Origin of the sequence: Nitratireductor rhodophyticola, from assembly GCF_019891355.1 — a bacterium.
GTDB lineage: Bacteria > Pseudomonadota > Alphaproteobacteria > Rhizobiales > Rhizobiaceae > Nitratireductor > Nitratireductor rhodophyticola.
Window position 1 is genome coordinate 56341 of the sequence record NZ_JAHSSF010000006.1, and the last position, 112405, is coordinate 168745.

The window sequence follows — 112405 nt, forward strand, 5'->3', positions numbered from 1 at the left end:
GGCCGATCAGATGGACACCTTGACGACGGCTTTCGAAAACACCTTCGTCGCGTCGGTCTGGCAGAGCGCGCTGACGAAGGAGAAGGGCCTGGGCGCCGCCGACTTCGACGCCTGGCAGCAGAACGCTGACATCCTGGCGGAATACGGCGTGATCGACAAGGCGCCGAAGGCTGTCGACTTCGTCGTCGATCCGTCCTCGATCAAGTAGGTAGCCGTGCTCAAGCGCAGCCTGATTGGCCTGATCGGAATCGTCGCGCTCTGGAGCGCGGCGGTCCACATCTTCGAGGTACCCGACTTCCTGCTTCCGGGACCGTGGGCAGTCGCCCAACGCATCGTGTTTCTATTCCAACATGCTAATCTCCTCTGGCACATCTATGTGACCCTTTCGGAGATCCTCGGGGGCTTCCTGCTGGGAGCGGTCGTCGGGGTGGCTTCCGCGATCGCATTCTCCCGTTCCCCGCTCCTGCTGCGCCTGACGACACCGCTCATCCTGCTGCTGCAGACCACTCCGAAAATCGCAATTGCACCGCTGTTGCTGCTCTGGCTTGGACTTGGCGCCGCACCGAAGATCGTGCTGGTCGCAATTGTCACGTTCTTTCCGGTGATGACTGCCATGCTGTCCGGCATCACCTACATGAACAAATCCTATTCCGACCTGGCCGGCGTGCTGCGCCTGTCCCAGTGGCAGAGATTTCGACACATTGAATTGCCTGCGGCGATACCGACCCTGTTCGCGGGCGCGACCGTCGCGACGACGCTGGCCATGACCGCCGCCGTAATCGGAGAGTTGATGGGCGCCAACAAGGGCGTCGGCTTCCTGCTGGCAAATGGCCAGGAGAATGCCGACACTGCAACCGTCATAGGCATGGTCATCCTGCTGTCGTTTCTCGGCTGGGCGTTCTTCGCGGTCCTGGACTTCGGACGCCGCCGCGTGGAAGACCGCTATTCGTGAGCGATCCTGCACGAATTTGTTCGCGCCATGCGCCGCGTGTTCGCCGAGCAACTTGTCAGCTTCGGCGATAACGGCGCGCTACCTGTTCCCCAACGCCGATTAGGCGAGATCAGTTGTCAAGCCTGGAAGATGAGGATGGCGCGTGTGTCTTTGCCCGTGGAAACGGTGCGGATCTCCGCCCTTCCCTGACCAGCCAATTCGCAAGCCGGGGCGCGGCAGGGTGACCGCCCCGGGACGGTCGGAGGAACGTAAACCGGGTGGGAAGCGGGCAGAACCCCCAAGGCGCGATCAGCCGTCCCGCAACAATGTCGGCTTCCGCGAAAGCCCAGGCTGTCACGGCGACGCCAAGGCCACCGGCAACGGCCTCGAGGAGATACGTATTGTGCTCGAATCTCCGCGCGGCGGAAGCCTTCGGCAAGTCGACTCCGTACGCCTCGGCCCACTGGCTCCATCCATGTGAAAATGTGTCGCTCGTGAGCCTCGGCCGGCTGAGAATTCTTGCCGGATCTCCCCCGTCCGCCTCGAAGAGCGCGGGGGCCACAACGGGGCCGTAGGCATGCTCCAGAAAAGCCGTAGCGGCGAGGCCAGGCGGTGGAGCGTCTTCCAGCAGGCGGATCGCCGCCCGCGCTCCATCGTCACCATCGAACAGGGTCCGGGCCGAAGCCTCGATAATGCGGACGTTCACGCCAGGAAAACTCTCATGGAACGTCGACAGGCGGGGGATCAGCCACTTCATGGCAAACGTCGTGGGCACTGAGACGACGAGATCGTCAGCCTCTCCTGAAGCCGGCAAACCCTCCGCTATCCGATCCAGCCCCTCCCGCAGGGCGTTCGCGAGTTCGAGCCCCGCCCTTGTGAGGCGCAGAGAATGTCGCGGTCCCGAGACAAGTACCACGCCCAGCTCCTTTTCAAGGGATCTGATCTGACGACTTACCGCTCCGTGCGTGACGCAAAGCTCCTCCGCGGCCATCACCATCGATCCGAAGCGCGCATAGGCTTCGAAGGATCGCAGTGCGTTCAAGGATGGCAGCCGGCGTCTTCTCATGTGATCTCAGCTCACAAATCGGATCAACTTAATCGTTTGCACGTCACGCGACAACGCTGCCAATTCGCAGGGCCTCGGAACTCGCCGGCGACCAACCGCCTCCGGTGCTCAAATAGCGCGTGTCGGGCCGCTGGTCCTCGAGCGCGGCGAGGCTCATGGCGTCGATCGCCGCCTCGGCGACACAAAGCCGCGGCCCATCGACGGGGCCGAGCCGGAAAAGCACTTTCGCGCCGCCGGTCGCGAAACCACGCCAGTCCGGCCCGCGCTCTTCCCAGCCGGTCACGGCGCCCGCGCGATCGCGGTGCGCCGCCCACATGCTCCCCCGGGGGCCTTCGCGCAGGATATCCTGGGTGATGGCCGATCTCAGAATCGCTTCTGGAATGTCACGCTCGTCGCGCAGATAGCGCCATGTGGCTGATCCGCGCCAAGGCTTGCGCCGCGCGTTCCAGCGTTCGGGAATGGAGAGATCAGGCGCGTGCACGCGTGACGGTCGCTTCCATTCATGCTCCTTGGGGACGAAACCGATGAGATCGGCAACGACGTAGAGCGCGGCCGCGAACGGGAGGCCGTCAAGATGTTCGACCAGACGGAAGACGTCCCCCTTGGCCTCCGACAGTGGATCGAACCAGCCTTTGCCCTCGTGAATGACGATGATGATGTCGTCGCCACGGCGGTATTTGACCGCCTTGCGGGTGCTTTCCTTCAGATCGACGGCGAAGCCGGCGGTTTCGAGAACCGCCCCGCAATTCACCTTGTCTCTCAGCTCTTCGAGCTCGGCTTTTTCCATTCTCTTTCCGCGTCTTGCGCGGTCCTCTATCCGGTTTCCGCTCCCTGTTCTTTAGGGGCCGATCCCGGAGGCCGCGAAGAGCAAGGCAGGACAAGGGCGCGTCTGGCAAGCCGGCATTTGTGCCGGGTCGCAGTTTTCTCGGCCAGAAGCGGTGAAGCCTCCCTTGCCGGCCGCCGCGCGCGAGCGGCACCAAGGTGCTCTCGCAGCTCTCCAATCCTTCCGGCCGCCCCCGGCGTCAGGGATGGCAGCCCGGATGGGGGAAGACCGCTTACGGGCTTCAGCCTTGCCAACAGCCCGGCCCGCAGGGCGACGCCCAAACGTAAATCCAATGCCAGCGTACCAGTAAGTGAAGACTATCCATGCCCCAAGAACGCGCATGTGAAGATCGCAGATCATAAACGGAGAAAAGGGAGTGACGACTGTCCCGCGCTACTCCGAGGAGGATGTGCCGGATTGTCCGGTGCGAGAGGCATCGGAACCGTGAGCTGCGTTCCGTTCCTCACTTCGTATGGTCGGGCGGATAAGCAGTTCGAGGGTGCTCGGGATCATGCGCCAGACCACACCGTCTCCCCGAAGCGCGTGATAAGCGGCTGCGGCGATGTGGAGCCCCACCAGGATCAACGTGACATTCCAGAAGAGTACATGAAAGCGCGCGGCAGGCGCCCAGAGATAGGAGGTTACAAACCCGGCAGCAACCTGTCCGAGAAGAGAGAAATACAGCGCCCAATGGACTGCATGCGAGGTGCGGTCCCGCCAGTTCGTCAGTCGCGGCAGCAGCGATTGTGGCAGGAACATTCGAAGCCCGATCCTCAACAGCACCAACGCACCGATCAGCAGCCCGGCATAATTGTGGACAGCATGCTGGAACAGGTCGGATTCGGACGGAGGCAGCAGCGGATTATGCGTTCGGGGTATGGCGTCGGAGGTATACCATTGCCCGATCAGCAACAGAACCACAGACCAGTGAACGGCGATCTGCAACCGTGTATATTTGGCTCCTCGCCAATGGCCTCCGATGATCGACCACACGGGCGTTTCTAACTGTGCGGCTCAGACTTCGAGGTGGAAAGTCGCTGCGCCGCACATCTCGGTTCGCCAAGGCGACTGGCGATGTCCCGATAGGCTTCCATCAGGGGCCGCTCCGTCAGCGGGAAACGTTCCCGTTCTCGATCGAGCTTTTCCAGCGCGGCCAACATGAATTCGGCAATATCCGGACGCTCTTGCCCGCGGGCACAACGATAGACGCGAAGAATGTCCCGTTCCATCTGCTCTGTCTCTGATCTCATGCGCATCGCCTCCTTGCCATATCAAAGCCTACGCCTTCCAGCGCAGGAAAGGTCAAGCGGCAAGCGCCAACAAACGCGCGGGACACCGACCAGGCCGGTTCACGAGATGGGTCCTGCGACACGGACCTGATGCTGACCGAGGTTTAATCCCATTCCCGCTTGCCGAAGACGCGTGCCATCAAGTCGCCAAATGATGAGGGCGCCGGATTGGATAGATCCGAACAGAGTTTTGCATCACGCGTCGGCCTAGTAAGATCAGGATTCCGGACTGGCATGGAACAAACTCAAGCGAGCCGGTCGGCAAGGCTTGTTCAAAGCGGCAGAGATCTAGGACAACAGGAGTGTGCGCTTTTGGGGCCGACAGAAAAAACAATTAAGAGGCTGTTCGCCCTATCGGGCAATCTTTGTGCGTTTCCAGGTTTTTCCCTTCCCATCGTGGAAAGCGCCGGCACGATCACCGGCGAGATCTGTCACATTCATGCGCAGAAAGCAGGCGGACCTCGATTTGACAGCAGCCAAACCGAGGAAGATCGCCACGGATTCGACAACCTTATCCTGCTGTGCCGACGTCACCACCGAATTGTCGACTCGCAACCAGAGGCATTTTCGGCAGAGGCGTTGGAAGAACTCAAGAAAATTCGGGAAAAGGAAATGGGTAGGCCCGAACAGGCGACAGACGCCTTCTTTGCAAAGATCCTGCTCGGCGACCTAAGGCGCGTCATCGTTAACAATGACAGCGGCAATGTCATTGTCGACAGTCCTGGAGCGATTCAGGCCCACACCGTCAATGTGAGAACGACACGCAAAGCGCTACATATCCAACCGGCAGCTGGAACGATCGGTGCCGATCAGGAGGCCAGTCGGTATGTTCAGTACCTGATCAGCAGGTATAACCAGTTCGCCAGCGCCGACAGGTCGCGTGCAACAACATTCAGCTATGGCGCCATCTCGAAAAATGTTGAGAAATCTTTCGGAGCGCCTTGGAGGATGCTGGCGATAGAGGACTTTGAGCCCGTTTGTGCATATCTCCAGCAACGTATCGGCAAGACGCGCATCGCAAAATCGAATCTTTCCAAAGGGGCAAGGTCGTTCACGATCTTCGCCGATTTTGGCAAAAAGTCAGGCGACAAAGGGTGAATGACGTCAACGAACTCGGCCCGGGCGTTTCTCCTGGTCGCCGGATGCAATGCAGGCGTGGGACCGCGGGAAGCGAACAGACAACCCTGCACACAATCATGGAGGTTGGCGAAGTTGGTGAACGAATAGGGCCGATCGCGCCGCAGTTCAGCGCGATTTGACCTTCCACCCACCGGAGCGTTTAGGCTTTTCCGCAAAACCAAAGCCAGGGTCTTTCCATGCGCGCAATAACGTACCAGCCCGAATTCAACATCGTCGTATTCTCCTTTCTCCTCCATTTCGTATGGGAGTTTGTCCAGGCACCTACCTATGCCGGGATGATCGAGATGAACCATTGGGACGGCATCAAGCTTTGCATGTCGGCGACATTCGGTGATGTCGGCTTTGCCCTTGTTGCTTTCGGTCTCACAAGCCTGGCAGCGCGGACGCGTCAGTGGTTTCTCCGTCCTGCCGCTTGGCAGTATCTGATGTATCTCGGCATCGGGATCGGCCTGACAGTCGGTTTCGAGTATTACTACACGCAGGTCTCGCTGCGCTGGACCTATTCGGAATTGATGCCTCTGGTGCCACCGTTTGGAACAGGTCTGAGCCCTCTGTTGCAGTGGCTGGTCGTTCCAACAGTTGTCTTGTGGATCACGCGAAGACAGATCGTCGGAATCAAGGTCAAGGAAACCGAGCAATGATGGACAACAGTCTGGGAAGCGGCATGATGGGATTTGGTGGCATCGGGATGCTGCTGATCGGCATCCTCGTTTTGTTGGCGATTGCGGCCCTGGTCAAATATCTGATGAAGTGATCGCATTCACGTCGCCATCGACCGATCAACGAGCGTATCGATTGCGCGCGCTCGTTCCTCGTCATGACATCGGGTCTCCACCTGGATTGTGGTAAAGAAAAATCCGAACTCATCCACGAGCTTTCCTTGTGCAATCGTCAAGACCTCGTCCGAATCAATTTCGGCGCGTTTATCCACCATGACATGTGCCGAGAACACATATTTGCCGCTTGTAAGTGCCCAGGCGTGGACGTGATGAACATTCTTCACACCCGGAATTACCGCGAGAGCGGCCTTGGCTTCGGCAAGCGAAATCTCATCAGGCGTTCCCTCCATGAGAAGATGAATGGCGTCGCGCAGTATCCCCCAGCTGGCCCACAGAAGCACAAACCCGAAGATAATCCCCAACAAGGGATCAATTGCGAGGAAGCCGGTAAATCGGATCACCAGTGCAGCGACAATGATTATTAGACTGCCGACGAATGTCTGTATGATGTGCCAATAGGCACCCCGTACATTCAAATCACTGCCCTGTTGCCGGTACAAAAGATACAGCGAAATGAACTCCGTAACGAGGCCTCCCGCCGCTGCAATCAGCATCGGACCGGTGGGGAGATCGATCGGGTTTCCGAGCCGCATCAGTCCCATGACAATCACAACCAAGGCCATGATCAGAAGAAATGCGCCATTCACGAGCGCGCCGATGATCTCGGCGCGCAACCAGCCGAAGGACTTTTGTTCGTCCGCCGGCCTTTTCGCGATGCGGGCGGCGATGATTGCAACCAGAACGCCTCCGACCGCGGAGAATGTATGAAAGGCGTCGGAGATGACTGCGACCGAGCCGGTCCACAATCCAATGCCGAGCTCCACGATAAAATAGACGCCCGTCAGCCACGCGGAAATCGAGAGCGCCCGGCCGCTTGATGGCATATGACCGGCATGGTTTTCTGACATCGGTTTTGCCTCCTCTCAGGTCAGTTCAGAGCTAGGCCACAGTAAACTGCCCCATCATGCCACCATCCTCATGCTCGAGAATGTGGCAGTGATACATGAAGGGCGTTCGATCGCCTGCGGGCTGCGTGAAGCGCATCAGCAATTCGGTTTCGCCATCAATGACGACAGTATCCTTCCATCCACTGCTTTCGGGCAGCGGATCACGGCCGTTTTCGCGGACGACCTGAAACGACACGCCATGGACGTGGAAAGGATGGGCCAGCATGGTTGCGCTGACGACCCATTTTTCTGTGTCGCCAAGACGCACGCGTTGGTTGACGACGGCCATCTCGAACGGATCTCCGTTGATGGCAAACCCGCCCATCATGCCTCCTCCCATCATGTCTCCTCCCATGCCCATGTCGAGTGAGAAGCGCCTGGTTTTGGCAATTTCAAAATCTGCAAGTGAGGGCGCCTTGCCTCCTATCGTATCGGGGATTTTGTCAACCGCGACCGGGAGGCGTTCATCGACAAGGATTGGCAGGACCTCGAAACGCCGCGCGCCCGTCAAACCATCGAGCATTCCCCGGGCGCGGCCTATCATGCCGCCCATTCCCTGATTGGGATCACCGTCACTCACGAGAGAAACGTCATGCCCGCTCGTGAAATCGACCAGGATCTCAGCACGCTCACCGGGACCCATTCGCAGCGTTTCGAGTGCGATCGGCCGGGCAAGATACCCGCCATCGGTCGCGATGAGATGCATCGGGCGGGAGTCGCTCAGGCGCAACGAATAAATGCGGGCATTGGAAGCGTTAACAATCCGCAGCCTGACAATTCCCGTCGGTACATGCGCCGCCGTTCCAATCTGGCCGTTGACCAGGATCGTGTCTCCGGTCATGCCATGCATGATGTCCATCATCGAATTCGCATAGGCCAGCCGCCCGTCACCGGCAAATCTGCGATCCTGAATGACCAGTGTGAGATCGTCCGTGCCATAGGTTTCTGGCAATCCACGCTCCGCATCGTGGCCATCGACGATGTGGATCACTCCGGCCAACCCGGCATAGACATCCTGTGCAGTTCGCCCGTGTATGTGTGTGTGAAAGAAGGCCGTGCAAGGCGGCTGGTCGATCTGCATATCAGGCGTCCAGTCGGAACCTGGGCCGATCGGCAAATGCGGACCGCCATCGTGTTCGCCAGGTACGAGCAGTCCATGCCAGTGGGAACTGACAGGCCATGACAGAGCGTTGGCGACTTTCGGCTGCAACGGCCCCTTTTGAACGCGAACAACCGGCCCGAGATAAGGCTGGTTGAATCCGATTGTCGGTGTCGCCCTGCCGCCGATGAAACTGGTCGTGCCGAACTGTGCGGTCACGTCGAAACGCCCCGATTCGGAGGTATCGAGCAATGGCGGCATTTGAAGCCGAGGGAAGCCGGTTGCCCTGGCAAGGTTCACGGACGGCCGTGCGCCCAAAACGCCGTAGGCGGCGGCGCCAGCGGCCAAAGCCACACCTCCTGCAAGCAGTCCGCGCCGTGTTGTCATTGGCGTCTCCCTTCAACATTTTCTGCCCAACCTGCGTTCATCTCGTGTCCCGCGGTTCCAATGCGTAGCGCTTGTTCATCTCGTCATGGCCGGCGCGGATTTCATCGGGCCAGGTGCTCTTGATGTAAGACAAGACGGCGACGATCTCCTCATCCGACAGAATGGCCTCGTAAGCGGGCATCGCGGATGTGTAATCCTTCAGATTGGCCGCTTCGGCGACCCCAAGTTTGGTGATCTTGAAGAGCAACTCGTCGGGATGATGCCAGGTGTGTCCTGTTTCATCGTGCGGCGGAGCCGGCATCAAGCCGTCGGGTCCCGGGGAACGCCAATCCTCTGCCTGGCCCTGCAATTCCGCTCCGTGACAGGACGCACAGTTGGCAGTGTAGACCTGTTGGCCGAGCGCCACTTTTTCCTGGTCATCCGGCCTAAGGAGAGCCGCGCTTTCCCCATTACCTGGGCCGACCCCAATCATGGCGACGACGCCGATCGCAAGTAATGCCAGACCGGCAAGGGAAATTATCTTCAATCGTCTCATCGACATGGCTTCACCTAAACGACCACCAGGGAAGACCCGCTGGGGACACGGCTGTAGAGATCGATAATGTCCTGGTTCATCAATCGAACACATCCGCTGGAGACAGCCCTGCCGATGGTCCAGTATTCCGGCGAACCGTGAATCCGGTACAGCGTGTCCTCTCCGTCCTGAAAAATGTAGAGGGCTCTCGCTCCCAGCGGATTATCGAGCCCCGGTGGCATGCCGCCATTGCGTGCGCTCCATTTTTCGAGGTCCGGCTCCCGCGCGATCATTTCCTCGGGCGGAGTCCATTTCGGCCAAGCCTGCTTCCACTGGATGACCCCGCGGCCCGACCACGAAAATCCCGCTCTGCCGAGTCCGACGCCATACCGCATCGCCTTGCCGCCCTCCTGGATCAAATGAAGGTAAAACGTCTGCGTATCGACAATCAGGGTGCCAACCGCATAAGGCCCCGAATAGTCGACCTGACGACGCCAGAACCTCTCCGGGACCTTGTTCAGATCGACGGCCGGTATCGGAAAACGCTCTCCGGGCATCGGCCCATACATGGTTGCATACGTGCCTGGGATTCTCGGTGCCGGTTGCGGCTCGAGCGCCTGTTCGGGTGTGGTGGTTGTACAGCCGGAAAGGGCAAGCAACGACAGGCTGCCTGCCCCACCCAGGAGTTGCCTGCGATTCATTGCTTGCCGGCCTGGTAATACAGGGTCGGCGTCTCTCCGGTTTTGCCGGTGAAGGCGAGGACGTCGTATTTCGCCTTCGGATCTTCTCCCATGCCCAAAGAGCCCATCGGCATACCCGGGGTGGAAATGCCGCGAATATCCGGTTGTTCAGTCATGAGCTTGCTGATCGCTGCAAGCGGGACGTGTCCCTCGAGAACGTATTTGCGATCGCCTCCGATGGCGGCCGTATGACATGCTTCAAGTTTTGCCGGCACGCCCGCCTGCGTCTTGATCGAGGAGAGGTCTTCCATGTCCTTTGTTTCGACGGTGTAGCCGGCTTTTTCGACTGCATCGACCCAGACCTGACAGCACCCGCACCAGGGTGTCTTGAAGACGGTGATATGCTTGTCATCGGTTTCGCCTGCATGTGCATGCAGCGTCAGCAGGTTGCCGGCCAACCATGATGCGGCCGCGATTTTGATCAGTGTTTTCATTTCTGGTCTTGTCCTTTGTGTGTTTGATGGCCGTGACAGGTCCGGCCCATGATCTTGTGCATGACGAGGTGTGCCCCAAGACAAAAGCCGATTGGCGCCAATGCGCCGAGGCGTTCAGCCAAACCTGCGCCAGCGCCCATGCCCCAAAGCAGCAATCCGGCGCCGCCGACCATTGGAATGCAGCATGCGATCATGATCCAGGTGCCGAATTTCCGCGGTTCGGGAACGCCCGTGACGTCATGTGCTCGAATTCTCGGCACCCCGGAGGAAAGTGCATAGGGCGATAGTTTTTGCGGGTCCTGAGCCATCACAGCACGACCACCTTTGCGCCCACCGGAACCCTTTCATACAGGTCCTCGACATGCGCATTGATCATCCGGATGCAGCCGTTCGAAACGGAGCGCCCGATTGAAGATGGCTGGGTGGTGCCGTGAATCCGATACATCGTGTCACGGCCACTGCGGTACAAATACAGCGCGCGTGAACCAAGCGGATTTCCGGGTCCGCCGGGAACGCCTTTTGCATATCTGGCGTATTTGCCCGGCTCACGCCTGATCATGTTCTTGGTCGGGGTCCAACTTGGCCACTTTGCCTTCCGACCGATGGTGGCCGAGCCCCGAAAGGCAAGACCAGCTCGGCCGACGCCGACCCCATATCGCCTTGCTGTTGTCCGGCTTGTTTGCAGGTAGAGAAAGTGGTTGCCTGGATCGACCACCAGCGTGCCGGGACTGTATCCGGAGAATCGAACAGTCTGCGGTTCGAACCGCGGATCAAGTTTGAAGACGCGTTTGTGTGCCTGTGCCAACGAGGCAGGCAGGAATGCCGACGACAAAGCGCCAAGCATTAAGCTACGTTTGGAAAGCATGGTTTCCCTCTCAAATCCAATTACTCGACGAACGCCATTGATGGCTGGCGAAGTAAGATCAGATCGAGATGGGGGGCCTCATCTGGAAATATATCACTTCCAGAAGCGTCTCGGACTGTGCCGGGATTTCAACCGACGCCAAGACAGGCGAATTTTGCAGCGGTGTGAATTCGGGAAGATAATGGCAATCGGCCGCACAATTGCCTTGGCGGTTATCCATGCCGCTTTTCGACTTCTGACAGCACTTCATCGCGGCCGTCTTGTCAGCGGCCAGAACCTCATGAACCTGATCGGTTACTTTCGTTGATGTCATGTCGGCATGCGATTGGATCACAGCCGGCATCATGGCCCCGAGGACCAGAACCAGTATCATCAACGATGGCAAAAGTCTGCGCATTTCAGTAACGTAACGCCGGTTCCGTAAATTTTCTACACTCGTCTCAGCTGACTTCGAACCATGTGGTCATGCCTGCCGCCGCGTGTTCCAGCATGTGGCAATGATACAGCCACTTGCCGGGATTGCCAGCGACGAAGGCAACCTCCGTCGTCTGCTCAGGTCCAATCAGGAATGTGTCGCGCCAGGGCTTGCCGTCATCGACGTCGGCTCCGGATCGGCTGAGAACACGGAAGTGATGACCATGGACATGCATGGCGTGTACCCAGCCTGTCTGATTTATCGTTTCCAGCAGAACCGTTTCGCCGCGCCGAACCGTGAAAAGCGGAGCCTCCGCCAGGTTTGCTATGCCGTTGAATGCCCAGGACTGGCCCGTTTTACGGAAATCTTCGCCTTCAAGGCGCTTGCCCTTGTAGGTGATGTCCACAAAGCCGCCCATGGCGCCACCTTCCATAACGACCTTCACTTTCCGGGCGCCCGTCACATCGGGCTCCGGTATCAGGTTTACCGGAATTGAAGGCGTCGACTGCGCTGTACGCGATATCCCGTCGACGATCCCGTCGACCAGGGGGAATGGCTGATCGCCCGAAATCTCTTCGATCGCAAAATCAGCGTCCGGAACAACCATAAGGTCGATCCGTTGCGCTGGTCCGAGAAGATGCGGGGAATAAGGCAGAACGACGGATTCCGGCAGCGCCTGTCCGTCATAGGCAATTACCTTTCCGCCGAACCGATTGGGATCGAGTTCCAGAACACGTGCGTTCGAGGCGTTGATCAGTCTAACGCGATAGGCTTCGCCACTGCGCAGCTTCAAGACCGGACGTGACTTGCCATTCACAAGGAGCCAGTTACCGAGACGCCCTCCGTGGCTCCAATCCATCAAGGAACCAAAGCTGTCCGTGTCCAGAACGCCAGGCTGGCGCAAGCGCCAGTCATCAATGATGAGGGTGATGTCATGGTCGCGATCAAAGGTGGAGGTTCGCTCCTCCACGATCAACGGGCCATACAAGCCACGCCCGACCTCATTCCAACTCTTGTTGTGCGCGTGATACCAATATGTACCGGAATCCGGCAGCTCGAATTCATAGATGAAACTGTCTCCGGGCTGCACGGGTTCCTGGGTCAAGCCGGACACCCCGTCCATCGCATTTTCGATGCGGATCCCGTGCCAGTGGATGGATGTGGGCTCCTCAAGATTGTTGCGAAAGTTGACGCGTATCCGCTCGCCCTTTCGGGCCCGGATTTCAGGACCGGGTACAATGTCGTTATAGGCCCAGAGATCTGAGAGCTGCTGCTCGTAAAGTGCTCGCTGGACCGATCCGGCGATCAGATCAAACTCCTGCGCACCCGCCTTTGCCACAGCAAGACCGGGCAGGACGCCTGCTGACACGAGCACCCCGGTTCCCGCCAGGAAATTGCGTCTGTCAATCATTCTCCCGCTCCAGCAGAAAGGTCGCGATTGCCGTCAGATCGTCCTGACTGAGAAAGGAAGTTCCGTCACGCACCACTTCCCCCATCGAACCACCAAAAGCGTCGCCGTCCGGTTGGATGCCTGTTTTCAGCGCATAAGCCAGATTGGACACAGTCCAGCCCTTTTCCTTCAGCACATCCGCCCTGATCGAAGGGGATTTACCGCCATCGGGCAGACTGTCCGATCCATGCAGGCGCAATTCAGGCGGAAGACCGAAGTTTGGGGCGAGAACGAAAACCGCGAACCCACCCGCCCCCCAACGCGCGCCATGCCGGAGCGACACCGGTTGGTCTAATATCAGAGTGATAGCCGTTAGAATCAGTGCGAATGCAACACCGGTCACGAGATTCGAGAGCAACGTAAAAAACGTCCGCTGCAAGCCTTCTTCGGGCGCCCAGACTTCGTCCTCGGTCTCAGCGTGTGACACCCCCTCTTCATAAGCTTCGGCTTGGAGGATCAACGGGATAACCCGCACTGATTGCGCCGCGGTCGCGAACACACCAGCGAGCAATCCCGCTACAAGCGCGGCCAGAATTACCCGGGTCAACATCTACGTCGTGGCGCCTTAGTGGCAGGGCGCGACGATTGCGTGGCGCGTGTCGTGGGCGCCGTTGTGCAGTGCGTCGGAATGAGCAAACGCAGCGAAATAAAGCAACGCTATGCCAAATATTGCAGCGAACAGCGTAGTCGTCAGACGTGCTGATGCCGAAACCCGCAGCGAAACAGATTGTGTTGCGAGCATGACAACCTCCGTGTTGCTCATTCAGTCACTTGAACATCTCTCCGTCCGTTCACATGGCAGGTCTCCTGGCTCATGGCGGTTTTCCAGCGCTATCGCCTTCCCGGATGTTTCCAGTGGCGCTCCCGTTTTCGGGAGTTATGGCGCCGCGCCATTCTACAGTCGCGGGGTCGGCTGTGGTTTGGATGCCCGGTCTGGGTCCACCCGTCACATTCCCTTTTCATCCCGCTTCGCGCTCGGCATCGCGGGAACCGTGTGAACAATTACCCTGACGTCACGCCGAAACCGAGTCAATAACGACAAGCTTGGCCGCGACCGTTCTCCGACAAGACCAGGACAACGGCTCCATCAGGATTTCAGATCCAATTGCCGCAGTCTGAGCGAATTGACGACAACTGAGATCGAAGAAGCGCTCATCGCAAAGGCGGCGAACATCGGACTAATCAGGATGCCGAAGAACGGGAAGAGTACGCCTGCAGCTACCGGAACGCCCAACGTATTGTAGATCAGGGCGAAAAACAGGTTCTGCCGTATGTTGCGCATCGTTCCGTGGGCCAGACGGCGAGCCCTGACGATGCCGTCAAGATTTCCTTTGACCAGGGTAAACCCAGCGCTTTCGATCGCGACATCCGCCCCGGTTCCCATCGCGATTCCAACGTCGGCCTGAGCCAGAGCCGGAGCGTCGTTCACGCCGTCGCCGGCCATCGCGACCTTGCGACCCTGCTGCTGCAATTCCTGGATGATGCGCGCCTTGTCTTCGGGAAGCACGTCGGCGCGGATCTCGTCGATGCCCAGGCGCGCAGCAACGGCTTTCGCCGTTCGTTCGTTATCTCCGGTCGCCATGATAATGCGGAATCCAAGTTCATGCAGAGCCTTCAGCGCGTCGGGGGTTGTTTCTTTCACCGGATCGGCGACGCATACGAGTCCGGCGACGCCATTGTCGACGACAACGAACATGACCGTCTCGCCCTCGTCACGGCGGCCATTGGCTTTTTCGGTCAAGCCCCCCGCCTCCAGGCCAAGTTCGCGGATCATCGCGAGATTGCCGAGCGCCACGGCTCTGCCATCCACTGTACCCTTGACGCCTTTGCCGGTAACGGCCTCGAAGTCGCCGGCCGCGGCCAACTCCACGCCTCGCTCTTCGGCTCCTCTTACGATGGCTTCGGCGAGCGGGTGTTCCGAACCCCGTTCAAGGGAAGCCGCCAGACGCAGCACTTCGGTCTCGTCATGGCCATTCTCCGCCACGACTGCCACCAATCGCGGCTTGCCTTCGGTCAACGTGCCTGTCTTGTCGACGATTAGCGTATCAACTTTCTCGAACCTCTCGAGCGCCTCCGCATTCTTTATGAGCACGCCTGCTTGAGCTCCGCGTCCCGTTGCCGTCATGATCGACATTGGGGTGGCGAGACCGAGGGCGCAGGGACAGGCTATGATCAGTACCGCGACCGCGGCGATGAGCGCATATGAAAGGGCGGGTTCCGGGCCCCAAAACGCCCAGCCCAGGAAAGCAAGTACAGCGATAGCGATCACCGCCGGCACGAAATAGCCGGATACTTTGTCGGCATATTTCTGGATTGGCGCCCGGGACCGTTGTGCGTTGGCGACCATTTCGACGATCTGGCTCAGCATTGTGTCGGCGCCGACGCGTGTAGCTTCCATGATAAGGCTGCCAGTGCCGTTGATGGTTGCGCCCGTCACTGGATCGCCTGAAACTTTCTCGACTGGGACGGGTTCGCCGGTGATCATGCTTTCGTCGATCGATGAACGACCATCGACCACCACGCCATCCACGGGAACCTTGTCGCCGGGGCGCACACGAATGCGGTCGCCAACCCCAACATGTTCGAGCGGAATTTCCTCTTCCGTGCCGTCGTCGCGTATCACGCGGGCCGTTTTTGCCGCCATATCGAGGAGTGCCCGGATTGCCTTGCCAGTACCCTCACGAGCACGCAGTTCCATCACCTGCCCGAGGAGCACCAAGGTAACGATGACGGCTGCTGCTTCGAAATAGACACCCACATGACCTTCTGGATCCCGGAAGCCATCGGGGAAGATACCTGGAAACAGCACGGCGACGACACTGAATGTCCATGCCGCCATGACGCCCATCGCGATCAGGCTGAACATGTTCAGATTCATCGTACGGAAGGAATTCCAGCCGCGGACAAGGAATGGCCAACCCGACCAGAGAACGACTGGCGTGCCGAGCACAAGTTCGATCCACAGCGTTGCTCGTTCTCCGAAGATCTCGCGAACGCCGGAAAGACCCACAAAGGGACCCATGGTCAGGATCAGGAGTGGAATACTCAGGGCCGCGCCAATCCATAAGCGCCGAGTGAAATCGACAAGTTCGGGATTCGGCCCCTCTTCAACCATCGTTGCCGATTCCAGTTCCAGTCCCATGCCGCATATCGGGCATGATCCGGAATGTGTACGGCGCACTTGAGGGTGCATTGGGCAGGTATAGACGGGTCCGCTATTTCCGGCCGGAACTTCGTCATATTGGCCTTGGCCGGCAGAAGAGGTGCCTTCGGCGTCCGCCGTGTGATGATGGTGCTCGTGCTGGGAGGTCATCGCAATCGCTCCTTGTCGTGTCACATGTTGTGCGGTTTGAACGTTATGCCGTTGGCGACCTGCAACTCGCGAACATATTGGACAATCTTCGCCACCTCGTCCCGCGTGACCTGCTCCTGCTTCGGCATGTTGCCGTATGGCCAGTGGTGCTGGACCACACCGTTCATGGCTGCCAGATAGAACGCATCATCCGAGTGATGTCCCGGATTGTAAATGTCGTGGATCAGCGGAGGCCCTTTGTCCGTTCCGGATGCACGATCGCCATGGCAACTGGCACAGTTGTTATTGAAGAGTATCTGACCGACGCTTGCTTCACCCGACAGTTCCGGCATTGACACCGCCACGACCATCGCTTCCGGTTCTGGCTGGAACGCTTTTGAAAGCAGGACCGCAGCTCCTAGCGCAAAAAATCCCAGCACAAAAACCTTTGGAAGACTTCCTCGAATATTCACCATCTTCTCCATCTATCTTTCTGGAAAACCTAACAACATCGGCGCCACCCCTACGTCTCAGATCAGCCGATTATTACCTTTTCGCCGTCCATAAGCTCGTAGGGCGGAACGACGAGGTTCTTGGGTGCAGGGCCCCGCCTTACACGCCCGGACGTGTCGTATTGCGAACCGTGGCACGGGCAGTACCAGCCACCCCAATTGCCCCTTGGATCGGAATCCTTCTGCCCGAGTGGGATGCAGCCGAGATGCGTGCACACCCCGACCACGATCAGCCACTCGGGATTCTGCACACGATCTGCATCGCTTTGAGGATCGATAAGATCAGCATCGTCGTCAGCGACTGCCGCATCGATTTGAGCTTCCGTCCGTCTGTCGACAAACACAGGACGGCCACGCCACATGACCGTCACTCGCTGGCCGACCTCAATGCCGCCCAACGGGATTTCGACCGTTGCGAGGCTTCGTATACTTGCCGAAGGATTCATGCTGTCGATAAACGGCCAGGCGAACGCCCCTACTCCCACGACCACCATCGCCCCTGTTGCAACGTAAATGAAATCGCGTTTGGTGACCGAGTTGTCGGCATCTGAGACTATTGCGGACATATTATTGCTCCTTGCGCTTTGGACGGAGTTCACGCCGGATTGTCCGGCGTTCCCTCTCGCTCCTGTTTCAAGGTCTGCTTGGCGGACTACGCACCGCCACCGCCGCGATGGCGTCTACTCTTCATCGGATTCGTGCATCAGTTCCTCGATACGCTCGGGAATGTCCTCTTCGGAGAATTCGGCCTGAACGTCGGCATCGTGGACAAACGCAATGATGTCGGCCAGTTCGCTACCATCGAGCTCGATCGGCGCACCGAGTTCATCACGCTGCATTGCGACCATCGCCTCTGCACCCCGCCACATGCGCGCAGCAAATTCGAACGGATTCATCGGTAGGGGCATCGTCGACGCATCAAGGGCCGGAGCGTCCTCGCCGCCGACACCGTTTATCGAATGGCACACAACGCATCCCTTGCTCGCGAACAGCTGCTTGCCTCGTATCGGATTCATTTGAGGAATCATCAAACCCGGGCTCATCATGCCGTCGTCCATCATGCCGCTTTCCTGGCCCAACGAAGCGGTCACCAGGCCGAACATGATCGCTCCACCGAGAAGGGCTGAAGTCATGGCGTTTGAAGTTGCATATCTGTACATGACAGTCTCCTTTCGTCTTTTTCCGGCTGCTCTTAGGGGAGCACCACCATTTCGTGACCTTCACCTGAAACAGCGATCTCGCCCGTTACTGCGAGGTTTTCCTGGTCGACGATCCAGACCTTGGGCTCTTCGCGACTTGAGACGAAGAGGCTGTTCGTCCCGGCTATTGTCGTCAGGTGATAGGGGGCGGGAGCTAAGGCTGCGAATTTTGCTTTGCCGCTGCTCAGGTCAATAGCGGCAATCTTGTCATCGCCCTTGCCGCTAACGAATAGCGTCCCATCATCGTCCGACAGATCCAGCCCATGGATTTCGCCACCGACATCCAGAGACCGGGAAATGTTCCCGTCCGCGATGATGACCTCGTGGACCTTGCCGGCATAGGCATCGGCGACATAGAGCCGCTTGCCATCGTGCGAAATGACAACATGCTCCGGCGCCTCGCCGGAAAGGATATTGCGCTTGACGAACGTCTTGTCGACGTCAACCTCACTAATGGTTCCGCTGTCGGCGTTCGTAACGAATACCGATCTACCATCGCGCGCAAACACGGCATAGTTTGGGCTCGTTCCAGTCGGCACGAACGCTTTGAATGCCAAGGTGTCGAGATCGATGATACTGATCCCGTCTGTGGTCGGATGTGTAACTGCGGCGTAGCGGCCGTCCGGAGACATAGCCACGTGATGGACGGCGCCGGGAACCTCAATCCGGCGCACTACCGCGCCGGTCTCCGCTTCGACTATCGTTAGAATGCTTACTCCGGCATCTTTGGGCATGACACTCGCCGCCCTAGAGGCGTGATGCGCTTCGTGTTCGTCTTGCGATACGCCATCCGGTTTCGCCGGCGCCTCTGCTTCTTCTTTCGCCACCTCGGAATAACTGCCCGCAACGATGTAACGTGCGCCTGGTACTCCGGCCAGACCGTGGACAGCCTCAAAACCTGGCCAGCGCGCCTCGACCGAACCGGTGTCGGCATCCACAACAAGGATTTCTCCAGCGCTCCCCTCTGGAATGTAGACGGTGGTCGCGAATGTCGGCACGGTTCCGAGCAAAGTCAGAGTTGCTGTCGCTAACGCGAATTTCATTTCTGTTTTCATTTTGGTCTCCATTAATATGGCCGTGTTCAACAGAACCTGCGTGCCGCGAAGTAGTTGAAGAGAGGGCCGAAAATCAGCGCGACATACCAGCCGTAGGCAAATGCCTCGACCAGACCGAGCAGGAAGCTCGGGATACTCAACCAGGTGAATCCGGGAAGAAGTTTCAGCCATGTCTGGTACATCGCCATTCCCGGAAAGATGAGATCAAAGCCGACGCACAGGACGAACGTGATCGCCAGAAACAAGCCAAGGCTCATGCCGAATGCGATGACCGGAATACGCGGTGTGTTCGACACCTGCGGAGCGACCCTGATCGCGTAGCCCGGACTGGAGTTGCGTGAGTCAGCCATGAACAGCCTCCCCTGTCTCCAAGGTCGCAGTTTCCTGATTTAGATATGTATCAGGTGCCGCCTCAAAGCGTTCGCGGCATTCTCGCGAGCAGAAGTAGAACACGTGCCCGTCATGCACTGCGGACTTCGCCGCATTCGTATGGACTGTGATCCCGCACACGGGATCAATGGCACTTTCAGGCGCGATCCAGCGCAGATCAGTATTACTACCTCCCTCCGACTGCTTTGTTCGAGAGTTGTGGCCATGTCCCATTACATGGGCGCCACAGCCAAACCGCATCATGAGCAGGATCAGTCCGGCCCAGACGAGAAAATAAACTATTGCTTCCATTATCCGCTCCTTATGCATCGCCCGCACGGGCTGTTGCATTTTCGGCTTTGTCCGAACCGACAGGGGCGACGAATGCGAATTGCGTCCCGCATTTCAGCGGGCGCTATCGCAGATCCGACGAGGCAAGTCAGACTCTTGAGCTATTGCGGAAAGAGCCGCAGTGGCGCTCAGTATTCGCTCACGCGGGTTGGCGCCATCGTCAGCCGGACAGGGTTACCCTATGTTTCAGGCAGACTTTGGAGGGGGAGATGGAAACGACGGGAACAGCCATTCCGGAAGCTGTTTCGTAATAAAGTGCTGATGCTGACGACTTGCGTCAATGCCAGAAAATCCGGCCAGGAGAACAGCCGGTAACAGGCAATGACTGGCCGTACTGCATACCTTGGAATGAGCAGGTACAACGCGATTGCCATCGGAACCATCATATGAATGGCTCACGCTGATGACCGCGTGCAAACCAGTGTCAATGTTCTCGCTAAATTGGTGGAATAACGGCGCGAGGACGTAGAACATTGCTATCATCGCCCACAATACCGACCGCGAACGCGGCAGCGCTCTCAATCGGGCTTCTCTTTGGGCTTTGACGGTCATTTCATAACCTACTTTTTTTCAGCTTACTCGCAAAAACGAAGCGATCCTTGATCTCTATCAACGCGACCCTGACCTACCGTTTTCCGACCGGTGAAGGCTTTTAAATGTCGGCCTCCATTGGAGGTGGATTTAGTGGCTGCAATTACCTGCTGGCTTTTTCAATTGGTCGCTTGCAGGTCGATCTCCATGGCCAAGATCATTAAGTATCGGGCAGTCCGGACGATGGTCACCCGCACAAGCATTGACGAGTTCAGCGAGAGTGGCCCGCATGGAACGGAGCTGCGCGATCTTTTCGTCGATCCTCGCCAAATGGTCTTCGGCGATATGCTTCACGGCAGCGCTCTCCCGTCCATCATCCTCATAGAGAGCTAACAGGTTCCGACAATCTTCGATCGTGAAGCCCAATGCACGGGCGCGGCCGAGAAACGCCAGCTTGTGCAGATCCTTGTCTTGGAAACTGCGATAGCCGTTTTCGCCCCTTAGCGGCCGGATGAGGCCGATGTCCTCATAGTAGCGTATGGTCTTCGCAGGCAGGCCTGAAATTCGTGAGACATCACCAATATTCATCGTCAGTTTCCTTCTCATTCGGCCGGCGCCGGCACGAGTTGTGCGGGAGTTGGGTGGGCAGAAGCCCTTTCATCCATTGCCGGAGCGATCCGTCGCAACCGCAACGCGTTCGTCAGCACAAAGACAGAAGACAGTCCCATGGCACCTGCCGCCAAAATGGGTGACAGAAGCACACCGAACGCGGGGTATAGTACGCCGGCCGCAACCGGGATCAGGGCGGTGTTGTATCCGAACGCCCAGAAAAGGTTCTCGCGGATATTGCGCATCGTCCGGCGGGAAACCTCGAACGCGTTGACCACGCCGCGAAGGTCGCCCGACATCAGCACGACGTCTGCGGATTCGATGGCGACGTCGGTCCCGGTTCCGATTGCGATGCCGACATCGGCATGGGCCAGCGCCGGCGCATCGTTGATGCCATCGCCGACAAAAGCGATCCTCTGGCCCTTCGTGCGCAGTTCGTCGAGCGCAGCGACCTTGCCGTCGGGAAGAACTCTGGCGATCACATGATCGATCCCGGTCTCCCTTGCGATGGTTTCGGCTGTCTCTGGCTTGTCTCCTGTGATCATCGCCACTTTCAATCCGAGCTTGTGCAACTCTTGAATGGCCGCAGCGCTTGCGGATTTCACCGGATCCGCCACGCCGAATACCGCAGCCACCTTTCCATCAATCGCGGCGTAGAGGGCGGTATGACCGCGCCGGGCCAGTTGCGCTTCCTCCGCGGCCAGAGCGCCCAGGTCCAGGCCCTCGCGCTGCATCAGCCGATCGGCGCCTACCAGAACCTCGGTCGTTCCGACGCGGGCGCGAACCCCGTATCCCGTCATGGAGTTGAATTCCGACACCTCATGACGCGCTGCTCCTTCACGACGCGCGCCGCGCACGATTGCTTCGGCGATGGGGTGTTCCGACTGCTCTTCGACCATGGCCACGCGGCCCAGCACATCAGTGCGGTCGAAGCCTTCGGCCACGATCACGTCGACGAGTTCGGGGCGCCCCTCGGTGAGAGTGCCGGTCTTGTCGAATGCGACCACGTCGACCGAACTCAGGATTTGCAATGCATCGCCCTTGCGAAACAGAACACCCATCTCGGCCGCGCGTCCGGTGCCGACCATGATCGACGTCGGCGTGGCAAGACCCATCGCACAGGGGCATGCGATGATGAGGACAGACACGCCTGCCACCAGCGCAAGGGTCAGCGCCGGCTCGGGGCCGAAGATCAGCCAAATCAATACCGTCAATGCAGCGATCGCCATGACCGCCGGCACGAACCAGAGCGTGATCCGGTCGACGAGGCCTTGGATCGGCAACTTCGCACCCTGCGCTTCTTCTACCATACGAATTATCTGCGAAAGGGTCGTGTCGGCGCCGACGCGCGTTGCACGGAACCGAAAGCTTCCGGCCCCGTTGACCGTGCCGCCGGTTACCGGATCACCAGTTGCCTTGGTGACGGGCACCGGCTCCCCGGTGATCATGCTCTCGTCAACGTGGCTCTCGCCCTCGACGAGTTCGCCGTCCACGGCAATCCGCTCGCCCGGACGCACGAGGAGAACATCGCCGAGCCGGATTTCCTCTATCGCCACTTCCACCGGTTCGCCGTCGCGCAAGACACGCGCGGTTCTGACCTGAAGCCCGAGCAATTTCTGGATGGCCGCGCCGGTGCGGCCCTTTGCCCGCGCCTCGAGGAACCGTCCCAGAAGTATCAGCACCACAATCACCGCGGCGGCCTCGAAATAGACCGCGCGAACCGCATCCGGCAGAAGCGAGGGCAGGAAAGTCGCAATGACAGAGTAGATGTAAGCCGCGCCGGTTCCGACCGCGACAAGGCTGTTCATGTCTGGTACCCCCTTGATGAGAGCGGGGATGCCTTTCTGGTAGAACACCCTGCCTGGCCCGAGCAGCACAGCGGTGGTCAGCAGGAACTGGATAACCCAGCTGGCCTCGTGGCCAATCGTGCCCCCGATGAATTCATGCATTCCAGGAACCAAGTGACTGCCCATCTCCATCACGAACACGGGCAGGGCGAGGACAGCCGCCAGGATCGTGCGGTGTCTGATCTCGCGCGCTTCCTCTTCCTTGCGTGCGACGCGGTCGCCCGAACTGGACGCTTCCGCGATTTCAGCGGGATAGCCGATTTCAGTGGCCGTCGCGATGAAGGCGGCGGGGCCGGTCACCCCTTCGAGGTAAGTCACAGTCGCAGTTTCGGAGGCCAGGTTCACGTTGACTTCCAGAACACCCGGTACGGCGGCGATAGCCTTGTCCACGCGTCCAACACAGGATGCACATGACATTGATGCGATGTTCAGCGTGACGCTCGCCCGCCGTGCCGGATAGCCGAGCTTGTCCAGCGTGTCGGCGGCCTCCGCGAGCCGCTCTGGACCGTCGACGGTCATCCTCGCGGTTTCGTTCGCGAGATTGACCGAAACGTCTCCAATTCCTTCAAGCCCGGAAAGCGCTCGGTCGACCCGCCCGACGCAGGATGCGCAGGACATGCCCTCGATGGAAAGTAAAACAGACTGGTTGCCGGTCATCGACGCCTCCAATTCAAAACTTTTGAGCGAGATAGTCGTTCCAGTGACTGGAAGGTCAAGGGAGAGACGCAAGATTATTTCCGAGCCAAATTTCCTTGACCTTCCAGTTGGTGGAATCTCTATTTTCCGCGCAGTCAACACCATTGGAGATTAGAAAAATGAAATTCAGCGTCCCTGAAATGAGCTGCGGTCATTGCGTCGCGACGATCGAAAAAGCGGTGAAAAGCGTCGATCCTGACGCCGAAATCGCCTGCGACCTGGCGAGCAAGACCGTGGAAATCAACAGCGGCTCGTCGGCTTCAGATATGAACGTCGCGATCAAGGAGGCCGGATACGACTCTAGCCTTCTTGAGACCGCTTGAGAATTCCATCCAATCCGACTGCGCGCGAATGTCACCCGCGCCGGTCCCGATCTTGGTCGAAATGAGCAATTGAGATGAAATACACCTACAACCGTATTCTTCCTGACGTCCCAATCGACGAGGCGGATACCCGTACTCGCGAGGCGCTTAAGGAGCAGGGTTTTGGCGTTCTTACCGAAATCGACGTCAAGGAAACGATGAAGAAGAAGATTGGCGCCGAGATGGACGGTTATCGCATCCTCGGCGCCTGCAATCCGAACATGGCTTACAAGGCCATCGGCATGGAGCCCCGTATCGGAGCGATGCTTCCATGCAACGTGATCCTACGCACTATCGAGGGTGGAACGGAGCTAAGTGCCATCGATCCCGTTGCTTCGATGGCGGCGGTCGACAACCCTGACCTTCACGCTGTCGCAGCAGATGTCCGTGACATGCTGAAGAAAGCGATCGATCTGGCCTGATTTCGACGCAATCAGGATGAAAGCAAGGATTGCGGCGTGACGACGGACTATCAGAAAAACAGCATATCGCTGACTGGCGCAGTCTCGATGGGGACCGGAGTGATGATCGGTGCCGGTATCTTCGCGTTGACCGGTCAGATCGCTGAACTGGCGGGCACCTGGTTTCCTTTGTCGTTCCTCGTCGGCGCGGTCGTAACGTTTTTCAGCGCATACAGTTACATCAAGATGTCGAACGCTTATCCGTCTGCCGGCGGTATCGCGATGATCCTTGAAAAGGCTTACGGTCCCGGCGTTGTAGCCGCCAGCGCGTCTTTGCTGATGGCTTTTTCGATGGTGATCAACGAGAGCTTGGTGGCCCGCACATTCGGGACTTACACGCTTCAGCTGTTTGGGACTGAAAACACAAAATTGCTCGTGCCGGTTTTGGGCGTCGGACTGATAGTGTTCGCGTTTCTGGTCAACATATCCGGGAACCGCTCGATCGGCCTTTTTTCATTGATCATGGCCCTCCTGAAAATAGGGGGTATCGCCCTGTTCGGGATTGCTGCGCTCTGGGCCAGCGGTCTGCAATTTGAACCGTCGAAATCGGAAGTCGACTATCCTCTAGCGGGGTTTGTTGCGTCGGTCGCGTTATCAATTCTCGCCTTCAAGGGGTTTACGACGATAACCAATAGCGGCGCCGAGATCGTCGACCCGCACCGCAATGTCGGCCGGGCGATTGTTATCTCGGTATCGATATGCGTCGTCGTCTATTTGCTGGTGGCATTCGCGGTCGGATCCAACCTGACGATCCCGGAAATCATTCAGGCAAAGGACTACTCACTCGCTCAGGCAGCCAAACCGGCGCTCGGCCAAGCGGGCTTTTATCTCACAATCGTGCTTGCCATCGTTGCCACGGCATCGGGGCTGCTCGCAAGCGTGTTCGCTGTATCACGCATGCTCGCAATGCTTACGAACATGAAGCTGATCCCGCACAGCCATTTCGGTATGGCCGGGAGAATTCAGAAACATACGCTGGTCTACACGGTCGTCGTAGCGGCACTCCTTACGATCTTCTTCGACCTGAGCAGGATCGCGTCTCTCGGTGTGTTCTTCTATCTGGTGATGGACATCGTCATTCATTGGGGTGTTTTCCGAAACCTGCGCCATGACATCGGAGCGCGCGGAAGCATTCTGCTTTCGGCAATATCCCTGGACACAATCGTATTGGCTGTCTTTGTGGTTATGAAGATCCGCACAGATATGGCCATCGTCGTGACTGCCGCGGTGGCCACTATCGCTGTGTTCGCTTTTGAGTACTGGTTCCTGTCGAATCGAAAGATCACGAGCCACGAGCGATGACCAATCACCCCCAGACCGTTAAATGAAAACAACGGAGGAGAGCTATGATGTACGGTGGAGAAATGGGCTTTTTTGGCGGCGGACTGGTGATGTTGCTTGTCCTCGTTTTGCTGGTTTTGGCTATAGCGGCGTTGGTGAAATACCTGAGGAACTGATACACCCGGCCACGCGACGGGTTGATCCCTTCGATTTCGGTTAATTTGTAGATCAACATGTGGCCCTGCGTTTGTCGAACGACGGCTCTGTCCTTCTCTTTGGCAGCGCGATAGTAGGCTCCAATCTCGTCCTCGGTCTGATCGACGCAGGGAGAGTATTTCGTTTGATGACGTCGTTCAGCCACAATGGCACCTTCGCGGATGTTTGAGTATCGGGGCCTGCTACGACAAAGAAGCGACAAGACCACGGCAACGGACTGACCAAAATTTATATCGAAACTTTGGTCAGTAGCGTCCTAGCGTGCGGTCAGTAGGCGGCAGGCGAGCTCTCTGTCACCCCAACGCGTCGAAAAGGTCTCGGAGACTTCGAACCAGCTGCCGTCGTTGCCGGCTCCATGATTCGCTCCCATGCACGAACATTGACACTCATGACCGCGGGCCTCTTGGCAGGCGCGCGCGCATATTTCCTGTTCTCGGTAAGGCTGGATAATGTAGACCTTGCCAAAACGCTCCAGGGCCCGATCTACGAAATCATTGAACCACGCTTTAGGCAGTTCCCAATAAGCGTGCCTACCACCGATCCATTCGGGTTGGGTCCTTCGACCGTTCTGCAGCCATTGCCGATTCGTCTCAGCAAATGGCAATCTCACCCGCAGACGCTCTCCCTTTCCGGTGCGTCGCAAGACAACCGGGGTCACTTTCTGATTCCAGACATAGTTGAGCGTGAGCCGATCCATCATGCCTACCGCGGATCACCAACCATTGCCCAATACTCTCTCTCCTGTTCGGCCTGCAGCTCTTCGAGGGTCACCGGAATGATTGAGAAGTCGAGATTGTACATCGGGATCTGCCAATCGTTGTAGAGCGTTCCGACATGCCGGTCCTCCGCGGTGTCGCGGATAAGCTTCTCTTTCTCCAATCTGGTCAGGAGCTTTTCGGTAAGAACCCTTCCATCGTGGTGATCCTCGCTTTCCCGGTACTCAAGTGAACCCCAAATTTCCGAAGTTGCCTTCAGGCCTTTCGAAGTGAAGATGCCGAGGTGCTGCATGGCCTCCGCCACTCGCAGCGCGCCGGGCGTCATTGAGGGGAATATCGAGCGATCGTGCCCGGATCGACGGGGCTCACTCCAAAGAAGGGTATCATCCTGGTAGGCTTCAACATCAGCGTAGAGACCGCTTTCGCGCTCGTAGACTGCCCAATTGGGCATGATGTATTCGCCCGCATATCCTTCGACGTAGTGTCCGCGGCGCTGGTGGTCGACGTATTCGCGCAATTGAGCGAGGTCCATCGGTTTCCAGCTAACCGCATCGGCGTAGATGAGGCGCGCAAGATGGTCGTAGAACCATCCGATGATACGGTTGAGCTTTGAGGATATCAGTTTGGGCGGACACCGCACCGCATCCATGAGAATGAGGATCTTCGCAGCCTCCTCTTCGGCGAACCCTTCAAGGACCTTGGCTTCGCGCGGGAGATCTTCCAGCTTCTGCGACGCGGCCCAAAAGCCCTGTGCGCTGTCCAGGATGATGGGCAAGCCTTCTGCGATGAAGTCTAAGCGTTGCTGCTGGGGTAACTGACAGAGCCGTTTGGCTTGATGCAATCCAATGTCGGGACCCTTTGCTCTTTTGTTGCTCAAGACGCTGTCCAATCCTCGAAAGCCGTAAGGGGATAATCTCCAACTCATTTTAATCGGCCATTTACGGCCGATAATGATTGATTTTAAACATAATCGGCCTTATATGACCGATTGAAGGATTTTCACTGGCGCATAGCAGACGGCCATATATGGCCTGTAAACGCGGCGAAATCGGGTTGTGAGGTCATATATGGCCGATAATAGATACATGGGCGTGAAAACACCAGAAACAATTTCGCGGGACATCGGCGAAAAGCTCGAGCGGCTGCGTCTCTCCCGAAACATTACGCAGGCCGAGCTCGCCCAGGACGCAGGCATTTCCGAGCGCACATTGAGACGCCTTGAATCCGGAGATAATCCTACACTCGACTCGCTCATCCGCGTCCTGATTTCGCTGAAAATCCAGCAAAACGTCGACCTCCTCGTTCCCGATCCGCGTGTCAGGCCAATAGAGCGGGTGCGGACAAAGGGGGTCGAGCGTCAACGATCGAGTTCGACCAAGCCAACAAAGAAGACCAAGCAATGGGAATGGGGCACAAAGAAGTAGACCATGGCTGAACCTTCAACCGATGCATCAATCAATCTCTGGGGGCGAGAGGTCGCGGCCGTTTCGTGGCTGCCGGACGATGGGTTTGCCGTCTTCCAGTATGACCCCGAATTCGCCCAATCTGGGATAGAGTTGTCGCCGTTGGTCATGCCTTTGAGTCCGGACCCCTATTCCTTTCCTGCCCTGCCCCGGACAACCTTCAAAGGACTACCGGGAATGCTGGCGGACGCTCTTCCCGACAAATATGGCGATCGGCTGATCAACGCTTGGCTGGCAGAACAGGGCCGCAGACCTGAAAGCTTCAATCCGGTGGAGCGCCTTTGCTATGTCGGAACCCGAGGCATGGGCGCCCTTGAATTCAAGCCGGCGCTGATGGGCTCGAACCGGAGGGCTCGAAAAGTCGAGGTCGCCAACCTCGTACGCCTGGCCAATCTGGTCCTGAACGAGAAGGCCAGTCTGGAGGGCGTGCTCGAGGGCGAGAACGACATTGCCGCCATCGACGATATTCTCAGAGTTGGCACATCGGCCGGAGGAGCGCGCGCCAAGGCTATCCTGGCCTGGAACCAGACCACCGGCGAATTCCGTCATGGCCAGATCGATGCTGGCGACGGCTTCGAACACTGGTTGATGAAATTCGATGGCATCGACAATAACCGCGACAAGGAAGAACCCGATCCGCAAGGGTTCGGCTTGATCGAGTACGGCTACTATCTGATGGCGACGGCCGCGGGCATCGAAATGACGCCATGCCGTTTGCATCATGAGGGTGGACGCAGCCATTTCATGACGCGGCGCTTTGACAGACCCGTCGATGAGAACGGCGTGACACATAAGCTCCACATGCAGTCGCTTTGCGCCCTGCAGCATTACGACTTCAACGATCCGCGTGGCTACTCCTATGAGCAGGCCATCCTGACAATCCGCGAACTCGGTCTCGGCGCGCCTGCGCTTGAGCAGCAGTTTCTCCGGGCAATTTTCAACATCATCGCCAGAAACCAGGATGATCACGTCAAAAACATCGCTTTCCTGATGGATCAGTCGGGCGAGTGGACGTTGTCGCCAGCATTCGACGTGAACTACTCCTACAATCCGAGCGGCGACTGGACCGGTCAACATCAGATGAGCCTGAACGGCAAACGCGACGGCTTCGCTGTGGACGACCTGCTGGCCTTCGCGGAAACCGCATCGATCAAGCCAGCCAAAGCAAAGACACTCATTTCCAATGTCAGCGAGGTTGTTGCGAACTGGCCGCAGTATGCGCAGGACGCCGGCGTTGATGACGAGACAACACGAAGGATTGGAAACGCCCACCGATCGTTTCGCTAAGTTCTTATGACTTGAAATTAAATAGTTACACAAACCGACGTGGCCTAGTGAACATGCTAAAAATTCATATAGCTTTACCCAATACATGTCCTTTGCTCGTTCACCACAAAATAGGCAGAATGCCGCGATGTCATTCAGGTTCATCCACACAGCCGATATTCATCTCGACTCGCCGTTGCGCTCGTTGGCGCTGCGTAGCCGCGGCCTCGCCGAGCTGATCGGAGACGCCACGCGGCAGGCTTTGGTGACGATCGTCAACCTGTGTATTGATGAACAGGTGGATGCGCTGATTATCGCCGGCGATCTCTATGACGGCGACCAGACGTCGATGAAAACCGCCCGGTTTCTGGCCAGCCAGATGCAGCGGCTCAACGAAGCCGGCATCGCGACCTTTATCATTCGAGGCAATCACGATGCCCTTTCGCGCATAACGCAGGAACTGATCCTGCCGCCATCGGTCACAGTATTCGGCGGGCGCGCTCATTGCGTCGACATCACCAAGGACGGGCTCGCACTTTCTATTCACGGCCTTAGTTTCGCCAAGCCTCAGGCTCCGGAAAGCCTTCTTGAGAAGTATCACCGCCCTACCCCGGATGCTGTCAATATCGGGATCATGCATACGAGCTTGGCGGGCGCTCCTGGGCACGATCTTTACGCGCCTTGCAAGCTATCCGACCTCCAGGGCTGGGGATTCGATTATTGGGCACTTGGACACGTCCATGTCCGGACCGAATACGCCGGCGATCGCGTAGCGGTCATGCCAGGAATGCCTCAGGGACGGGACATCAATGAAGCCGGGGAAAAGACAGTCACCCTCGTTACGGTCAGTGACGATCAAAGCCTCAGGATCGAAGAACGCACGACAAGCACCGCCCAGTTCGAACGCGTCCCGGTCGACATGTCATCGGCGGAGACCTGGCGAGAGGCAGCCGATCTGATTGAGGCAGGGATTTCTGGAGCACGCGAGCAAACACGATCTCAGCATCTTGTGGCTCGTCTTCGATTGACAGGTGCGACCCCGTTGTCGTGGCGGCTGCGACGCGATCGCGATTTGCTGCTGGCTGAAACCGAGCAGCGCGCAGAGAGCTTGGGCAACACCTGGGTCGAAAAGATCGATTTGGCGACAACGGCGCCGGTCAGCAAACCGGTTGGAAGCGCGACCGCTGATCCAGTCCTTGAACTCGGCGAGTTGATGCGAGGCGACATCATTCAACAGCATGGCGTTCGACAAATCGTGCAGGACCTCGTCAAGGAACTGCGCGATGACCTGCCGCCGGAAGCGCGCGGTTTCAGCGGCAACAACGAAGACGAGTTCGAGGCGCTGGTCGATCAGCTGCTGTCCGAAGGAAGCGAGGACATGCTTGCTCGGCTCAAAGCCAACGCTCCGGAGGTCGACTGATGCGCCTGCGCCGGCTCGATCTTACCCGCTACGGCAAGTTCACGGATTATTCAATCGACTTCGGGGAGCATGAAAGCGACACACCGGATCTGCATATCGTCTACGGCCTGAACGAAGCCGGCAAATCGACGGCGCTTTCCGCCTATCTCGATCTCCTGTTCGGCATCGAGGAACGCACGCGCTACAGCTTTCTTCATCAAGGCAAAGCCATGGAGATCGGCGCCTGTCTGGAGTTCGATGGATCGGCCCACGAGTTGAGGCGCGTCAAGCAGCGCAGCAATTCCCTCCTGGATGCGAACGGGCAGCCGGTCAACGAGGCGGTTCTGAGCGTCCCGCTCGCCGGTCTGACACGTGACGCCTATCGCATGATGTTTTCGCTCGACGATCAGACACTCGAGGATGGAGGCAACGCGATCCTGGAGAGCAAGGGCGATCTGGGCGAGTTGTTGTTCTCGGCAAGTGCAGGCCTGGCTGGCGTCAATTCCATTCTCGAAACCGCGGCGGCCGAAGCCGACGGCATTTTCCGGAAGCGCGCGAGTTCGACCGCAATCGCAGGTCTGAAGCGACAGATTGCGGAGCTGAAATCAAAGCGCGACGAAATCGATGTGCAGGCCTCCTCTTACAAGGCTCTGACGGCAGCACTTGAGCAAGCACAGACTGCTTATGACGCTGCCATGAAGGAGATCGCGGCAGCCAAGGTGCGTCATGAGGAGATAATCCGTACCCTGCGCGCCTACCCTTTGGCGACCGAATACCTTCAGGGGCAGGAGAAGCTGTCAGAATACAAGGACATGCCAAACCCTCCGGCGGAATGGGCGACCGCTCTTCCCGAGCTCATCGTCGAGGAGACGCGGCTTCAAACACAGACTATCGGCCTCAAACAGCGTGAGCAGAAGCTTCGTGACGAACTCGCGGGGTTGATCGTCGAGGACCGTCTGCTCGAGATGGCAGATGATCTCGATCGGCTTGGAGACGCCGCCGCACGCTACACGACGGCTGCAGACGATCTCCCGAAACGGAACGACGCGCTGGCTGAATGCACCCGCAAGATCGATCTCATTCTCGTGACCTTGGGACAATCCAATGTCGACGACCCCAAGACACTTCTTGTTTCAGCCTCCACGATCGGAGCGCTTCGTGATCTGATCACCCAAAAAACCGGCATCGATGTCACGCACCAATCAGCCGAAAAGGAAGAAGCGTCCGCCCGGCAGGCTCTGGAAGATGAGCAGCGCGCTCGACAGGCGCTTGACGGACAAGGCGTCGCGGTCGACGCGGGCAAGATCGCACAGCTTCAAACCGTACTGAAACGCCTGCGCGACGGAAATCTGGCTGCCGAACTTCGCCTTGCGGAGCGAGCCCTTCCCGAGAAGAGACGCGCCTTTGATAATGCTATCCACAACCTCCATCCCTGGGCTGGCGAGGGGACGGAACTACGCAAGATCTCGCCGCCCCAACCCGATCAACTGGCCGCATGGAAACTGATTTTTGAAGGGATCGAGAAGAGACGCGCACAAATCGGCGAGCGGAAGCGGGAGCTCTCAACAAAGTGCAATGAGGACACCGTCAGGATCTCTTCCCTGCGCGAAGCATCGGCCATCAAGGATGACGAGGAGGCGAAAGCTGCCCTAGTTCAACGTGACGAAGCGTGGGCACACCACTTGTCCAGCTTGGATCGAGAAACGGCTGATCGTTTCGAAAGGGAAATGCGATCGGCCGATGCGATCGTCGATATACGACTAAACGGTCTCAAAGAGCTCGAGGAGTTGCGGTCTCTGTCAGCGGCATTGTCGGTCGCAAAGGCGCACCTCGAGCAGCAAGATCAATTGCTGCAGGAGACCGACAGTGAACTGGAAGCCTTGCGCCGCGAAATCCGGTCCGAGACGCCAACCGAGATCGAACTGCCTGCGGACAAACCCACGTATGCCTGGCTAAAAACAGTCAGCAGCTGGGCCGAGGCCCGCACCTCGGCACTGGTTGCACATGATGACCTCCGTCGATCTCTGAGCGACATTGACGAAGCGAGGTCAGTTATAGAAACGGAAAAGGGTCTTCTCTCTGAATCCTTGATCAGGCTTGGGATCGATGTCGAGGGACTGGATTTGGCTGCATTGATGCAGGCAGCTGACAACATTCTCACGGAACACGCTACCACCCGAACCAGACGCGTCGAAGCGGACAAACGCCTCGCGGAGCTTCAAGCCGCAGCGTCTCAGCGAAAAACGGCATTGGACGAAGCCGTAGCCGCATTCGAAGAGTGGCAGCGTGCTTGGGGGAGCACCCTCTCCAACACCTGGTTTTCCGATCGCCAAAGCAGTGTCGGCGCGATACGAGAACTCCTCGACGCGATGACCGGTCTCCCCGAGGCGTTGCGCGCGCAGGAAGACCTGAGTCATCGCATTGCGTCGATGGAATCCGATCAGTCAGCCTTCGCTGATACAGTCGAGCGGCTGCATACGGCGCTCGAAGAAGCGTACGATGGCAACAATCCGCTCGCCGCAGCCAAGGAACTAATCCGACGGCACGAAGAAGCCAGGCAGACAGACGCGAAACGACAGGAACGAAACCAGGCCCTTGTCGATCTCAAACTCGAGTATGAGCATCTGGATGGAGAGGTCGCGGTGCATGACTCCCGCAAGGAGGAGATGACTGAATTCTTCCAGGTCAACGAGCTCGCCGATGTCCGACAGGCGTTGGAGCGCTGCAAGAAAAGGGACGAGTTGATCACGGAACTCGGCAAACTCGAGCGGCAGATTCTCGGGGAGACGCAGAGGCAATTCATCGAGGAGGCGGTAGCCGGCCTCCGCAATATCAACCTCGGCGAACTGCAGGCAGAACAAGCTGAACTCGATACGCGCCTTGCCGACCTCGACGGACGCGCAAAGGATCTCTTCGCTGACAGGGCTCGCGCAACTGACGCATTGGACGCGATCGGAGGCGATGACGCTGTCGCCCGCATCGAAGCAAACCGCCGCACATTACTTCTGGAAATCGAGGATCTGGCGCTGCGATATCTACGCCTGAAGACCGGAAGCCTGGTCGCTGAACACGGTATCCGCGCATATCGGGAAAAACACCGTAGTGCGATGATGAACCGGGCATCCGAAGCCTTCCGGTTGATTACGCGTGATGAATACTCCGGACTTGCCACACGGCCGGACAAGGATCGTGAGGCGTTGATCGGACTGTCGCGGCAAGGCGGTTCCAAACTCGCCGTCGAAATGTCCAAGGGCACTCAGTTTCAGCTGTACCTGGCTCTTCGATTAGCCGGATACGAGGAATTCGCGGCAGCAAGGCCTTCTGTACCGTTCGTCGCTGATGACATTATGGAAACGTTCGACGAACCGCGATCAGAGGAAGTCTTTCGGCTATTCGGGCAGATGGCTCAGGTGGGCCAGGTGATATATCTCACCCATCACCGGCACCTGTGCGAGATTGCAGTGCAAGTCGTGCCAAATGCAAGAATTCATGAGATTGCGTAAGAGCCACCAACGTATGCGTCTGTTCGGTTCCGGAGCCGCGGATAGGTCGGGCTGTCCGGTTTGACCCAGTTGAAATAGCCCTGTTCTTGGAGTCGAACGTTATTAGAATATGCTGGACAACATCTCCGCTGATCAGGGAAGTTGAACTCAATCATCGATAAAAATTATGCTGCAACCAAATTTCTCCGGGGGCGCCGATATATGCCAATGGTCAACGTTTGATGATAGAAATGGAAGCTCTCAAACTCAAATATATGGCCGTCTCCATTGTCGTCGACCAATAGCACGTCGCTTTCGCCCAAGGGGCCCCCGCCTTTTGGAGAGCAATACTCGACTACTTCCTCAAAGACGCTCGTTTCTGGAACTGTTGAGAACTGCCGCGCAAATGCAGGCGACTGGATGAAATGCCGACACGGGTTCTCAGGATCGAAGTCCGGTTTTCGTTGATCAGGGTGTGGATGTCCGGTAACCAGCCCTACAACTGGGACTGATGCTCCCCACGCCTCCACGCAGCGCCACAGTGTTGTTGTATAGGTGTTCCCGAAACGCTCCTTGAGCTTCTTCATCGATTCGATGCAGGCCTCATGAGCCTGTGCTTCCTCGACAAACTTTTCTCGCAAAAACAACAACCGTGCAGCAGCGAAGTTCGCTTCGGCTTCATGTCGAGCATGGCAGGCAGGGATGAGTGTGTACTCATCATCGCCAAGCATTGCGCCTTCGTGCCAAGGCAGGACACTATGCCCGATCTCGTGTGCCTCGTTCCATCGGTGCTTCAGCTTCGGCTGTGATTTGTCGATGAGTATGCGCTTCTGATCTGGAATATATAGCGCACGAATGTCCATTTTCCGGACTGCCTCAATGAGCAAAGTTGGCCTCAGGAGCACCTGCTTACCAGCGATTCTCAGTTTGGAAACGGTCTCTTGCAGGAGGCCCGGATCATTTGCCGAGTAGTAGCCGCGGTCGAGTTTGAGAAGTTCCCGAACCGTCCGCAAATCGAGAGGCGGTTCGGGATTGCCCAAGCCGTTTAGGACACGTTCAACGCGTTCATCGATATCCGCGGCCGTTCTCGCCCGCAGTATTTCGTTCTTCGCCACCGTATCGTAGTCCTTTCACGGCATTACTTTTCACTCAGTACGGAAATCAGCCCTTCCAAAGCGGCTTGTTCCTCCGCGCTGAGCGTCTCAATCGACTCTGATCGAGCAGCATATCTCACTGCCTCTTCGACATACTGAACGTCCTTGGGCTTGGTCAGTCCCGACAAACCCATCAGCTTTTTGTGCGATACCTTGAAGGTATGCGCTAGCTGATAAAGCGTCCGCGACTCAGGTAGATAATGGGCATCGAACTCGATGCTCATCAGCTCGGCAAGGTCTACATCTGCGCGTTCGGCCAATGCTTCCAACGAAAGCTTATCCCTTCTCCGCATGAGATGAACAAATCGACCGAGCGCTATGCGCGATTCATCAAATGTCGTGTCATGTGCTGCTTCTCCATTGAAGATCGGATCAGCAGCGATAAGGCCAGCGCCGACCTCGACGTCGGCTTCCTGCCGCGCCATGGCTTCGCACCAGTCCTTTGTCACTTCGATCTTCATTTCTTTCGTCCTTTCTCTATGAACGCTTCGGCCTGCTCGGGAGTCATCTCGAAATACCGAAGGTTCTGATATGCCGCGTCCTGCCCCAGATCCGTCATGCCTACCTTATTGGCGTAGAAATCATTGGCTTGGGGAAGCGAATGCAATCCGATGCGGCCTCTGAAGCCCTCCATCTTACTCTGCTCGATCGCGGCGAGGATAAGAATCGAGCCGGCTCCGGAAAAGCGCGGCGGCATCTGGGTCATTTCGCGGCGGTTCCACGGTGCCGCTTCCAGGAAGTCAACATAAACGAGATGATCATTTTTCTGGCTGGCAATCTGTGCCCGCTTTGTCACGTCTGTGGTCATCATCGCCTGAGTCATATCCTGACACACGATCGAAAACGACTGGTTCGCCAATCGGCCTTCAATCGCTTTCATCTTATCGCGCCAGTCCCAGTGGCGACTTTGTGGCCAAAATCGCCGCTCGACCCCTTTGCGATTGAGCGCTTGCAGAAGCTTGAAAAGCTCCGGGATCCACTCGGCTTCCCAATCAGCCAGGTTCTTTTCCGCTATTGCGTCCCAGAGTTCCGCATCAACCATTCGATTGCCCGCCACATCGAACAGGCCCACGGGGGTCACGTCAGGTTTTCGATCTGACGTCATAGCATCATCACCTCGGCCTTTTCCTTGCTGGCCTCGTGCTCAAAAAACAGCTTGTCACCTTTTTCGAGCCGCTCTTCGATCCGCTGATAGAGCCGTAGCGACTGACGGATCAGGGCTGTCTTGCTGAGATCCTTCTTTTCACAAAGGCGCTCCAGCACTTCCATCTCCTCGTCGGAGAGATTCAGAGTCATTGTCTTCTTTGCCATACGCATCACCTCCTGACAGCCCTTCACATAGCAATTCTGGCTGAATAGTCAACATAAAAAATATATCTATTAGCTATTGTATAGCTACTTTTTGGCTACTATATCTGTACCACGGCGGCCAAAACGGTCTGCAACGAACCAAAGAAGGATGACGCTATGTCTGACGCAATCGATCTCGAACAGTACGCGGCCGGCACCCGTAGCCAGCCAATTCCCGAGTCAAATCACTATCGTGTCCGTCTGTGGGACGGCGACGGCTTCGACGAAAAGCGTATTCTCAGCGATCCCATGCCGACTGGGCGGCAGGTACTGGAGCTTTTCGAACGCAACCCGGCTGAGGACTACGTCCTGCTCATGCTGACAAGGGACGACGGCCTGATCGTTGTCGACCTCACCGAGACGATCGACATCCGCGCCAGCGGAGCCGAGCGCTTCTTCGCTTTCAAGACCGACCGCATCTGGAACTGGTCGATCGACGGCAAAAGATACGCTTGGGGTGCGCGCAGGATCTCCGAAGATCTCGTGCGGCTGATCGGGCGCATCCCAGAGACCAAGGCACTCTTCCTTGAGCGGTCAGACGAACCGGACGAGGAAATTGCTCCAGGCGCTTCCATCGACCTGGGCGGCCGTGAATTGGAGAAGCTGTATTCAAAACCGCGCAGCTGGAAGCTGAACGTTCAGGGCGTCATTATCACTCTGATGACCCCTTCGGTCGTCGTTAAGGACGCACTGGCGCAAGCCGGCTTCGACCCGGACGCCGGATGGATCGCGATCCTCAAGAAGGTAGGACAGCCGAAACAGCAGGTGGCACTCACCGATACTATCGATCTCAGTACGCCCGGTATCGAGAAGCTCCGCCTTACCCCTGCGGAGATCAACAATGGCGAGGGCCCGAGTGGCCTTCGCCGTCAATTCCGACTGCTGAAAAAGGACGAAGCTTATCTGGCAAAGCGTGCCCTGATTTGGGATTCAATCATCGAAGGTGGAAGGCGCTGGCTGATCATCCGCTCGATGGGACTACCTGCGGGCTTCAACCATTCGTCGGTCGATATCGCCATCGACATCCCAGCCACCTACCCCAGCGCCGCAATTGACATGTTCTACTGCGCCCCACACCTGAGACTTGCAAGCGGCGCATCCATATCCAAAACCGAGTCTACCAAGACTATCGAGGGAGTGAGCTATCAGCGCTGGTCCCGGCATCTGAATGGAAAAACTCGCTGGAATCCTCAAACCGACAGTGTCGTGACGCATTTGGCAGTGATTGAGGAGTCTCTGCTCCGGGAAGTTGGCGATGAGATCTGAGCCGACCCTTGTTCTGTTGGAGCCACAGTTTGATGCCCTACGTACCCACCTATTTTCGGGCGACGGGCTTGAAGCGGCGGCGATCCTCATTTGTGGACGCGCGGGTTCGACGAGGTATCGCTTTTGCGTCCGGGATCTAATTCTGGTGCCGTATGCCGAATGCAGCAATCGCAGCAATGTACAGATTAGCTGGCCAGGTCGCCGCATCGAAGAAGCCATAGATCGGGCGGAAGCGACCGGCGACTCGGTTTTCCTCATACATTCTCACCCCGGTGGGTTCTACGGTTTCTCAGAGGTGGACAATCAAAGTGACGAAAGGACCATTACTGCTCTTTTTCAAGCCTTGCCGGACGGGCCGCACGGCAGCGCGACGATGACTCCTGACGGAGCCATTTGCGCTCGGCTGTACACCCGTCCTGGCGCGAGGCCTTTGCGCCTGACTACAACGCTCGTAGGCGAAGACATTACAGAACTCTCGCCAGTTGGCCTGCAGCCAGTGCTTGCCTTCTCCGATGCTATGCGGGCATGCCTTTCGCGCCGAACCGCTTGCGTTATCGGCGTTTCCGGCACCGGATCCATTGTTGCGGAGATACTTGCCCGACTTGGAATAGGTCGGCTGATTTTGATCGATTTCGATATCGTTGAAGGCAAGAATCTCAATCGGATCGTCAACTCGACCGCCGACGACGCTCTGGCGAAGACGCTGAAGGTAACAATGATGGCCAAGGCGATCCGCACCTATCGAAGCGATATTGAGATCATTGAGATCGACCGGCCCATCAGCGAGCCGGGTGCCATTGTAGCCGCCAGCACCGCCGACGTCATGTTCTGCTGTGTCGACAGTTCCGAAGGCCGGCTATTTTGCGATCACATCGCCCAGTGCGCTCTGGTACCCCTGATAGATGTGGGGGTGACGATACCAACAAGACTTGCATCGGAAGGAGGCCGTCTCATTGCAGATGTTTGCGGCCGAATCGACTTTGTGAGGCCGGGTGGTCCGTCCCTGCAAGACCGGCGCGTGGTAACACCTGAAGCGCTACGCCGGGAGTATCTCCTTCGACATGCACCCGAGGAGGCAGAGGATCAGCTCAAAGAGGGTTATTTAAAAGGTATTCCCGACGAGGCCCCCTCAGTGATCAGTCTCAACATGCGTGCTGCAAGTGCAGCTGTAAACGAATGGCTTTCGAGGTTGTTCAAGTTCCGTCTCGACGGAAACTGGCCGTATGCGCGTACCCTGTTTTCGCTCGCCGCCATGGACGAAGACTACTTCCCCGAAAGCGCGTTCGAACACAGTCCAAAGCCACTGCTCGGCAGAGGACTCGCTGAACCTCTGCTCGGGATGCCTTCTCTTGCGGAACTACAGGACGAAGCCGCATGAAACTGCCACTTTGGTTCCTGAAGCTTTGGGCAAAGGTTGCCCCCGCCCGAAAAATGATTGTCGTGGACGCCGACACCCCACCGGACATCATCCGAACACGAGATATCTTCCTCGCTCGTGACGATGGTGATGACTGGGCAGTTGCACTTAGATGTCCGTGCGGATGTGGCGATCGCCTCGAGCTGCTATTGATCCCGGAGGCTAGACCAAGGTGGTCCGTGAGATTGGAAGCAAGTGGATACCCCACATTGCATCCTAGTATTTGGAGGAAGACCGGTTGCCGCAGCCATTTTTGGCTTCGCGACGGCCGGATTAAATGGTGTTAGCCCGAACAGAGCACTTTCCCGCGACATCGCCTGCAGGCCGCAAACGGGGTTGACTGAACAAGACGGTTACAGGATCCCCCAAGCTCGATAACGCCCCCTCCCGGTCATCTCGCGAACACTTAGTTCTTCGACCAAATTCCGGGCGCCGCGCGGCGTGATCCTTGCCACCTTCGCGACCATGTGTGCCGACACGATGGGTCGCGACAATAGAAGATCGATGGCAACTGGAAGACTACTTGTTGTGCGTTTGCCCGCTGCCTTCCGCTCGAGTTGGCGTTTTGCCAAAGTCAGTCGGTCGATGTCCTTCATTCCAGCTGCGGCGGCCGCACTCATCGCATCTAGGAAGGCGACCAATCGTACAGTCCGATCACGGGCGCGGCGTCGTTCACGCGGAATTTCCCGCAAGCCCACGGCATACGCCAACAGGTGCGATCGGACCTTTCTGCGAGTTCTCAGGAAGCCCGAAACAAGCACCTGACCGAGCCAGTGCTGACGCTGCAGGGGTTCGAGATGTTCCCATGCATCCCAGAGAACGGCCGCCGCCAATGTGGCTGGAAGCCGTTCAACCTGCTTGGCCAGCTCGAGCCACTCGCCGATCCGTTCGCCTTCGTCCCAATCCGGATCGCGAATGAGCAGCTCGCCGACACTGAGCTCGGGCTCCTGCTTCCTTGTCTCTGCGGGGTCATTGCCATCGACCAGCCATTTCGTGCGAGCGAGGACCTCATCGATCTCGGCCAGCTCGGGCGACAGTGCATCGTGATCGACCAAGTCGAGTTCGACCCCCTCCCCTCCCCTGTCGGACGGTTCGCTCTCGAGCGGTGGCTCTTCGGCAACACCGGCAAGCGCCAGTATGCCCGATCGCGAAACTGCCCAGCCGGGATCGTTTCGTGACACGCGGCGCCGGGCCCGGACGATGCGGTGCGCAATGACGAGCTCATGGCTCGGCGCGCGAATGTCCATCTGTGCGTCGTGGAGAACCAGATCCTCGAGATGGACGAGTTCGCCGCCGACCCACATACTGGAGACGGAATCGAAGAAATCTGCCCGCTCGGCGAAGCCGGCACCGACTTCGGATCGGGCAACGCGCTCATCAAGCCGGGCAAGCGCGTCCTCTGCGGCCGCAATCGGCCCCAAGAGGGTCTCATGGGTCAATTTCCCGATTTCATAAGTCATTGATATAACGATGCTTCGATTTCACTACGGAAGCTAACATGCTTTTCGCTTCCGTCACACCAGTAATTCTTCAGCCCCTCTATATATAATGAGCGCTGCGGCCTCCGGGATTGAACAGAGACCTGGCAATCCGTGCTCAGATCGACGAGAGAGCTTGTTTTTCCGGGGTTTTTCGCACTTCCAAGTGTCAGAAAGGCACTCAGGAGACGTTTACAAACGATCGGTTATCCGTATCTTCTATGTTTGTAAACTCGCCTTCAACACTGCAATCAGGCGCTCCAAATGGCCAAAACACCGCCCAATCCCTCTTCCCGTCGGCCACAGGGCCGGCTTATCGGCTATGCGCGCGTCTCCACGGACGAGCAGGCGACGGAAGCGCAGGAGATGGAGCTGAGGTCGGCCGGATGCGATACTATCATCCAGGAGCATGGGTCTGGCGCCTCGCGGACCCGCCCCGCCCTCGCCCGGCTTGTTCGCGAGATCGGCGCCGGCGACACCCTTGTTGTGGTTCGCCTCGACCGCCTGGCGCGCTCGGTGAGCCACCTGCTCAATGTCATCGAGGAGCTGACGTCCAAAGGCGCCTATTTCCGCTCGTTGAGCGATCCCATCGATACCACGACGCCGCAGGGCATGTTTTCGCTGCAGGTCCTTGGCGCCGTCGCCCAGCTGGAACGGGCTCTCAACTCGGAGCGGACGAAGGCAGGCGTCAAAGCTGCCAAGGCAAAAGGCCGACTACCAGGCAATCCCGGTATTCGCGAACGCAGGCCGGAGGCACTGGCCAGGATGACGGCTGCTCAGAAGGCGGCCTACGGCGCGCGCATCCAGTCCACTGCCAATCAATGGCTTCCGATCGTTCGGCGCATGCGCCCGGACCACACCTGGGACGATATCTCGCGCGTGCTGAAGCAACGCGGCTTCGATTGGACCCCGGAGCGCCTGCGGCGTGCGGTAAGATGGATGGTCAGCGAAGGCATGGCCGACAAGTCGCTCCTGAGGAAGTCACCGCCTCGACCGCCCGAGGATCGCCTGATGACGCTTGTGGCGGGCATCCATTCCTCCAATCCGGAGCTCACCTTGCGAGAAATCGCAAACCAGCTCGAGCGCCTTCATGAGCGCACGCCGCGGGGTGGTACGAGATGGGCGCCCTCCTCCGTCAAGAATCTTCTCGACCGGGCAAAGCGCAGCGGCCTGCTCGAGGCAGCCTGAGCACGGAAGCCGGAATGACGTTGGGGCGCGAACGCGGTACAGATCGCGGGTGCCCACCGTCGCCAGCATACGCCAACAAACCCGGAGAGCGCTGCAATGGAAACGATGACTGTCAACAGCCGGGACGACTTCGCGCAATGGGCGATCGCGCGGGCCTGATCGATCCTAGAGGACCAAGGTTCGGAACTCGCTACAGCGGTCCGGAACGAAGGCGAACGACGGATCGGTGAAACCGCAAACGCTCTTGGCCAAGCGATCGTCGACGCACTGCTCGAGGCATTCGACGAGCTTGTCGACGGCGACTGAGCACAATGTTTCCGCCAAAAGGTGGCCGGGGGAAACGAGGCAGTTCGGCTCATCGAGGTACCCTCACCGTCTCGGGCGTTCCAGCGATCGCAGCAGCGCGTCCGAGACTTCCAAACGCTCGCCCGCCTTGTTCCCGTCGCTTTGCGGCTCTGGAGCCTTCGCGGCGGAAGACCTGCTGGCGTCCAGCTTGGCGCGCAAAAGCGCCATAACCATCGGCCATGTGGAGAATTTGCCCTCCCTTGCCTTGTCCGTCAGGCTGCGCAGATAACCGCCGGCGCTGTTGATCTGGTCGGAGCGCTGCAGGATCGCCGCGAGCGTAATCGCAGCCTGCACCTCCCCCATTGCCTCGCCCGCTTCTCGCCAGGCGCTGGGGCTGACCCCAAGCAGTGGCCGGGCCACCTCCGCGGCCGCCAGAAAGTCCCGCCAGTGGCGAATCTCACCCCCTGGCACCAAATCTTTCACGTCCGGGCAGGCATCAAGCACGATCCCCAAGGGCAATTCCCGCTTCGGCAAGCTCCGCAGGTTGTCGTTCTCCGCGGCGCTGCCGCCCGCTTCATCTTCTTTTCGAGAGCCTTCTTCAGATTCAGATATGGAGTCTGGGTTTGAATTCTGTATGTGGCGGCCAGAATGGGACTCATTGGCGTCCGGATTCTGTGTTTTTGCAAATGATTCCAACACCTCGAGGATCTCCGTGTAGAGACCGTGGAGATCGCAGCAGATGTCCTCGATGAGTTGCCTAGGGGCAGATCGCGGCAGGCGGCCGACAATAGCCTGGTAGGTCTGCTGTACCCTGCCCCAATTGCCCGGAACGTTCTCCTCGATGCCGGTCTCGATGAGCTTGACGATGTCGCGGCGCAGTAGCGTCAGGCGTTCCTTGGCAAGCCGAAATGCATTCTTTTCGGCTCGAACCGCGTCCGCCAGTTCCTCGAATTCCTCTGCACGGGCGACGATCGGGGCCAGATCGAACCCGTAGGCCTGTTCGACCTGCCCGCCCCTGCCCTTGCGGGCGAAGCGTTTGCCGTTCGGACTATCGCGACGAATGATCAGTCCGCAGTCGACCAGGACAGCCAGGTGCCGCCGCAGCGTTGTCGCCGGCATGCCGTTTGCACGAGCCATGAGTTGCTCGTTCGACGGCCAGACAATCAGTTCACCGTCGCCCGAGAGCTCCGTTTCTGGATGGAACGAGAGCAGGGCATTGAGAATGGCCAGCGAGCGGTCCGTGGCGCCGATCAGGTCGCGCGCTTCCCGGATCGTGTGGAACACCTTCCATTTCTGGACCTGCGCACCTTCCGGCACGGTCTTTGCCGCAGCCTGGCTTGCCATCATGCCAAGCGACATCGTTCGCCGCCCAAAGGGCGTCGTTGGGGTATGCGTCTGCATTTTTCTTCACCTATCGCTAGGCAATAGAAAACTGCTCGCCGAATCGGCGCTCACGACTCAGAAGAGCCTTGACTGTGATTCTCGGAAGTGCGATTCTCTAGTCACCACAACAAGAGAGGGCTTCCGGAAGCGATTTCGGTGGCCTTTTTCTTTGCCAAATTTCCTTCTGGCCGGAGTTCCGGCCGTTGATTCAGTCGCTGCCCTCCTCTCCGTTTTCCTGAAATTCCTGATAGAGGCGCTCTAGTCTCCTCGAGAGATAGGCGCCAAACTGCGAGGCGTCCTTGGCTTTCAAAGCTAAGGTGAAAGCCTTTCCGTTGTCCTTGGTTGAAACCTTCACGGCGTCGTTGGATAGGCTCCAGGCCCTTTCCGTGGGTGGTTGTTTCTTAGGCTTCCTTGCGCCCGAGACCTTGAGCTTTTCAAGCAAGAAGCCAAACCGATCGGCCTCCTCAAGGGCGGTGAACGCGTCCGATTGAACCAGTTCCAGAGCCTGGGCAGATTTCGCGGGCACCTGTACGATCTTCTTGAGTTCTTCCCAGCGATCACGTCCGATACCCTTGGCGGCGCCAAGAGCTTCGAGAACAGGAGCAGGGACCGTTTCGGCTACCGAGAGCATTCTGGACAGCAAGGTATCATCTATGGTGAGAGCGCTCTTAATTGTGCCTTTGTCGATCCCGGACTCTTGGAGCCGTCTTGCGTAGAGCGATTTTTCAATAAAACTGAGGTCGTCTCTGGCAGAGTTCTCCTGGCCCTGCGCAATCACGTGGGCAATCTCTTCGAGAGGCTTGATTACCGCCTTGACCTTCTGGCCAAGTTTTTTGGCGACGCGCACCCTGCGATGTCCAAACACAATGATATGACGGTTGCTTTCTTTGGGATGCGGCCGAACCAGCACGGGCTGATGTTGGCCCGCTTCCTTGATGGCTTCGAGGAGTTCCTGATCCTTGCCTGGATCCTCACCAATTCGGTCCTGATAAGGGGAGGGATCCAGTGTTTCAGGGTCCAGTGAAACGACCACGTCACCTTCTAGGACCCGCATCGAATTCTCTGCTAGGTCATCCAGCGACTGCATCATTGAACGCGATGCACCACGACGCGCGTATTCGACGCGCGACTCCCCCTTCTCGGCGGTTTCCGCTGACTTTGCTGGCTGCACGCCAATATTCGCGAGAAGATGCTTCCTAGCCATTCGTCATACCCGAAATCAAAGATATCTTGTTGAACTGCCTCTGTTTTTTGGCGATTTGCACGGCTGTCAAATTCCCGGTCATTTTCGACCCCAAGCCTTGTGAACAAGAGCGGTTATTTCGCTATTCACAGCGTTCAGCGACTCGACCGCCCGGTCATAGGTCGCCCGCACAAACTGAGTGCGCTCGACTTCGTAGACTGTCTGCTTCGTGATACCGGCATCGGAGATGGCTGTAGACTTCACCATTTGATTGTTCAGCATTCTCTTGCTGAACATAGCCTGCATGAAGCCAACCATTTGCGACTGGGGCCCATCCGTCGCCTCGTATCTCGTCGCAAGAAATCGGAACCAGTCGAGATTGACCTTGGCTCCGGCACCTTTGATGGATTGCAGGATACCGCCAAGCATCAGCAGGAATTGACTCATGCTCATGATGTCGAGCATCTGGGGATGCACGGTGATGAGCACTGCAGTGGAGGCGGTTAAGGCGGTCAGCGTCAAATAGCCGAGCTGCGGGGGGCAATCGATCACGACCACATCATACTGGTCGTCGACCTCCTTCAGGGCTTTCGAGATGCGCGTAAAGAACAGGCGGCCCTCATGCGAGTTGGCGGCTGCCAACGGCGTTTCGTACTCGTACTCCTGGAGTTCCAAATTCGCGGGAACGATATCCAATCCCGGGAAGTTTGTGGGCTGGATTATGTCCTTGATCGAGCGCTGCTGATCGTCATAGCGCAGTGCTTCGAACAAGGAAGGATTTTTGTCGAGCTCAGGCTGAATACCGTGAAGTGCCGTCAGCGACGCTTGTGGATCAAGGTCAATGGCGAGGACCCTGTGTCCCGTAAGCGCAAGATACTGAGCGAGATGGGCAGTGGTTGTTGTCTTGCCCGAACCACCCTTGAAGTTGACAACAGAGATCACCTGCAGGTGCTCGCCCTCGCGACGGCACGGCACATAGTTTTTCACGTCGCTTCGGCCGTGTTTGTCAAGATACTGGCGAAGCTCCAGCATTTGCTCTGCCGTGTAAGAGCGTCTGCCCGAGGATGACACCGTCGGAACAGGACCCTTTCCGTCGAGGTGAAGCTTCTTGATGTGGTTTTGTGTTACACCGATAAAATCAGCCACTTCGGCAAGCGAGAACAATCGCAGTCCCTTTTGCGCGTCAGGCGGATACTGCTCCAGACGCAGCATGTTCAACCGGTCAGAGATCAACTCACCCTGCTGGATGATCTCTTCGTCGAAATCCAACTCTTGTTGCTCTATGACCGGCACCACCGAGCTCTCTCCTTGAAATAACGCTTTTTCCAAAACAACGCACGGGAAAGCGTTATTACTATGGGCGATTCTGGTTCGGGTGCAAGCGGTTTTTGGTTAATGAAACCCTAATACGAGTCGCGCCGAGAGAGCGTCACATTTCGGCTCTGAGCCATTTCTTGTCGTTTTTTCTGTCACTTACGCCGCACCCTCCGCGCATTTGGCCCAAGATTTTATACTGGCAGTTTTGACGGGGGAGACAGCGATGGCACCGGCTGAGCCTCGTCACTGATCCGAAATTGGCGGAACTCTGCCGATTCTGAACCCGACTCAGCAAAAGTGAGTCGCATCAACGCCCCTGCCAAGAAGGTATCCAGGGCAAATCAGGGAACCACCCCGGCACTTCTGCCGGGGTGATCAATTCTGGTCCTTCGGGCAAGAACTGCATCTCGCACAGGAGTAGTGGCGGTGGATGCAATGTCGGCAATGAATGGCCGTAGCGAAAGTGACCTGACAATCTCGGGAAGGAGCGAGCCATGAGTTCGACTCCTTCCCATTCGCGGCTCGTGCGCAAACTGACGGACGCACTCGGAGAGGCAATCTGCCAGGCGCTCGACGATCCGCTGGTCGTCGAGATCATGCTCAATCCGGACGGCCGGCTGTTCGTTGAACGGCTGGGGCAGGGGATCGAGTCCATTGGTGAGCTCGCGCCCGGCGCCGCCGAAATCATTATCGGCAGCGTGGCCCATGCGTTGCAGACCGAAGTGGATGCGAGCCAGCCGATCATCTCGGGCGAACTCCCCATCGGAGGGCACCGCTTCGAGGGACTGCTGCCACCGATCGTCGCTGCGCCCACATTCACCATTCGAAGGCGGGCATCCCGGCTCATCCCGCTGGAGGAATATGTGGGCGCCGGGATCATGACCCACCGTCAAGCTACGGTGCTACGAAGCGCCGTTGCCTCGCGCATGAACATCGTGATCAGCGGCGGCACTGGGTCGGGCAAGACGACTTTGGCCAACGCCGTGATTGCGGAGATCGTCTCCCTGTCGCCCGATGACCGTCTGGTCATCCTGGAGGACACCGCGGAGATCCAGTGTGCCGCCGAGAACGCGGTTGCCCTTCATACCAGCGACACAGTGGACATGGCCCGGCTGTTGAAGAGCACGATGCGACTGAGGCCGGATCGGATCATCGTCGGCGAAGTCCGCGACGGTGCCGCGCTCACCCTGCTCAAGGCATGGAATACCGGCCATCCGGGTGGCGTGACGACCATTCACGCCGACAGCGCCGTCTCCGCGCTTCGCCGCCTCGAGCAATTGACCGCGGAGGTCAGCCAGCAGCCGATGCGCGAGGTCATCGGCGAAGCCGTCGACCTTGTCGTCTCGATCGAACGTGCCGGCCACGGGCGGCGGGTGCGTGATGTCATGCGTGTCACGGCCTTCGACGGCGCGCGCTACGCAACCGATCACCATCCCCAGATCGACGAGGAAAGTCATGCCGCATAACACCCGCGCTCTGGCCGCCGTCCCGGTCGCGGCAACGCTCTTGCTTGTCGCGCTTGCCACGCCAGCGCTCGCCTCAAGTGGCGGCGGTCTGCCCTGGGAAGGGCCGCTTCAACAGATACAGCAGTCCATCACCGGTCCGGTTGCGGGCTTCATCGCGCTGGCCGCCGTTGCGGTCGCAGGCGGCATGCTCATCTTTGGCGGAGAGCTCAACGATTTCGCGCGCCGGCTGATGTATGTCGTGTTGGTCGCCGGCATCCTCCTCGGCGCCACGCAGATCGTTGGCCTATTCGGCGCGAGCGGCGCCTCGATCGGCTATCCGGCCGACGAGGCGCCGCCGGCCGGGGCAGGGGAGGGGAGCGATGGCTGAGCCAGGCGTTGCTCTCACACGATCCCGCATCCATCGGGCGCTTTCGCGCCCGAACCATTTGATGGGGGCCGATCGGGAGCTGGTGTTGCTGACCGGTCTTGCCGCGGTGATCCTGATCTTCGTGGTCCTGACGTGGTTTTCCGTGCTGCTCGGGATCGCTATCTGGACCGCCGTGTTGGCTGCGCTTCGCATGATGGCCAAAGCCGATCCGATGATGCGGCAGGTCTATCTGCGCCATATTCGCTACCGCGCGGGCTACCGTCCGACCGCCTCACCATGGCGGAGGCCCTGACTGGAATGGTCGCGCTTCGTCAGTTCCGCAACACCCGGCCGTCCTTCTCCGACCTTCTGCCCTATGCGGGCCTGGTCGACGACGGCGTGATCCTGCTCAAGGATGGGTCGGTGATGGCCGGCTGGTATTTTGCCGGCCCGGACTCGGAAAGCTCGACCAATCTCGAGCGCAATGAGGTGTCGAGGCAGATCAACACGATTCTGTCCCGGTTCGGCTCGGGCTGGATGATCCAGGTCGAGGCGGTGCGCATCCCCACCGTCGCCTATCCCGCACGCGAGGACTGTCATTTCCCTGAGCCTGTGACACGCGCGATCGACAACGAACGCCGGGCGCATTTCGAGGCCGAAAGCGGGCATTACGAGAGCCAGCACGCGATCATTCTCACTTACCGGCCGCCCGAACGACGGCGGTCGGGCCTCGCACGCTATGTCTATTCTGACAGTGACAGCCGCTCGGAGACCTACGCCGATGTGGTCCTGGAGACCTTCCGCACGTCTATCCGCGAGTTCGAGCAGTATCTGGCCAATGTGCTTTCGATCCGGCGCATGGTGACGCGCACGGTCGCCGACCCTGAGACCGGCCGCGAGATCCAGTACGATGAACTCTTCCAGTTCATCCGGTTCTGCATCGTGGGAGAGAGCCATCCGGTTCGACTGCCGGCGATCCCGATGTATCTCGACTGGCTGGCCACGGCCGAGTTCCACCATGGCCTCTCGCCGGTGGTCGACGGGCGGTATCTGGCCGTCGTCGCGATCGACGGGCTTCCGGCCGAGAGCTGGCCGGGCATTCTCAATTCGCTCGACCTGATGCCGCTCACTTACCGGTGGTCGAGCCGCTTCATTTTCCTCGACGACCAGGAAGCGCGTGCAAAGCTCGAACGCACCCGCAAGAAATGGCAGCAGAAGGTGCGGCCGTTCTTCGACCAGCTTTTCCAGACCCAGAGCCGCGCGGTCGACCAGGACGCCATGACGATGGTCGCCGAGGCCGAGGACGCCATTGCCGAGGCCTCTTCCCAGCTCGTCGCCTTTGGCTATTACACACCGGTGATCGTCCTCTTCGATACCGACGACGCGCGGTTGCGCGACCAGGCCGAGGCGGTGCGCCGGCTTGTCCAGGCCGAAGGGTTCGGCGCGCGCATCGAGACACTCAATGCGACCGAAGCCTATCTCGGCAGCCTGCCGGGCATCACCTATGCCAATGTCCGCGAACCGCTCGTCAACACGCGCAATCTGGCGGACCTCATTCCTCTCAACTCGGTCTGGTCAGGCAGCACGACCGCGCCGTGCCCGTTCTATCCGACCGGATCCCCACCCTTGATGCAGGTCGCTTCGGGCTCGACGCCCTTCCGGCTGAACCTTCATGTCGACGATGTAGGGCATACGCTCGTGTTCGGTCCGACCGGTTCGGGCAAGTCGACATTGCTCGCGCTGATTGCGGCCCAGTTTCGCCGCTACGAGAACGCGCAGATCTTCGCCTTCGACAAGGGCCGGTCCCTGCGCCCGCTCACGATCGCCGCGGAGGGCGATCATTATGAGGTCGGGGCAGGGGAGGGGACTTCCCTGTCGTTCTGCCCGCTGGCCGAGTTGTCGACCGAGGGAGATCGGGCCTGGGCAAGCGAATGGATCGAGACGCTGATCGCTATGCAAGGTGTTGCGATCACACCAGATCATCGCAACGCGATCTCGCGGCAGGTCGGCCTCATGGCGTCGGCGCGCGGCCGCTCGCTCTCGGATTTCGTGAGCGGGGTGCAGATGCGCGAAATCAAGGACGCGCTCCACCATTACACGGTCGACGGGCCGATGGGGCAACTTCTCGACGCCGAGGAAGACGGGCTGGCGCTCGGCGCGTTCCAGACCTTTGAAATCGAGGAGCTGATGAACATGGGCGAGCGCAATCTCGTGCCCGTGCTCCTCTATCTCTTCCGCAGGATCGAAAAACGCCTGACGGGCGCGCCCAGTCTCATCGTTCTCGACGAAGCCTGGCTGATGCTCGGCCATCCCACCTTCAGGGATAAGATCAGGGAGTGGCTGAAGGTCCTGCGGAAAGCGAACTGCGCCGTTCTGCTTGCCACACAGTCGATCTCGGACGCGGAACGCTCGGGCATCATCGACGCGCTCAAGGAAAGCTGCCCGACCAAGATCTGTCTGCCGAACGGCGCCGCGCGCGAACCGGGCACGCGCGACTTCTATGAGCGCATCGGCTTTAACGAGCGCCAGATCGAGATCGTCGCGACCGCGACGCCGAAGCGCGAATACTACGTCGCAAGCCCCGAGGGCAGACGGCTATTCGACATGGCGCTTGGCCCGGTCGCGCTCGCCTTCGCAGGCGCCTCGGGCAAGGAAGACCTCAAACGCATCGATCAGTTGCACAAGGATTATGGTCCGGACTGGCCGGCTGCGTGGCTTATGGAAAGGGGGATCAGCAATGCCGAAGCCATTCTTACACGCGATTAGGATCACGGCCGCCTCGGTGATGAGCGCGTGCCTGGTTCTCCCAGGCTCGGCTCATGCCGGTGCGGTCACCGGGAACGCAACCGAATGGACGCAGCTGCTCAACAACGCCGAGCTGGTGGGGCTCACAGGCCAGTCGGCCGAGCAGATCCAGAACCAGATGACGCAGATCACGCAACTTTCCGAGCAAATCCAGAACCAGATCCGCATCTACGAGAACATGCTGCAGAACACGTTGCAGCTGCCCGATCACATCTGGGGGCAGGTCGAAAGCGACCTCATGCAACTCCAGAGCCTCGTCAACCAGGGCGAGGGCATCGCCTTTGCGATGGGCAATATCGACGACGTTCTCAAGCAACGCTTCGAGAGCTTCGCCGAGTTCGAGACGGGGCTCGCGAACGGCGAGGATTTTTCCTCGAGCTATCAGTCATGGTCGGACACCAACCGCGAGACGATTTCGGCGACGCTGCGGGCGGCCGGGCTGACGGCCGATCAGTTCGCCAGTGAAGAGGCGACGATGAGCCAACTTCGCTCGATGTCGCAGAGCTCCGTCGGACAGATGCAGGCGCTTCAGGTCGGCCATCAGATTGCCGCGCAACAGGTGGCGCAGACGCAGAAACTGCGCGGCCTCGTCTCCCAGCAGATCACGATGATGGCGACCTGGCATCAATCCGAGCAGGCCGCAAAGGATCTCGCGCAGACACGTCGAGAGGACTTCTTCAACTCGAACGCGCCGTCGACATCGGGCGGCCAGGTCATGGAGCCGCGCTGGTGACGAGAACACTTATCATCGTGGCGGCGGCCACTGTCATTGTCGGAATCGCTGTTGCGATCTGGGTCGTCCCGAACCTTGGCGGGGAACCGGACCGGGCACGCAGAGTCCTCGACACACCGACTGAGTATGACACCACCGCCGGGCAGGAGATGCGGCCGCGCTGGGGCAACGGAGAGGGGCAGGGCGATGAGGCCCCCGACAACTAAGCTCGCCATTGCCGCCAGCCTCGGCGTCCTGTTTTTTCTCCAGCCCGCCCTCGCACAGGATGGCTCGCTTCTCACGACGCTGGAAAACGAGGTCGCGGACGCCGCGCAGGGCTGGGAGACGACCGTCATGCAGGCGGCGCGCTCGCTGTTCTGGATCCTTGCCGGCATCGAAGTTGGCATTGCGGCTGTCTGGCTGGCGCTCGGCGCCGCGTCGCTCGACACGTGGTTCGCCGAGTTGGTGCGGCGCATCATGTTCATAGGCCTGTTCGTCTTCATCCTCGAGCAGGGGCCGGACTTCGCACGCGCAATGGTCGACAGCCTCTTCCAGATCGGCGCAGGGGGCGGCTCGGCATCGCCAGCGAACGTCTTCAACGCCGGCCTGCAGGTCGCGAGCCAGATGTCGGAGAAGGCGCAGTTCGGGCTGTTCGAGGACAACGCGCTGGCGATCGCGGCGGTGTTCGCCATGGTGATCGTCGTCATTGCCTTCAGCCTGGTGGCCGCGATCTTCGTGGCCGTGATGGCCGAGATGTATGTCGGGCTGCTCGCCGGGATGATCATGCTGGGTCTCGGCGGCTCGAGCTTCACCAAGGACTTCGCCGTCCGGTATCTCGTCTATGCGTTCTCGGTCGGCATGAAGCTGATGGCGCTGGTGATGATCGCGCGCATCGGTTCTGAAGTCCTCATCAATCTCGCCAACTCCCCCTCGGGCGCCGACGAGTTTCTCTCCACGCTGGCGATCGGCGGCATTTCCGTCGTGGTGTTCGTCATCGCCATGTACGTACCCAACATCGTCCAGGGTGTCGTGCAGGGGGTATCGGTGACCGGCGGCATGGAGACGATCCGCCACGGCGGCCAGGCCGCAACCATGGCCGCCGGCAGCGCCGCGCTGGCCTGGGGCGGCGCGAGGGCAGGGGCCTCGGCCTATTCCGATGCACGGGCCGCTGGCAGCTCGTTCGGAGCCGCGGCGCTCACAGGCATGACCAGCGGCGCGACGGCAGCCGGCTCCGCGCTCGCCTCGGCCGGGCGGGACAAGGCGATCGGCGTTCCCGGCACCTGGGGGGCATCGACGCTCGGCCTTGCCAATTCCAAGCTCGATCAGAGCCAGGGCCGCCCCACCACCAGAAAATCAGCAGACGACAAGGCGTGACCATGGCCGCAAAGAGCCCACCGGAAAATCCCTACCTTGCCGCACGCCAGGAATGGAACGAGCGCTACGGCTCGTATGTGAAAGCGGCCGCGTCCTGGCGCATCGTCGGCGTGACGGGGATGCTGATGGCGGTGATTGGCTTCTCCTATGCGCTTTATCAGAGCACGCAGGTGCAGCTGGTGCCCTACATCGTGGAAGTCGATCGGCTCGGCACGGCGGTGAGCGCCGGCTTCCCGCAACAGATCGAATATGCCGACCCTCGCGTCGTGCGTGCCACGCTTGGCAGCTTCGTAAGCAATTTCCGTTCGGTCACGCCCGATGCCGTGGTCCAGAAGCAATATATCGACCGCACCTATGCGCACTTGCGCACCGCCGATCCGGCGACCGAGAAGGTCAACGCCTGGTTTCGGGGCAACTCTCCGTTCGACCGCGCCCGCACGATGACGGTGGCCATCGAGGTCACGAACATCGTGCCGCTTTCCAACCAGAGCTACCAGGTCGACTGGACGGAATATGAGCGCGACCGGCAGGGCAGGGAACAGGACGTAAAGCGGTTTCGGGGCGTCGCCACGGTCACCCTGACGCCGCCCCAGGACGAGGCAGTCATCCGCCTCAACCCGATCGGCCTTTACCTCAGAGATTTCGACTGGACGGCGCAATTGTGAGTGCCCGGAGGACTCTTTTCATGAACTTACCCAGACTCCGGAGCGCAGCATTCTGCACCGGGCTTGTTTTCTCGACAATTGCAGTGCCGGCCCTGGCACAGCCCCTGAGTGTCAACGAACAGCGTGGCACGAGCCTCTCCAGCCAGTGGCAGCAAGGGCAGGGGGTCGTGACGCGCGGCCCCGACGGTAAGGTCATCTTCCTCTTCGGCCAGGTTCAGCCATCGGTGGTCTGCTCGCCGCTGCAGGTGTGCGACATCGAACTCCAGCCGGGCGAAATCGTGCGCGACGTGCTGCTCGGCGACACTGTGCGCTGGAAGGTCGAACCGGCGACGTCGGGCGCGCCGGGCAGCCAGGCAGTGCATCTGATCGTCAAACCATCGGAACCCGGCCTCGTCACCTCGATGGTGGTGACGACCTCGCGGCGCACCTACCACATCCAGCTCAAGTCCCATCAGACGAATTACATGGCGCGGGTGGGTTTCGAATATCCCGAAGACGTCAATGCCCGCTTTGCCGAGATTGCCACGCGCATGGAGGCGAGCATCGTGCCCGGCGCAGGCGTGCCGGCCGAGCAACTCAATTTCTCGTTTCGTGTGAGCGGAACGGCGCGGTGGCGGCCGACCCGCATCTACAGCGACGGCCAGAAAACCTACATCCAGTTCCCCTCGTCGCTGTCAGGCCAGGATGCGCCGGTGCTGTTCGTGATTTCCGGCGGCGAGAACCGGATCGTCAACTACCGCATGAACGGCACCATGATGGTGGTCGACTACTACGTCGACAGCGCGATCCTGGTCTCGGGCGTCGGACGCTCCCAGGAGAAAGTCACGATCAGGCGGGGAGGGTAGGAGATGCACAAGTCTATTCTCCAACCTCGCCTGGTGGTTTTCGTCCTGTTCGCGGCCCTGTTGGCCGGGTGCCAGACCCTGGGCGGGGCGGGTCTAGTCACGAGTTCTGCGACCGCAGAGCTCACTCCGGAGGCGGCGTCCTCGATCGCAGGGGACATGGTCGGGCGATTTGCCGAGCAGGTTGGTCCAGGCACGACGACGATCCAGCTTGAGCCGGACGGCTCCATATTCGGCGAGGCGCTCGAGTCATCGCTGAAGGGTTGGGGCTATGCCGTCGCCACGGACCAGACGACAGAGGGCACGGCTACCGTTCCCCTCGCCTACGTCGTCGACGCATTCGAGGGTAGCATCCTGGTCCGGTTGTCGACCCGAACACTCGACCTCACGCGCATGTACCAGATGGGCGGAGAGGGGGCGACGCCGATCTCTCCACTTTCGGTCATGCAGCGCGCGGCAAGAGAACCGTCATGACCGAGAGTCTCAAGCTCGGTGGCTCCGATCTGACTGGCGGGCCGCGAATCCGGCGCCTCAATCGCCTGCCGATCGTCGTAGCGATCATGCTGGTGGTGCTCTTTCTGGCCGCGATTTTCTATGGCCTGTCCTCGCGCGGCATTCGCCTGGGCGATGACGATGCAGCGTTCACACCTGGCTCCCGCCCGGCCTCGACGCATGCCGACCAGCTCAAGGAGGGTGTCCCGGACGGCATCATCGGCGAACCGGCGCAACCGCAACCGATTCCGATTGAGCCGGCGGAGCCAGAGGAAAACCCGTTCATGCCGGAGCCACCGGATGCGTCCACGGCCGAACAGCAACGGGCGGCTCTGGAGCCCGAAGAGATATGGCGAGCCAGACTTGAGCGAGAGCAAGAAGAACAGCTCATGCGCGAGCTCCACCGTCAGCGCATGGCGCGCTATCAAGCCAATGACGCGGCGTTCGATTCCCCGATCGCCGTTTCGCTGGGCGGCTTTTCGGCTGACGCCAACGACGGCAGAGCCACGGTGCCTGGCCAATCGCAATCGTCGACAACGCGGCCGCAGAGCGCGCTTGACCTATACGCCGCGGCCATGGAGGCGGGGCTTGGTGGCGCCAGGGACGCGAACGGGCAAGCGGCCAAGGAGCGCTTCTTCAATCAGGACATCCGGGACCTTGGTTACCTTCCCAATCCCGTCGTCGGCCAGATTTCGCCCTATGAGCTCAAGCGCGGGTCGGTCATCCCGGCCACGCTGATTACGGGCATCAATTCCGATCTTCCCGGCCGCATCACCGCCCAGGTCTCGCAGAATGTCTATGACAGCGCGACGGGCCGGCACCTCCTCATCCCGCAAGGATCGAAACTCTTCGGCCGCTACGATTCCGAGGTCACATTCGGGCAGGACGGCGTGCTTGTGATCTGGACCGACCTCATCTTTCCGAACGGATCGACGCTGCAAATCGGCGGCATGGCGGGGACCGATTCAGCTGGCTATGGCGGATTCCGGGACCAGGTGGACAACCACTATTTGCGCACGTTCGGCTCGGCGATCCTCGTCGCTCTTATCGGCGCCGGGACCGAAATGATGCTGCCGCAGGATCGCAACAGCTTCGGCACGGCCAACAGTGCCGAGGACGCCGCCAGGCGCTCCTTCGCCGAAACCTTCGGGCAGATCTCCGAGCAGACGGTCTCGCGCAACCTCAACGTCCAGCCGACACTGGAGATCCGCCCGGGTTACCGGTTCAACGTCCTGGTCGACCAGGACATCGTCTTCCCCGGGTCCTATCGGTAGCGATGACCCATTTCGTTTTCAACGCTCCGTGCAGAAGGGTCGCCTTCTGTCGCGGGGCTTGCCATTGGACCCGCCCACCCTTGAACTCCAATCTGCTCAATCTCATCGACAGGCTTTCGCTGCCGCTTGACGAGCGTGCAGCCCGCCGTTCGTTGCGAGACTTCGCGGACGATACCGGGTTCGACTTCTTCGCCTATCTCTACCTCCGCGGTCCGGAGAGCTTCGCGGTCTCGAACTATCCGCGCGCGTGGCAGGAGCTTTATGTGGAACGGGAGTTCATCCGGGTCGATCCCGTGGTGACCAAGGCAAAGCACGGACCGCCGCTGTTCTCATGGTCGGCCGATGAGGCGAGGCGCAACGGGCGGCGGGACGTGATCAAGTTCTTCGTTGAGGCCGACCGGTTCGGTATCAGGTCCGGAATCTCGATCTCGATTCCCGTGGGATTCAGGGACCGCATGGTGTTCACTCTTGCGAGCGGGAGGCCTGTGTCCAAACTGACTGAGGACATCGATCCAGTCACCGCGGCGGTTTCGGTCGCCTTTGTGCACTCCCGGTTGGGAGCGGCGAGCGGCGATGCGTCGCTTGCCTCCGCCATTCGCTTGTCGCCGCGCGAGGCCGAGTGCCTGAGGTGGTTCGCTGAGGGAATGTCAATGCAGGACATCGCGCTCATGCTGGACATCTCGTATCGCTCGGTGCGGTCTTATATCGACGAGGCGACAAATAAGCTCGGGGCCGCAAACAACCGGCAGGCAGGCACGATTGCCACACGAATCGGACTGATCTAACCCCGACAACGCCAGCTAATTGAGCACCGGGCGTTGTCCATCGACCTCGGGCACGAAACCGAGATGTTCAACCACCAGGCTCACGACCTGATGTTGCGCATGGAGGTTGAGCATCGCGATCCGGTAGTCATGCCTCAGCTGCGCCAGATGCTCATCTGTTGAACCGGCAGCTACGAGCCTATCTAGCTCCTCGAACAGCTCATGGGCATTCTGCAGACGGTTCCTGTTCTCCCGAATAACCGCGATGGCCACCTGCTTCAGCTCGTGCTCCGTCAAGCCGGTGAGGAGAGCCTGAATGGATCTCGCCGCCCGGCCAGGTCCGATGTCGACGTCTAGTTTTGTCCGCATGCAATCCCTGCGGCTTGGTTGGCGGTACGCCCCCGCTAACAAAGAAAGATCATGACCCCAAGCCGGGGGGTAGAAACCGTTTTCCGACGGCCCTGAGACCTTTAGCACCGAGGCGCCTGGACATGCGTCCCAGGCCCCCGGCCATTGGCCAGAGGATCTCCGGTGCTGATCCGGTCAACACCAACCGCGGAAAAGGGGTTTCTACGCCCCGAGGCAGCGCGTACCGCCTCGGGGCACTTATAGGACATGGTTGTCGCGTCGACCAGAGAACCATGTGACAAAAGCGATGGGTCAATCAGGCGTGGCGGGGGTGGGGAATCCGCCGCGGCTCAACAGTCGCCAGCACAGGTGTGAGAAGCCTGCCAGTTTCCCCCAGGCGCTCGCGCATGGCTTCCGACATATCGAATATACCGGCATAGGTCATCGTCCTACCGATTCGGGCCGGGGTCCCGATGACCTCGAAGGTGCAACCGATCGTGCGAAAGATTCGCGCCATTCGCGCATCGAAGACCGACACGACGTGCTCGATGCCGGCGCGCTGGCAGACCTCGACGATGCCGCACAGAAGCTCGATCGTCGTGCGGTTAACGACATGGTTGGCCTCCGCGCGTTCGCATGCGTTGAATGCGGCAGGGTTTACCGCGAACCGGGAGCTTTCCCAGATGAGGGGACTCGCTGGGGCGCCGCCCGGCACAAGAACCGGGAAGACGTCGCGCAACATGTTTGGCCCGGTAGTCGGCAGTAACCGCACCGCTCCCTGGAGCGCTCCGGTCTGGTTGTCGAGCGACAGAAGGTATAGGGGATCTTCGGCGTCGAAGCGGTCAATCTCCCTGCCATCGGTCACGATGACATCCCACTCGAGCCGGTCGGCGAAGACCGCTGCCCGCATCCGGAACATCTCATCAATCAGGGTGGAGTGACGCTCGCGCTCCGCGCCTTCGACGATGGTGATCATGGTGTTGCTCCTAGCGTTTGTTGAAAACGCTGAAGCAACTAAACCCCGGGAGAAGGACCCTAAATCCGGTGTATCTGCCGGATTTACGGTATTTGGCTGAGCAGATTAGCCTTGCCGGCTTTGTTCACCGCATGGGTGTTGTTGGCAGCTCCGAGCTTATGTCTGGCGCTCTCGAGGTAGCAGCGCACCGTGTGCTCCGACAAACCCAGGATGATGGCGGTTTCCCACGCCGTCTTCCCCTCGGCGACCCACGACAAACATTCCCGCTCGCGCGGAGAAAGGCTGGCGGTCTCCATTCTCTGGCCCTCCAGCCGCAGGATGGCCTGATGCATATGGAGGGCCAGCATTTGGAAGTCGCGCATGTAGTAGAGGCGTAAGTGTCTCCAGTCCCGATCGCTGGCGTCGCTCGTGATCGAGACCAAGGCCCTGTCACCATGCTGGCCGTGGACGGGAAGAGAGATGCCGCGGCGGCCGAGCCCGAACTCAGCGGCCTCTCCGAACAGACGCCGCACGTTCTTGTCTCTCCGATCGAAGGTATCCCAGTCGATCGGCAGCATGCGTCGCATGCCGATCTGCACAGCAGGATCAACATCGACGAAGCGCTGGGCCTTGTAGTGATCGACCCAGTCGTCCGAATAGGTCACCGCGAGGTATGGACCTTGCCCAGGCTGCGCCGAGAGCCCAGAGCCCAGATAGGCGACGGACTTCAGCCCATAAATCTCGAGTAGCCTGCACAAGAGCGCGGGAATCCGAGTCGCTTCTGCAATCTCCTCTAGGTTTGCGAGCAGTTCGAACAGTTCTGGATCATCGTCATGTCGATCGCGCCGTCTCATGCTCAATGCTCCTCCTGCAGTGCTGTAGTGCGTACGACCGCTGATCGCCGGTCAAGGAAGACTGGACCAAGCGACATTCCCGCCCGGTGAGGGTCGAGGATTCTATGCCGGCCCCAAGGCAACTTCTGAGGCACAGCCGAGAGGAACCCAAGAAAGGAGCCGCAATGCTCAACCATCGAATCCTCCTCGTAACCGCCGCAGCGGCGACAATCACGCCGCCACCCACCGTTCGGGCGCCCGAACCGCTCACGTTCTGGGCTGCTGGCCGCGCCTCCATCGTGCTCGCCCAGGCCGTGGCGAACGGTACGCTCGAAGCGATCGACCCGTCGGTCGCATTTAAGACCTGGCCTACGCCCGACGAAATGGCGCCGGGATCAGCTCCGGCTCAATGAAGGCGACCATTGTCCCGAGCTATGTGGCCGCAAATCTCCACCTGAGGCCCTGTTTTTGCTGCGTGAGTTCGAAGGGCTAAAAGATGACTTGTTTGTTCATCTTTTAGATGCACAACGGCTGCGGAAAATCAAGGAGTATGCGTGATCAGATCCGAGCCTTCGCAAGTGCTCTTCATGATCGGCTTGTACTTTCCATTTCGGCTTGGTTCGCGCCATCTAATTTCGCGAGAAGACATCGCCGCAGGTAGCGTGGTCCCCTGATGCGAACCGTACAGCCCGAAAAAACAGAAATTGGCAGTTCCTCGAGGCTGAGGCAATAGTTGCATAGCGACACGGGGTGCGGATAGCTCAGCGCCCATTGTCTGCTCCTCTCAGATGTTGAACGCCATGATAAGTGGAAGATCGAAGAGCCGCGCCCAGGCAATGGTTGCTGACTTCTGAATAGCGACGATGCTTGTGCCGTCTGTCCACCAGCCGTTTCCCGTCGCCACAATGATGTCGGGTGCGTAGAGTGCCGATTGCAGGACGGGCCAGACAATCAGCTGCTCATAACATATCAGCGGCACCAACCGCACACCGCCGGCTTCGACGATCGGATTGGCGAAGAAGTGCGCCCGCCCGCCGCCGGACTCGCCAATCAGCGTTAGCCAGGGCTGCCACATTGAGATTGGCACCGGCATTCTCTCTCGGTAGAGGATGCGCGCTCCCTCGCCCGAGATTTCGACCATGACATTGTCATAGCCCTGCCCGTCAACCAGGATCGCTCCGGCATTGACGGTGACGTCGACTCCTTTGAGCTCACGGACCCAAAGGCGTTCAACGGTCGGCGTCCACACACCGGCGGCACCCTCGGGCAATACCACGATCTTGTTGCCCTGGGCCGCTGCTGCCTTTACCGCGGCGATCGTCTCGCGATGCTGGAACAACCCGGCATATATGCCGCGTTCACCCCCGAATTTCGTATCGACACCGATCCAGCCCTGGGGCAGGCTGGGCTCCGTCCAGGTTGCGGCGGACCAGGCAAACGCTCCTCCCAAGACGAGCGTTGCGATCGGCCAGAACCTCGTCGTCATGGCAAGGAGGCCGATCGCTGCCGCCGCAAGGCCCCACCATCCCCAGCCTGGGAACACGATGCCGGCGGCCGTTATCGGATGCGCCCAACCCACGATGCCGAAGGGGGGCACGCTCATGAGGACCGCTGCCACGGCATATCGTACAGTCCGTCCCCTTCCCGGCCGCGATGTCCACAGCACAGCATGCACGGCGACGAAGGCGAGCGATGCGCCGAGCCAGAGCGCGAGAGCTTCGGCGATCCCGCTGCCAAAATAATTGACAACACCCTGTGGCAGACCGCGTGACGCGGCAAGGAAATATCCCGCCGACACAATAGCGGCCGCGATCCGCGAGGGCGAGTTCGCCCACAGGGCGGGGAACCCAAAGGCGAGCGGGAGGGTGAGGGGGTTACCGCTCCATCCGATTGCTCCGGCGGCAATGGCAAGCACCGTGAGACTAACAGTCTTCACAACGTCACCGGTGAATGGTGAGGACGGGATGGGCCAGGCCGAGGACACCGGCGGCCGGGAGCGGCCCGAAATATCTCGAGTCATAGGAACCTGCGAAATCAGAATGAAGGAAAACGTGACCGGGCGGCACGACCCCGCCGGCGAAGGGAATGAGCGCCCTGCCCTCGCCGTCAGCAGCGCGCAGCTCCGATCCTGCGAGCGGCACGCCGTCGACGGAAACGGAACCGGCGATCTCAACGCGCTGTCCCTGCGTCGCGGCGACGGTCTTGATCAGCGGGCTCAGCCATCCCGAACAGAGCCCCGACCGCAGATATCCCCGCTGCCGCGCGAGCCGGAACGCGGACGTTGGCGGCGGACAGATCATGACGAGATCGCCGAGGGCAATCTCACGATCGAGCGGCACAATCCGCCAGATCCCGAGCGGGTAGCTCGGCGTGAGGTTGATGCGCAGGCCACCCAAATAGCCGAGGGCGAACAGGCCGATCACGACAGCGGCGCCGATCCAGATAACTGTGAGCGCACGACGCCTGCGGGTCATTTGAGCACCTGGGACTGACGCTGGCTCTGACGCAGCGCCTCGGTCTCCTTGAGCGCCTGGACAGTGCGCTCGTGGGCAGCGAGCTGCTGCGCTGTGCGCATGATCGGCCAGGCCGTAGCGAGCTTTTCGCGTTCGGCCGCGGGCATGCCGAGGGCTTGCTTTCTGAACACGGCACCTTCGGTGTCGCGCGCGCCATTGGAGAGCAATGTGCGTTCCCCAAACCGCTCGGACACGGCCTTGTTGAAGCCGTCGATTTCGGCTTTGGCCATGCGGTCGGCCAGCGCGAACCCGAGTGCTGCCGAAAGATCATTGCGGTCGATTGCGTCGCGGACCTTTTCGAGCACGGCGCGAGCAGAATGCGAAAGCGCGGGAATATCGATCGAGACGCGATGGCGCAGCGCGGTTTCATCGGCCTCGAGCCTGCGCGTGGCCGCTTCGCGCAAACGCAGGTAGCGTTCGATCTCGCGCCCGAGGGCCGGGACGTTCGCTTCGGCCTCGTGCCGCGCCTCTCGTTCCGCACGGCTTGCCAGAATCCTATCATGGCCGCGCAACGCGCCGATGGAGGCGGGTTCACGGGCAAGCTGCCCGAGCCGCTCCGAAGCAACTGCAGGGTCGGCGAGGACGGCATCGAAGTCCATGACGCGGAACGCCGCCTCAGGATCGGCGAAGACCAGGCGGAACCGGTCAGAAACCTCCTCCCACTGTCTGGCAACCTCCTTTTCCGCGTGGACCCTCTCGGCCGCGACGTCGGCAATGGATTTGGCGAATGTGGTGACGCCCTTGACCATCGGCTCGGCCTCCTTCTTCGATTGGACGGCGGACAGGGTGGTGTCGACCAGGCCGATGCGGGCGCCGACGGCGCGAAGCTTGCGGCCGAGATCGGCAAGGCGCCGCTTCTGGCGCAGCGTCCATTCCAGCCGGTCGCGGGCGAGTGTGCGTGCGACCCGCATGAGATGAAGTCCGCGGCTGTTGGCGAAGCTGAGCGCCTGCCGGTAGAAGCGTCCGGCGGCATAATCGAGAGTGGTTTCCTTGGCGTTGCGCCGCGACAGAAGCGTGTCGAGACCGCCCGCGATCTGGAACGACCGCTCGCCATAGAAGAGCTGAAGGTCTTCCCTGTGCCGGGTCATCGCGACATAGGTCAGATGCCGGTCCAGCGAGAGCGAGGCGAGCACTTTCACGCGATCGACGGTCGCGCCCTGGCTTTTGTGGATCGTGGTGGCGTAGCCGAGATCGAGATTGCGGTAGAAGCGCTCCTCGACCTCGACCCGGCGCTTGTCTTCCCCTTCACCGGTCTCGGCGACGATCCTGCCGGGGCCGGCTTCGACCACCCTGCCGATCATGCCGTTCTTGACGCCGAGCGCGCCCTCGTTCCTGAGAAACACGATCTGGTCGCCAGCGTCGAAATGCCGTGTCCCCTCTTCCGTCTGAAACGCATGACCCACGCCGACAATGCCGCGCTCGACCAGCTTTTCGCGCGCGAGCCGGTTGAGTTCACGCACGTCGCGACGCAGATGGGCCAGGATGATTGTGGTCTTCTCGGCATCGTATTCGCGGTTCCAGGATGCAATCAGGCTCTCGACCGCCTGGGCCTTCAGCTTCTCCCCGATCACCTTGCCGCAGCCCCGATAGGCCGAGAGCGCGGCCGTCACATTGCCGCGCGCCAGATCGAGCGAGGCGGTGCGCATCCAGGCGTCTTTCTGGCGGTAGATCGTCTCGAGCTCGGCATAGCCGGTGCGCTCGACGATGGCGCGGAAGGCAGCCCCCGCCTCGATCGGCTGGAGCTGCTCGGCATCGCCGACAAGCACCAGCTTGGCGCCGGCCTTCGAGACCGCCTCGACGAATGTCGCCATCTGTTTCGACGCGACCATGCCGGCCTCGTCCATAACGAAGATCGTCTTGTCGTCGAGGCGGTTGCGCCCCTCGTTCCAGCGCAACTCCCAGGACGCCAGGGTGCGGGACGGGATTCCTGCTTCCGTCTCGAGGCCCTCGGCAGCCTTGCCGGCCAGCGCGCCCCCGACCACCGTGTAGCCTGCCGCCTCCCATGCCTCGCGCACCGCGCGCATCATCGTCGTCTTGCCGGCGCCGGCGCGGCCGACAACGGTGGCAATCCGCGCGCCGGAGGTCACGTGCTCGATGGCCGTGCGCTGCTCGTTCGAAAGACGGTCGTGACGCGCGAACACGTCGGCAACGATCTTCTCCCGGACCTCGAACCCCTTCGCCTTCACGAGCGCGGATGCCCGGGACACCATCTCCGCTTCGAGGCGGATCAGCTCGCGCGTGGTGAGCCTGTCCGGCAAGCGCGCGCCGGTCGCAAAGTCGACCGTCCCGGATTCGAGACGAAGGCAATCCGGGCTTTGAAGAATCCGCGCCAGGAGCTGCTGGAAGGCGCCGGGATCGTCGACATATCGATGCAGCACCTTGGCGATGTCGCGCTCATCGAACACGCTCTTTTCGCGAGAGACGAGATCAAGCGCGATCTCCGGCCGGGCCTGAATGCGCTCGGCGTTCACCGCGCGCGCAGCCGCATGCGCTGTGAGACGTTCGAGCCTGGTGTCCCTGCCCTCGCGCATCGCCTTGCGCTCGATCGCCTTTGCGCCCGGGCCGATATGGGTCGTAGGCACGAGGTCGATGCCGCGCTCCGCATAGGATCGTCCGTCGACGCGGATCTCGAAGCCGCCGAATGCGAGGTGCTGGTTCTGGAGATCGAGCCAGCGTTGCCGCTGCTCGAGGAACTCGGCCTTCTCGCCCGCCCAGAGCCGATACTGGATCTTTCCGTTCTTCGTGCGGATCGCCTGGCCGTCAGCACCGATTACGGCGACCTTCTTTGCCCCGAAGCCGCTCTGGGTCAGCGGGCGCAGCGTCGTCATCAGATGGACATGCGGATTGCCGGGATCGTCGTGATAGACCCAGTCGGCAACCTGCCCGCGGCCGAGCACCTGCTCATGGACGAACTGGCGCGCCAGCGCGACGTTCTGCGCCTTCGACAGTTCCACCGGCAGGGCGATGATGAATTCCTTGGCGAACTGCGCGTCGGCACGTTTTTCGAAGGCCTCGACCTTGTTCCAGAACGCTTCCGCGGCGCCCGCGACCGAGCGGTCGGCGATCATTTCGCGGGCCCATTTCGGCGCATCGGCCGGAAGCAGGAACTCTTCATGGGCGAGATTGCGCTTGCCCGAATAGTCGACCGTCCTGGCCTCGGCCGCATGGTCCATCTTCGCGCAGTGGCGGTAGGCTGCCGACAGAACGGCACTGCGCCCGTCAGCGCGTCCGATGATCTGGGGCGTGAAATGCGTGATGGCCACGATGAAACCGATCCCGGCGGTTGAACGACAACGTTCCTCAGGCCACGCCTCTTCCCGGTCGGATCCGAGCGCGGAACGTCGCGTCAGCGACGTATTACTGCGCCCTTGGAGGCATTCCTTCGGAACGCCGGGATGATCTCTCAAAGCGTCGGCTTCGCCGACCCGTCATTTCTGCCGGGTCGCGCTGCGCGCGATCCCGGCCGATCCTCGCCATCACTACAAAGCGAATGGTCGAGAAGGAGACGACCGGAATGAAGAAGCCGTCATCGAAGATCAGGGAAGAAATCGCCAGGCTGCAGGAGCGGCTCAAGCAGGCCGAAACGCGCGAGGCCGAGCGCATCGGACGGCTCGCCCTCAAGGCAGGACTCGGCGATATCGAGATTGAGGAGCGCGCGCTTGTGACCGCGTTCGAGGAACTCGCGGCGCGGTTTCGCAAGGGGAGCGGACGGGCGGTCAGGCCAGCATCCGCGCCGGTCGCGTCTGGCGCGGCTCATGGGCCGTCTGGCGAGGCTTGAGCGGATGCGACAGGCAAACCAGTCAGAGGCGCGCAAGAAGGATACGCGCGAGAAGATCCAGCTCGGTGGGCTGATCACCAAGGCCGGGCTTCGTTACGAGAAGCGCGCTCTGCTGCTCGGCCTGCTGATCGACGGCGCCAGCCGAATCAGGACCGACGAAGCCGAGCGCGCGCGGCTGACGGCGATCGGGATGAAGGTGTTCGCCGATGACCCCGACTAAGCTCGCCTTGCTTCTTGCCCCGGTCATAATCATGACTGGTGCCTGCCTCGCCCTGACAGGCATAGAGCACTGGCTCGCAGGCTTCGCCCGCGCGCCGGACGCGCGCCTGATGCTTGGCCGGATCGGCATCGCGCTGCCCTACGCGGCGGCCGGCGGGACCGGTGTCGTCTTTCTCTTTGCGGCCAGGGGCGCGATCTCGATCCGGCTCGCGGGCTGGGGGGTCGTCGCCGGCACGCTGGTGGTGATCACAATCGCTGCGGTCCGCGAGATCGGCAGGCTCGCCGCATTTGCTGCAACGGTGCCGCCAGGCACATCGATCGTCGAATACATTGACCCCGCCACGCTGACGGGGGCGGTTGTTGCGGCGGTCGCCGGCGTGTTCGGTCTGCGCGTCGCCCTGCGCGGCAATGCCGCTTTCGCGTCGGCCGCGCCCCGCCGGGTCTGGGGCAAACGTGCCATCCATGGGGAGAGCGCGTGGATGACCATCTCTGCGGCCCGGCGCCTCTTTCCCGAGGCCGGCGGCATCGTCGTCGGCGAGGCCTGCCGCGTCGACAGGCAGGCGGACGGCGGGCGCGGTTTCCGCGCCGACGACCGCGAGACATGGGGTGCTGGGGGAAAATCGCCGCTGCTGTGTTTCGACGGTTCGTTCGGCTCCTCGCACGGGCTGGTCTTCGCCGGGTCGGGCGGCTTCAAGACCACCTCGGTCACAGTCCCGACCGCGCTCAAATGGGGCGGCGGGCTTGTTGCGCTCGATCCGTCGAACGAGGTCGCGCCGATGGTGATCGGGCACCGGCGCAAGGCCGGCCGATCGGTCTTCGTCCTCGACCCGAAGGAGCCGGGCACCGGCTTCAACGTGCTTGACTGGATCGGGCGGTTCGGCGGGACAAAGGAAGAGGACGTGGTGGCGGTCGCCACCTGGGTCGTGACCGACACCGCCCGGCAGGCTTCGATCCGCGACGACTTCTTTCGCGCGTCCGCGCTTCAGCTCATCACTGTGTTGATCGCCGATGTGTGCCTGTCGGGACATACGGAAAAGGAAAACCAGCATCTGCGGCAGATGCGAGCGAACCTCTCCGAACCGGAGCCCAAGCTGCGCGAGCGGCTGCAGCTGATCTACGACAATTCCGAATCCGCGTTCGTCAAGGAGAACGTGGCACCATTCATCGCCATGACGCCGGAAACCTTCTCCGGCGTCTATGCCAATGCCGTCAAGGAGACGCATTGGCTTTCCTATCCGAACTATGCCGCGCTGGTTTCCGGCAACAGCTTCTCGACCGACGACTTGGCGGACGACGACACCGACGTGTTCGTCAATCTCGATCTCAAGACGCTCGAGGCGCATCCCGGACTGGCGCGCACCATTATCGGCGCCCTGGCCAACGCGATCTACAACCGAAATGGCAAGGTGAAGGGGCGCACCTTGTTCCTGCTCGATGAGGTCGCAAGGCTTGGGTACCTGCGCATCCTCGAGACCGCTCGAGACGCCGGGCGCAAGTACGGCATCAGCCTGCTGCTTCTGTTCCAGTCCATTGGTCAGATGCGCGAAACCTATGGCGGGCGCGACGCGACTTCGAAATGGTTCGAGTCGGCCTCGTGGATATCATTCGCCGCAATCAACGACCCGGAGACCGCCGATTACATCTCGCGGCGCTGCGGCAACACGACGGTCGAAGTCGACCAGCTCAGCCGGACGTCGCGCATGTCGGGTTCCTCGCGCACGCGCTCGCGGCAGCTCTCCGCGCGGCCACTGATCCTTCCGGAAGAGGTGCTGCGCATGCGCGGAGACGAGCAGATCGTGTTCACCTCAGGCAACCCGCCGCTGCGATGCGGCCGCGCCATCTGGTTCCGGCGAGACGATATGATCTCGGTCGTTGGGGAGAACCGGTTTCACCGGACGTAGTCGCCAAGAATCGCGCAAGGGTTCTCGGCATCAATGCCATGAATCGATGACCGTTCATCGATTCAAGAAAGTCGTTGGACGCCGCTTCCGTAGGAAGCGAGACTCCCCAGCATGAAAGATCTACATCCGGTTCATCTTCGCCGTATCGACCCGTCGCAGAACATGCGGCGGTTCTACAGCATTTCCCTTCAGCCCACATTGTTCGGCGGGGCGTCCCTCGTGCGCGATTGGGGCCGGATCGGAACGCGCGGCCAGTCGATGATCGAAACCTTCGACACGCCCATTGAGGCCAGCGATGCGATGACTCGGCTCGAACGGAGGAAGCGGCGCCGGGGCTATCTTGACCCGCAAGTCTCGCGGAGCGGCAGGCGGGAGTGAAGTGGACGACCGGTGTCGCATCTGGCGGCCGTCGTTTCGTCGACACAGAAATGGCCCCGCCTTCGCGGCGGGGCCGTTTGGGACCTCGTCAGTCTCGGTTGCCGTTGGGGCGGGACCAGATGAGCTGCACGCCTTCCTGGCCTTCCACTTCGATCAGGGTGGCGTAGATCGGAGCCGGGAAGCTCGGGTCGTCCAGCTTGACCGAAAGGTAGTCGCGTTCGGTCTGCTTGGCCTGTTTCTGCCACGCCGCACCCAGCTCAACTGCATTCGAGTAGATGCGGAAATGTGGTCCGTTCTCGGAAGGGTTTTCGACGCGCTCGAAGCGGGCCTTGACGTTGAGCGTTAGAGTTTTGATCGCACCCGTGAATCCGGTCTTGGTGGTGGTGAAGGTGCCGATGTTTGCCATTGTCGTGTTCCTTTCGAAGTTTCGAGCCGCGCCCATCGCGGTCTCGATGGCTGTCGAAAAGATCGGGAACGACCGGCACGCACCTGAAAGGCCGCAATGAAATGGAGGACGGCCGGGATGAACTTTCTTGGTTCGCGAGGAATGCGAACGTCGGTTCGCAGGGGAAGAAAGTTCCGGACGGGCGTTGCGAGATGCCGGACGAGGCGGAGCCGGTTCCCGGTCAGACATGCCCCATCGAGACCGCGCCGGGCGAGCTCCAGGACATCGAGGTGAAGGGAACATGACCATGGCGTTCGGGCCCGGAGCCATTGCTATTCCGCGACATCCGTCGGTGGGATCAATCGCGCGCTCGACGCTGGCGACCTTCACGGCAGCCGCCACGCCTGCAAACGGGCTCTATTCGCTCGTTCTCGCGCGCACGACGAAGGGTGCCCGTGAGCAGTCGGCCCAAGAACACAACCATCGCCCTGACCGTCCTCCGCTGGTCAGCCAGCTTCGGCAGAATTACCGCTTCCGGCATCCACTGGAAGCCCGCAGCCCGATGCCCACGATATCTCGCGACCGGACTGCAATCGAAAGGATCGAAGGCTGCCTAGACACCACACATGCCCTCGCACTCGTTCGGCCACAGGTCGAGTTGCCCGTGGTCGGACAGCGTCGACAGATCGGCTTCGTCAAGGGGAACGGCGGACCGATGGAGAAAGACCTCTCCCCGAATTCCACGCAAGGCCGTCCGGATGGCTCGATCGACCTCGACGGCATCGGACCAGGCAGCGGCATCATGATCGCGCACAGCACGCCAGCGCGCGTTGTCGTGAAACGGACACCCGATGCAGGCCGATTTCGGCGGGTCGGGGTAATCGTGGCGGCGCAGCCAGGCGAGGCAGTCCCGCCGGCTCATGCGCATCTCGATCAACGGCCAGCGGTTGACCTGCCAGGTTTCGCGGCTCGGCTTGACGCGCATGATCTCATCGCACGAGATTCCGATCCATTGCTCGACAACGGGATGGCCGGGCGAGCGCTTGCGGGCGAGCCCCGCAAGCTCCCTGACCTTCCGGCGGATCGGCACGATCTTGAAATCCGTGGTGCATTGACGCCGGATCATGCCGATGGAAACAGTGTCGCGTGTTGTGCGCCGTGTGGAGACCTCGACGAGCGCACCGGCCGCATCCTCGTCGAATACGGGCACGGAGGATCCCACCGGGGTGATGGTTTTGGCGAACGCCGGAATCGATGCCCAGCGTTTACCCTTCGCGGCGCCCATGAGCTGATCACGTATGTTGCCCGCCGAAACGAGATGGACGGGAAACGGTAGGACGTTGGGCGACCGCAGCCAGTCGAGATGCTCATAGACCGCCTTTGGCTCCCAGCCCGTATCGGCGAATATGGCGCAATCGGGCATCGGGCCGATTTCGCCATGGGCGGCCATCAGCGCCAGGGTGGTCGATTGGACGCCGGCGCCGAGCGATAGCACGCGCAGTCGGATGGCGGAGGGCTCGATGCCCTCCGCAGCAGCATTCGAAAAGGAAAGCATCAGGCCGCCTCCAACTGTCCCGTGCCGGTGGCGGAGGGCTGCAGACCGTGCAGATAGGTCACGGCCCGTTGCGCATGGGCGGCGGCCTGAAAAATTGCCCGCCGGTCGTCGGAAAGCACCCGCAACCAGCTCGCAACATAGGACGCATGGTCAGGCCGCGGTTCGAGTTCGGGAACAATGCCGAGGTCGGCACAAACCAGCGCCGAACCAATCTCCGCGACGAGCTCTTCACGCGCGCGCTCGGACTTGTCCCTGGCGTAGCGGCTCAGATCGCGGCCAACCCGCTCGGGCCTCGAGGTCCAATGGACTGTTTCGTGACTGAGCACGGCGACGTAGGATTCGGCGTCCCGGAACGTCTCGAAGGGCGGCATCTGGATGTGATCGCTTGCCGGCGCGTAGAAGGCCCGGGCGCCGCCATGACGGATCACCGCCCCGGTGTTGTCGAAGAAACGGTCGGCATGTTCGATCCGCTCGGCAGGATCGATGACCTTCGCGGGCCGGTGGTAATAGTGGTCGGGAAGCCCGTCGATCTGATCGCAATTGAAGACGGTGTACGTTTTGAGGAACGGAATATCGCGCTCCAATTCCTCGCCCTGCGCGTCCGTCTCGGTTTTCGTGAACCGGCTCGCATAGACGACCGTCGCGCCGGTTTCGCCCTTGCGGACTTGTGCGCCGATCTGTGCCGCCTGCCGATAGGTCATCCAGAGCGGTGCCGTGAACCCGCGCGCCAGGCTCTCCGACCACAGCAACAGGACGTTGATGCCGGTGTATGGCTCACCGGTGTGGCGCAGCGGCCGGGTTATCCGCCCGTCGGCATGGCCGGCGCTCCAGGGTTTCACCCATGGCCGCACGCCCTTCTCCAGATCGGCAACGATCTTTTCCGTGATGCGCGCGTAGATATCGGTCTTCGCGCCCTTTTCTTTCCTGCTCATTTCAACCTCCGTTTTTGGAGGCCGCGCCGATCGCGGCCCCGTCACGGGGCCGGTCAGGCGGAGCTTCAGGGCGCGCCTGCACCCGCAGGGCCGGACCAAAGGGGAGGACGGCGCAAAGCCGTTGCCGGCGCGGCCGGCTCTGCCCAGGCCACCGACCGGGACGGGCCGCGGTCGGCTCAAAAAGGAGGGGCGGCGACGCCAGGCGCCGCCGCTGCGGAAAGTGAACCGAGAGCCGGTTCAGTGAACCGCGTGTCCACCAGTGTAAGGATCGTATTCGAAGAGGATGTCGACCTCGGCGTCGTCGACTTCATCGGCGGGCAGCACCCCGTATGCGTCGTCGGACTGGAAGAGGACCACCGGGGTCATCAGGGTGCGGGCGAGTGTCCAGGCGTGTTTCTGGGCGAGGGAAAGATCGTGCGACATCCGAGGGCTCCATCGTTGGAGCGGGCCAATTCCCGCTCTGATGGCTCCGTCAGTGTGCGGCAAGCGGACGCGATCACCGTGAAGGCGTAAGCCAAACGGCCGCAGCTTCGCTAGCGGACCCTTTATGGGTTGATCGTGGAAGTTCCGCGGCCGCACCAGGAATGCCATCCCTGAAGAGCGGGATTGGATCGTCCTCAGGGGGTTGAGCCCGATGCTGCGCGCTTTCGTGCAGGGGGCACGCACCGGCGCTTCAGGCGGCACCCTGCTTGCCCGACCGCTGCATCAGTTTCAGAGCTGACGTGTGGCGCTCAAATGAGAGGAGCGCATTGGCCCGACATTTAGATGCCCGGAACAACACCTCGATCGTCCTGTGGGGCCGTGAATGGACCGGCGTCTGTTCGGGAGCGAGGCTCGGACTGCAGACATTTGCTTGCCTTCGAAATACAGAGCGAGTTCGAATCTCGTCCGGCGCCATTTACGAACAAGACTGGGCACTGCGCGCGGGATCGCTCCATTTCTCAGTAAGCGGTGTCGGGGACTTTCAGGACCGGGATGCTGCGGATAACGGTAGCGTGATGGTCAGGCCTTGCCGCATGCTCAGCGTCTTGTGAAGTTCTTATATTCGGATTTGGAGGCAACGATGTTTTAATATCTATTTGTAAGGCGTTGATACAATATTACTCGCGCGGAATCTAATTTTTACATATGAATCGTATCTTAAAAATGCTCCACAACCGGAGCCGAATAGACATACCAGCCCGCGATCCGCGCTTGCGCGGCAAGCGGTTTTGCGACATCAGTCGGCTGATCGTGTTCGTGGCCCGTTCCTGTCAGGCGTATGGCCGAATTAACGCAATGGACCGGATATGACGGCCTCAAAGCATCTCATAGCGCTCCTGAAGAGCCACATCGCTCGCGATGACGATCAGTTCCTGTCCATCGCGATGCAGGTGGCTGCCCATGAGGCGCGCAAAGGTCACGGTCAGGTTGCCCAGCAATTGCGGGCGCTCGTCGATCAGGCACGCAGCGGCAAGGTCGAGCGGGCGCGCAGGCCGGTTCCTATCGCACAGCCTAAAGGCGATCTCGCCGCGCTGGTATCGGTCAGTTTTTCAGAGACGCGGCTTGCCAGCATGGCTTTGACCGACGAACTGGAGCTGCGCCTCAAGAGAGTGCTTACCGAGCAGCGCCAGCAGCACAAGCTGGTCGAGCGGGGGTTACAGCCGCGACGGAAGCTTCTCCTTGTAGGCCCGCCCGGGTCCGGAAAGACCATGACCGCCGGCGCCCTGGCCGGCGAGTTGCATTTGCCGCTCTTCACTGTCGTCTTCGACACCCTGATTACAAGGTTCATGGGCGAGACCGCCTCTAAGCTGCGGATCATATTCGACGCGATGACCGAAACGCGTGGTGTTTACTTTTTTGATGAGTTCGACGCGATCGGTTCACGGCGATCCGAGCGCAATGATGTCGGGGAAATCCGCCGCGTCCTGAATTCTTTTCTCCAGTTTCTGGAGAAAGACGACAGCGACAGCCTCATCATCGCCGCCACGAACCATGTGGAACTGCTCGACCCGGCCCTGTTCCGGCGCTTTGACGACGTGATCCAGTACGGCCTCCCCGACGAAGGTGTGACACTGAAGATTCTTCAATCGCGGTTGGTCGGTTTTGAAGCCGATAAGCTTGACTGGGGCAAGGCTGTCGAGCTTACCGCGGGTCTAAGCCAGGCCGAAATCTCCCGCGCGGCTGACGAGGCCGCAAAGCGGGCGATACTGGCCGATCGCAGCAATGTCACCGACGAGGACTTGTCAGTCTCCATACAGGAGCGGGGTTCGGCAGCGCATAGGTAAGGGTACTGATGCCGAACGGGGAACAGCGGAATCTCAAGCACATTTATATTGCCGGTAACGGGCGGCGGGAGCAGTTCACGTGGCCAAGAGGCGGAGGCGGTGAAGTTGTGCTTCCGGCGCGCAATCGCGCGCAGCATGCGGCTCGGCTGGAACAGGCGTTGACATCCGCGATTGCCGCCGCAGCCGAACAGGCCGCAGCGCGCAATCCGGACATTGCCGGCGGGCAGGCCGGCTTCTATCTCGAATTTGATATAGGCAAAGAGCAGCGTGCGCTGCTCGACAAGCTCGAAGACAAGCGTGGCAAGGATCATATCGAGCTGGTGGCTGTGCGGCCCGCAGAGGCCGATCCGGAAACGCGCTTGTCGGCCACGGTGTTCGTTCCGGAGGCCAAGCGGGAACTCTACCTCAAGAAGGTCGAAGATTATCGGACGCAGGAGACGCCAACTGGCAAGCCCAAGAACCAGCCGCTGGTCGCTTCCTTGGAAGACGTGCGGCTTGCTCATGCCCGCTCGCTCTTCACGGATGACATTCAGCTGTTTCCGGCGGCAGGACAGCAGGCCTGGTGGGAAGTCTGGTTGCGCACGGGAGGCCGGCCCATCCTTGAACATGCGGCGAACATTCTCGATATCGTGCTGAGAGAGCATGTCGTTCGTTTCCCCGAGCGCGAGGTCGTGCTCGTGCTCGCGACGCCCAATCAGATCGGCATGATCGTAGCCAATACCGACGCCATTGCCGAACTCCGGCTCGCAAGAGATACGCCATCCGTATTTCTGGCGATGGACCCTGCTGAGCAGCGAGACTGGAGTGACGAACTGACCGACCGGTTGGAAGTGCCTGATGCCGACGCGCCATCAGTGTGCATTCTCGACTCCGGTTCGACGCGGATTCACCCCCTGATCGAACCGGTCCTCGATGCAGGAGACCAACAGTCATGGAACGGGGTTTGGCCGGTGGAGGACACGAGCCCCACATGGCGGGGACACGGAACGAAAATGAGCGGTCTGGCCCTGTATGGGGACCTTACCAATCCGCTTGTCAGTGCCGATCCGATCAGCCTTAGCCATGCGCTGGAGACAGTTAAAATCTTGCCGGATCAGGGGGGCAATGATCCCGATCTGTACGGATACATCACGGCGGAAGCGATCAGCCGCGCCGAAATACAAGCACCGGAGCGTTCGCGGGTGTTCTGTCTTGCCGTCACCAGTGCGGGCGATCATTGGCGCGGGCGTCCGTCTTCATGGTCTGCGGCGCTTGATGAGTTGGCCTATGGCGAAGGAGAAGTTCAGCGCATTGTTGCTGTTTCGGCAGGCAACGTGAACGCCCTTTATCCGGCAGCCGAGTATCTCGATCAGAATGATGCGGCGCCGATCGAAAGCCCGGCACAGGCGTGGAACGTGCTGACGGTGGGGGCGGTGACTGAGAAATGCACCATCACCGGTGCGACCTTTGCCGGCTGGAGCCCGCTGGCCGCTGTAGGCGATCTTTCGCCACTCAGCCGGACATCGGTGCCATGGCAACATGAGTGGCCGATCAAGCCGGATGTTGTCTTCGAGGGTGGCAATTACGGGGTCAATCCTGCAAACGGCGACAGCGATCATCTGGATGATCTCACCTTGCTGACGACGAACAATCGTTTGCAGGCCGGTTACTTCAACGTCATCGCGGACACGAGCGCTGCAACTGCCCTAGCTTCTCGCATGGCAGCGCAGGTATTGGCCGACCGGACGGAGCTTTGGCCCGAAACGGTCAGGGGGCTGATTGTTCATTCCGCTGACTGGACTCCAGCCATGCGCGGACATCTTCCGGTTAATCCGAAACAGAATCATAAACGCGTGCTGCTGCGCCGTTACGGATACGGCGTGCCTGATTTGGCCAGGGCGATCCGTAGCCAGAACAATGATGTCACGCTTGTGATCGAGAATTCGATGCAGCCCTTCTTCCTGGACGGCTCAACGATCAAGACACGCGACATGATTTTCCACGATCTGCCGTGGCCGGTGGAAACGTTGGAGGGCCTCGGTGAGGAACAGGTCGAGCTGCGCGTGACGCTGAGCTATTTCATTGAGCCAAATCCGGGAGAGCGGGGCTGGACGAAACGCCACCGCTACGCCTCGCACGGTCTTCGTTTTGCTGTGAAGCGGCCCGAAGAGGACGTGGATACCTTCCGTGGACGCATCAATGCGGCCGCGCGTGAAGAGGAAGATGGCGCTTACGGCGGTGGACAGGACGATGGATGGGTCCTGGGGCCGCGCCTTCGGGATCGGGGTTCCCTTCACTCGGACGTTTGGGAGGGTACGGCTGCCGACCTTGCCAATCGCCACGGCATAGCGGTCTATCCGACCGGCGGCTGGTGGCGTGAGAAAAAGCGTCTCGAACGCTATGACAGGGAAGTGCGCTATGCTCTCATTCTTACCCTGCGCGCGCAGACGACCATCGATCTCTACACCGAAATCGCCAATGCGATCGGCGTAGACGTCGAAGTGGAAACGGCCTGAGATGGCGAGCTAGGGTCGAAACTCATCTGACCCAGAACGCGATGAGGCTTGCGAGGGCCACAGCGGACAGGAAGTTGTGGGCGAGCTTGTCGCACCAAGAGTGCGTTCATCATTGCCTCCGTCGTCGTCCACAACGGAAGGAATCTGATGTGCTACACGCCTTCAAAACCCTGATTGGGTTCGGGTCAACGCACGAACGCGCCATAGAACGGGCATACACGCGGACCTGTTTTGATGGGCGGAGCCGGAGCTCCGCCCGAGCCGCTCAGCCAAGGGCGGCCATCTGCATTTCGGCCGCCTTGCGATCGACGGTCTGCCCGGGATTTTCGACATGGCGTTCGAAGGGCTTCCAGGCTTCGCCGACGACCTCTTCGTAGGCAGCCACCACACCTTCGGCGGCGCAACGGAGCGCGTGGGCCTGAATGCCCATGTCGGCCGCGAACTCGCGCTTGCGCTGGGCGGCGCTGTCGAAGCCAACAGGACCGTCGAGGTCCGCGTCGCGATCGTCGTTGGCGTTTCTGGCCGTGGCATCGCGGGCTTCCGATACCGCCCGGGAATAGAATTGACCGGCGCCGTGGGCTGAGCCGACATAGGAGCCGACGATCCGCTGGAGATGGATCTGCATGGCGCGTTCGCCGAGGCCTTCGTTCAAGGAGTCGGCCGTGTCAATGATGATCTTGCGATGGAGTTCGCGGATGCCGTCGCTGTCGATGACGGGGAGGCCGAAGCTTTCGGAGATGAGCGATGCCTGAGCGCTGTCGGGACAAGCGAGGCGGACCATTTCGAGGGAGGCGCCCTTGCGGAGCTGGACGACCTTGCTGGATTGACGGCTGGAACGAGCGGTTCTGGTCATGTGAGAGTCCTTTCCTTCACGGTCTTTCCGAAGGCCCGAGCCGGCCCCTGCCGGCCCTCCCTTCGGGCGCGGTCCAAGAAAGCCGGCGGAAGAAGGAGGCTTCAGGGTCCGTGCGGACCAAAGCCGAGCGGACCAGCCTTGCGGGCAAGCAGGGCTTATTGCCCTCGCGCCGTCCCGCGGGGCTGGTTTGCCGAGGCTGGTGCGCATGGCCGCTCCGCGGCGCGCCAGCGGCCTTGAAGGCTCCGGCCGCCGGTTTAGGACCGAAGCCAAAACCGAAGGGAGGCCGGCAGGGGTGGCCTTCCACCGAAGCTGACCCATGAAGGAAATGACGATGACTCGGAACCGCACGCCCGTCATCCCGAGTGGCTGGACACCCCAGCATCCTTGCGGCCGAACACTGCTGTTCTCGCTTCTCTTCCTGACGATGGCGGTCGCACACGCCCGACGAGCGAGCTCACGTGACAAGGCATCGATCGCATCAGTTCCTTCGACATCTGCAGGTATCAGCCGACAGGCGCCTTGCATGCGGGATCGGTGCGTTGATGGGCGGATCCGAGCCGTTGATCCGCGCTTGGCTCTCGCGCGGCGTTCCATTCGGGAAATGGCGTTGCTCCCGGCATGTAGTCGGCCGGAATTACGACAGGTGCCATCGATGCGGCGAGGTCCTCGCCGGCGACGGCCCAGTCGAGTATCGTGCCGGCCGCCGGAACAGCCGCTGCACAACGGTCGAGGCGGTTCTCCAAAGCAGCTACGACAGCCGAACGGGGACTGGCGGCGCGCGTGTCGACGAGGATGTGTACCGCGACGAGATAGGTGGTCATCGGTTGGGTTTCCGTGCTGGATAGTTGAAGCGTGGCGCGCGGATCGAGACGAGCACAGCGCGCTTCCAGGCATCGGCGCCTGTGAAGCGATGGCGATGCCGCGTGTGTTGGACGACAAGACGGGGATGTGCGCCCTCCATCCCGAACACAGCCTGCCAGCCGAAGCGGACCGCCATGGCCTTCCATGGAATCGACATCACCGCCCCCAGGCGACAAAGCTCGAGGGTCCGCCATAGGAAGCGTGGCGCGCCGGATCGACGACGAAGCCGAAACGGCCGACCTCGTACTCGCTGGCCGGGACCAGAAAGCGCCGGCGCTCCATTCCCTCACCTCGGCCACCACCGAGTGTGGCGATCACCTCAACGAAACCATCGTGGTGCTGTGACCTGATCGCCGACACGACGACCCAGTCACCGGCATGCCGCGCCTCGAACGTCCGGCGATCCTTCTCGCGGGATTCGCCAGGCTGCAGAACGGTTCCGAAGATCGGCGGCCTGGCGGCTGGTCGTGACATGGACGAGCTCGGCCTCATCGCCGGGGCGGTCGAACACGAGGACGGAGCCGATGGCGGGCCGTTCGACCACCGTGAAGGCGAGGTCGCAATCGACCGAAAAGGTCTTGAAGACCCGCAGGACGATCACCGCCTTGCTGCCGAAATCCCCTTCGTGAAGCGTGATCGCGGCCGGTATCGTGGTTTCACCGATGCGTGTGCCGGCCTGTTTCCTGACGAGCCGGCCGGTGTTGTTGCGACTTTCCCAGGCCCGCAGCTTGCGCCGATGGCGCTCCGGGGGGGGGGGCCGCAGGCTGCCGTCAGAATAGCGGATGATCGCGCCCATCGGCACGTGGTCAAAGATGAATTGCGCGGACACAGTGTGCTCCTGTTCTTGTTTGCTGAAACGAAAGCGCCGCCGGGGTGGACCGGCGGCGGGTCAGGCATTCGAAAGAGAAAGGTGGTGGGGCTATTCGGCGGCCTCGCGGAACCCTTCCCTGTCGTCGTGGTCCGGGTCGACGGGTTCGGCGTCCGTGCCGTCCGGCTCCTCGTCCTCCTCGGTGACCGTGTTGGAGGCCAGCCATGCGGCGAGCGCGTCGCGGTCGGGTGCGAAGAACGCCGAGGGATGAACGAAAGTCTGCTCGTTGAACGCCTCGACCAGCGCCGCCCGCGTATCCTTGACCCGTGCCCTGGGCAGGACGGACGTGCCTTCGCACGATGCCTCGAGGGCGGAGCGCGACAGGCAGGACAGAAATTCTTCCGTGCCCATATTCGGCAGGAAGCCGTCGGCACCGATCACATCGCCCGCAGCGCGGGCCACGATCCCGCTATTGGTCCGGTTCTCCTGGCAGGAGAGCACCTCGATCAGCATGGAGCGGACCGCGACGCGCAGGGTCTCCATGTCGAAGGAGAGCTTGCCCTCGGTGTCGAAGAGCGACGCCGCGTGACGCGCGATCCGCCGATTACCATAGTAATAGTCGTCTCCACCCCCATTGGCGGAATCGACCCTGACATTCTGGCCGGCGAAGGCGAGGACCAGCAAGGCCATCAGCGTGTCGTCCTCGATCGGGGCACGGCCGAGCGCCTCATGAAGCGCGTCGGTGCGAAGGTCGCCGATCATCTCGATGCCCTTTCGGGTGACGTCAGGCCGCGTCCTGGGCATCACCACGGCATCCTCGCCCGAAGATCCGTTGCCCTTGGCTGCTTTCGGCTCCGGCATCCGGAAATGAACGGTCTGCACCATACCGTCGCGGTCGAGATACATGGCTGTGTGATCGGACTTCTTCGGCTTGCCGTAGACCCGTTCGGCCTTCTTGGGCAGCTCCGGCTGGCCCCACGTATTGGCCTCGGTGATGACCCCCTTCTTGGGCAGGTTCCGCGTCATCCACTCCTGCTGGGCACCGAGATAGGCCTCGACGTCGGTGGTGTAGCGGCTGTCCTCATCGGCGGGCGCGAACAGGTCCTCGACCCAGGAAATGCCGTAGGCCTGAGCGAGCTCGTCGTCGAAACTCGCATCGCGCGCATACATGCGGGTCTTGGAAAGGCCGTTGGCCACGCTCCACCAGGGAACCTGCGGATCGCCCTTGCTGGGCTTGTGCGCCTTCCAGACCTCCTTCTGCTCCTCGAGCGAAGCAGCCGCGATCGTGCGTAGCTGGCTTTCGTTGGGCATGTCGCCCTTGGCCATATGATCGAGCATGGCAGGCAGCACATTGGCGAGCAGCCGCAGCTTTCGGATCTGGCGGACCGAAAGCGCGAGCGCCACGGCGATCGCCTCCTCGGTCCAGCCGATGGCGACGAGGCGCTCGATCGCCCGCCACTGGTCGACCGGATTGAGCCCCTCATGGGCGAGCGTTTCGACGAGCGAACGCATGGCGCCGCCATCCTCGGCGGCCTCTCCGACAATGACCGCGATCTCGTCGAGACCGGCGGCGATCGCCTGTTTGACGCGGCGATGCCCGGCCTGGATGACAAAACCGTTGCCGCCATCGGCCTGAGGCGCCACGACGGGCGGCTGCACGATGCCGACCGCCTTGATCGTTGCGAGCAGCAGCGCATCGGCCTGGGGATTGGATTTCGAGCGGCGGGCCCTGTCGGGGTTTTCGACGAGCGCGCGCGGATCAACGAGCTTGATTTCCATCGGGATGCTCCTTTCGGGGTTTGGGCCCGGCACCACGCCAGTCCCCTTTTTCGTCTTCTTCCCGAAGACATCCCCCGGCCCGCGGAGCAGACGGGCCGGTGCAACTGCGGCGGAGCATCCCTGTCCGGCAGGGCGAGCATGGCTCGTGAGCCATCGCGACGACCGACGGGCCGGGATCGCGAGCGGCGCGGTTGAGGTGAAACCGGCAGCGGCCTGGCCGCTCTGCGAGGGGTACTTCTTCCTCCCCTCCCTATCATGTTTACGGCTCTTGACTGCCGGTCGTCAGAACCGCCGCCGTTGCCGCGGCCTTCTCCACACGCGCCTGCGCTTCGATGGTTTTCCGGATGGGAGCCGGTGGCCCTCCTGCATTGCCGCCACGCGTTCCGCCCGGAACCGCGCCTGAAGGAAGCCGACGATCCCCACAGCGTCCAGGATCTGTGGACGCTCGCGCGCGGCCCGCACGAGAGTCTCGCGGCCGAGAGCCACGACGACGCCGTGGCCCTCCGCCCGCCCGGGCAGAGGCCCCCAAAGATAACGCTCGACCGGCATGGCACCCGGCGCAACGGGTCCCGCACCGGCGAAATCGAAAAAGGCGGGAGCCCGGCAATCGAGCCAGTTCGGCGGAAAACACTCTTCCGGGAAGGCGACCGTGTAGATTCCCCTCCAGGGCGTTGGCCGCAGCATTTGCCCACCTGCAGCAAAGCGCGGCGCATCGCGCTTGAGGCGGGTGCCGTCTACGACCCATATGAGGTTCGGATAGAAGGCCTCGCGCGCGGCGCGTTCGTCGGGCCGCAAATGGGAGTGCTGGAATTCGAGCACCAGTCCGTGCCCGGTCCTGACGTCGGCGATGTGTCGCTCGCCGTCGGCGGCAACATGGACGAACTCCCGCCAACCGGCCGGAAATCGGCTCTTCCATTGGCGATGCCATCGGGTTTCGGGTTCCCACCAGTGATCGCAGGTTCGCCTGCCGCGGTGCGCCCAGTGATGGACCCGCCGGTCGCCGCATTTTGCGACCATGGGCTGTCCGCAGCCCGGGCACAGGGCAGAAAGACCGTGGCTGGCTTCAACCCGTTCGTTGTTGACCAATGCATAGCGCATGTCCGGCTCCATATATATTGACGCGCATCCGCCAGAGAGGCGGGCGCCGATTGTTTGTTTTGGATGGAAGCAAACCGCAGCATGGCCAGTCGGAGCTGGTGCTGTCTTGATTATCTTCGGCGTGACGGGGCAATGCCGGTCGCCGGTTATGATGACGGAATGTCGAAGATGCCAGGCTCCGTCTTCTACTCAGGCATGTTGCAAGATTAGCCGCCGACCGGCTCCGGTCAACTCCGGATGATCGACTATCCTCAGAGAGAGTTCGTCACGCGGCGGCCCGTTCGGACACTGCCGCTGCGTCCGCGAGCTCGGCTTCGGTCTCCGCCAGTTGCCGGCGCTTGTCTTCACCCTCTCCCGCAAAACGACTGGCGCGGTCCTTGAATGCCGCTTTCTATGACGCTATACTGCGTCAGAAACAATGGCAATGAATGAGGCGGCAGGATGAACCTCGCACAATATTCAGATCACGGGTTGTTCGCGCCCAACAAGATCGCAACCGTCTTTCGCACGACGAGCGAAGAGATTGCGCGCACGGTCGGTCTTGGCAAGGACGCGATCCAGCGCAAGGATCGCGTCCGTTCGGACAAGACACAGCGCCGCCTGCGCGAAATGGTGGAGATCGTCAATAAGGTCGAACCGCGGTTCGGGTCCGCGCTCATGGCCTACGCCTGGTATCGGTCCGAGCCGTTGCCTGGATTCTCCGGGCAGACGGCCATGCAGCTGGTTCGCGACGGTCGGGCCGAAGAGGTTCTCGATTTTATCGATGCCATCGACGCCGGCGTTCACGCCTGATCGTGGCGCTCACCTATTCCGGAAAGCTCTACCGGGCAATCAATCCGGTCTTCGCGCGCGAACCGATGTCGGGGCGCGGTGCGGAGCGCTATGGGGGCCGGTTCAATCCGAAGGGTGTGCCGGCCCTTTACACATCGACATCCGTGCTGACCGCCCTGAGGGAGTCCAACCAGGTGGGCGATCTGCAGCCGACAACGTTGGTCTGTTACCGTGCCGAGATCGATATGGTCTTCGACGCCTCAGATACGGCCGCCCTTACGGCGGCGGGTCTTAACGAAGCCTCACTGGCAGATCCGACCTGGCGCGACCAGATGATCGAGACAGGCGAGGCGCCCACACAGCGTTTCGCGCGCAACCTGATTGCGGAAGGCTACAACGGGCTGCTCGTTCGCAGTTTCGCGAAGGGAGCCGGTCTTGGTGACATGAATCTGGTGCTCTGGAAATGGAGCGCGAGCGGCCCGTCCCGCCTGGAGCTGATCGATGATGAGGATCGGTTGGGTTGAGCGCAACGCGCGTCATGCCGCGTTATCGACACCCGGCGCGTTGGCGATAACATCGTCGGCCAGATCCTTTTCGATCTCGGCCAATCGCCGGCGCTTGTCTTCAAGTTCTCCCGCAAAGGCGAAAGCTTCGCCCTGGCGAGCGCGGTAGGAGGAGAGCCTGCGCTCGGCGTCCGCCAAACGCTGGCGATAGCGAAGCCGCTCGTCCTCGAATGCCGCAAGCGCATGCTCGAGGCGTGAGATTGCGCCGAGCGGTGTCGTCGTGACGGGCAGTTCGATTTCGTGTTCGGCGCCGGTGCGCATGAGCATGGTGGTGTAGCGATATCCGTCCCCACCGAACCGCTCGCCGGAGAATTCGACATCGAAGCCGCCGATCGAGGCGATTGCCGTGTCACCCTCCTGCTGGAGCTGGACGAGGGTGAGGATCTCCTTCATCAGTGCCCGCCCGGCGGGCTTACGCTCGGAAAAGGAACTGCCGGCGACCGTCATTGCGAAGGCCTCGCCCGCAGTCGAAACGCGCCGGTCGATGTCCATGCTGGTGTCAGCAATGCGGCGGGTCGCGATCTCGATGTCGCGTTCGGCCTCGCGCATCTGACGGCGGACCGCACGCTGATCGTCCATATGGGCGGCGCGCAAGCGCTCCAGCCGGGCGATGTCGGCTTCGAGCCCGGCCTTCTGCATCAGGCGCGGGTCACCCGACGCGATCGCCTTGGCCATGGCGAACTGGTTGGCCTGGCCCTCGCCCATATCCTCGAGCCTTCGGATCGAGGTGTCGCCGGAAAGTGCGGCGGCGATGAACCGAGCCTTGCGCTCGTTGTTCTGCCACATGGTGGCATCGAGCGAGCCTTCCGTCGCATAGGCGAAGATATCGATCTCGTCATGCTGATTGCCCTGCCTGCCGATGCGCCCCTCCCGCTGCTCGATCTGCGAGGGCAGCCAGGGCACGTCGAGGTGATGCAGGGCCTTGAGGCGCAGCTGGGCGTTGACGCCGGTGCCCATGGTTTCCGACGAGCCGATCAGGAACCGGACCTTGCCGGCATTGACGTCACCGAACAGCCGCTGCTTGGCTTGCGCGCGTCTGTAGTCCTGCATGAAGGCGATCTCCGACGCCGGCACGCCCCTGCGCACAAGCTCATCCCGGATCCAGCGATAGGCAGAGAACCCCCTGCTCTTTTCCACGCTTATCGTGCCGAGATCGGAAAAGATCATCTGCGCGGCACCGGGCAGCTCAAAGCAATCGCCATCGGGCTTGCGATAGGTGTTCTGTGAGGTTTCCACCCAGATGCGGAAGGCGTTGCCGATCAGGTCGTTGAGCTTGTTGTCGGGCTCGTCTCCATTGTCGGGGTTGACCAGGCGCAGATCGATCGCGGCGTGGCGGCCGTCGGTGATCACCGACAGCAGGATGTCGTCTCCGGGCTTCGCCGGTCCCTCCCGTTCCTCTACCGCCTTGATGCGGGCGTCGAGGAACGTCTGGTAGCGCTTGAAAGCGGCGGACGGCTTGGAGGTCCTGATCTGGCGCTTGCCGGTCGCGACGGCCGGCACCTTCACATATTGGCGCAAGTCCTCCGGCAGCACGACGTCCGCAAAGGAGCGGAACATGGCGATGAGTTCGGGCACATTGACGAATGTGGCAAAGCGCGTAACCGGCTTGTATTTGCCCGATGGCTGAAGCTCGAGGTCGGTCGTCACATCGCCGAAGGTCGAAGCCCAGGCGTCGAACTCGTGCAGACCACGCTCTTTCAGCGCCGCTATGCCGAGGAAGCGCTGCACCGAGAACATCTCGCCGAGCGTGTTGGTGATCGGCGTGCCCGACGCCAGAACGAGCGCACGGCCGGGGTTCTTGGTTTCAACGAAGCGGGACTTGACGTAGAGGTCCCATGCCCGCTGCGAGCCCGTAGGATCGACCCCCTTCAAGCTCGACATGTTGGTGGCAAAAGAGAGCTTACGGAACTCCTGGGCCTCGTCGACGATGATCTGGTCAATGCCGAGCTCGGATATGGTCAGAAGATCGTCCTTGCGCGTCGCGAGCGCCTCCAGCCGTTCCTTGAGCCCCTCTTTCAGCCGCTCGAGCCGCTTGCGCGACACGCGGTCGTCGCTTTCGACCCTGGTCAGAAGCTCCTCGTAGAGCCCCAACTCGTCCTGGATCATCTGCTGTTCGAAGGCGGACGGAATGGAGATGAACCTGAACGCCGAATGCGTGATGATGATTGCGTCCCAATTGGCCGTGGCGGCACGGGCGAGGAAGCGGTGCCGCTTCTCGTTGGTAAAGTTGGTCTCGTCGGCAACGAGGATGCGGGCAGTCGGGTAGAGCGCTAGGAACTCGCGCGCCGCCTGGGCCAGACAATGACCGGGAACGACCAGCATCGCCTTGGCGATCAGCCCGAGCCGCTTCTGCTCCATGATTGCCGCCGCCATTGTCATGGTCTTGCCGGCGCCGACGGCGTGGGCGAGATAGGTCGAACCCGCCGAGATGATGCGCCAGATGCCGCGTTTCTGGTGCCCATAAAGAGAAAAGGCGCCAGAGGCGCCCGGAAGCTGAAGGTGATCGCCGTTGAACATTCGCGGGGCGATGTTGTTGAACCGGTCGTTATAGTCCCGGGCAAGCCGGTCGGTGCGGTCGGGATCGGACCATATCCAGGTTTGGAACGCCGTCTTGATCTTTGTGAGTTTCTCCTTGGCCGCCTCGGTGTCGACCACATTGAGGACGCGCTTCTCGCTATCGCCCTCCTTCACGGTGTCGAAAATCTGCGGCACCCGGCTGTTGAGGGCATCGGCAAGCAGCTCGCCGGCGTGCCGCCGATCAGTGCCCCATTCCGACGTCCCGGCGGCGGTATATCCGAGCTGGCGCGCCTCGACCGTCCAGGAGGCAAGCTCGGGCATGTGGCGGATTCGGATGTCCGCACCCATCATCTCATGTACAAAGGCGACCACGTCGTCGGCTGGAATCCAGGGGGCACCCAGTCGCGCCGTGATATCGGACGGGTTCAGGTCGGCCGGCTGGACATCACGCAGCGCCCGGACATTGCGTTCAAACACCGAATCGAGTGCAGCGGCGGCTTCCGCGGCCTTGAGCTTGTCGCGCACCTTGCCCGAGAGATAGGCGTCGGCGGTCTGCCAGGATCCGGTCTCCGGATCGGCAAAGATCGCGTCGCCCAGCTCTGCGATGACGACATCAGCGTCCGCCTGCATGAGCTCAGCGATATGATCGACATCGACATGTCCGCGCTCGTTGAGCACCACAGCCAGCGCATCGGCGGCGGAGGTGATGATTGGCGCCGACGGCGGGGCAATGACCCGCTCGGTGAAGATCGGACCGGGGCGCGCCGTGTTCGTCTCGAGGTCGTAACCCTCGATGGAGGCGACGAGCCAGCAATCGGGATCGTCGAGGAAGGGCTGGAGATTGGGGCGGCGGTGCGTCTCGCGGACTTCGCCGGTTTCGGGATCCTCCTTCACCGATACGGTGGTGGAATTGACCGGACCGAAGGCGCGCACGAAATTCGACCACGCAATGCGCAGCCTGACCTGGTGCTGCTTGAAGGGCTGATCAAGCTCCTGCGCCTTGAGGACCTCGCGCACGGCGTCGCGGATCGGGATCAGCTTGCGGATGATCCTGGCGTGTTTGTCGGAGATGCCGTCAGCGGCGCGGCCCTTGCGCACCGTGATGCTGACGGGTTCACCGTCGCGCATCTGCATCAGCGCCTGGTTCTTCCCGACAAAGAAGCTGCCCTCGCGGATGCCCTGCCCTTCGGGCTTATCGAATTCGTGGGCTTCCGGGGCGACGGCTTCCGGCTCGCCGTCATAGATCGCTTCCGGAAGAAGATGGATGGCGGCGCCAAGCGCCTGCTCCAGATCGACATGAGGCTGCGGCAGGCAGGTATAGGTCTCACCGAAAGGTCCGGAGGTCGTGGTATGGGTTCCCAACACGTGATCGGAATGCCGTGCGAACCAGCGATTGATCCGGATGGGGCCTTCATCCTCGGCTGCAGGCCGGACCTCGTCGGTCTCCAGCCAGGACATGTCGCCCTCGGCGTCGTCTGGTTTACGCTTCCGGAAAAAGAGGATGTCGGCTGCCACATTCGTGCCGGCCTCGGCCCGGAAACTGCCCTCGGGCAGACGGATGGCGGCGACAAGATCGGCCTTTCGGGCGATCGTTTCCCGCGCGGTTGGATCGGCCTTGTCCATGGTGCCGCTGGAGGTGGCGAAGGCCGCAAGCCCGCCTGGCTTCAGACGGTCGATCGCCTTGACGATGAAATAGTCATGCAGCCGCAGACCGAGGCCGCGATACGCCCGGTCCGAGCGCACCGTGCGATCAGAAAAGGGCGGGTTGCCGATCGCCAGATCGAAATGCGCCGGCAGATCTGTACGGGCGAAATCGCCGTTGACGATCCGGGCACGGGGCTGCAGCAGGCGGGCGATGCGTGCCGTGACCGGGTCGAGTTCGACCCCGGTGACATGGGTGACCGGGCGCAGGTTCTCGGGCATCAGGGCGGGAAACAGCCCCGTTCCGATGCCGGGTTCGAGCACCCGGCCGCCGCGCCAGCCGAGCCGCAGCAAGCCCGCCCAGATGGCCCGGACGATGAACTCCGGGGTAAAGTGCGCATATTGCGTGCAGCGGGCGAGCGAAGCGTATTCCTGCTCCGAGGTAACATCCTGCAGATCGGAACCGATGTCCTGCCAGCCCTTGCGAAATTCCTCCTCGCCCGGGTGCCGGAACACCGAATTCGCCAGTTCCGAAGCACCGAACCCGGTGAACCTGATGAGGACCGCCTGTTCCTCAACCGTCGCCGGACGGCCTTCGGTTTCGATCGTCTGGGCGAGCGCGATGGCGGCGACATTGTCATGGGCGCGCTGCCTCCAGCCACGGGCCAGACCGCGATCGCCGACGAGATGGAAGTCCTCGCCACGTTCGTTGGCGGCGGTCTTGCCGCAGCGTTGTAAACCCGGCACTCGGTCCTCCGGCGCGTCATCATCGCGATCCCCCGGCTGTTCGGGCGGCGTTGCGAACGCGGTGACGCCAAGACCGAGACCGGATGAAAGGGTGGTGTTGCCGAAGAGATCGAGCGTGAAGGGGTCCTCATTGGGCATCGGTTGTTCTCCATGTGTTAAGGTTCACGCCCGCCCGCCGCCGGGATGGCCGGCGGCGCGACGCACGCGACAGTTTCGGGATGGGGTCAGCGGGTGATCAGCGAGAACGAGATGTCGTGCTCGGTGAGTTGCACCCTCAGATGCGTGGCGCCAAAATTCCGGTTGAAACTCGGGATCAGCAGGTCGGCGTCGATGAACTCGATGCCGTCATCGCCACCGAAATGGCGACGCTTGTAGTCCCACCAGTCCGGATTGCCCTTCGGGTGGCATTCGGCGGAATAGACGACGAGTGGCCTCTCGCCATCGGCGAGCTTGCCGTTCGAGATGACGTAGACGCCCTCGTCGCCAACGAGCCAAAGGCCGGGCTTTTCGCCCTCGCCCGGCTTGGTACCGTAATAGGGATTGCGGAAGCCGCCATTGGCGGCCGCGTCGGCTTCTCCGCGCGCGATGACCTTACGCACGGCCATGATCGGGAAGGTGAACATGGCGGCCTCACGCGGCCTCGGCGAGCGGCAGGTGGCGCAGATGAACGGGAAGCTTTTCCGAGATCTGCACGTCAGTCAGATGATCCAGCAGAGCGAAGCTGCTTCCATGCCTGCCATAGACGATGATGGTGCGCTGGCCGCGGTTCTCGGGGCGGAAACCCGCCCCGGCATAGCTGCGATACCGGTCCTCGGTGGCGCTCCAGATATGCTCGATCCGCTCCTCGCGGGTCATCGCCTTGACCGGACGGCGCTCCCGCTCGACGATGGCATCGCGCATCTCGACCGGCGAACCCGGCCGGGCGAGATCGCAATAGGCATGGAAGTAGCGGTCCGCCCCATTGATGCGCAGCGCATAGAACACGCTGGTGATGCTGCCGGTCAGGAATTCGCCCAGGGCGAACATCTCACCGCGCATCCAGAGCGGCGGCAGGATATCGAGCATGTAATCGTGTTCGGGCCGGGCGATCTCGAACCATTCGCCCGCGAACAGGGCGCCGTCGTCGTTCTGCCAACGGTTGGGGCGCTGGGCGTGGCGATCGAACAGACGGAACATCTGCCGGCGATCGGCAACTCCGAAATAGATCTTGCGGATGGGAGAGAGGGTCATGGGTGGGCTCCTTGGCCTCCGGGCTGGAGCGCGGCTCATCCTCTCGACGTCGCCATCGTCTTCAGCCCTTCCGGACCCCTCTCAAGCGGCCGCCTCTCCGTCCGGCCGGGTCAAGGGCCGGCGTCAGCCGGGCGAAGCGTCACCCTTGAGGCGGCCGGCGGGCATGCGGCAGCCGTCCTCCTTCGACTTCTCCCTCCCTCTCGATTCCTGGTTTCTTCCCAATTCGGCGTTCCAGTCTTCCGCCAGCGGACACATCCGCTCGAACCCGCATTTTGCTTCGTCCGCAAGGGCCTGCAGGCGGCGGGCATAGATCTCGCCCTGCGCGTTGTCGTCGGTGGCCGCCACAAGACGAGCGCCCGGCCGGTGGGCGTATGTTCGAAGGGCTTCGACCGTGGCCGGTGCCCAGCCGCCGCCGGTGCTGAGATAGAGGGTGTCTGATCGAATGTCCTCGATCGCGGCCAGGCTCATGGCGTCGATCGCCGCCTCGGTGACACAAAGCCGGAGCGCTTCGGGCCGCCCGAGACGGAACAGCATCTTGGCGCCGCCGGTCGCGAAGCCGCGCCAATCGGGACCGCGCTCCTCCCAGCCGGTCACCTGACCGGCGTGATCGGTGTGGCCGGCCCACATGCTACCCTTCGGGCCTTCGCGCAGGAGGTTCGCGGCAATGGCCTTTCGGATAACACCCTCGGGGATATGGCGCGTGTCGCGCAGATAGCGCCATGTTGCCGAGCCGGGCCAGGGCTTGCGCCGAATTTGCCAGCGTTCCACGATCGTCAGGTCGGGCGCGCGGTCTCTGGCCGCGCGTGTCCAGACCGGCTCGGACGGCGTGAAGCCGACCAGCTCGGCGACGACATAAAGCGCTGCGGCAAAAGGAACGCCGTCGAGATGTTCCACCAGCGTGAAGACGTCGCCCTTCGCATCCGACAAGGGATCGAACCAGCCCTTGCCGTCATGGATCACGATGATGATCTCGCTGGCGCGGCGATACTTCATCGCTTTGCGGCTGCTCTCCTTGAGATCGAGCGCGAACCCCGCGTCCTCCAGCACGGCGCTGCAGGGCACCTTTCCTCTCAGCTCTTCCAGGTCTGCTTTTTCCATATCTCGCCTGCGCCTTCGCGCGCTCCTCTTAACCGATTCCCGCTCCCGGTCCGTGCCGGGACGAGGATCGGCATGCCGCGAAGAGCAAGGCGGGCAAGGGCGTGGCGGGCAACCCGGCAGAATTGCGGGGCCGGACCGATCTCGCCCGCCACGGCGAAGCTTCCCTTGCCGGGCGCAGCGCGCAAGCGGCACGCACACCCGCACGTCAACCGCTGCGTCGCTCTTCCTCGGCGACAATCGCGATCACCCTGTCGGTGTCCATTTCCGCGCGCGGGGCGATGCGGGCGATTTCGGCGGCGACCTTGGCCCAGTGATAGAATTCGGCTTTCGCGCCACGAACGCGTGCCCGGACCGCACGGCACTGCGCCTCATAGTAGGTGTTGGCCTCATGTTCCCGGGGTATACCGATGAAAACCCCGGCCAAGTCTTGCCGTCATGCGGCGAGCGCATCGAGGATCGGGCATTCCGGCACATCTTCGCCCGAGCATTGCGCCATGGTCCGGGACAGGAGCCGTTCGATGCGCCGGAGGTCGGCGATCTTGGCTCTGATTTCCGCCAGGTGCGGCTTCGTCCGTTCCTGGACTTCGGCACAGGTCTGGCTTTTGCGATCAACCAGGTGGAGCAAGCCGCGAATCTCATCAATGCCAAAGCCAAGTTCGCGGCTGCGCAGGACAAAGCGCAGGCGTCGCACGTGGGTCTCGTCATACAGGCGATATCCCTTGGAGGTGCGCGGCGGCTCCGGCATCAGGCCAATATTTTCATAGTAGCGGATGGTCTCGATGTTGCAGCCGGTGCGCTTGGAGAGCTGGCTACGCTGCAGCCCCTTCACCGGAACGTGTTCTGTCATGACGCAATTTCCCTCTTGAGCCTGTAGTTGCTACAGGAGTTATGTACCATGGGACCCAAGAATTGTCGTGAGGGTTTTGGATGATGAATGATGTACGTGAAGCGATTCAAAATCGACGATGGTCGTTGATGAAAGAAATCGGTGGCAACTCTCGGGAGGTTGCCAGTGATCGGGTTCGGAGTGAGGGCGGATTCGCAACGCTAAGCGTCATCGGCGCGTTCTTGGCATCGGCCTGTTGTGTGGTCCCCCTGCTCCTGGTGATGCTCGGCATCTCCGGCGCATGGATCGGAAACCTGACGATGCTCGAACCCTATAAGCCCTATATCGTGGCCGCGACGCTCGTGCCGCTGGGGCTTGGCTTATGGCAAGTCTATTTCAAGCCCAAGACCGTTTGCGAACCGGGTTCCTACTGCGCCCGTCCGCGCTCCGCCATCATCACCAAGACCGCGCTCTGGATCGCGACGGTCATCATCGTGCTCGCCATCACGATCGGCTGGTGGGCACCGCTGTTCTATTAGAGTAGGAGACAACACGTGAAACACTTGCCGAAAGCTATCTTCGCCGCACTTGCTCTCGGGACAAGCACGATGATTGCGTTGTCGTTAGTCAGCTCCGCTTCCGCCCAGTCGCCGTCAGAAGCAGTTGCCGTGGCAGAAAAGACGCAGACGTTTGCCATCGAGAACATGTCGTGCGCGTCGTGTCCGATCACGGTACGCTTGGCCATGGAAGGTGTTGCGGGAGTGAAATCGGTCAAGGTAGATTTCGAGGCCAAGACGGCGACGGTTGTCTACGACCCGTCGACCGCTACGGTCGCGGCTATTGCCGCTGCTTCCACCGATGCTGGCTATCCTGCCAAGGCGATCGGGAGTTAGACCCATGCATGACCGGTCCATACCTGGCTTCGGACTGGTTGGCGCTCTGATGTAGCATTGTGCTGGTTGGCGCTGCTCCTGCCGGCGCTGTAGGCGTGATCGGCGTGGGCGCACTCACAACAGCGGTCTACGGTCTATTGCCTGTTCTCATCATGATTGTTGCTGCAGCGGGTTACCTGCTGTGGCGACATCGGCCACGCGTCTATAACAGAAATCAGTAGGAGATTTTCATGTCCGACTGCTGCAAGTCAAAAAATAATTGCCGCTATGATCTGGCGGTGATCGGTGCCGGTTCCGCGGGGTTCTCGGCCGCGATCACGGCCGCTGAGCTGGGCGCGCAGGTCGCGCTCATTGGCCACGGCACGATCGGCGGCACTTGCGTCAATGTTGGCTGCGTGCCGTCGAAGACGATGATCCGCGCCGCCGAGGCGCTGCACGGTGCGCGCGCCGCGCATCGTTTTCCCGGCCTTGCCGGCGAGGCCAATGTGATTGACTGGGCAGGTCTCATCGCGGCCAAGGATGATCTGGTCACAACCCTGCGGCAGAAGAAATATATCGACCTGCTGCCCGAATATAACGGGATTGTCTATCTTGAGGGTCCTGCGCGCCTGAACGGACAGGGCGTATTCGTGAATGGCGCCGCGATCCCGGCCGGCAGGATCATCATCGCGACCGGTTCTTCGCCGGCCTTGCCCGATATTCCCGGCGTTGCGGAGGTTCCCTACCTCACCAGCACGACCGCGCTCGAATTAACCGACTTGCCGCGTTCGCTGCTAGTGATCGGCGGCGGCTATATCGGCTGCGAGCTCGCGCAGATGTTTGCCCGCGCGGGGGTGGAAGTGACACTCGTTACCCGTCGCCGCCTGCTGCCGGAGGCAGAGCCGGAGGTTTCTAAGGCCCTGACCGGCTATCTTCGTGACGAGGGCATCACCGTCCGCACCGATCTTGCCTATCGCAGGATCGCGCGGACCGATCGAGGTGTCGAGCTGACGATTGCCATCGGCGGGGCGGAGGAAGTGATCCCCGCCGAGGAGGTTCTTCTGACCACGGGGCGATCTCCGAACACCGATGCTCTCGGGCTAGCCGACGCGGGCGTGCGGCTGTCCGGCAATGGCGGCATCGTCGTCGACGAGCGGATGCGCACCTCAAGGCCTGGCGTCTACGCGGCGGGCGACGTGACCGGCCGTGACCAGTTCGTCTACATGGCGGCCTACGGCGCCAAGCTCGCGGCGAAAAACGCGCTGAACGGCGACAGCCTCGTCTATGATAACGCGGCCATGCCGTGGGTGACGTTCACTGATCCGCAGGTGACCGGTGTCGGCTTGACCGAGCGGGCGGCTCAGGCCACAGGCTTTACGACCAAGACCTCGATCGTCCCGCTCGACCAGGTACCGCGGGCGCTGGCTGCCCGCGACACGCGTGGGCTCATCAAACTGGTTGCCGATGCCGGGACCGACAGGTTGCTTGGCGGCCAGATCCTTGCGCCCGAGGGCGCAGACAGCATCCAGACGGTGGTGCTGGCCATCAAGCACGGCATGACGACCCGGGAACTGGGCGAGACGATCTTTCCCTATCTCACCACGGTCGAAGGGCTGAAGCTTGCCGCGCAGGGCTTCGGCAAGGACGTGGCGAAGCTCTCCTGCTGCGCCGGATAGGAAGGAATAATGGAACGCCGTCACGCATCCCCTCCACGACTAGCTTGAAAAGGCCTTCGTCAGAACCGGCGGCACTCTTCGTGAAAAGGGCTGTGAATGTAACCGCTGCCACTCCACATAAGGCCAGGCAGTCGAGGAGCCCAAAACAAACCTGAAACTGTTCGTCTGGAAGAGTGTGAATGCGGTCTAACAGCCGCAACCGATCGAAAGAGGAAAACATGGGCAATACCGGAAGGTTCAATCTGATTGTGATCGGAGGTGGTACGGGTGGAAACGGTGTCGCTCGGATGGCCGCCAACGCTGGCTGGACGGTTGCCAGCATCGACAGCCTGCCCTTCGGCGGCACTTGTGCGTTGCGGGGCTGCGATCCCAAAAAGATGCTGATCGCCGTGACCGAGGGGGTCGAATGGGCCCGCAACCTCGACGGCAAGGGGCTGGTGGCACAGACCTCCGTCAACTGGCCGGACATGATCGCCTTCAAGCGCACGTTTACCGATGCGATGCCCGACCGCATCGAAGGCGGACTGGACAAAGCCGGTATTACAGTGTTGCACGGCGAGGCACGCTTCACCGGGCGTGACAAGATCGAGGTCAGTGGCGAAGTCCTATCGGCACGACACTTTCATATCGCCACCGGCGCCCGGCCAATGACGCTGAACATCCCCGGCGAGGAATTGCTGGCGACCAGTACCGATTTCCTCGCGTTGCCGGAACGGCCCGACAGGGTGGTGTTCGTTGGCGGCGGATTCATCGCGATGGAATTCGCCCATATCGCCAAGCGTGCGGGGGCGCGCGAAGTGACGGTTCTGGAAATGATGGAGCGGCCGCTGGGGAATTTTGATCCGGACCTTGTCGCGATCTTGTCCGAAGCCACGGCCGATCTCGGCGTCGATCTGCGGACTGAGGCCAAGGTTCTCAAGATCGAGAAGAATGGCACAGGTTTTACAGTCGCTTACGAGACGCCGACAGGCGTTGAGACCGTCGACTGCGATCTAGTGGTTCACGCAACCGGTCGCGTCCCCAATATCGACCATCTCAACCTCGAAGCCGCAGGCGTTGAGTATAGCCGCATGGGCATCAAGGTCAGCCCCTTCATGCGCACCACCAACCCCGCAATCTTCGCCGCCGGCGATTGTGCGGACAGTGGCCCGATGCTGACCCCCGTCTCAGCCAACGAAGGCCGGATCGCGGCTAAGAACCTGCTCGCCGGCAAGGACGAGCGGGAGGTGAATTATCCACCGATCCCGAGCGTCGTCTTCACACTGCCGCAACTGGCCTCAGTCGGACTTTCAGAAGCTGCAGCACGCGAGGAGGGATTGGATTTCGACACCTATTTCGACAAAACCGCAGGCTGGTATTCATCGCTGCGCGTCGGCGCCAAGCACACCGCCTACAAGGTTCTGGTCGAAAAGGGGACCGGAAAGATCCTGGGTGCCCACCTGATCGGCCCCGGCGCCGAGGAGCAGATCAACCTCTTCGCGATGGCGATGGCCGCAGGCCTGACCGCGAACCAGATAAAGGGCCTCATCTTCGCCTATCCGAGCTTTGCATCCGACATCAGTTCGATGATTTAGGAAGAACGGGCACATGTTTCCTGAAACTGTCGATGCGAACGTCGAGCTGATTGGCTACGACTACGACTCCGCGCGTTGCAAGTGATCACGCAAGATCACGTCTTCAACGACCAGGAGGAAAGCCGGTTCAAACCGGAGGAACGAGAGGCCGCACAGATGCCGGGATCCGAGAAATTCGCTTGTGTGGGCAGTGACGGTTCGACCCCGACGTGATACTCAGCAGAATGCTAGAGGTGGCCGGTTCTCTGGTAGGTTTGCTCAGCATGCGCAGCCGGTCGAAGCGCAACAGATTCGTGACAATCCAGCGCCGTGAGGATGCACGGATGCAGTCAGCAAGGAGATTCCAGACCGTGTACGTGCCGACCTTGGGAAGGTTTCGATTACGCCGTTGGGCACCGTAGCGGTCAAGATGATATCTGGGAAAGTCATCGGGACCAATGCCGATCAAAGACCGGGCTTCTCCGGCGGCACATACCCTTGAAACATCTCGTCATGGGATGATCGCGTATTCCTGAAAGTAGATTCGGCTGCCGACTGACGGATGCGGACGAGCGTGACTATTCACCCTCCCACAGTGACAATGATCAGCGGGAGCCCTCGCGAAGCCAGTGTTGCGCTCGCTGCTCAGACGCCGACAAACCGATCGATCATGAAGGAGAGGCGGCCCTGAACCGCCCTTCGCGTGTTCATCCGGCCGAGCGCCCCTATTCGCGATTACCCAGGAACTGCAACAGGAACATGAACAGATTTATGAAGTCCAGATAGAGCCTGAGGGCGCCCATGATCGCTTTGCGGCCCGCCACCAGCGTATCGTCGCCTTCCCAGTACATCTCCTTGATTTGCTGCGTATCGTAGGCTGTCAGGCCTGCAAAGATCAGAACGCCGATTGCGGAGATGGCGAACTGCAGCGCCGAAGACGCCAGGAAAATGTTGACGATCATCGCCAGAATGAGGCCGATCAGGCCCATGAACAGAAACGAGCCCATGCCGCTCAGGTCGCGTTTCGTCGAATAGCCCCAGAGCGATAGCGCGCCGAACGAGGCGGCCGTGATGAAGAACACGCGCACGATACTCTCGCCAGTGTAGACGAGAAAGATCGAAGCGAGAGACAGGCCCATGACCGCAGCGAAAGCCCAAAAGGTCGTCTGCGCTGCCGAGACCGTCATCTTTTGAATGCGGGCGCTCAAGAAGAATACGAAGCCGAGCGGCGCAAGCATGACCATCCACCGCAATGGACTGGCGAAGATGAGCTGTCCGAACCCGGTGAGCTGCCCGCTGGAAACGGCCATCTGAGCGGTCGCGAATGCGGCCACGCCGGTGATTGCGAGGCCCAGCGCCATCAGGTTGTACACCCTGATCATATACGCGCGCAGGCCCTCGTCGATTGCCGCTTCGGTGCGAGCGCTCGCCGGTGCGGGGGTCGCTTGGATATTGCGAAGGTCAGCCATAGTTTCCCCTACTGCTGCTTTCCCGTCCGGTGTAGGGCGCAAGAGAGTTTCACGCGCCTGCGGGCCACTGGCGGGCGATGTCACATAAACCTGAGCATGGACGCACCGGGCCCTGCGGCGGCTCGATCAGGTGCCGATGGTTACAGCGTTCCATTCCGCCATGGCCTGGAGGCGATGACGGCGGATGCCGAGAGCAGAGCGTTGTGAGCGGGGCGGGACGAAAAGGTTGCGAAAGGCGGAGAAGATCGAGATGAAATGCTGTAGGCTCCCCGGCGATCGGAACCCCTGCATTGAGCGTTCTCGTTTTCGCAGCGGCACGTGCGAATTCTCCGCACGGTTGTTCAAGCCCTTGTGCGAGCGGTGCTCGATCTGCGGCATCACCTGCCGCTTGGCTGCTCCATAGGAGCGGAGCTTGTCGGTGATCATGCGCTTCGGTGCGAGCCCCTGCTTCTTCAGCAGCCGCGTCAGCAAGCGCTTGGCGGCCTTGGTGTTGCGCCGGGTCTGGACGATCTCATCGAGCACATAGCCATCCTGGTCGACGGCACGCCACAGCCAATGTTTCTTGCCGGCGATCGTGATGGCGACCTCGTCGAGGTACCAGATATCATTGCGGTCCGGCTGCTTGCGGCGCAGGCGCCCAGCATAGTCCGGCCCGAACTTCCGGCCCCAGCGGCGGATCGTCTCATAGGAAACGACGATGCCGCGCTCCAAAAGCATTTCCTCGACATGACGCAGGCTCAGCGGAAACCGATAATACAGCCAAACCGCATGGGCGATGATTTCGGCAGGAAAGCGGTGACGCTTGTAGCTGATGGCGGACGTACTCATGCTCGCGCCTCTACACCGCAAGGCGCTGACCGGAAGTTAACGTGACATCGCCCGCAGAAGTTGTCTTGAAGGCCCAACAGGTCACACTCGACCGCGTCGGCTTCTTCATCAACAAAGCGCACTTCTACGATCGTCACAGAGACCACTTGAACGAACGCCAGGCCAAGGCCATCGCTCGCCTGTTTCGGGAAGGCCCTGGCGGTTTCGAAGGCGGCCTCAGCCAACAACTATCTCAAGATCACCGGAACTTCACGCGCAACCGCAACCCGCGATCTGCAGGACCTGGTCGAAAAAGGTGCGCTCAGCCGAACCGGTGAGCGACGCCATACGAGGTCCTGGCTAATACTCTCAGAAACAACGACATCGAAGGTGTCGGCGTGACCCGAAAGAACACAGATCGAGCGGAACAAGGAACTGGATCTGAAGTCCCCTTAAAGAATCCGCTTTCCAACTGTGGATCAGGTTGAAACGGGGCCGCCCAAAGGAATGTGATTGAATTCTTCAATGGAAGAATGGAAGGTAAGTCATTATCCGCGAGGAGATGCCCGATGGGTGATGATGCCGCGAAACTTTCGAACCTAAATTTGAAGATCACCGAGGATGAGCGGTGGGCCTTCAAGGAACTCTGTGTCCGGCACCGGATGAGTCAGGTCGACGGCTTCCGTTTGGCAGCACGATTATTGGAACAGCACCTTGAGACGAAAACGAATAGCAGTGAAGGCGCATAGATGAGTACCCAGACGACGAACACCTCCTTCGCCGATTTCATCTGGAAGAACGCGGACGACCTCTGGGGGAACTTCAAGCACGTCGATTTCGGCAAGGTAATTCTGCCTTTCACCCTGCTGCGCCGCCTGGAATGCGTGCTGGAACCGACCCGGGATCAAGTGCGCGAAACCGTCAAGACGATGAAGGACAGCCCGATCGACCTGGGCGTGATCCTGCGGACCCAGACCGGCTACCCGTTCTACAACACCTCGAATTACGATCTGCGCAGCCTCGGCGCGACCCGGACCCGCCAGAACCTCGAGGATTACATCGCCTCCTTCTCCGACAACGCCCGGGTTATCTTCGAACAGTTCGACTTCGCCAACACGCTGGCCCGGATGGACAAGGCCGGGGTCCTCTACAAGATCTGTCAGAACTTCGCCGCCATCGACCTGCACCCGGACGCGGTTCCGGAACGGGTCATGTCCAACGTCTATGAACACCTGATCCGGCGTTTCGGCGCCGAGGTGAACGAGGCGGCCGAGGACTTCATGACCCCGCGCGATGTGGTCCATCTGGCCATCGAGCTGCTGCTCGACCCGGATGACCAGATGTTCATCGACAACCCGGGGCTCATCCGGACCCTCTATGACCCCACCTGCGGCACCGGCGGTTTTCTGTCCGACGGGATGGAGCACGTGAATGCCCTGCGCGACCGCTACTCCATCGCTCCGGTCATCGTGCCCTACGGTCAGGAGCTCGAACCGGAGACCCACGCAGTCTGCCTCGCCTCGATGCTGCTCAAGACCGTCGAGTCCGATCCGGGCCGCGACCTGTCGAAGAACATCAAGCTCGGCAGCACCCTGTCCGACGACAAGCTCGCGAACGAGCGGTTCCATTACTGCGTCTCGAATCCGCCCTTCGGCAAGAAATGGGAGATGGACCAGGCCGCCGTGGTCCGGGAACATCAGGAAAAGGGGTTCGAGGGCCGCTTCGGCCCCAAGCTGCCGCGCGTCAGCGACGGGTCGATGCTGTTCCTCCTCCACCTTCTCAGCAAGCTGGAGACGCCGGAGCGCGGCGGCGGGCGGGCGGCGATCGTCCTGTCCGGCTCGCCCCTGTTCAACGGGAACGCGGGGCAAGGGGAATCCGAGATCCGGCGCTACCTGCTGGAGGAGGACGTGGTCGAGGCGATCATCGCGCTTCCGACCGAGATCTTCTTCCGGACTGGGATCGGCACCTACATCTGGCTCCTGTCCAACAAGAAGCCGGCCGCCCGAAAGGGCAAGGTCCAGCTGATCGACGCGACCACGCTCTATGAGCCAATGCGCAAGAGCGAGGGCAACAAGCGGCGCCGGGTCGGGGATGACCAGATCCGGCAGATCGTCCAGATGTATTCCGACTTCGCACCGACGAAGGAGAGCCGCCTGTTCGACAGCCGCGACTTCGGCTACCGGCGCGTCAAGGTCCTGCGCCCGTTGCGGAAAAAGATCGTGATCTCGGCCGAGGGGCTTGCGGCGCTGGCGGATGAAACCGCCTGGGGCAAGCTCACGCCCGAAGTGCAGACCGCCTGGACCGCGCTCTTCGAGGCGGACATGGGCGAGGCGCATGGCTGGCAGCGGTTCGAGGCCTGGGTCAAGAACGCGGTCAAACGCGACGCCGGGCTGGGGAAGGTGAACGCCGCCCTGATCAAGGCGTTCCAGAAGGCGTTCGGCGTGCGCGACCCGGACCTCGATCCGGTGCGCGACAAGAAGGGTGAGATCATCCCCGATGACGACCTGACGGATTTCGAAAACATCCCCCTCGGCACGGACATCCGGGACTACATGGCGCAGGAGGTTCTGCCCCATGCGCACGACGCCTATGTGGATGAGACGTTCCGCGACGAATACGACGGCCAAGTGGGCATCGTGGGGTATGAGATCAACTTCAACCGCTACTTCTATGAATACCAGCCGCCCCGCGATCTGAAGGACATCGACGCCGAGCTGAAGGCGGTTGAGGCGGAAATCGCGGCGGTGCTGGCGGAGGTGACGGAATGAGTTACCGGCGCCATGCCCAGGTGAAACCCAGCGAAATCGAATGGGTTGATCAGATTCCGGTTGATTGGGAGGCAAAACGCCTCCGCTTCGTTGCCGACATTTCCAACAGCAATGTCGACAAAAAAGCATACGACGATCAGGTATCGGTCCGGCTCTGCAACTATACCGACGTCTATTACAACGAAGTCATAACCCCCGATCTCGATTTCATGGAAGCAACCGCCTCGCAAGCGGAGATCAAGAAGTGCGGGCTCCGTGCCGGTGACGTGATCATCACGAAGGATTCAGAGGACCCTCGGGATATTGGCGTTCCTGCCTTTGTGCAGGAGGACATGCCGGGCGTCGTGTGTGGATATCACCTGTCGATCATCAGGACGTCTGACCCGATTACGGCGGAGTACATTCAGTTCTCTATCATGTCCCACCTCAACAAGGCGCGGCTTTACGTTGACACCCCCGGGGTGACCCGGTTCGGGTTGGATCAGGACACGATCAAGAACATCCTCGTCCTGCTTCCTCCCTCGGATGAAAGACGGCAGATTGTTCGTCGGCTCCGCTCGGAAACTGCCGAGATTGACGGCCTGATCGAGAAGAAGACCCGGTTCATCGCGCTGCTGAAGGAAAAGCGGGCGGCCGTGATCACCCATGCGGTGACGAAGGGCATCGACCCGGACGCGCCGATGAAGGACTCGGGCGTAGACTGGCTGGGCCGCGTGCTCGCCCATTGGGATATCCTGCGCATCGCGGCCCTGTTCCGCGAGGTATCGCGCCCGGCTGACCCGGTACTGCCGGTTCTGTCCGTGTCCATCCACGACGGTGTGACGGATGGGGAACTGGCGGACGAGGACCGGGACCGCAAGGTCGCCCTCAGCGAAGACCGGACCAAATATCAGGGCGTCGCGCCCGGTGATCTGGTCTACAACATGATGCGCGCATGGCAGGGCGCGTTCGGGGCCGTCACGGTCAAGGGATTGGTCAGCCCCGCCTATGTAGTCGCGGCCCCTGTCACCACGTTCCGGACCAAGTTCATCGAACACCTTCTTCACACCAAGAGTGCGGCCGAGGAAATCCGCCGGTTCTCGCGCGGCATCGCTGATTTCCGGATGCGGCTCTACTGGGATCATTTCCGGACGCTGAAGGTGTGCCTGCCTCCGCTGGCGGAACAGGACCGCATCCTGTCGGAGATCGATACCGAAACCGCCCGCATCGACGGCCTGATCTCCCTGACCGAGCGTAGCATCGACCTCCTCCGCGAGAAGCGCGCGGCCCTGATCACCGCTGCCGTGACCGGCAAGATTGACGTTAGGGCGGCGGCATGACTTTTGGCGCGGACCGGTCGGTTTCTTATTGCTTTGGTAGGTTTCCTGCTCTATCTAATGGCTCAACAAGACCCGCCACGCCTCGGACGGAACCTCGGTTTCGCACTGCGCACCCCGGCGGGTTACTTGTTTTCAGGGTATCGCTTTCGCGGCACAGGAGTGCCGCATGAAGTTCGAAAAACACGCCGTTTCCGTCCCGAATCAGATCGAACTCCTCAAACGTCGCGGCATGACTGTCGGGGACGAAGCCCAGGCACAGCACTACCTGAACTTCATCTCCTACTATCGGCTGAGGGCCTACTGGCTGCCCTTCGAGGTGCCCGCGGCGATCAACGGTGATCACGCCTTTCGTGACGGGACAACCTTCGAGGATGTGCTGACACTCTATATCTTCGACCGTGAACTGCGGCTGCTGGTCCTGGACGCCATCGAGCGGGTCGAAGTGGCCCTGCGCGCGCAATGGGCGCATCACATGGCCATGACCTATGGCCCCCATGGCTATCTCGAACAGGGCCACTATGCCCACATCGGGCGTCATGCCTCCGCCGTTGCCGAGTTGAACAAGGAATTCAGCCGCTCACGCGACACCTTCGCGACCCACTATCGCGACAAATACACCTCGCCCAAGCTGCCGCCGGTCTGGATGGCGGCAGAGGTCATGTCATTCGGTTTGCTGTCGAAATTCTACAGTGACCTGAAACTGCGCGGCGATAGAAACGCTATCGCAGCCCCCTTCGCGCTGGACGAAAAGGTCGTCACGTCTTTCGCCCATCATATCAGCCATGTCCGTAACATCTGCGCCCACCATGGAAGGCTGTGGAACAAGCGCTTCACGGTGAAGATGACAGTTCCGAAATACCCCGCCAAGCTGCCCGTCGCCATGCGGGATGCCGATCCGCGCTACCTGCACAACACACTGGTGATGCTCGATTACCTTTTGGCCCTGATCGCACCAGACAATGAGTGGAAACAGCGCCTTGTTGCACTGATCGACGGTTGTCCGTTGGCCGATCCTGCTAGCATGGGCTTTCCGGCGGATTGGCGCGCAAGAGCGGTATGGAAGGTATGAGGATGCCGGTTTCTGCCCAAATGAAGCTGGCAAGACTTGTGAAAGAGGTGCCCGCATGACCACCGGCGAAACCTTTGGCCGGACTATCCAGCTTTTCCTGGTCGACGGGAAACCCACGGGCTTGCGCAAGGCGACGATCCACGGCTGGACGGGTCTCTTGTTTGTCAGCGGCGCCTCAGCTTTCGGCGATCTGACAGCCCGGTCCGAGGTGGACCGGACCGGGGTTTACATCCTGTCCGGCCCGGACCCCGACAAGCCCGGCGTAACCCGAGTCTATATCGGGTCGGGGAACTCCGTAGCGGAACGGATCGAACAGAGCGCGAAGAAGCGCGATTTCTGGGAAACCGCGATCACCGTCACCACCAGCGACGACGACCTGTCGAAGGGGCACGCCGAATACCTCGAGGCCCGGCTTATCCGTGTTACCACGCAGGCAGGCCGGGTGACGCTGGACAACGGGACCCAACCCGACACCGACCGCCGCCGCCTGCCCGAAGCGGATGTCGCGAACATGGAGCAATTTCTCGCGAACCTTCGGATCATCCTGCCAGTGATTGGGCTCGACATGCTGAAACCTCAGCCGCGCGCCGTGACGCAGGTCGCGAAACCGGCTGATGATAGGACCGCCGAAGAGGTCCATTTCGAAATCCGCCACAAGAGCGGCGTCCAGGCGACCGCCGTCGAAGAGGACGGTGAGTTCGTGGTGCTGGAAGGGTCCGAGGCCCTGATCGGGACCGGGTATGTCCAGCAGAGCTATGGCGGGTTGAAGGACAAGATGATCGCCGAGGGCGCCTTGGTGCCGCACGCGAAGGACCGGATGCGCTTCGCAAAACCCTGGCCGTTCAGCAGCCCCTCGGCCGCCGCAGCGGTGGTGCTGGACCGGAACAGCAACGGGCGGCTGGAGTGGAAGGTCCGGGGATCGAAGCTGAATTATCACGAGTGGCAGCAGGCGCAGGCCGGCGGTACGGAGGTGACGGAATGAGCGACCTGCATCACGAGAAGCACCTCGAGTCCTACATTGTCCAGAAGCTCGCAGCCGCAGGCTGGCTGGTCGGCACGACCGACGCCTATGACGCGGACCGCGCCATTTATCCAGAGGATCTCGAACAGTGGCTGCGCGCCACCCAGCCCCAGAAATGGGACCGGATCCAGGCCATGAACGGTGACAAGACCCTGCAGGTAATCATGGACCGGCTGGAGACGGCCCTGGAAAAGCAAGGGATGGTCCAGACGCTGCGCCGAGGCTTCTCGATCGCGGGCGCGGGGCATCTGGACCTGTCTGAAGCGGCCCCGGAGGACCAGAGGAACGATGCCGTCCTGCACCGCTATGGGTCGAACCGGCTACGGGTCGTGCCGCAGCTGAAATATCACGCGGGCCGCGAGCTCGCCATAGACCTCGTCCTGCTCCTGAACGGTCTGCCGCTGGCCACAGTCGAGCTGAAGACGGACTTCACCCAGTCGGTCGAACACGCGAAGGCGCAGTACCGCAAGGACCGGCTCCCGGTCGACCCGGTCACAAAACGCAAGCACCCGCTTCTGACGCAGCATCGCGGCGCGGTCGTCCATTTCGCAATGTCCGACAGCGAGATCTGGATGACCACGAAGCTCGCGGGCGACGACACCTTCTTCCTGCCCTTCAACAAGGGCGACAACGGCCGCGCCGGAAACCCGGCCCGGGCCGACGGGGAATACCCGGTCGCCTATTTCTGGGAGGAGATCTGTCAGCCCGACGCGTTCCTGCGGATCTTCCATAGCTTTGTCTATGTCGAGAAGAAGAACGTGGTGGACTTGAAGGGGAACTGGTCGGTCAAGGAGACCCTGATCTTCCCCCGGTTCCACCAGTTCGACGCGGTCAACAAGATGATCGGCGACGCGAAGGCGAAGGGCCCGGGGCACCCCTACCTGTGCGAGCACAGCGCCGGGTCCGGAAAGACCTCCACCATCGCCTGGACGGCGCATGACCTGGTGAAGCTGCGCCGGGACGACGGGACGCCGATCTTCGACACGGTGATCATCGTGACGGACCGGAACGTGCTGGACGGGCAGCTGCAGGACGCGGTCCAGCAGATCGACCACCAGAAGGGGCTGATCGCGGCGATCGACCGGGAGACCTCGTCGAAGTCGAAGAGCGAACAGCTGAGCAAGGCGATGCTGAAGGGCACCCCGATCATCGTGGTGACCATCCAGACCTTTCCCTTCGCGATGGAGGCGATCCTGACCGAAAAGTCTCTCCGGGACCGGAACTTCGCGGTGATCATCGACGAGGCGCACAATTCCCAGACCGGAAACACGGCCTCGAAACTGCAGGCAACGCTGGCCCTGTCAGCCAAGCAGGATATGTCGGAGATGACGGTCGAGGACATCCTTCTGGAGGTCCAGCGGTCTCGGAAACGGCCGGCGAACGTGTCCCATTTCGCCTTCACGGCGACCCCGAAACATTCGACCATGATGCTGTTCGGACGGCCGACGGACCCGACGAGGCCCGCGGCGGACGACAACCTCCCGGCCTCGTTCCACAAATACGAGATGCGCCAGGCGATCGAGGAAGGGTTCATCCTCGACGTGCTTCGCGGCTACGTCCCCTACAAGACGGCCTTCAACCTCGGGCAGGAGATCGTCGAGGAGAAGCGGGTCGACGGGAAGGCAGCAAAGCGGGCCTTGGCGAAGTGGATGACGCTGCATCCGACGAACGTCACACAGAAGGTTCGGTTCATCATCGAGCACTTTTCAAAGAACGTGGCCCACCTGCTGGACGGGAAAGCGAAGGCCATGGTGGTCACCAGCTCCCGGGCCTCTGCAGTCCGGTACAAGCGGGCGTTCGACGCCTTCATTGCGGCGAACCCGGAATACGGGAACATCCGGACCCTCGTCGCCTTTTCGGGCAAACTGACCGGGCGAGAGGTCATGCACCCGAATGACGACCTGTTGCAGGGGGATGCGTTCGTCGTTGAGGAGGATGCGGAGTTCACCGAGGCGAACATGAACCCTGACGCGGGCGGCAAGGACCTGCGCCACGTCTTCGACCGGCCGGAATACCGGATCATGCTGGTGGCGAACAAGTTCCAGACCGGATTCGACCAGCCGAAGCTAGTCGCGATGTATGTAGACAAGAAGATTGCGAACGCGGTCGAGATCGTCCAGACCTTCTCTCGTCTGAACCGGACCTTTCCCGGGAAGGACCAGACCTTCATCATCGACTTCATCAACGACCCGGAAGTGGTTCGGGCCGCTTTCGCCCAGTATGACCGGGGCGCCAAGATCGAGGAGGTGCAGGACCTCAACGTCATCTATGACCTGAAGGAGTTCCTCGACGATCAGGGGGTCTATGACGAGACACACGTCCTCGACTTCCAGAAGGCCCGGTTTCGGACAGCGACCGCCGCCGCCAGCGGCACGGATGACGAGGCAGCGCACAAGGCGATGTACGCCGCGACGCAGGAACCGACCGACGCCTATAACCATCGGCTCACGGAGCTTCGAAACCGGGCCACAGAGGCCGAGAACGCCTGGCAGAAGGCGAAAGCGGTCGGGAACGAGGACGGGATGAAGCGCGCCGATCACGAGCGCGAACAGTTCGAGACAGCGATCGTGTCGCTGACGGATTTCAAGGCAGGCCTGTCCCGGTTCGGCCGCCTTTACGCCTATGTCGCTCAGCTGATCGATCTCGGTGACCCAGACCTTGAGGTCTTCGCCGCTTTCTCCAAGCTGCTCGCGAACCGTTTGGACGGGGTGCCCGCTTCCGAGATCGACCTGCACGGGATCGCGCTGACTGGCTATGACATCTTGGAGCGAGAGGAGCCTAAGGACGGGGAGGATGAGGAGCCGCCGACCCTCGACCCGGTGAAGGGCGGTGGCGGCGGTAGGCGGCCTGGAGCGCTCCCGGTCTACATGCAGGAGCTGATCGAGCGCCTGAACAGCCTCTTCGGAGAGGCTAGCCCGCTCGAGGACCAGGTCGCTTTCGTGAACCAGGTCGCCGCGATTACCCGCCAGAACCCGGTTGTGATGGCCCAGATCGACAAGAACAGTAAGGATCAAGCGATGAAGGGGAACCTGCCTGGCGCGGTGCAGGCGGCAGTGGTCCGGGCCATGTCCTCGCATAGCGCACTCGCCACGCTTCTCCTTAGCAAGGATCGGCAGGCCCTGCCGATCCTTGAAGGGGTGATCTACGAGATCCTAAAGCGAGGCGAGACGTTGGACCTTTCTCCCGATTGATCCTGCAGAACTCTTGATGGCGATGTCCGCTCGAGCGTCTGGACGACATCCTCGCCGCGATAGGAGAAGCGCGGATCGACCGCTGGGCAATAGCGGGAATGAGTGTCGACAATGGTCAGGACACGAAGCTTCTTGCCGGTCGCGAGCTGGTCATGGACAAAATCCATGGCCCACACATCGTTCGGTCCGATGGCCTCTTGGCGATCCTCCCTGAGCTTGACCTTCACCCGTCGCTTGGGGTGCCTGTTCCTGAGCTGTAGTCCCAACTCATTGTAAATCCTACGGGGGCGATGTCACATAAACCTGAGCATGGACGCACCGGGCCCTGCGGCGGCTCGATCAGGTGCCGATGTGTGTCAGATCCTCGCGCGCCTCCTTGTCGAGATTGCGGAACGCGGCCGACAGGCTGTCGCTGCGATGTTCATGGGGAGCACCACCAAGCAGCCACAGCGCGTTCTGCAGGCCTTCCGCCAACGCCACGAAACTCTCGCCGCCGAGGACGACATGGGCGGGGATTGCCAAGTTGATTACGGCTTTGCGTGAGGATAGGCGATCATTATGAGAACTCCACCAACAATGCCGCGCCTGAAGGGCTTTCGTTTTCCTCGCGAGATCATCTCCTACGCCGTCTGGGCTTACCATCGGTTTGCACTCCGCACGGCCGATGTCGAGGATCTGCTTGCTGAGCGTGGCGTGGTCGTCAGCCGGGAGACGGTTCGGCGGTTTTGTTGCAACGGCTGATTTGAAGCGCAAAGGGGGCGGTTTTGTTGCAACGGCTGATTTGAAGCGCAAAGGGGGCCGGTCCGAGGCCAATTATGCGGCAAGAATTGCGAACTGTTCGGCTAGGGACGGATTCGGATTGAAGGCGTATCTCGCCTGTCGCTTGCGCATCATGTGAACCATCTCGATGCCGGACAGGATGATCGCGGCTGATGCCTGTGATTTGAAGCCAAGCATTGGCCGGACGCGGCGCTTGATGCGCCGATGATCCTGTTCAATCCGATTATTCAGATACTTACTCTTGCGGATTTCGATCGGCTTCAGCCGGCGCCGAGAACGATCCTGCAAGCGATTTGTGGTGTCACAGGAAACGATAGCCTCGTGGTTGGTCTGGCTACCATCAATAACGACGCAGCCTGGCCGGCCATGCCGATTCAGCGCCTTTGTGAAGAACCGTTTGGCCGACGGCAGGTCACGCTGCTCGCTGAACCAGAATTCGACCGTGTCGCCGACACTGTCGATGGCGCGGTATAGGTACATCCACTGGCCGCGGACCTTGATGTAAGTCTCGTCGATATGCCATCTGCCGGTCACGTTCCGCTTCCGTCGGTTGAAACGCTCCAGCAATAGCGGTGCGTAGCGGACGGTCCAGCGGTGAATGGTCGTGTGGTCAACGGCAATGCCTCGCTCGGCCATCATTTCTTCCAGGTCCCGCAGGCTCAGACTGTAGGCCAGGTACCAGCGCACGCAAAGCAGGATGACTGACTGGTCAAACTGGCGGCCCTTGAACATTCAATCCTCCGAAAGATCAGAAGCTCTCCTTGCCACAAAAACGGTATTCAAAACGTTGCAACACAACCGGCGAAGGAAGCCGCTTTCGTCGCCGCCTTCCGCTACATGAAGAACCGCATCTCGGCCTTCACGTCCCTGCCGGTCGCCAGCCTCGACAGGGCGTCGCTGCGCGTGAGGCTGACCGAGATCGGCCAGTCCGAGGGCGCGTCCTCTTCCCGAAACAGCGCGGCGTGAGGCGGGCCATGGACGTCATCATCTATCACAATCCCGCTTGCGGCACCTCGCGCAACACGCTGGCGATGATCCGCAATGCGGGCGTCGAGCCGCATGTGGTCGAATATCTCAAGACGCCACCGTCCCGGGCGCTGCTGACCCAGCTCATTGCGCGCATGGGCATCCCGGTGCGCGCCCTGTTGCGCGTGAAGGGTACGCCCTATGCCGACCTCGGCCTTGGCGACCCTGCGCTGAGCGACGAGCAACTGCTCGACGCCATGATGGCGCATCCCATCCTCATCAACCGGCCCATCGTCGTCAGCCCCAGGGGCGTAAAGCTGTGCCGGCCGTCCGAGGCCGTGCTCGACCTGCTGCCGCCGCAACAGGGAGAATTCGTCAAGGAAGATGGCGAACGGCTTATCGATGAGCATGGCCGCCGCGTCGCGACGGCTTAAGGGAACATCATGTCGACATTCGAACGTTACCTGACCCTGTGGGTCGCGCTGTGCATCGTCGTGGGCATCGCCCTCGGCCATCTTCTGCCGGGTGTCTTCCAGGCGATCGGCGGAGCCGAGATCGCCAGCGTCAACCTGCCGATGGCGGTGCTGATCTGGCTCATGGTCATCCCCATGCTACTCAAGATCGACTTCGCAGCACTTGGCGCGGTCGGCCGCTACTGGCGCGGCATCGGCGTGACGCTGTTCATCAACTGGGCCATCAAGCCCTTTTCCATGGCGCTGCTCGGCTGGCTGTTCGTCAGCTGGCTGTTCCGCCCCTATCTGCCGCCCGGCCAGATCGACAGCTATATCGCCGGCCTCATCATCCTCGCCGCCGCGCCCTGCACCGCCATGGTCTTCGTCTGGTCCAACCTCACCAGGGGCGAACCGCATTTCACCCTGAGCCAGGTCGCGCTCAACGACGCCATCATGGTCGTCGCCTTCGCGCCCATCGTCGGCCTGCTGCTGGGCCTGTCGGCCATCACCGTGCCCTGGGGCACGCTGGTCCTCTCGGTCATTCTCTATATCGTCATTCCCGTCATCGCCGCGCAGGTCATGCGCCGCCGCCTGCTGGCCACCGGCGGGCAGGCCGCGCTCGACGGGCTTCTGGCAAAGCTCGGTCCGGTTTCGCTCGTCGCGCTGCTGGCGACGCTGGTCTTGCTGTTCGGCTTCCAGGGCGAGCAGATCATCGCCCAGCCCGCGATCATCGGCCTGCTGGCCGTGCCGATCCTGATCCAGGTCTATTTCAATTCCGGCCTGGCCTATCTGCTCAACCGGCTGGTCGGCGAGCAGCATTGCGTCGCCGGTCCCTCGGCGCTGATCGGCGCGTCCAACTTCTTCGAGCTCGCCGTCGCCGCCGCCATCAGCCTGTTCGGCTTCCAGTCCGGCGCGGCGCTCGTCACCGTGGTCGGCGTGCTGATCGAGGTGCCGGTCATGCTGTCCGTCGTCTGGATCGTCAACCGCTCCAGGGGCTGGTACGAGCGTGGCGCCGGGCTTTCCTTTGCGACAGACGCTCGTCGTTGACGCTTTCGATCGCGATCGGGGAATGAAGCAGAAGCGGGGCCTGGTGCTACGTTTTGCGGCATGGTGCAGCTGTAGTTCACGCCCTGAGCGTCACTTCTTCAGTACGACGTGGCAGACATTTTACCGATCGCCTTAACTGGATCGGCACCATCCAATTGATACCTGCCTGCGAAACAGGAACAATCGAGATGTGAGAGACGCGCGTTGAGGTATCCCTCGAGCTATGTGGTTCGAAGAACAGCGATTACAACACTGGTTGCGGCCTGCCTGACGACATCGATTTCGACAGGAGCCCGTTGGCTCGTCGGTGCTGAAGCCGACGCGATCACCATCGCGGTAAGGCTGGTTCTGCCGTTTGCTGTCGGAATTCCGATCAGCCTCCTGATCTTCACCCGCTTCGAGCAGCTGGATCGCTCCTATCGGGAAATGCTTCAGAAGAACGCGGAACTGAGCCGGCGCGCCATGACGGATCCGCTGACGGGCCTGCTCAACCGGCGCAGCTTTATCGAGCAGTTCAAGCTTGCGCAGTCGATCGGCGTGGGAGGCACCTTCATCCTTGCCGATATCGACTATCTGAAGCAGATCAATGATCGATACGGCCACAGCGTGGGAGACGAGGCCGTGCTTGCGGCATCCGCTGCCTTGATGCGCGTCCTCGGGGAGGACGCACTGATCGCCCGCATTGGCGGTGACGAGTTCTGCGCGTTCGTCGCACGTATCGACGGCAAGAATTTCGACATGCTGCGCCGGCGTGTCAACGAAGAAACGATGCAGGAATTCCGTAAACGGAGCGGACTTGGCGACTATGCGTTATCGATGACCATCAGCCAGCAGCGCTGTCGGCCGGGAATGTCGTTCAAGGATATGCTCGTGAGGACCGACAGGGATCTGTATCGTTTCAAGCGCAACCGTCCTGTCCACGCGCCTGCACTGGATCCTGCCGCATGAGTTGTGGAAGGCCATCGTGAGATGGACCGTTCGGGACCCCTCCCATCGCCTTCATCCTGATCTAGTAGTGGGCGAAGGCCGAGCGACCGGCTGGGCCGAACAAGGTCACGACGTACGCATTGCGCCGCCGGCCGATCTCCATGCCGGCGAACCGAGCACCCTGCACGGCGATTCCCGCCGCCAAAGGGCGTTCGGCGATCAAGCGCAGCACGTCCCCGGCAGGAATATGACCCTCGACCGCATAGCCTGCGATGACGCCGGTGTGGCCGGATTGCAGACCGACCGGGATGCTCGGTTCGCCTTGAGGGACGCCAGATCATCGTCAGACGATCTGCTACGGTAAAGCACGCGCCCAACCCAGTCACCTCAGCAACAAGGTGCTGCTCCCGCCTCTGCCCTTGTATGGCAGGGGAGGTTGCCATCAGCCCGCCGGGACTGATCGCCAATGGAACTCCCAGGCCGGCTTTGCGGTTTATCCGTGGTGGGAGGATTGCATCTACGCAAGAGCGCGTCAGGGCAAAAGGCGCCGCATATCGAAGGAGCGGAGAATGGCATCTGGAAAACACGCCGAACTCCACCGAATGGTGACGGCGGAGCACACCTGTCCATGGGGTCTGAAATCGCTCGATCTTCTCAGGCGCGAGGGCTACGAGGTCGAGGATCACGAACTGAGTTCGCGCGCCGAGATCGACGCCTTCGAGGCAAAGCACGGCGTCGAAACGACGCCGCAGACTTTCATCGAGGGGCGACGGATCGGCGGCTATGACGATCTTCTCGCCTTCTTCGGCAAGGAGGTGAAGGACAAGGACGCAACGACCTATACGCCCGTGGCCGCATTGTTCTCGATGGCGGCGCTCATGGCGCTCGCCGCGAGCTGGGCGGCATTCGGCAGCCTGATCACCGTCGAGGGGGCAGAGTGGTTCATCGCCTTCGCCATGTGTCTCCTTGCGCTTCAGAAGCTCAAGGACGTGGAGAGTTTCTCCACCATGTTTCTCAATTACGACCTGCTGGCGCAGCGCTGGGTGCGATATTCCTATATCTACCCGTTCGCCGAGGCGCTGGCCGGCATCCTCATGATCGGCGGTGCGCTGATGTGGCTGTCCATACCCGTCGCCCTCTTCATTGGCACAATCGGTGCGGTCTCGGTTTTCAAGGCGGTTTACATCGACAAGCGCGATCTGAAATGCGCCTGCGTCGGCGGCGACAGCAACGTGCCGCTGGGCTTCGTGTCGCTGACGGAAAACCTGATGATGGTCGCCATGGCCTTCTGGATGCTGCTCAAGCCGGCCGGCCTCGGCCACTAAATCGGCCACTAAAAAGGAGTACCGATATGGCGCAGTCCTCTCATCCCGGTCAGCTGGATCACGGCTCCGGCGGTCGTCCCTATCTGATGTTCTGGATCAACATGGCGCTCGGCCTGATCGTCATGTATTTCGTCATGTTCACGATGATCGACGGATTGCGGGATTTCCGCAACAACATCAACATGCTCTACATGGCCATCACCATGTGGGCGCCGATGGGCATCGTCATGCTGGCGACCATGCCGAGCATGTTCCCCCGCAAGCGGCTTAACATCGCCCTCCACGTCGCGTTCCTGGCGCTGACTATAGCATCCTTCGGCGCCACCCGCGCCCAGGCGCTGATCGACGACCGCCAGTTCATCGCCTCGATGATTCCGCATCATTCCGGCGCCATCCTGATGTGCCGGGAAGCTGATCTGCGCGACGCCGATCTGGTCGCGCTCTGCGGTGAGATCACCAAGGCGCAACGCGAGGAAATTGAGCAGATGGAACGGATTGATGCGCGCCTCGGCCAGTAAAGGCAGCCATTGCCGGCTTCAGGGGCCGATGTTGCGGAACCGGAGATCATGTCGCATGGACATTGCGGTCCGATGGCGGAAATTCCTATGAATCATGCGTGTGATAGTCGTGCTCATTACCGTCCTGATGATCGGGATCGCCCCGGCGCTGGCGCGCGTCTATCCGGCCTCGATGGCCACCATGCCGGCAGCCGATATGATGAGCATGGCGAGTCAAACGGATACCATGGCGGATGCTCATGGTTGCACCGAACAAACGGATTGCTCCCGCGATGCGGCTTCCTGCGCGTGGATCTGCGCCGGATTGCAGGTCTTTGCCGGCATTTCCGGCGAGGGCGACACGCATCGCATGACCCGCTCGGTTCCGGACCCGCAGGTCCTTTACCTGTTGCAGGGCATTGAGCCGGTTCTGGCCGAACGACCTCCCAAGCCGCGTCTCCTCTGAAACTTTCACCGATCCGGGCATTCCCGGACGGACAAACCTTCAATTCAGAGACAAGGAACCGGACGGTTCCCTTGGAGACGATCATGACTTTGATGTCCAGAC

The 112405-nt window shown here is 60.8% G+C and carries 113 protein-coding genes, 7 pseudogenes and 1 riboswitch (1 of these 121 cut by a window edge); of the genes and pseudogenes, 56 read left to right on the forward strand and 64 right to left on the reverse strand.

Translation table 11 applies throughout. The annotated features are described in order from the left end of the window. Positions 1–10 precede the first annotated feature (10 nt). Positions 11–208: a hypothetical protein gene (locus KUG85_RS20090; protein ID WP_223006655.1), complete on the forward strand. Its 198-nt coding sequence runs from the start codon at positions 11–13 to the stop codon at positions 206–208. A 6-nt stretch (positions 209–214) separates the two neighbouring features. Continuing rightward, a complete protein-coding gene (locus tag KUG85_RS20095; RefSeq protein WP_223006656.1) occupies positions 215–952 on the forward strand; it encodes an ABC transporter permease in 738 nt (245 codons plus the stop codon). A gap of 109 nt (positions 953–1061) precedes the next feature. Here KUG85_RS20095 and KUG85_RS20100 read toward each other — a convergent pair whose 3' ends face one another. The 4 genes and pseudogenes from KUG85_RS20100 to KUG85_RS20115 form a co-directional block, all read right to left on the reverse strand. Further along, on the reverse strand, positions 1062–1997 hold the full coding sequence (locus tag KUG85_RS20100) for a LysR substrate-binding domain-containing protein (protein WP_255606516.1): 936 nt from the start codon (positions 1995–1997) through the stop codon (positions 1062–1064). Between the two features lie 64 nt (positions 1998–2061). Continuing rightward, positions 2062–2784, reverse strand: a pseudogene (locus tag KUG85_RS20105) (DUF3991 domain-containing protein); the annotation flags it as partial. 429 nt (positions 2785–3213) lie between these two features. Continuing rightward, positions 3214–3765, reverse strand: a complete 552-nt coding sequence (locus KUG85_RS20110; protein ID WP_223006658.1) for a cytochrome b — start codon at positions 3763–3765, stop codon at positions 3214–3216. Between the two features lie 56 nt (positions 3766–3821). Next, positions 3822–4070, reverse strand: coding sequence for a hypothetical protein (locus KUG85_RS20115; RefSeq protein ID WP_223006659.1), 249 nt, complete (start codon positions 4068–4070; stop codon positions 3822–3824). A gap of 273 nt (positions 4071–4343) precedes the next feature. Here KUG85_RS20115 and KUG85_RS20120 point away from each other — a divergent pair, with 273 nt between their 5' ends. Both KUG85_RS20120 and KUG85_RS20125 read left to right on the forward strand, forming a co-directional pair. Next, positions 4344–5207, forward strand: a complete 864-nt coding sequence (locus KUG85_RS20120) for an HNH endonuclease signature motif containing protein (RefSeq protein ID WP_255606517.1) — start codon at positions 4344–4346, stop codon at positions 5205–5207. Between the two features lie 218 nt (positions 5208–5425). Beyond that, positions 5426–5890, forward strand: a complete 465-nt coding sequence (locus tag KUG85_RS20125) for a hypothetical protein (RefSeq protein WP_009452587.1) — start codon at positions 5426–5428, stop codon at positions 5888–5890. Positions 5891–6009: 119 nt separating this feature from the next. Here KUG85_RS20125 and KUG85_RS20130 read toward each other — a convergent pair whose 3' ends face one another. The 21 genes from KUG85_RS20130 to KUG85_RS20230 form a co-directional block, all read right to left on the reverse strand. Beyond that, complete coding sequence (locus KUG85_RS20130; RefSeq protein WP_223006660.1) at positions 6010–6936, reverse strand: cation diffusion facilitator family transporter; 927 nt, start codon at positions 6934–6936, stop codon at positions 6010–6012. 31 nt (positions 6937–6967) lie between these two features. Further along, on the reverse strand, positions 6968–8461 hold the full coding sequence (locus tag KUG85_RS20135) for a multicopper oxidase family protein (protein WP_223006661.1): 1494 nt from the start codon (positions 8459–8461) through the stop codon (positions 6968–6970). Between the two features lie 37 nt (positions 8462–8498). Further along, entirely contained in the window at positions 8499–9002 is a 504-nt protein-coding gene (locus KUG85_RS20140; protein WP_322098572.1) for a cytochrome c, read from the reverse strand. Between the two features lie 8 nt (positions 9003–9010). After that, positions 9011–9676 (reverse strand): L,D-transpeptidase, encoded by a 666-nt coding sequence (locus KUG85_RS20145; protein ID WP_255606518.1) that lies wholly within the window; start codon positions 9674–9676, stop codon positions 9011–9013. After that, a complete protein-coding gene (locus KUG85_RS20150; protein ID WP_009452582.1) occupies positions 9673–10149 on the reverse strand; it encodes a DUF411 domain-containing protein in 477 nt (158 codons plus the stop codon). The genes KUG85_RS20145 and KUG85_RS20150 overlap by 4 nt, the downstream gene beginning before the upstream one ends. After that, positions 10146–10457, reverse strand: a complete 312-nt coding sequence (locus tag KUG85_RS20155; protein WP_009452581.1) for a hypothetical protein — start codon at positions 10455–10457, stop codon at positions 10146–10148. Before KUG85_RS20155 ends, KUG85_RS20150 begins: the two co-directional genes overlap by 4 nt. Beyond that, a complete protein-coding gene (locus KUG85_RS20160) occupies positions 10457–11014 on the reverse strand; it encodes a L,D-transpeptidase (RefSeq protein ID WP_240532833.1) in 558 nt (185 codons plus the stop codon). Before KUG85_RS20160 ends, KUG85_RS20155 begins: the two co-directional genes overlap by 1 nt. Before the next feature lie 58 nt (positions 11015–11072). After that, entirely contained in the window at positions 11073–11411 is a 339-nt protein-coding gene (locus tag KUG85_RS20165) for a hypothetical protein (RefSeq protein WP_223006662.1), read from the reverse strand. Between the two features lie 43 nt (positions 11412–11454). Next, positions 11455–12840 (reverse strand): multicopper oxidase family protein, encoded by a 1386-nt coding sequence (locus KUG85_RS20170; RefSeq protein WP_223006663.1) that lies wholly within the window; start codon positions 12838–12840, stop codon positions 11455–11457. Then, complete coding sequence (locus KUG85_RS20175; RefSeq protein WP_009452576.1) at positions 12833–13429, reverse strand: CbtA family protein; 597 nt, start codon at positions 13427–13429, stop codon at positions 12833–12835. The genes KUG85_RS20170 and KUG85_RS20175 overlap by 8 nt, the downstream gene beginning before the upstream one ends. Positions 13430–13444: 15 nt before the next feature. Further along, the gene (locus tag KUG85_RS20180) at positions 13445–13642 is read right to left on the reverse strand and encodes a CbtB domain-containing protein (protein ID WP_009452575.1); all 198 of its coding nucleotides are present in this window, start codon (positions 13640–13642) and stop codon (positions 13445–13447) included. Between the two features lie 17 nt (positions 13643–13659). After that, a riboswitch (cobalamin riboswitch) is annotated at positions 13660–13889 on the reverse strand. 77 nt (positions 13890–13966) lie between these two features. Beyond that, positions 13967–16192: a copper-transporting P-type ATPase gene (locus KUG85_RS20185; protein ID WP_074896920.1), complete on the reverse strand. Its 2226-nt coding sequence runs from the start codon at positions 16190–16192 to the stop codon at positions 13967–13969. A 20-nt stretch (positions 16193–16212) separates the two neighbouring features. Next, a complete protein-coding gene (locus KUG85_RS20190) occupies positions 16213–16656 on the reverse strand; it encodes a c-type cytochrome (RefSeq protein WP_009452573.1) in 444 nt (147 codons plus the stop codon). 50 nt (positions 16657–16706) lie between these two features. Continuing rightward, positions 16707–17249 (reverse strand): ubiquinol-cytochrome c reductase iron-sulfur subunit, encoded by a 543-nt coding sequence (gene petA / locus KUG85_RS20195; protein ID WP_009452572.1) that lies wholly within the window; start codon positions 17247–17249, stop codon positions 16707–16709. Positions 17250–17363: 114 nt separating this feature from the next. After that, on the reverse strand, positions 17364–17843 hold the full coding sequence (locus KUG85_RS20200) for a c-type cytochrome (protein WP_009452571.1): 480 nt from the start codon (positions 17841–17843) through the stop codon (positions 17364–17366). Positions 17844–17875: 32 nt separating this feature from the next. Continuing rightward, a complete protein-coding gene (locus KUG85_RS20205; protein WP_157174155.1) occupies positions 17876–18937 on the reverse strand; it encodes a YncE family protein in 1062 nt (353 codons plus the stop codon). A gap of 26 nt (positions 18938–18963) precedes the next feature. After that, positions 18964–19287 (reverse strand): DUF5676 family membrane protein, encoded by a 324-nt coding sequence (locus tag KUG85_RS20210; RefSeq protein WP_009452569.1) that lies wholly within the window; start codon positions 19285–19287, stop codon positions 18964–18966. Further along, complete coding sequence (locus tag KUG85_RS20215; protein ID WP_040673326.1) at positions 19280–19618, reverse strand: YHS domain-containing protein; 339 nt, start codon at positions 19616–19618, stop codon at positions 19280–19282. The genes KUG85_RS20210 and KUG85_RS20215 overlap by 8 nt, the downstream gene beginning before the upstream one ends. A gap of 225 nt (positions 19619–19843) precedes the next feature. Beyond that, positions 19844–20209, reverse strand: a complete 366-nt coding sequence (locus tag KUG85_RS20220; protein ID WP_223006664.1) for a hypothetical protein — start codon at positions 20207–20209, stop codon at positions 19844–19846. A 129-nt stretch (positions 20210–20338) separates the two neighbouring features. Further along, positions 20339–20776 (reverse strand): Cu(I)-responsive transcriptional regulator, encoded by a 438-nt coding sequence (gene cueR, locus KUG85_RS20225; RefSeq protein WP_009452567.1) that lies wholly within the window; start codon positions 20774–20776, stop codon positions 20339–20341. 14 nt (positions 20777–20790) lie between these two features. Then, complete coding sequence (locus KUG85_RS20230; RefSeq protein WP_009452566.1) at positions 20791–23301, reverse strand: heavy metal translocating P-type ATPase; 2511 nt, start codon at positions 23299–23301, stop codon at positions 20791–20793. A 158-nt stretch (positions 23302–23459) separates the two neighbouring features. Here KUG85_RS20230 and KUG85_RS20235 point away from each other — a divergent pair, with 158 nt between their 5' ends. The 3 genes from KUG85_RS20235 to KUG85_RS20245 all read left to right on the forward strand — a co-directional run bounded on the left by KUG85_RS20235 (position 23460) and on the right by KUG85_RS20245 (position 25465). Further along, complete coding sequence (locus KUG85_RS20235; protein WP_009452565.1) at positions 23460–23663, forward strand: heavy-metal-associated domain-containing protein; 204 nt, start codon at positions 23460–23462, stop codon at positions 23661–23663. Positions 23664–23737: 74 nt separating this feature from the next. Continuing rightward, positions 23738–24124, forward strand: a complete 387-nt coding sequence (locus KUG85_RS20240; RefSeq protein ID WP_009452564.1) for a DUF302 domain-containing protein — start codon at positions 23738–23740, stop codon at positions 24122–24124. A 36-nt stretch (positions 24125–24160) separates the two neighbouring features. After that, positions 24161–25465: an APC family permease gene (locus KUG85_RS20245; RefSeq protein WP_009452563.1), complete on the forward strand. Its 1305-nt coding sequence runs from the start codon at positions 24161–24163 to the stop codon at positions 25463–25465. A gap of 897 nt (positions 25466–26362) precedes the next feature. Here KUG85_RS20245 and KUG85_RS20250 read toward each other — a convergent pair. After that, complete coding sequence (locus KUG85_RS20250; RefSeq protein WP_202802961.1) at positions 26363–27253, reverse strand: hypothetical protein; 891 nt, start codon at positions 27251–27253, stop codon at positions 26363–26365. 208 nt (positions 27254–27461) lie between these two features. Here KUG85_RS20250 and KUG85_RS20255 point away from each other — a divergent pair, with 208 nt between their 5' ends. The 4 genes from KUG85_RS20255 to KUG85_RS20270 all read left to right on the forward strand — a co-directional run bounded on the left by KUG85_RS20255 (position 27462) and on the right by KUG85_RS20270 (position 34007). After that, positions 27462–27800, forward strand: a complete 339-nt coding sequence (locus KUG85_RS20255) for a helix-turn-helix domain-containing protein (RefSeq protein ID WP_009452561.1) — start codon at positions 27462–27464, stop codon at positions 27798–27800. Positions 27801–27803: 3 nt separating this feature from the next. Further along, entirely contained in the window at positions 27804–29126 is a 1323-nt protein-coding gene (locus tag KUG85_RS20260) for a type II toxin-antitoxin system HipA family toxin (RefSeq protein ID WP_040673315.1), read from the forward strand. Between the two features lie 127 nt (positions 29127–29253). After that, complete coding sequence (locus KUG85_RS20265) at positions 29254–30525, forward strand: metallophosphoesterase family protein (protein WP_009452559.1); 1272 nt, start codon at positions 29254–29256, stop codon at positions 30523–30525. Beyond that, entirely contained in the window at positions 30525–34007 is a 3483-nt protein-coding gene (locus tag KUG85_RS20270; RefSeq protein ID WP_223006665.1) for an AAA family ATPase, read from the forward strand. The genes KUG85_RS20265 and KUG85_RS20270 overlap by 1 nt, the downstream gene beginning before the upstream one ends. 164 nt (positions 34008–34171) lie before the next feature. Here the strand turns inward: KUG85_RS20270 and KUG85_RS20275 are convergent, their stop codons facing one another. Genes KUG85_RS20275 through KUG85_RS20290 form a run of 4 tightly spaced genes read right to left on the reverse strand, consistent with a single transcriptional unit; the run spans position 34172 to position 36451 of the window. Beyond that, positions 34172–35101, reverse strand: a complete 930-nt coding sequence (locus KUG85_RS20275; protein ID WP_009452557.1) for an ImmA/IrrE family metallo-endopeptidase — start codon at positions 35099–35101, stop codon at positions 34172–34174. Between the two features lie 23 nt (positions 35102–35124). After that, a complete protein-coding gene (locus KUG85_RS20280; protein ID WP_009452556.1) occupies positions 35125–35601 on the reverse strand; it encodes a helix-turn-helix domain-containing protein in 477 nt (158 codons plus the stop codon). Beyond that, positions 35598–36245 (reverse strand): hypothetical protein, encoded by a 648-nt coding sequence (locus KUG85_RS20285; RefSeq protein WP_009452555.1) that lies wholly within the window; start codon positions 36243–36245, stop codon positions 35598–35600. The genes KUG85_RS20280 and KUG85_RS20285 overlap by 4 nt, the downstream gene beginning before the upstream one ends. Further along, on the reverse strand, positions 36242–36451 hold the full coding sequence (locus KUG85_RS20290) for a ribbon-helix-helix protein, CopG family (protein WP_009452554.1): 210 nt from the start codon (positions 36449–36451) through the stop codon (positions 36242–36244). Before KUG85_RS20290 ends, KUG85_RS20285 begins: the two co-directional genes overlap by 4 nt. A gap of 156 nt (positions 36452–36607) precedes the next feature. Here KUG85_RS20290 and KUG85_RS20295 point away from each other — a divergent pair, with 156 nt between their 5' ends. The 3 genes from KUG85_RS20295 to KUG85_RS20305 are packed head-to-tail and all read left to right on the forward strand — an operon-like array spanning position 36608 to position 39460. Continuing rightward, entirely contained in the window at positions 36608–37756 is a 1149-nt protein-coding gene (locus tag KUG85_RS20295) for a multiubiquitin domain-containing protein (protein ID WP_009452553.1), read from the forward strand. Beyond that, positions 37746–39134, forward strand: coding sequence for a ThiF family adenylyltransferase (locus KUG85_RS20300; RefSeq protein ID WP_009452552.1), 1389 nt, complete (start codon positions 37746–37748; stop codon positions 39132–39134). The genes KUG85_RS20295 and KUG85_RS20300 overlap by 11 nt, the downstream gene beginning before the upstream one ends. Before the next feature lie 53 nt (positions 39135–39187). Further along, on the forward strand, positions 39188–39460 hold the full coding sequence (locus tag KUG85_RS20305) for a DUF6527 family protein (RefSeq protein WP_240532835.1): 273 nt from the start codon (positions 39188–39190) through the stop codon (positions 39458–39460). 66 nt (positions 39461–39526) lie between these two features. On the opposite strand, the gene KUG85_RS20310 is transcribed toward KUG85_RS20305, so the two are convergent. After that, positions 39527–40633: an RHE_PE00001 family protein gene (locus KUG85_RS20310; RefSeq protein ID WP_009452551.1), complete on the reverse strand. Its 1107-nt coding sequence runs from the start codon at positions 40631–40633 to the stop codon at positions 39527–39529. Positions 40634–40915: 282 nt separating this feature from the next. On the opposite strand from KUG85_RS20310, the gene KUG85_RS20315 reads away from it, so the two are divergent. Next, entirely contained in the window at positions 40916–41839 is a 924-nt protein-coding gene (locus KUG85_RS20315) for a recombinase family protein (RefSeq protein WP_223006666.1), read from the forward strand. A gap of 369 nt (positions 41840–42208) precedes the next feature. Here KUG85_RS20315 and repC read toward each other — a convergent pair whose 3' ends face one another. The 3 genes from repC to repA all read right to left on the reverse strand — a co-directional run bounded on the left by repC (position 42209) and on the right by repA (position 45986). Further along, the gene (gene repC / locus KUG85_RS20320) at positions 42209–43525 is read right to left on the reverse strand and encodes a plasmid replication protein RepC (RefSeq protein WP_223006667.1); all 1317 of its coding nucleotides are present in this window, start codon (positions 43523–43525) and stop codon (positions 42209–42211) included. A gap of 190 nt (positions 43526–43715) precedes the next feature. Next, positions 43716–44711, reverse strand: a complete 996-nt coding sequence (gene repB, locus KUG85_RS20325; RefSeq protein WP_223006668.1) for a plasmid partitioning protein RepB — start codon at positions 44709–44711, stop codon at positions 43716–43718. 78 nt (positions 44712–44789) lie between these two features. Beyond that, entirely contained in the window at positions 44790–45986 is a 1197-nt protein-coding gene (gene repA / locus KUG85_RS20330) for a plasmid partitioning protein RepA (protein WP_223006669.1), read from the reverse strand. A gap of 515 nt (positions 45987–46501) precedes the next feature. Here repA and trbB point away from each other — a divergent pair. From trbB to KUG85_RS20390, 12 genes are all read left to right on the forward strand, one after another. Then, positions 46502–47473, forward strand: a complete 972-nt coding sequence (gene trbB / locus KUG85_RS20335; RefSeq protein WP_223006670.1) for a P-type conjugative transfer ATPase TrbB — start codon at positions 46502–46504, stop codon at positions 47471–47473. Continuing rightward, complete coding sequence (locus KUG85_RS20340) at positions 47463–47840, forward strand: TrbC/VirB2 family protein (protein ID WP_009452544.1); 378 nt, start codon at positions 47463–47465, stop codon at positions 47838–47840. The genes trbB and KUG85_RS20340 overlap by 11 nt, the downstream gene beginning before the upstream one ends. Next, on the forward strand, positions 47833–48132 hold the full coding sequence (locus tag KUG85_RS20345; protein WP_009452543.1) for a conjugal transfer protein TrbD: 300 nt from the start codon (positions 47833–47835) through the stop codon (positions 48130–48132). The genes KUG85_RS20340 and KUG85_RS20345 overlap by 8 nt, the downstream gene beginning before the upstream one ends. 5 nt (positions 48133–48137) lie before the next feature. Beyond that, the gene (locus tag KUG85_RS20350; RefSeq protein WP_223006671.1) at positions 48138–50585 is read left to right on the forward strand and encodes a conjugal transfer protein TrbE; all 2448 of its coding nucleotides are present in this window, start codon (positions 48138–48140) and stop codon (positions 50583–50585) included. Then, positions 50557–51357 (forward strand): P-type conjugative transfer protein TrbJ, encoded by an 801-nt coding sequence (gene trbJ, locus KUG85_RS20355; protein ID WP_223006672.1) that lies wholly within the window; start codon positions 50557–50559, stop codon positions 51355–51357. Before KUG85_RS20350 ends, trbJ begins: the two co-directional genes overlap by 29 nt. Further along, positions 51354–51563: an entry exclusion protein TrbK gene (trbK, locus tag KUG85_RS20360; protein ID WP_223006673.1), complete on the forward strand. Its 210-nt coding sequence runs from the start codon at positions 51354–51356 to the stop codon at positions 51561–51563. The genes trbJ and trbK overlap by 4 nt, the downstream gene beginning before the upstream one ends. Next, on the forward strand, positions 51544–52710 hold the full coding sequence (gene trbL / locus KUG85_RS20365) for a P-type conjugative transfer protein TrbL (RefSeq protein ID WP_223006674.1): 1167 nt from the start codon (positions 51544–51546) through the stop codon (positions 52708–52710). Before trbK ends, trbL begins: the two co-directional genes overlap by 20 nt. Before the next feature lie 2 nt (positions 52711–52712). Then, complete coding sequence (locus tag KUG85_RS20370; RefSeq protein WP_119396918.1) at positions 52713–53375, forward strand: conjugal transfer protein TrbF; 663 nt, start codon at positions 52713–52715, stop codon at positions 53373–53375. A 20-nt stretch (positions 53376–53395) separates the two neighbouring features. Continuing rightward, a complete protein-coding gene (gene trbG, locus KUG85_RS20375; protein ID WP_223006675.1) occupies positions 53396–54220 on the forward strand; it encodes a P-type conjugative transfer protein TrbG in 825 nt (274 codons plus the stop codon). Between the two features lie 3 nt (positions 54221–54223). Further along, positions 54224–54691: a conjugal transfer protein TrbH gene (gene trbH, locus KUG85_RS20380; RefSeq protein WP_223006676.1), complete on the forward strand. Its 468-nt coding sequence runs from the start codon at positions 54224–54226 to the stop codon at positions 54689–54691. Next, positions 54688–55983 (forward strand): IncP-type conjugal transfer protein TrbI, encoded by a 1296-nt coding sequence (gene trbI, locus KUG85_RS20385; RefSeq protein ID WP_223006677.1) that lies wholly within the window; start codon positions 54688–54690, stop codon positions 55981–55983. The genes trbH and trbI overlap by 4 nt, the downstream gene beginning before the upstream one ends. An 80-nt stretch (positions 55984–56063) precedes the next feature. Then, the gene (locus KUG85_RS20390) at positions 56064–56768 is read left to right on the forward strand and encodes an autoinducer binding domain-containing protein (RefSeq protein ID WP_223006678.1); all 705 of its coding nucleotides are present in this window, start codon (positions 56064–56066) and stop codon (positions 56766–56768) included. A 15-nt stretch (positions 56769–56783) separates the two neighbouring features. Here the strand turns inward: KUG85_RS20390 and KUG85_RS20395 are convergent, their stop codons facing one another. From KUG85_RS20395 to KUG85_RS20405, 3 genes are all read right to left on the reverse strand, one after another. Continuing rightward, positions 56784–57116, reverse strand: coding sequence for a transcriptional repressor TraM (locus KUG85_RS20395; protein WP_223006679.1), 333 nt, complete (start codon positions 57114–57116; stop codon positions 56784–56786). A 295-nt stretch (positions 57117–57411) separates the two neighbouring features. Beyond that, entirely contained in the window at positions 57412–58071 is a 660-nt protein-coding gene (locus tag KUG85_RS20400; protein ID WP_223006680.1) for an acyl-homoserine-lactone synthase, read from the reverse strand. Between the two features lie 83 nt (positions 58072–58154). Next, positions 58155–58904 (reverse strand): LuxR family transcriptional regulator, encoded by a 750-nt coding sequence (locus tag KUG85_RS20405; RefSeq protein WP_223006681.1) that lies wholly within the window; start codon positions 58902–58904, stop codon positions 58155–58157. Between the two features lie 164 nt (positions 58905–59068). Here KUG85_RS20405 and KUG85_RS20410 point away from each other — a divergent pair, with 164 nt between their 5' ends. Beyond that, positions 59069–59296 carry a hypothetical protein gene (locus KUG85_RS20410; RefSeq protein ID WP_223006682.1) on the forward strand — a complete coding sequence of 76 codons (228 nt, stop codon included), beginning with the start codon at positions 59069–59071 and terminating at the stop codon, positions 59294–59296. 371 nt (positions 59297–59667) lie between these two features. Here KUG85_RS20410 and KUG85_RS20415 read toward each other — a convergent pair whose 3' ends face one another. From KUG85_RS20415 to traA, 3 genes are read right to left on the reverse strand one after another with little or no spacing between them, the layout of a single operon-like run. Beyond that, a complete protein-coding gene (locus tag KUG85_RS20415) occupies positions 59668–60903 on the reverse strand; it encodes a conjugal transfer protein TraB (protein ID WP_223006683.1) in 1236 nt (411 codons plus the stop codon). Then, a complete protein-coding gene (traF, locus tag KUG85_RS20420; protein WP_223006684.1) occupies positions 60824–61357 on the reverse strand; it encodes a conjugative transfer signal peptidase TraF in 534 nt (177 codons plus the stop codon). The genes KUG85_RS20415 and traF overlap by 80 nt, the downstream gene beginning before the upstream one ends. Further along, positions 61354–64659: a Ti-type conjugative transfer relaxase TraA gene (traA, locus tag KUG85_RS20425; RefSeq protein ID WP_223006685.1), complete on the reverse strand. Its 3306-nt coding sequence runs from the start codon at positions 64657–64659 to the stop codon at positions 61354–61356. Before traA ends, traF begins: the two co-directional genes overlap by 4 nt. A 251-nt stretch (positions 64660–64910) precedes the next feature. Here traA and traC point away from each other — a divergent pair, with 251 nt between their 5' ends. The 4 genes from traC to KUG85_RS20445 all read left to right on the forward strand — a co-directional run bounded on the left by traC (position 64911) and on the right by KUG85_RS20445 (position 67672). Beyond that, positions 64911–65174, forward strand: coding sequence for a conjugal transfer protein TraC (gene traC / locus KUG85_RS20430; RefSeq protein WP_223006686.1), 264 nt, complete (start codon positions 64911–64913; stop codon positions 65172–65174). A 4-nt stretch (positions 65175–65178) separates the two neighbouring features. Then, entirely contained in the window at positions 65179–65394 is a 216-nt protein-coding gene (traD, locus tag KUG85_RS20435; RefSeq protein ID WP_223006746.1) for a type IV conjugative transfer system coupling protein TraD, read from the forward strand. Further along, positions 65381–67294 carry a Ti-type conjugative transfer system protein TraG gene (traG, locus tag KUG85_RS20440; protein ID WP_223006687.1) on the forward strand — a complete coding sequence of 638 codons (1914 nt, stop codon included), beginning with the start codon at positions 65381–65383 and terminating at the stop codon, positions 67292–67294. The genes traD and traG overlap by 14 nt, the downstream gene beginning before the upstream one ends. 111 nt (positions 67295–67405) lie before the next feature. Next, positions 67406–67672 (forward strand): WGR domain-containing protein, encoded by a 267-nt coding sequence (locus KUG85_RS20445; RefSeq protein WP_065818553.1) that lies wholly within the window; start codon positions 67406–67408, stop codon positions 67670–67672. Between the two features lie 88 nt (positions 67673–67760). Here KUG85_RS20445 and KUG85_RS20450 read toward each other — a convergent pair whose 3' ends face one another. The 4 genes from KUG85_RS20450 to KUG85_RS20465 form a co-directional block, all read right to left on the reverse strand. Further along, the gene (locus KUG85_RS20450; protein ID WP_223006688.1) at positions 67761–68078 is read right to left on the reverse strand and encodes a DUF736 domain-containing protein; all 318 of its coding nucleotides are present in this window, start codon (positions 68076–68078) and stop codon (positions 67761–67763) included. Positions 68079–68670: 592 nt separating this feature from the next. Next, positions 68671–69612 (reverse strand): hypothetical protein, encoded by a 942-nt coding sequence (locus KUG85_RS20455; protein WP_223006689.1) that lies wholly within the window; start codon positions 69610–69612, stop codon positions 68671–68673. Next, positions 69612–70544, reverse strand: a complete 933-nt coding sequence (locus tag KUG85_RS20460) for an ArdC family protein (RefSeq protein ID WP_223006690.1) — start codon at positions 70542–70544, stop codon at positions 69612–69614. The genes KUG85_RS20455 and KUG85_RS20460 overlap by 1 nt, the downstream gene beginning before the upstream one ends. 237 nt (positions 70545–70781) lie before the next feature. Then, positions 70782–70967, reverse strand: coding sequence for a hypothetical protein (locus tag KUG85_RS20465; protein WP_223006691.1), 186 nt, complete (start codon positions 70965–70967; stop codon positions 70782–70784). An 866-nt stretch (positions 70968–71833) separates the two neighbouring features. Here KUG85_RS20465 and KUG85_RS20470 point away from each other — a divergent pair. Both KUG85_RS20470 and KUG85_RS20475 read left to right on the forward strand, forming a co-directional pair. After that, on the forward strand, positions 71834–72811 hold the full coding sequence (locus KUG85_RS20470; protein ID WP_223006692.1) for an AAA family ATPase: 978 nt from the start codon (positions 71834–71836) through the stop codon (positions 72809–72811). 8 nt (positions 72812–72819) lie between these two features. Further along, on the forward strand, positions 72820–75306 hold the full coding sequence (locus tag KUG85_RS20475; protein WP_223006693.1) for a S8 family peptidase: 2487 nt from the start codon (positions 72820–72822) through the stop codon (positions 75304–75306). A 265-nt stretch (positions 75307–75571) separates the two neighbouring features. Here the strand turns inward: KUG85_RS20475 and KUG85_RS20480 are convergent, their stop codons facing one another. The 7 genes and pseudogenes from KUG85_RS20480 to KUG85_RS20510 all read right to left on the reverse strand — a co-directional run bounded on the left by KUG85_RS20480 (position 75572) and on the right by KUG85_RS20510 (position 80705). Then, positions 75572–76159 carry a hypothetical protein gene (locus tag KUG85_RS20480; protein ID WP_223006694.1) on the reverse strand — a complete coding sequence of 196 codons (588 nt, stop codon included), beginning with the start codon at positions 76157–76159 and terminating at the stop codon, positions 75572–75574. 503 nt (positions 76160–76662) lie between these two features. After that, positions 76663–76980, reverse strand: a complete 318-nt coding sequence (locus KUG85_RS20485; protein ID WP_223006695.1) for a hypothetical protein — start codon at positions 76978–76980, stop codon at positions 76663–76665. Continuing rightward, a complete protein-coding gene (locus tag KUG85_RS20490; protein WP_252928172.1) occupies positions 76977–77177 on the reverse strand; it encodes a hypothetical protein in 201 nt (66 codons plus the stop codon). Before KUG85_RS20490 ends, KUG85_RS20485 begins: the two co-directional genes overlap by 4 nt. After that, positions 77177–77491 (reverse strand): annotated as a pseudogene (locus tag KUG85_RS20495) (DUF7007 domain-containing protein); the annotation flags it as partial. The pseudogene KUG85_RS20495 and the gene KUG85_RS20490, both read right to left, overlap by 1 nt. Beyond that, positions 77391–77849, reverse strand: coding sequence for a hypothetical protein (locus KUG85_RS20500; RefSeq protein ID WP_223017287.1), 459 nt, complete (start codon positions 77847–77849; stop codon positions 77391–77393). The pseudogene KUG85_RS20495 and the gene KUG85_RS20500, both read right to left, overlap by 101 nt. 90 nt (positions 77850–77939) lie before the next feature. After that, a complete protein-coding gene (locus tag KUG85_RS20505) occupies positions 77940–79607 on the reverse strand; it encodes a ParB N-terminal domain-containing protein (RefSeq protein ID WP_223006696.1) in 1668 nt (555 codons plus the stop codon). Between the two features lie 282 nt (positions 79608–79889). Next, positions 79890–80705 carry a competence protein CoiA gene (locus KUG85_RS20510; RefSeq protein ID WP_255606520.1) on the reverse strand — a complete coding sequence of 272 codons (816 nt, stop codon included), beginning with the start codon at positions 80703–80705 and terminating at the stop codon, positions 79890–79892. Positions 80706–81146: 441 nt separating this feature from the next. On the opposite strand from KUG85_RS20510, the gene KUG85_RS20515 reads away from it, so the two are divergent. Together KUG85_RS20515 and KUG85_RS20520 are read left to right on the forward strand one after the other, a co-directional pair. After that, the gene (locus KUG85_RS20515) at positions 81147–81497 is read left to right on the forward strand and encodes an MbcA/ParS/Xre antitoxin family protein (protein ID WP_223006698.1); all 351 of its coding nucleotides are present in this window, start codon (positions 81147–81149) and stop codon (positions 81495–81497) included. Between the two features lie 2 nt (positions 81498–81499). Further along, the gene (locus tag KUG85_RS20520) at positions 81500–82000 is read left to right on the forward strand and encodes an RES family NAD+ phosphorylase (RefSeq protein WP_223006699.1); all 501 of its coding nucleotides are present in this window, start codon (positions 81500–81502) and stop codon (positions 81998–82000) included. A 12-nt stretch (positions 82001–82012) separates the two neighbouring features. On the opposite strand, the gene KUG85_RS20525 is transcribed toward KUG85_RS20520, so the two are convergent. The 6 genes from KUG85_RS20525 to KUG85_RS20550 all read right to left on the reverse strand — a co-directional run bounded on the left by KUG85_RS20525 (position 82013) and on the right by KUG85_RS20550 (position 90101). Beyond that, positions 82013–87082 (reverse strand): DEAD/DEAH box helicase family protein, encoded by a 5070-nt coding sequence (locus KUG85_RS20525; RefSeq protein WP_223006700.1) that lies wholly within the window; start codon positions 87080–87082, stop codon positions 82013–82015. 86 nt (positions 87083–87168) lie between these two features. After that, positions 87169–87567 (reverse strand): DUF3085 domain-containing protein, encoded by a 399-nt coding sequence (locus KUG85_RS20530; RefSeq protein ID WP_223006701.1) that lies wholly within the window; start codon positions 87565–87567, stop codon positions 87169–87171. Positions 87568–87574: 7 nt separating this feature from the next. Then, entirely contained in the window at positions 87575–88174 is a 600-nt protein-coding gene (locus KUG85_RS20535) for a DUF1419 domain-containing protein (protein WP_223006702.1), read from the reverse strand. 123 nt (positions 88175–88297) lie between these two features. Next, positions 88298–89272 carry a DUF3991 and TOPRIM domain-containing protein gene (locus KUG85_RS20540; protein WP_223006703.1) on the reverse strand — a complete coding sequence of 325 codons (975 nt, stop codon included), beginning with the start codon at positions 89270–89272 and terminating at the stop codon, positions 88298–88300. 205 nt (positions 89273–89477) lie between these two features. Next, positions 89478–89696: a hypothetical protein gene (locus KUG85_RS20545; RefSeq protein WP_223006704.1), complete on the reverse strand. Its 219-nt coding sequence runs from the start codon at positions 89694–89696 to the stop codon at positions 89478–89480. Positions 89697–89705: 9 nt separating this feature from the next. Continuing rightward, a complete protein-coding gene (locus KUG85_RS20550) occupies positions 89706–90101 on the reverse strand; it encodes a MerR family transcriptional regulator (protein WP_456094048.1) in 396 nt (131 codons plus the stop codon). A gap of 146 nt (positions 90102–90247) precedes the next feature. On the opposite strand from KUG85_RS20550, the gene KUG85_RS20555 reads away from it, so the two are divergent. The 4 genes from KUG85_RS20555 to KUG85_RS20570 all read left to right on the forward strand — a co-directional run bounded on the left by KUG85_RS20555 (position 90248) and on the right by KUG85_RS20570 (position 94220). Continuing rightward, positions 90248–90637: a mercuric transporter MerT family protein gene (locus KUG85_RS20555; protein WP_223006706.1), complete on the forward strand. Its 390-nt coding sequence runs from the start codon at positions 90248–90250 to the stop codon at positions 90635–90637. Between the two features lie 15 nt (positions 90638–90652). Beyond that, positions 90653–90991, forward strand: a complete 339-nt coding sequence (locus KUG85_RS20560) for a heavy-metal-associated domain-containing protein (RefSeq protein ID WP_322098573.1) — start codon at positions 90653–90655, stop codon at positions 90989–90991. A gap of 230 nt (positions 90992–91221) precedes the next feature. Further along, a complete protein-coding gene (gene merA, locus KUG85_RS20565) occupies positions 91222–92646 on the forward strand; it encodes a mercury(II) reductase (protein ID WP_223006707.1) in 1425 nt (474 codons plus the stop codon). A 218-nt stretch (positions 92647–92864) separates the two neighbouring features. Next, entirely contained in the window at positions 92865–94220 is a 1356-nt protein-coding gene (locus KUG85_RS20570) for a dihydrolipoyl dehydrogenase family protein (protein ID WP_223006708.1), read from the forward strand. A 704-nt stretch (positions 94221–94924) separates the two neighbouring features. On the opposite strand, the gene KUG85_RS20575 is transcribed toward KUG85_RS20570, so the two are convergent. Next, the gene (locus KUG85_RS20575) at positions 94925–95668 is read right to left on the reverse strand and encodes a Bax inhibitor-1/YccA family protein (protein ID WP_223006709.1); all 744 of its coding nucleotides are present in this window, start codon (positions 95666–95668) and stop codon (positions 94925–94927) included. 126 nt (positions 95669–95794) lie between these two features. Beyond that, positions 95795–96496 carry an IS6 family transposase gene (locus tag KUG85_RS20580; protein ID WP_223006710.1) on the reverse strand — a complete coding sequence of 234 codons (702 nt, stop codon included), beginning with the start codon at positions 96494–96496 and terminating at the stop codon, positions 95795–95797. Between the two features lie 53 nt (positions 96497–96549). Here KUG85_RS20580 and KUG85_RS21180 point away from each other — a divergent pair. The 7 genes and pseudogenes from KUG85_RS21180 to KUG85_RS20610 all read left to right on the forward strand — a co-directional run. Further along, positions 96550–96877, forward strand: a pseudogene (locus KUG85_RS21180) (DUF4172 domain-containing protein); the annotation flags it as partial. Between the two features lie 167 nt (positions 96878–97044). Next, positions 97045–97224: a hypothetical protein gene (locus tag KUG85_RS20585; protein ID WP_018001757.1), complete on the forward strand. Its 180-nt coding sequence runs from the start codon at positions 97045–97047 to the stop codon at positions 97222–97224. Further along, positions 97225–99243 (forward strand): type I restriction-modification system subunit M, encoded by a 2019-nt coding sequence (locus KUG85_RS20590; protein WP_223006711.1) that lies wholly within the window; start codon positions 97225–97227, stop codon positions 99241–99243. It begins immediately after the preceding gene. Beyond that, positions 99240–100562, forward strand: a complete 1323-nt coding sequence (locus KUG85_RS20595; protein ID WP_223006712.1) for a restriction endonuclease subunit S — start codon at positions 99240–99242, stop codon at positions 100560–100562. Before KUG85_RS20590 ends, KUG85_RS20595 begins: the two co-directional genes overlap by 4 nt. A gap of 166 nt (positions 100563–100728) precedes the next feature. Beyond that, entirely contained in the window at positions 100729–101631 is a 903-nt protein-coding gene (locus KUG85_RS20600; RefSeq protein ID WP_223006713.1) for an Abi family protein, read from the forward strand. A 55-nt stretch (positions 101632–101686) separates the two neighbouring features. Further along, the gene (locus KUG85_RS20605) at positions 101687–102613 is read left to right on the forward strand and encodes a GIY-YIG nuclease family protein (protein WP_223006714.1); all 927 of its coding nucleotides are present in this window, start codon (positions 101687–101689) and stop codon (positions 102611–102613) included. Then, positions 102610–105843 (forward strand): type I restriction endonuclease subunit R, encoded by a 3234-nt coding sequence (locus tag KUG85_RS20610; protein WP_223006715.1) that lies wholly within the window; start codon positions 102610–102612, stop codon positions 105841–105843. Before KUG85_RS20605 ends, KUG85_RS20610 begins: the two co-directional genes overlap by 4 nt. Here KUG85_RS20610 and KUG85_RS20615 read toward each other — a convergent pair. Together KUG85_RS20615 and KUG85_RS20620 are read right to left on the reverse strand one after the other, a co-directional pair. Beyond that, positions 105831–106133, reverse strand: a pseudogene (locus tag KUG85_RS20615) (DDE-type integrase/transposase/recombinase); the annotation flags it as partial. The gene KUG85_RS20610 and the pseudogene KUG85_RS20615 sit on opposite strands and share 13 nt — an antisense overlap. 64 nt (positions 106134–106197) lie before the next feature. Further along, positions 106198–106353, reverse strand: a pseudogene (locus KUG85_RS20620) (IS21 family transposase); the annotation flags it as partial. A 48-nt stretch (positions 106354–106401) separates the two neighbouring features. On the opposite strand from KUG85_RS20620, the pseudogene KUG85_RS20625 reads away from it, so the two are divergent. Further along, positions 106402–106563 (forward strand): annotated as a pseudogene (locus tag KUG85_RS20625) (IS6 family transposase); the annotation flags it as partial. Positions 106564–106656: 93 nt separating this feature from the next. Here the strand turns inward: KUG85_RS20625 and KUG85_RS20630 are convergent. Further along, positions 106657–107355 (reverse strand): IS6 family transposase, encoded by a 699-nt coding sequence (locus KUG85_RS20630; RefSeq protein WP_009453084.1) that lies wholly within the window; start codon positions 107353–107355, stop codon positions 106657–106659. A 105-nt stretch (positions 107356–107460) separates the two neighbouring features. On the opposite strand from KUG85_RS20630, the gene KUG85_RS20635 reads away from it, so the two are divergent. From KUG85_RS20635 to KUG85_RS20650, 4 genes are all read left to right on the forward strand, one after another. Further along, positions 107461–107589: a hypothetical protein gene (locus KUG85_RS20635; protein WP_456094049.1), complete on the forward strand. Its 129-nt coding sequence runs from the start codon at positions 107461–107463 to the stop codon at positions 107587–107589. Positions 107590–107597: 8 nt separating this feature from the next. Continuing rightward, complete coding sequence (gene arsC, locus KUG85_RS20640) at positions 107598–108023, forward strand: arsenate reductase (glutaredoxin) (RefSeq protein WP_223006716.1); 426 nt, start codon at positions 107598–107600, stop codon at positions 108021–108023. Positions 108024–108032: 9 nt separating this feature from the next. Further along, positions 108033–109088, forward strand: coding sequence for an ACR3 family arsenite efflux transporter (gene arsB, locus KUG85_RS20645; protein WP_223006717.1), 1056 nt, complete (start codon positions 108033–108035; stop codon positions 109086–109088). Positions 109089–109292: 204 nt separating this feature from the next. Beyond that, positions 109293–110036, forward strand: coding sequence for a GGDEF domain-containing protein (locus tag KUG85_RS20650; protein ID WP_223006718.1), 744 nt, complete (start codon positions 109293–109295; stop codon positions 110034–110036). A gap of 61 nt (positions 110037–110097) precedes the next feature. Here KUG85_RS20650 and KUG85_RS20655 read toward each other — a convergent pair whose 3' ends face one another. After that, entirely contained in the window at positions 110098–110247 is a 150-nt protein-coding gene (locus KUG85_RS20655; protein ID WP_407673721.1) for a hypothetical protein, read from the reverse strand. 3 nt (positions 110248–110250) lie between these two features. Next, a pseudogene (locus tag KUG85_RS21230) lies at positions 110251–110325 on the reverse strand (DUF411 domain-containing protein); the annotation flags it as partial. A gap of 259 nt (positions 110326–110584) precedes the next feature. On the opposite strand from KUG85_RS21230, the gene KUG85_RS20660 reads away from it, so the two are divergent. The 4 genes from KUG85_RS20660 to KUG85_RS20675 all read left to right on the forward strand — a co-directional run. Further along, complete coding sequence (locus KUG85_RS20660; protein ID WP_223006719.1) at positions 110585–111340, forward strand: MauE/DoxX family redox-associated membrane protein; 756 nt, start codon at positions 110585–110587, stop codon at positions 111338–111340. 26 nt (positions 111341–111366) lie between these two features. After that, the gene (locus tag KUG85_RS20665) at positions 111367–111858 is read left to right on the forward strand and encodes a DUF305 domain-containing protein (RefSeq protein ID WP_223006720.1); all 492 of its coding nucleotides are present in this window, start codon (positions 111367–111369) and stop codon (positions 111856–111858) included. A 94-nt stretch (positions 111859–111952) separates the two neighbouring features. Next, complete coding sequence (locus KUG85_RS20670) at positions 111953–112303, forward strand: hypothetical protein (RefSeq protein WP_223006721.1); 351 nt, start codon at positions 111953–111955, stop codon at positions 112301–112303. Between the two features lie 83 nt (positions 112304–112386). Then, positions 112387–112405: the start of a multicopper oxidase family protein gene (locus KUG85_RS20675; protein WP_223006722.1), read on the forward strand. Its footprint extends 1490 nt past the window's final position; 19 of the gene's 1509 nt are visible here — the first part of the coding sequence; it begins with the start codon at positions 112387–112389; its stop codon lies off the right edge, out of view.

What these genes read in the sequence shown, in the direction of transcription:
- KUG85_RS20090 (WP_223006655.1), top strand. Translation starts at nt 11, where the DNA reads ATGGACACCTTGACGACGGCTTTCGAAAACACCTTCGTCGCGTCGGTC.
- KUG85_RS20100 (WP_255606516.1), bottom strand. Translation starts at nt 1,997, where the DNA reads ATGAGAAGACGCCGGCTGCCATCCTTGAACGCACTGCGATCCTTCGAA.
- KUG85_RS20115 (WP_223006659.1), bottom strand. Translation starts at nt 4,070, where the DNA reads ATGAGATCAGAGACAGAGCAGATGGAACGGGACATTCTTCGCGTCTAT.
- KUG85_RS20120 (WP_255606517.1), top strand. Translation starts at nt 4,344, where the DNA reads ATGGAACAAACTCAAGCGAGCCGGTCGGCAAGGCTTGTTCAAAGCGGC.
- KUG85_RS20125 (WP_009452587.1), top strand. Translation starts at nt 5,426, where the DNA reads ATGCGCGCAATAACGTACCAGCCCGAATTCAACATCGTCGTATTCTCC.
- KUG85_RS20130 (WP_223006660.1), bottom strand. Translation starts at nt 6,936, where the DNA reads ATGTCAGAAAACCATGCCGGTCATATGCCATCAAGCGGCCGGGCGCTC.
- KUG85_RS20135 (WP_223006661.1), bottom strand. Translation starts at nt 8,461, where the DNA reads ATGACAACACGGCGCGGACTGCTTGCAGGAGGTGTGGCTTTGGCCGCT.
- KUG85_RS20140 (WP_322098572.1), bottom strand. Translation starts at nt 9,002, where the DNA reads ATGTCGATGAGACGATTGAAGATAATTTCCCTTGCCGGTCTGGCATTA.
- KUG85_RS20145 (WP_255606518.1), bottom strand. Translation starts at nt 9,676, where the DNA reads ATGAATCGCAGGCAACTCCTGGGTGGGGCAGGCAGCCTGTCGTTGCTT.
- KUG85_RS20150 (WP_009452582.1), bottom strand. Translation starts at nt 10,149, where the DNA reads ATGAAAACACTGATCAAAATCGCGGCCGCATCATGGTTGGCCGGCAAC.
- KUG85_RS20155 (WP_009452581.1), bottom strand. Translation starts at nt 10,457, where the DNA reads ATGGCTCAGGACCCGCAAAAACTATCGCCCTATGCACTTTCCTCCGGG.
- KUG85_RS20160 (WP_240532833.1), bottom strand. Translation starts at nt 11,014, where the DNA reads ATGCTTTCCAAACGTAGCTTAATGCTTGGCGCTTTGTCGTCGGCATTC.
- KUG85_RS20165 (WP_223006662.1), bottom strand. Translation starts at nt 11,411, where the DNA reads ATGCGCAGACTTTTGCCATCGTTGATGATACTGGTTCTGGTCCTCGGG.
- KUG85_RS20170 (WP_223006663.1), bottom strand. Translation starts at nt 12,840, where the DNA reads ATGATTGACAGACGCAATTTCCTGGCGGGAACCGGGGTGCTCGTGTCA.
- KUG85_RS20175 (WP_009452576.1), bottom strand. Translation starts at nt 13,429, where the DNA reads ATGTTGACCCGGGTAATTCTGGCCGCGCTTGTAGCGGGATTGCTCGCT.
- KUG85_RS20180 (WP_009452575.1), bottom strand. Translation starts at nt 13,642, where the DNA reads ATGAGCAACACGGAGGTTGTCATGCTCGCAACACAATCTGTTTCGCTG.
- KUG85_RS20185 (WP_074896920.1), bottom strand. Translation starts at nt 16,192, where the DNA reads ATGACCTCCCAGCACGAGCACCATCATCACACGGCGGACGCCGAAGGC.
- KUG85_RS20190 (WP_009452573.1), bottom strand. Translation starts at nt 16,656, where the DNA reads ATGGAGAAGATGGTGAATATTCGAGGAAGTCTTCCAAAGGTTTTTGTG.
- petA (WP_009452572.1), bottom strand. Translation starts at nt 17,249, where the DNA reads ATGTCCGCAATAGTCTCAGATGCCGACAACTCGGTCACCAAACGCGAT.
- KUG85_RS20200 (WP_009452571.1), bottom strand. Translation starts at nt 17,843, where the DNA reads ATGTACAGATATGCAACTTCAAACGCCATGACTTCAGCCCTTCTCGGT.
- KUG85_RS20205 (WP_157174155.1), bottom strand. Translation starts at nt 18,937, where the DNA reads ATGAAAACAGAAATGAAATTCGCGTTAGCGACAGCAACTCTGACTTTG.
- KUG85_RS20210 (WP_009452569.1), bottom strand. Translation starts at nt 19,287, where the DNA reads ATGGCTGACTCACGCAACTCCAGTCCGGGCTACGCGATCAGGGTCGCT.
- KUG85_RS20215 (WP_040673326.1), bottom strand. Translation starts at nt 19,618, where the DNA reads ATGGAAGCAATAGTTTATTTTCTCGTCTGGGCCGGACTGATCCTGCTC.
- KUG85_RS20220 (WP_223006664.1), bottom strand. Translation starts at nt 20,209, where the DNA reads ATGACCGTCAAAGCCCAAAGAGAAGCCCGATTGAGAGCGCTGCCGCGT.
- cueR (WP_009452567.1), bottom strand. Translation starts at nt 20,776, where the DNA reads ATGAATATTGGTGATGTCTCACGAATTTCAGGCCTGCCTGCGAAGACC.
- KUG85_RS20230 (WP_009452566.1), bottom strand. Translation starts at nt 23,301, where the DNA reads ATGACCGGCAACCAGTCTGTTTTACTTTCCATCGAGGGCATGTCCTGC.
- KUG85_RS20235 (WP_009452565.1), top strand. Translation starts at nt 23,460, where the DNA reads ATGAAATTCAGCGTCCCTGAAATGAGCTGCGGTCATTGCGTCGCGACG.
- KUG85_RS20240 (WP_009452564.1), top strand. Translation starts at nt 23,738, where the DNA reads ATGAAATACACCTACAACCGTATTCTTCCTGACGTCCCAATCGACGAG.
- KUG85_RS20255 (WP_009452561.1), top strand. Translation starts at nt 27,462, where the DNA reads ATGGGCGTGAAAACACCAGAAACAATTTCGCGGGACATCGGCGAAAAG.
- KUG85_RS20260 (WP_040673315.1), top strand. Translation starts at nt 27,804, where the DNA reads ATGGCTGAACCTTCAACCGATGCATCAATCAATCTCTGGGGGCGAGAG.
- KUG85_RS20265 (WP_009452559.1), top strand. Translation starts at nt 29,254, where the DNA reads ATGTCATTCAGGTTCATCCACACAGCCGATATTCATCTCGACTCGCCG.
- KUG85_RS20270 (WP_223006665.1), top strand. Translation starts at nt 30,525, where the DNA reads ATGCGCCTGCGCCGGCTCGATCTTACCCGCTACGGCAAGTTCACGGAT.
- KUG85_RS20280 (WP_009452556.1), bottom strand. Translation starts at nt 35,601, where the DNA reads ATGAAGATCGAAGTGACAAAGGACTGGTGCGAAGCCATGGCGCGGCAG.
- KUG85_RS20285 (WP_009452555.1), bottom strand. Translation starts at nt 36,245, where the DNA reads ATGACGTCAGATCGAAAACCTGACGTGACCCCCGTGGGCCTGTTCGAT.
- KUG85_RS20290 (WP_009452554.1), bottom strand. Translation starts at nt 36,451, where the DNA reads ATGGCAAAGAAGACAATGACTCTGAATCTCTCCGACGAGGAGATGGAA.
- KUG85_RS20295 (WP_009452553.1), top strand. Translation starts at nt 36,608, where the DNA reads ATGTCTGACGCAATCGATCTCGAACAGTACGCGGCCGGCACCCGTAGC.
- KUG85_RS20300 (WP_009452552.1), top strand. Translation starts at nt 37,746, where the DNA reads ATGAGATCTGAGCCGACCCTTGTTCTGTTGGAGCCACAGTTTGATGCC.
- KUG85_RS20305 (WP_240532835.1), top strand. Translation starts at nt 39,188, where the DNA reads ATGATTGTCGTGGACGCCGACACCCCACCGGACATCATCCGAACACGA.
- KUG85_RS20310 (WP_009452551.1), bottom strand. Translation starts at nt 40,633, where the DNA reads ATGACTTATGAAATCGGGAAATTGACCCATGAGACCCTCTTGGGGCCG.
- KUG85_RS20315 (WP_223006666.1), top strand. Translation starts at nt 40,916, where the DNA reads ATGGCCAAAACACCGCCCAATCCCTCTTCCCGTCGGCCACAGGGCCGG.
- repC (WP_223006667.1), bottom strand. Translation starts at nt 43,525, where the DNA reads ATGCAGACGCATACCCCAACGACGCCCTTTGGGCGGCGAACGATGTCG.
- repB (WP_223006668.1), bottom strand. Translation starts at nt 44,711, where the DNA reads ATGGCTAGGAAGCATCTTCTCGCGAATATTGGCGTGCAGCCAGCAAAG.
- trbB (WP_223006670.1), top strand. Translation starts at nt 46,502, where the DNA reads ATGAGTTCGACTCCTTCCCATTCGCGGCTCGTGCGCAAACTGACGGAC.
- KUG85_RS20340 (WP_009452544.1), top strand. Translation starts at nt 47,463, where the DNA reads ATGCCGCATAACACCCGCGCTCTGGCCGCCGTCCCGGTCGCGGCAACG.
- KUG85_RS20345 (WP_009452543.1), top strand. Translation starts at nt 47,833, where the DNA reads ATGGCTGAGCCAGGCGTTGCTCTCACACGATCCCGCATCCATCGGGCG.
- KUG85_RS20350 (WP_223006671.1), top strand. Translation starts at nt 48,138, where the DNA reads ATGGTCGCGCTTCGTCAGTTCCGCAACACCCGGCCGTCCTTCTCCGAC.
- trbJ (WP_223006672.1), top strand. Translation starts at nt 50,557, where the DNA reads ATGCCGAAGCCATTCTTACACGCGATTAGGATCACGGCCGCCTCGGTG.
- trbL (WP_223006674.1), top strand. Translation starts at nt 51,544, where the DNA reads ATGAGGCCCCCGACAACTAAGCTCGCCATTGCCGCCAGCCTCGGCGTC.
- KUG85_RS20370 (WP_119396918.1), top strand. Translation starts at nt 52,713, where the DNA reads ATGGCCGCAAAGAGCCCACCGGAAAATCCCTACCTTGCCGCACGCCAG.
- trbG (WP_223006675.1), top strand. Translation starts at nt 53,396, where the DNA reads ATGAACTTACCCAGACTCCGGAGCGCAGCATTCTGCACCGGGCTTGTT.
- trbH (WP_223006676.1), top strand. Translation starts at nt 54,224, where the DNA reads ATGCACAAGTCTATTCTCCAACCTCGCCTGGTGGTTTTCGTCCTGTTC.
- trbI (WP_223006677.1), top strand. Translation starts at nt 54,688, where the DNA reads ATGACCGAGAGTCTCAAGCTCGGTGGCTCCGATCTGACTGGCGGGCCG.
- KUG85_RS20395 (WP_223006679.1), bottom strand. Translation starts at nt 57,116, where the DNA reads ATGCGGACAAAACTAGACGTCGACATCGGACCTGGCCGGGCGGCGAGA.
- KUG85_RS20400 (WP_223006680.1), bottom strand. Translation starts at nt 58,071, where the DNA reads ATGATCACCATCGTCGAAGGCGCGGAGCGCGAGCGTCACTCCACCCTG.
- KUG85_RS20405 (WP_223006681.1), bottom strand. Translation starts at nt 58,904, where the DNA reads ATGAGACGGCGCGATCGACATGACGATGATCCAGAACTGTTCGAACTG.
- KUG85_RS20410 (WP_223006682.1), top strand. Translation starts at nt 59,069, where the DNA reads ATGCTCAACCATCGAATCCTCCTCGTAACCGCCGCAGCGGCGACAATC.
- KUG85_RS20415 (WP_223006683.1), bottom strand. Translation starts at nt 60,903, where the DNA reads ATGACTCGAGATATTTCGGGCCGCTCCCGGCCGCCGGTGTCCTCGGCC.
- traF (WP_223006684.1), bottom strand. Translation starts at nt 61,357, where the DNA reads ATGACCCGCAGGCGTCGTGCGCTCACAGTTATCTGGATCGGCGCCGCT.
- traC (WP_223006686.1), top strand. Translation starts at nt 64,911, where the DNA reads ATGAAGAAGCCGTCATCGAAGATCAGGGAAGAAATCGCCAGGCTGCAG.
- traD (WP_223006746.1), top strand. Translation starts at nt 65,179, where the DNA reads ATGCGACAGGCAAACCAGTCAGAGGCGCGCAAGAAGGATACGCGCGAG.
- traG (WP_223006687.1), top strand. Translation starts at nt 65,381, where the DNA reads ATGACCCCGACTAAGCTCGCCTTGCTTCTTGCCCCGGTCATAATCATG.
- KUG85_RS20445 (WP_065818553.1), top strand. Translation starts at nt 67,406, where the DNA reads ATGAAAGATCTACATCCGGTTCATCTTCGCCGTATCGACCCGTCGCAG.
- KUG85_RS20450 (WP_223006688.1), bottom strand. Translation starts at nt 68,078, where the DNA reads ATGGCAAACATCGGCACCTTCACCACCACCAAGACCGGATTCACGGGT.
- KUG85_RS20455 (WP_223006689.1), bottom strand. Translation starts at nt 69,612, where the DNA reads ATGCTTTCCTTTTCGAATGCTGCTGCGGAGGGCATCGAGCCCTCCGCC.
- KUG85_RS20460 (WP_223006690.1), bottom strand. Translation starts at nt 70,544, where the DNA reads ATGAGCAGGAAAGAAAAGGGCGCGAAGACCGATATCTACGCGCGCATC.
- KUG85_RS20465 (WP_223006691.1), bottom strand. Translation starts at nt 70,967, where the DNA reads ATGTCGCACGATCTTTCCCTCGCCCAGAAACACGCCTGGACACTCGCC.
- KUG85_RS20470 (WP_223006692.1), top strand. Translation starts at nt 71,834, where the DNA reads ATGACGGCCTCAAAGCATCTCATAGCGCTCCTGAAGAGCCACATCGCT.
- KUG85_RS20475 (WP_223006693.1), top strand. Translation starts at nt 72,820, where the DNA reads ATGCCGAACGGGGAACAGCGGAATCTCAAGCACATTTATATTGCCGGT.
- KUG85_RS20480 (WP_223006694.1), bottom strand. Translation starts at nt 76,159, where the DNA reads ATGACCAGAACCGCTCGTTCCAGCCGTCAATCCAGCAAGGTCGTCCAG.
- KUG85_RS20485 (WP_223006695.1), bottom strand. Translation starts at nt 76,980, where the DNA reads ATGACCACCTATCTCGTCGCGGTACACATCCTCGTCGACACGCGCGCC.
- KUG85_RS20490 (WP_252928172.1), bottom strand. Translation starts at nt 77,177, where the DNA reads ATGTCGATTCCATGGAAGGCCATGGCGGTCCGCTTCGGCTGGCAGGCT.
- KUG85_RS20505 (WP_223006696.1), bottom strand. Translation starts at nt 79,607, where the DNA reads ATGGAAATCAAGCTCGTTGATCCGCGCGCGCTCGTCGAAAACCCCGAC.
- KUG85_RS20510 (WP_255606520.1), bottom strand. Translation starts at nt 80,705, where the DNA reads ATGCGCTATGCATTGGTCAACAACGAACGGGTTGAAGCCAGCCACGGT.
- KUG85_RS20515 (WP_223006698.1), top strand. Translation starts at nt 81,147, where the DNA reads ATGAACCTCGCACAATATTCAGATCACGGGTTGTTCGCGCCCAACAAG.
- KUG85_RS20525 (WP_223006700.1), bottom strand. Translation starts at nt 87,082, where the DNA reads ATGCCCAATGAGGACCCCTTCACGCTCGATCTCTTCGGCAACACCACC.
- KUG85_RS20530 (WP_223006701.1), bottom strand. Translation starts at nt 87,567, where the DNA reads ATGTTCACCTTCCCGATCATGGCCGTGCGTAAGGTCATCGCGCGCGGA.
- KUG85_RS20535 (WP_223006702.1), bottom strand. Translation starts at nt 88,174, where the DNA reads ATGACCCTCTCTCCCATCCGCAAGATCTATTTCGGAGTTGCCGATCGC.
- KUG85_RS20540 (WP_223006703.1), bottom strand. Translation starts at nt 89,272, where the DNA reads ATGGAAAAAGCAGACCTGGAAGAGCTGAGAGGAAAGGTGCCCTGCAGC.
- KUG85_RS20555 (WP_223006706.1), top strand. Translation starts at nt 90,248, where the DNA reads ATGAAAGAAATCGGTGGCAACTCTCGGGAGGTTGCCAGTGATCGGGTT.
- merA (WP_223006707.1), top strand. Translation starts at nt 91,222, where the DNA reads ATGTCCGACTGCTGCAAGTCAAAAAATAATTGCCGCTATGATCTGGCG.
- KUG85_RS20570 (WP_223006708.1), top strand. Translation starts at nt 92,865, where the DNA reads ATGGGCAATACCGGAAGGTTCAATCTGATTGTGATCGGAGGTGGTACG.
- KUG85_RS20575 (WP_223006709.1), bottom strand. Translation starts at nt 95,668, where the DNA reads ATGGCTGACCTTCGCAATATCCAAGCGACCCCCGCACCGGCGAGCGCT.
- KUG85_RS20580 (WP_223006710.1), bottom strand. Translation starts at nt 96,496, where the DNA reads ATGAGTACGTCCGCCATCAGCTACAAGCGTCACCGCTTTCCTGCCGAA.
- KUG85_RS20585 (WP_018001757.1), top strand. Translation starts at nt 97,045, where the DNA reads ATGGGTGATGATGCCGCGAAACTTTCGAACCTAAATTTGAAGATCACC.
- KUG85_RS20590 (WP_223006711.1), top strand. Translation starts at nt 97,225, where the DNA reads ATGAGTACCCAGACGACGAACACCTCCTTCGCCGATTTCATCTGGAAG.
- KUG85_RS20595 (WP_223006712.1), top strand. Translation starts at nt 99,240, where the DNA reads ATGAGTTACCGGCGCCATGCCCAGGTGAAACCCAGCGAAATCGAATGG.
- KUG85_RS20600 (WP_223006713.1), top strand. Translation starts at nt 100,729, where the DNA reads ATGAAGTTCGAAAAACACGCCGTTTCCGTCCCGAATCAGATCGAACTC.
- KUG85_RS20605 (WP_223006714.1), top strand. Translation starts at nt 101,687, where the DNA reads ATGACCACCGGCGAAACCTTTGGCCGGACTATCCAGCTTTTCCTGGTC.
- KUG85_RS20610 (WP_223006715.1), top strand. Translation starts at nt 102,610, where the DNA reads ATGAGCGACCTGCATCACGAGAAGCACCTCGAGTCCTACATTGTCCAG.
- KUG85_RS20630 (WP_009453084.1), bottom strand. Translation starts at nt 107,355, where the DNA reads ATGTTCAAGGGCCGCCAGTTTGACCAGTCAGTCATCCTGCTTTGCGTG.
- KUG85_RS20635 (WP_456094049.1), top strand. Translation starts at nt 107,461, where the DNA reads ATGAAGAACCGCATCTCGGCCTTCACGTCCCTGCCGGTCGCCAGCCTC.
- arsC (WP_223006716.1), top strand. Translation starts at nt 107,598, where the DNA reads ATGGACGTCATCATCTATCACAATCCCGCTTGCGGCACCTCGCGCAAC.
- arsB (WP_223006717.1), top strand. Translation starts at nt 108,033, where the DNA reads ATGTCGACATTCGAACGTTACCTGACCCTGTGGGTCGCGCTGTGCATC.
- KUG85_RS20660 (WP_223006719.1), top strand. Translation starts at nt 110,585, where the DNA reads ATGGCATCTGGAAAACACGCCGAACTCCACCGAATGGTGACGGCGGAG.
- KUG85_RS20665 (WP_223006720.1), top strand. Translation starts at nt 111,367, where the DNA reads ATGGCGCAGTCCTCTCATCCCGGTCAGCTGGATCACGGCTCCGGCGGT.
- KUG85_RS20670 (WP_223006721.1), top strand. Translation starts at nt 111,953, where the DNA reads ATGCGTGTGATAGTCGTGCTCATTACCGTCCTGATGATCGGGATCGCC.